The organism is Flavobacterium sp. ENC (assembly GCF_020991415.1).
Classification (GTDB): Bacteria; Bacteroidota; Bacteroidia; order Flavobacteriales; family Flavobacteriaceae; genus Flavobacterium.
In genome coordinates, this window is record NZ_JAJMOY010000008.1 from 57672 (window position 1) to 164843 (window position 107172).

Here is a 107172-nt window from a genome sequence, read left to right on the forward strand (position 1 = left end):
TTTATAATATTCTTCGTTTCCTTTTTTATACGGTTTCTGGATTGACCTTCCGGTTGGCGTGTAATATCTCGCCACAGTAAGTCTTACCGCTGATCCGTCGTTGAAATCCATTTCACGCTGCACCAGTCCTTTTCCAAAAGAACGACGGCCTACAATAGTGCCGCGATCATTATCCTGAAGGGCTCCGGCCAGGATTTCACTTGCCGATGCACTGTTTTCATTAATCAGGACATATACTTTTCCGTTTTCAAAACTTCCTCCCTTATTGGCATACGTTTTATCGGTTGTTCCGTTTTTGCTTTTGGTAAAGACAATGAGTTGTTTGTCTTTTAGGAATTCATCGGCAATCGCAACCGCTTCTTCCATATAACCGCCTCCGTTATCACGAAGGTCGATAATCAAGGACTGGATTCCTTTATTTTGTAAACGGGTCAAGCCTGTTTTGAATTCCTTATAAGTGGTTTCCGCAAAACGGTTTATCTTGATATAACCTGTCTTATTTCCCAAGAACAAAGCAGCATCAACACTTTTTATCGGGATAATATCTCTTTTGATTTTAAATTTAAGTTTCTTCTGTTCCGATTTTCTAAAAACAGTGAGTTCTATTTCAGAACCTTTAATTCCTTTTAATTGTGAAAAAAGACTGTCGGAAGGTAATTTCCTGCCGAACAATTTGGTTTTTCCTGCAAATAATATGCGGTCGCCGGATTTCAATCCTGCTTTCGCCGACGGGCCATTTTCGACCGGCCTGATGATGGCAACCGAATCTTTATACATATAAAAATTAATCCCGATCCCGACAAAATCACCTTTCATGCTTTCGGCAACTTCTGCCTGTTCTGTGGGTGGAATGTAAACGGAATGCGGATCTAATTTAGACAGTATATTGTCAACTGTCAGATTTACAATCGAATCGGTATTGACGCTATCGACATATTCTGTATTGATAAAGTCAATAAGTTTGTTCAGTTTTGTTTTGGAGTAATTTTTTGCCAAAAGCTGATCATCAACGGGAGCATTCATCAGGCTTCCGAGGACTGTGCCAAGAGCAAAGACAGCTCCTATGACAATGGGTAGATATTTTGAGTTGAATTTCATTTACTCTTCTAAATCGGGAATATGTGATACTTCGATGCCTGCTTTTATTAAAAACTGAATTCCCGAATCGTCTCTGTATCCATTCTGATACACGACTCTCTTTATGCCTGACTGATGTATTAATTTACTGCACTCTTTACAGGGTGAAAGTGTAATATACAAAGTCGCCCCTTCACAGGATTGTGTTGATCTTGCTACTTTCAGGATGGCATTGGCCTCGGCATGCAAAACGTCCCAACGTGTTAATCCGTCCTCATCTTCGCAGCAATTCTCGAAACCGGAGGGTGTTCCGTTATAACCGTCAGAAATGATCATCCGGTCTTTTACGATAATGGCACCAACCTGTTTACGTTTACAATACGAAAGCAAACTCCATTCTTTGGCAATTCGCAAATACGCTTTATCGTATTTATTTATTTTATTTAATTCCATTTATTTTATCTGTTCCAAATAGGACTTTCAATAATCATAGGAATGACAACTCCTATAATAAAGGCTGACATTACCAATGCCCAGTCCCGTTTCGAAAAACGAAAAACTGTCTGCACTATATAGGATAACAACAAAGCCACAAAGACTACCACGAGCTGCGCTACTTCAATTCCTAATGCAAATTCTCCCAAAGGTAGTAATTTTGAGGTTGCAGTCCCTCCTAATATTGTCTTGAAATAATTTGAAAATCCAAGTCCGTGTATAATACCAAAAAACAAGGTCACAAAAAAGATCAGATTCACCCCATCATTTTTAGAAGCTTTTCCTGCTGTAAACAAATGATACAAGGCCGTTATTAAAATCGTAATCGGAATTAAAAACTCCACAATATTCACTTTTACAGCTATAATTCCAAAAACAGAAAGCACCAGAGCCACAGTATGACCAATTGTAAAAACAGAAACCAGAAGCAAAATACGTTTCCAGTCTTTAAACGTATAGGGAACTGTTAGTGCGATTAGAAAAAGAACGTGATCGTAGGCATGAATATCTAAAACATGCTTTAATCCTATTTGAAAATAAATCCAAAATTGTGACATAGCGGTAATAGTATTAATTGATTATGGGGTTGTAAACTTACGATTAATTTTGAAAATTCAAGAAAACCCTGCATTAAAACAACGTAGAAAAATAAGTTAAATTTTATGAGAAATTTAAATTTGTTAAATTAAAATAAGATTTATCTTTGCACCATAAAAAAACATAATTATGTCATTTTCAGATTTATTTGATAGCGAATTTAAACAAAGAAACAAAGGTCACTTTTCAGCTATTGTTCGCGTAGCATTAGCCGATGGAATTGTACATCCTGAGGAAAAAAAATTCTTAGATAAATTAGCTGCACGTTTAGAGATTTCAGAAACTGAATACGAAGAAATCCTTAACGACCCATTAAAATATCCTATTAACCCACCTTATTTACACGTACAGCGTTTAGAGCGTTTATATGATCTGACAAGAATGGTACACGTTGATCATCATCTGGAAGACCAACAAGAAGTAATGTTAAGAAAATTAGGTATTGCTTTAGGTTTTACACCAAGCAACGTAAACTATATCATTGCAAAAGCATTATCGCTAGTTGATAAAAAAGTAGACGGCGATACTTTTGTTTACGAAATGCAACATATGCATAAATAGAAGTAGTCAGATTATAGTCGCAGTTTACAGTTGCAGACTGACACAGAGATATTGAAATAAAAAAACCCGACAGATCTAAGATTTGTCGGGTTTTTTATTTATATCGCTAAACCGGACAGGTTTTAAAAACCTGTCCGGTTTGGTAACTGTGACTGAAAACTGAGACTGAGACTGAGACTAAAAACTAAGACTTTTACTCCGCCTCTGCCATAAACTGTTCGGCTTTTTCCACCATGTTATAACTTCCGCAGAAGAAAGGAACTCTTTGGTGCAGTTCGGTGGGCTGGATTTCCATAATTCGTCCGAAACCATCTGTTGCTTTTCCTCCCGCCTGTTCGGCGATAAACGCCATTGGATTACATTCATAAAGTAAACGTAATTTCCCTTTTGGTGCTTTTGAACTGGTTGGATATAAATAAATTCCGCCCTTGATCATGTTTCGATGAAAATCAGACACCAGACTTCCGATATACCTCGAAGTATACGGTCTGTCTTCTTCTTCACGTTGGCAATATTTTATGTAGTTTTTTACACCCTGCGGAAAATGCACATAATTCCCTTCGTTTACCGAATAGATATTTCCGTTAACCGGGAATTTCATATTAGGATGTGACAGGTAAAATGTTCCGATAGCCGGATTTAAAGTAAATCCGTTTACACCGTGGCCTGTAGTATAAACCAACATTGTTGATGTTCCGTAAATGACATATCCGGCAGCCACCTGGTTTACACCCGGCTGCAGAAAATCTTCGCTGGTCACCGGAGTTCCAATTGGCGTAATTCTTCTGAAAACAGAAAAGATAGTTCCCAAAGAAACATTGACATCGATGTTTGATGATCCGTCTAAAGGATCCATTAAGATCACGTACTTATTATTATGACTGTTGTCGCTCCCCTGAACAGTAATAAAATCGTCGTTTTCTTCAGAAGCAATACCACAGACAATCTCACGGTTTATTAACGTCTGGATAAATACTTCGTTTGCATAGACATCTAGTTTTTGCTGGTCTTCTCCCTGAATATTCTGCTCGCCTGCTGCGCCAATAATATCCACTAATCCTGCTTTGTTTACTTTATAGTTGACCACTTTCGCCGCCAAACGTATAGAGTTGATAATTCGGGATAACTCCCCCGATGAGTATTGAAATGCTTTTTGGTTCTCAATAATAAACTCTCCCAGTGTTTTATTGCGTTCTTCCATTACTATATCGTTGTAGTTTTAATTTTAAGTCACAAATATCGTTTTTTTTGTGAGAATGGTTTAAAAATTATTTCGTTAGTTTGCTACTATTGTATATTTGGTAACCAAAAGCAAAAATTGAGTACTAAAACCATACTATTTTAGCTAATAAACGCGTAATAATAAGAATATATGAATATTAGAAAAGGAAATCCGGAAGACATGGAATCGGTTTTAGGATTAATACAGGAGTTGGCAATATTCGAAAAAGAACCCGATGCAGTTGTAATAACAACAGATGATTTGGTACGTGACGGCTTTGGCGAAAACCCGTTGTTTCATGTATTTGTGGCAGAGGTTGAAGAGGAAATTGTTGGAATAGCATTATATTATTACCGTTACTCTACCTGGAAAGGAAAAACAATTCATCTGGAAGATTTAATTGTAAAGGATAAAATGCGCGGTACAGGTCTGGGATCTGCCCTTTATGCCGAAATCATGAAACAGGGAAAGAAAGACAACGTAAGAAGAATCGAATGGAATGTACTGGACTGGAATACACCTGCCGTGAAATTCTACGAGAATTCCGGTGCAAAAATTCTTGAAGAATGGAGGGTGGTTCAAATGAGCGAAGCAGGAATTAATTCTTTCCTGGAAAAATAATCAAAAAAAAACGTTTGCCTGTCCCTATAGCAGAGGGAATGAAGATTAACGTTAGTTAATAAAAAAGTGTTTTTTTGCCACGAATTTCACGAATTAGCACGAATTAATTAGCGTAAATTAGTGACTCGGGCGACAACAGACGAAGTAAATTCGTTTCAAAAAAACTATGAAAATCATTTTATTCTCTAGCAGAAAAATATAAAGTATCCGATTTCATTTCAATATGAAGTCTAAAATTAAAAATCTAAAATTAAGAATGAGAGTATTTAAATTTGGAGGAGCGTCCGTAAAAGATGCCGAAGGAATTAAAAACGTATATGACGTTTTGCAAAAAGTGGGTTATGAGGATGTGATTCTGGTTGTCTCGGCAATGGGAAAAACAACAAATGCACTTGAAGTGGTGATTAAAAATTACTTTGATAAGTCGGAGGAATTGAATTCGTCTGTAGAAGAAATAAAACAATACCATAATCAAATATTGTCAGGTCTGTTTAATGATGAAAACCACGCAGTTTTTGCAGCGGTAACAGCACAATTTTCGGATCTGGAATATTTTCTGGCACATAATAAATCCCCTAATTATAATTTCGTTTATGATCAGGTGGTAAGTTTCGGGGAATTGATTTCGACTACAATTCTGAGTCATTTTATGAATTTCATGGGCATTAAAACACAATGGCTGGATGTGCGTGAATTCATAAAAACCGATTCCAACTACCGTGATGCTGAAGTAGACTGGGAAGCAACTGAAAAAAATATCAGCAAAAACGTGCCCCGAAAAATATTAAACATCACTCAGGGATTTTTGGGTGCTGACGAAAATAATTTCACTACCACTTTAGGTCGTGAAGGTTCAGATTACACCGCAGGAATTTTTGCTTATTGCCTGAATGCGGAAAGCGTTACGATCTGGAAAGATGTTCCCGGCGTTATGAATGCCGATCCGCGTTATTTCGAAAATGCCAGCCTGCTCAACCAGATTTCGTATCGTGAAGCCATCGAACTGGCCTTTTACGGCGCAACGGTTATACATCCAAAAACGTTACAGCCTTTACAGAAAAAAGAAATTCCGCTGTATGTAAAATCGTTTATCAATCCTTTGCTAAAAGGAACCTGCGTATCAAAAGGAGTCGATTTAGAACCGCAATACCCTTGTTTTATTGTAAAGAGAAATCAGCTTCTGATTTCGCTTTCGTCTATTGATTTCTCTTTTATTATGGAGGAAAACATCAGCGAAATTTTTGCTCTTTTCCACGAATTCAAAATCAAGGTAAACCTGATTCAGAATTCCGCGATTAGTTTTTCTGTTTGTGTCGAAGATAAATTTGAGAATTTTAATGACCTGAATGCGATTCTCTCCAGGAAATTCAAAGTAGATTACAACGAGAATGTGACTTTATACACGATTCGCCATTTCACCGAACAGGCAGCTCAAACTGTTGAAGAAAACAAAGCGGTTTTACTGAAACAGGTAAGCCGTGAGACGATGCAGATTGTGACTAAAGAGATCAATTAATTTTTTCTGCCTTTTACCGTTAATTATAGAATTCAAAAATACCCAAAAGACTTCATTTCAAAAATGAGGTCTTTCTTTTTTATATTATTCTTGTGTATTACTTTTTAGATCTTCAATGATTGCTTTGAGTACAAGAATTTCTCCTTCACGCATCATTATTATGTTCGCATAGACATTAAGCAATGCATTTAGCGTTTTATTTTCCTTTATCAGATCATTGTTTTTGGCAATTGGTTCTTCCTCATCCTTCACCAGTTCTTCAGGTGTCAACTGGAAAAATTCGCAAATTCTATTCATGTAACTCGCCCACGAACAACTTTCCCCTCTTTCTATACGTGCATAAGCTGATTGGGACATACATAAACCATTTGCTACTTCTTCCCGAGACATATCTTTAGCCTGACGCAGCTTTTTTAGCTTATTTCCTACTATCCTATTCATATAACCAGAATTTTCGGAAGTAAACATAGGAAATATTTTACATTAAACCGAAAATTGGTTTCAAATAACCGAAAATCGACTAATAGATTTTTAAAATGGTTCGTAAGTTTGTTCCGTTGTTAGTCGTGCAAAAAGTGGTGTAATCCTAAAAATGATTCTTGTCAAATAGATTATGAAGCGTAGCGGTATAAAAACTCATTTGGGTTACTATTAGTATGCTATGTTGGCGAATGAAATATCCAAACAAATTCTTTAATCCCCTCACTTAATTTATGAAAAACCCTTTTTTCAAGTACGTAATACTTTCTATTCTCTCCATTCTAATTGCAGAAATTTTCAAAAAAGCGATCCATTATGATAATTCACTTTACAATTCACTTTGTGAGCAGCTCACCTCGCTACAAATTAAAAATTTAACCGGCTTTCAAAAAAGATGGCAATGGATCGAGTATATGTTTATTCCGGCTATTCTCCTAATCAAGACTATACTAATTGCTGCTATACTCTATATTGGCCTGACTTTCTCTGATAGGGAGTTAAAATTTAATCGTCTTTGGGACGCTGTCATAAAAGCGGAATTTATCTTTTTACTCGTTCCTGTTTTCAAAATTATCTGGTTCTATTTTTTCCAGACCTCTTATACATTAAAAGACATTCAGAATTTCTATCCTTTATCCGCATTAAGCATTATTGAATACACAGAACTGCAACGCTGGTCTATTTATCCTTTTCAAATTTTAAACTTATTTGAATTAACCTATATTATTTACTTAGGATATCAGGTGGGTCAGTTAACAAATACCCACACTGGTAAGGGTTTAAAAATCGTAGGTTATAGCTATGTACACGTATTACTGCTTTGGGTGGTTACGATAATGTTCTTTACAAAAAATTATTCATAAAGCGAATTATCAGATTCCATTCCAAATTAAAGCCTTTTCTGTTTTAGCAAAACTGCTCTTTCATTTTACCACTATTAAATACTACTTTTGACTTTTTGCAGTTAAAGTCTTTATGTTGAAAAAATTACTTTTTTTTATGGTGTTTGTTTTTTATTCCGGGCTTCACGCTCAGGAAACAAACTCACTATACAAAACAAAAAAAATAGCGGTTTCAAAAGACACGATTCAACTGGAAAAATTCAGCATAAATTCAGGCTTCTTTCAACTTTTAAATTCAAAAAACGAACCGGTTGATACTACTTTTTATAAGGTTGATTTTACCAAAGGGCGTTTAATTTTAAAAGAAAATCTCACTTCAGTCTCTGATACTTTAATTGTAAACTATCTAAACTATCCCGATTTTTTAACCAGAGAATACAGTTTATACAATGAAAGTCAGGTCGTGAGCAATGATGTGACGACCGATAAATTGTATAAAATTGAGAATTCCACCAAAAAAGCTATTCCGTTTGACGGGCTGAATACTTCGGGAAGCATTACCCGTGGCGTTACCGTCGGAAACAATCAAAACACGGTTTTAAACTCTAATTTAGATTTACAGATTACCGGAAAAATATCCGACAAAGTAAGTTTAAGGGCCTCTCTTCAGGACAGCAATATTCCGTTGCAGGACGGCGGATATTCTCAAAAACTGGATCAGTTTGATAATATTTTTATGGAACTTTTCAGCGATGACTGGAACATTAGGGCTGGTGATGTCTTTTTGGAAAACAGGAAAACACAGTTTTTAAGCTTCAATAAAAAAGTTCAGGGAATTGCTGCAAGCTTTGATTTTGATACCGAAAAAAGCAAAACCAATATTTTTGCATCGGTTGCCTTTGTGAAAGGACAATACGCCAAAAGTACTTTTGTCGGACAGGAAGGCAATCAGGGACCGTATAAATTAAAAGGGCAGAATGGTGAGTTGTACGTCCTGGTAATTTCGGGTTCGGAACGTGTTTACGTAAATGGTGTTTTACTGAAACGCGGTGAAAATAACGATTATGTAATTGATTATAATGCAGGCGAAATTGTTTTTACATCACTTTTTACCATTACTTCAGAAATGCGTATTACAATTGAATACCAGTATTCCGACCGAAATTACAATCGACTGGTAACGTATGCCGGAGCAACACACGAAAATAAAAGCTGGAGTTTTGGAGGTTATTTATATTCCGAAAGCGATTTGAAAAATCAGCCTTTACAGCAAAACCTTTCTACAGCACAAGTCCGGATTCTAGCCCAGGCCGGAGACGACCAGAATCGGATGACGGCTCCTTCTGCCTATGAAGAGGCTTATGCAGACAATAAAATTTTATACAAAAAAATCGTTTTGAACGGTCTTGACGTTTATGAATATTCCAATAATTCAACTGATGTTTTATACAATGTAAAATTCAGTCTTGTCGGAAATAATCTTGGGAATTATATCATTCAGAACAACAATTCTGTTGAACGTATTTACGAATATGTCGCTCCCGTAAATGGCGTTTTACAGGGGAATTACGAACCCATTGTAAAGCTGACGGCTCCTATGAAAATTCAGGTCGCTACCTTTTTAGGAAAATACAATCCGGATGAAAAAACGCTGGTTGATTTTGAAATTGCAGTGAGCAATAACGACAAAAACCTGTTTTCAACTATTGATGATTCCAATAACGAAGGGGTTGCTGTCAAAACAAATATCAAAAAACGTCTTTTTACGAGAGACTGGACACTGGATGCTTTTGCCAATTATCAGTTTGTGCAGGAAGATTTCAGATCTGTGGAGCGCTTGTACAATATTGAATTTAATCGGGACTGGAATTTAAATTCGACACTTTTAGGAAATCAGAGTTTATTGGTTACGGGATTGAATTTTGATCTCTTCTCTAAAAAAGAAACCACTAATATAGGTTTGTTTACCTACCAATTCGAAAAATTAGATTTTACCGAGAGTTATTCCGGGTCACGCCATACGGCCAACGCTTTCTTTAAACTGAACCATTGGACAATTGAAAATCGCGGAAGTTTCCTGAATTCTGATGCCGCCACTTCAAGCTCCAAATTCATTAGAAACCTAACCAAAACAAAATACCATTTTGGAAAAAACTGGGTTGGCGGAAGTGTCCAGATTGAAGACAATCAGGAAAAAGACAAAGTCACCAATCAGTTTTCGGCGTTAAGCCAGCGGTTTTCAGAATATGGCGTTTTTGTCGGGCGTGGCGACAGTACAAAGGTTTTTGTAGAACTGGGCTATTTGCAGCGGCGAAATGACAGTTTACAAAATGGTTTTTTACAGCATGTCAATGATTCGAAAATGTATGTACTGAAATCGAAATTAATCCAGAATAAAAAAACAGATTTAGCGGTTTATGCGAGTTACAGGACTTTAGCTTTTACGGATCCAGCCCGAAAAAGTGAGCCTTCGCTTAACTCCAGGATTCTGTATAATGATCGTTTCTTCAATCAGTTTATGCAAATCGGAACCACTTACGAAACCAGTTCCGGAACTATTGCGCAACAGGAATTTACCTATGTAGAAGTTCCGGCCGGACAGGGAGTATATACCTGGAATGATTATAACGGCAACGGAATCCAGGAACTGGAAGAGTTTGAAATTGCCCCTTTTCCGGATCAGGCTAAGTTTATACGTATCTTTTTACCGAATCAGATTTACATCAAAACCAATCAGAATAAGTTCTCGCAATCGGTAATCTTAAATCCGCTGCAATGGCAAAACGAAACTGGTTTCAAAAAACTGGTTTCTTATTTTTACAACCAGACTTCCTTTATTATGGACCGAAAGGTAAAAAACGACGGAGGTCATTTCGAACTGAATCCCTTTAATTCTTCGGATGAAAATATGCTGGGCTTAAATTCCAGTTTCAGGAACAGCCTGTATTACAATCGGGGAAAACAGAACCATTCCGTAACCTATTCTTATCTCGCCAATAAAGGAAAAAATTTACTTTCCATTGGTTCACAGGAGGTGAAAAACAATTCCCATCAACTGCAATACACGCATCTCTATCAAAAAAGCTGGTTGTTTAACTGGTTTACCAAAACAATTAAAACCACCTTAGTTTCGGAAGACTTTACGGCCAAAAATTATGATCTGGAAGGTTATCAGATTGCTCCGAAAATCAGCTATTTATTTTCAAAAAACACCAGTCTGGATTTCTTTTATGAATTGCAAAACAAAAAAAACCAGACCGGAAACTTAGAAACTTTAGCCCAAAACCGGATTGGGACTTCTTTTTCCTATGCCGGTGAAAAAAAAGTAACTATCAGCGGAGAGTTCTCTTTTTATGAAAATAAATTTACCGGAAATGAATTTTCCTCTGTTGGATTTCAAATGCTGGAAGGGCTTCAGGCGGGACAGAACTTAGTCTGGAAACTTCTTTTACAGAAAAATATCACGCAGTTTTTAGACATCAATTTAAACTATCAGGGACGTAAAAGCGAAACCGGAAATACCATCCATACCGGAAACATTCAGCTTCGCGCTTATTTTTAATGCTTTACGAAAAACATTAACATAAAATGATTAATTTTAATTGAAATTCTAACACCTTTAACTTATGAAAAAATTAGTATTATTCTGCTTTATGTTAGTGCTGTCCGGTAATTTTTATGCTCAGGAAACCACAAAAACAACAAAAGCAAAAAGTGAGACAGCTGCCAAAAAGAAAAAAGCAGCAGCTGATAAGGAAGTAGCAGATGCTAAAAAAGAAACAGCCAAAGCTAAAAAAGCAACTGCAGACCAGGCTTCGGCAGATGCCAAAAAAGAAGCTGCAAAGGCAAAAAAGGCCGCTGACAAAGCGACAGATGCCTCAACAAAAGCTAAAAGTGAAGCCGCAAAAGCCAAAAAAGCTGCAAAAGAAGAAAGTACAAAAGCTGACGTAAAAAAAACAGAAGCTAAAACCGATGCAAAGATCAAAGCAGTAAAGAAAGATGCTACGGCAACTAAAAAAACAGCTGCTAAAACACTAAAAGAAACCAACGAAAAAGCTCCAAAAGTTGCTGATAAGGTTACCGGAGAATACAACGGTAAAAAAGTATATACGGGACCAAGAGGCGGTAAATATTACATTAACGCCAATGGCAACAAAACGTATATTCAGGATTAAAATAATTGCATTTATATACCAAAAGGAACTATTTAAATAGTTCCTTTTTTTGTTTCAGAATGCTTTAAAAGCAGATTAGCAGTTAACATACAAATAACCTTGACCTCTAAAATCTGCTTTTATTCAGCTCTTTTAACTGAAAAATGAGGCTTCAACAGAATTATAGAGTTAATAATTTAGTAATACGCCTGAAATATCATAAAAAACATATTTCTTTATCTTCGTTTCAAAAAGCGTTACATTATGAGCATTGAATATTCTGCGAACAAAACTATTTTAGTAGCCCCATTAAACTGGGGGTTAGGACATGCGACAAGATGTATCCCTATCATAAAAGCGCTTCAGGAAAACAAGTACATACCGATAATAGCTTCTGACGGAGTTGCACTGGCACTATTACGTAAAGAATTCCCATACATAGAGACATTAGAACTGCCTTCTTACCATATTGAATACGCCAAAAATGGTAAAAACTTCAAATGGAAACTGATCAAAAACCTGCCTAAAATGATTACAGCCATTTTAGACGAGAAAAAAATGGTAAAGTCTTTAATTAAAAAACACGGAATTGACGGCATCATTTCAGACAACAGACTGGGCGTTTTCAGCAGAAAGATCCCATCTGTGTTTATGACGCACCAACTCAATGTCATGACCGGAAATACCACCTGGTTTACCAGTAAATGCCATCAGCATATTATAAAAAAATATACGGAATGCTGGGTTCCGGACACTAATGAAGCCGTAAATCTAACTGGTGACCTCGGACATCTTAAAACAGACGAATTAAATTTAAAATATATAGGGCCATTAAGCAGAATGCGTAAAAAAGATACGCCGAAAGTATATGACCTGATGGTAATTCTTTCCGGACCCGAACCTCAACGTACGTATTTAGATGAAAAATTACAGGAAGAAGTGAAACGTTTTGACGGCAAAGTGGTTTTTGTAAAAGGGGTTGTGGAAAAAACCCAGACAAAAGAGGAAATTGGAAACGTGACCTATTATAATTTCATGAACTCCAAACAACTGGAACAAACTTTTAACGAAAGTGAACTGGTGCTTTGCCGTTCGGGTTACACTACCGTTATGGATTTGGCAAAATTGGGCAAAAAAGCTTTTTTCATTCCAACTCCGGGGCAATACGAGCAGGAATATCTGGCCATCAAACTTCAGGATGAAAATCTAGTACCCTATGCAACGCAAAACGACTTTACCATTGAAGATCTTTCAAAAGTAAAATCGTTTAAAGGTTTTGCTCAATTTAAAAATAACATCGACTGGGATTCGTTATTTTCTATATTTGAAGATAAGGCCTAGAAGTTAAACTGTGCTTGTAATCTTAGTAAGTTCCCTTGCTGTCTGTTGACCGGAAGGGCACTGTCTACAAAGCTTCTGTCGGCAATGACATATTCCGCTGTAAGTTCAAACGCTTTTAGCGGCTGCCATTCTACTCCAAATTCGTAGTCTCTAACAACGTAACTTCTGGCATCTTTTTCATATTTTTTTCCGCCGTCATAATACTGGAATTTCGCAAAAGGATACAAACGTTGTTTTTTCAGGTCCCATTTGTAGTTCAATAAAACATATCCTCCATCTAAGTCTGTTACATCCACGGTTTTTGTTACCGTATTATAACGTGGTCCGGTTCCGATATTATATTCGGTTTGAATTCCGAAAGGTTTTGGATATAAAACAAAGGTCGCTCCTACCCGCTGATCTTTTATATATTGCGGATCATTAACAGTAACTCCTGAAGAAATTTCTCCCGTGAATGCCCATTTTCCTGTATAGGCCTGAATTCCCGGCTCAATAATCTGATTACCAATTACAAAGGGATAGGTAACTCTTGCTACAACATTCAGATCCCTGTTTCCGTCTATCTTATTTGCAATCTGTCCATTATAAACCCCTAAGGCAAATACACCAAAATCGCCCGAACCTTTATAACCGTCTTTTACCAGCATTTCAAAACGCTTTCTGATTTCGGCAGGTGCCCAGTAAAAGAACATTCCTAAATCACGTTCATTTGCTATTGAACTGTTTATACCATCGGACCGGTCTAAAGTCAATCGCTGTGAACTTGACTGCATGTTTTCGAATCCGTAAGGAATTTTACTTTGCCCTACACGAAGACGGTATTCTCTTTTCTTGTCGAAAGAAAGGTCAAAATATAAATCCCTGATCTGAACAAAATTCTGAATTCCGGTACTTGGTGAACTTGCAAAATCCGGCTGGAAATAGAAGAATACATTTGGGTGAACCTGTCCTGAAAATACCAATCGGGCACGTCTGATAAAAAGACCATTATTTGCTTTTGCCTCCGGATCCGTAGATGTTGTTCCCCATGATTTATCGCATTGTTCGCAGGAAACCTTATCATTTGTCGAAAACAAACCATTGTAACGTATTTGAGCATAACCGCGCAGTGAGATCCTGTCGTACCAGTGTTCTTCACCACTAACACCTGATTTTGTATCGGGAAGTTTTGCTTTGTTTATGGAATCAAGAAGACGAATGACTTCTTTTTTAACATCTTCCTTGTTTAAATCCTGTGCATTTGCTACAGAAGCCATCAGCAATAAAACGGCAATTATTTTTCTTTTTATCATCTTTTCTCTAATGCACTACAATTCAATGTGCAAAGATGTATCACCAATGTTAAGAAATCATTAACAAGATGTTACCATAATAAGAAGATTTGTTTCCAAATAGTTACGCAATTATCATGAAGCACTCTAAAGTCAGGCCAGATGGCTTTCTTCAAAATAAACGTTACAATAATTTAACTTCCGGTTTTTGTGCTTTATGTGCTTTTTCAAGTGTGAATGAAAACTCAGAACCAATTCCGAATTCACTTTCTACATAAACTTTCTCTTTGTGGGCTTCAATAATATGTTTTACAATTGCCAGTCCAAGTCCGGAACCGCCTTCAGAACGGGTTCCACTTTTATCGACCCTGTAAAAACGTTCAAAAAGTCTCGGGATATTTTGCTTTTCAACTCCTTCTCCATTATCGCTAATACGAATCAACACTTTTTTCTTCGTTAAATTGACCACGCCCACTTCTGTTAAACCTCCGTCTTTACCGTATTTGATAGAGTTTACAATCAGGTTTTCAAGTACCTGCTGTATTCTGTCCTGGTCTCCCCGAACGATAAGTGATTTTATATTTTTACTTTCAAAAGCCAGTTTGATTTTCTTTTTATCAGCTTTCATTTCTAATAAATCGAAAACATTTTCAATCAGTTCCACAATATCAAAATCGGTCATCAGCAAATCCAGATCACCCGATTCGAGTTTGGTAATCATATCGAGATCTTCAACAATATAGATCAGGCGCTCTACTCCCTTTTCGGCGCGTTTCAGGTATTTTTTACGGATGTTTTTATCGTCCATCGCGCCATCTAATAAAGTCGAAACATAGCCCTGAACCGTAAACAAAGGTGTTTTTAGTTCGTGTGAAACATTTCCGAGAAACTCTCTTCGGTATTGTTCCCTGATTTCGAGCATTTCAATTTCCAGTTTTTTATCGGTGGCGAACTTTTTCACTTCACGGGAAAGCGTTTCCATGTCTGTGGTTATGGGCTGATTGATCAGTGTAGTTGATTCTAATAGCGAAACCTCATCGTATATTTTTTTAACTCTCCTGTATATAAAGCGCTCTACGCGATATTGCAAAACCAAAAAGGAAAAAATATAGACAGAGATAATAAAAATTAATGCAAATGCAACCTGATGTTTGAGTTGATTCTTATAAAACAAAGACATCAGTATCATTACAAATCCCGTTGTAAAAAGACTTATATATAATGCTGACTTTATAGCAAATTTGTATGTTTTCTTAAAATTGATTTTCATTGATATTATTTAATCATTACGGGACTTTAGAAAAATTAAGCTTAACTCAAAAACCATATAAGAAATTGAAGTTCATATAAATTTCTACGAACTTCAATTTCTTATATGGTTTAAATTTATGGAATGTTTTTAAAACAATTTGAATCCTTTTAAATCTTAACTAAAATTCCGATTTACACCAGAAGCCTCAGCCACTTAGTATCTCAGAAGCTCAGTTTCTTAAAAAATTTAAACTTCAAATTTGTAACCAACACCCTTTATGGTTTTAAAAAGATCTTCTCCAATCTTTTCACGTAATTTTCTGATATGTACATCGATTGTTCTTCCGCCAACAACTACTTCATTACCCCAGACTTTATCCAGAATCTCATCTCTTTTAAAAACTTTCCCCGGTTTTGAAGCTAGCAGGTAAAACAATTCGAATTCTTTTCTTGGTAAAGCAATCTCGACATTCCCCTTGATAATTTTATATTCTTCACGGTTAATCTCGATTCCGCCAACATTTAAGGTATCACTAACAACTTCCTGTTCTTTTAATCTTCTTAACAAAGCCTTTACTTTGCTTACCAACAATTTTGGTTTTATGGGTTTGGTAATGTAATCATCTGCACCTGCATCAAAACCAGCAACTTGAGAGTAATCTTCGCTTCTTGCTGTTAAAAATGTTATGATTACATTATTTAATTCTGGTATTTTTCTGATGTGTTCACAAGCTTCCATTCCGTCCATTTCAGCCATCATCACATCCATAATAATTAAATCCGGTAATTCTTTCTGGGCTTTTGCGATAGCATCTTTTCCATTTGAGGCAGTTACAATCTGGTAGCCTTCCTGAGCAAGGTTATAGCCAACGATTTCAAGGATATCCGGTTCATCATCAACTAATAAGATCTTGGTTTGTGTTTTTTTCATAAAGTAGCAAAAATTGAGTTTTCTCATCCGATTTTAATTCCTGAAAATCTGATGGTTTTTAATTGCGATGGTAAATATAATAATAAATCAACAGTCAAAAATCCCTGTTAACGGTAATTTAATCTGGTAACAATTTGATAATCTACAGCACACAAAAACATAACAAGTGCGTAACATGAACTTTACAGGGCGGTTCTTTCTTTGCAAAAAAATAAATTAAACACAACTCAAATGAAATTCAATCTTAAATTTCTATTAATCACATTATTTATCTGCACGATTTCGGTCGCTCAGAACAAAGGTACGATTTCTGGTGTATTAACCGACAAGGAATCTAACAATCAGGCATTACCATTTGCAAATGTTTTAATTAAAGGAACAAACATTAGCGCAAACACTGACATTGACGGGAAATATACTTTAAGTGTAAATCCGGGAAGCTATACTATTATTTTCAGCTTTGTTGGTTATGAATCAGTAGAAAAACCGGTAACAGTTAAAGCAAATGAAACTGTCACTTTAAATCAAATACTTTCTTCAGGAGGCTATACCCTTAAAGATGTTGTTGTAAAATCTACAGCTAACAGAGAAAAAGAAACAGCATTATTACTAGATCAGAAAAATGCAGTCGTTATCAAACAAAGTATTGGCGCACAGGAAATGTCAAGAAAAGGGGTTAGCGACGTAGAAGAAGGTTTAACAAAAATTACCGGAATCACAAAAGTAGGAAACAGAGGTTTATTTGTTCGTGGTCTTGAAGATCGTTATAACAACTTATTAATTAATGACCTTGCGGCTCCATCAAACAATCCTTTTACCAAAATAGTTTCTCTTGATTTGTTTCCAACAAACATTGTGGGTGTTATTGACGTTTATAAAACATTCAACCCAAATATTTACGGTGATTTTGCAGGTGGAACATTTAATATCCAAACTTCAAAGCCAACAAAAAGCATTACGAAAATAAATGTCGGAGCTGGTTATACAACCGGAAACAGCTTTAAAGATTTCTTATTATCAACTGACGCCGATACAGCGGCTGGTTTTTTTGGATTTAATGGCAAAGACAGGGAATTACCAGGTTTTCTTGGAGGTAAAGCAACTAAACAAGATTTTACAACAGAGCAGTCGTTAAATTCAATAAGTGGTAATAAAGGTTTTAGTGTTAGCAAAACAAAAGCTCCTTTAAATTCAAGTTTAAACTTATTACACGCAGAAAAATTTAGTTTAAGTAATGAGCGTAGTTTCTCTTACTTATTATCTATTAATTACGATAACAATTATGCTATCAGAGAAGGTGCTGAAAGAACCATGAATATACTTTCACCTTCAACATACATTAATGATTTTATAACTACGGAGTACCGTTTCAAAACTACAACCTCTTCATTATTAGGTTTAAACTACAACACAAACAGGCTTAAATTAAATTTTAATACACTTTATATTAAAACGACTTTAAACTCTATTAAAGATCAATATGGGGAAAACGGTGGTAATGGTGTTGAAAATACTCTTATCCGTACCAATCAATTAGAGAAAAGCGATTATTTAAACTTACAATTAGGCGGAGAATATGCTTTAACTGAAGATAAAAATCAAAACATAAAGGCTGGTGTATCTTATGCAGATACAAAGTATGAGCAACCGGATAGAAAAACTTTTACTGGTACTATACAAGATGATGGTCAGATTAACACAAGTTATGGAGGAAATAATTTCTTACGTCAATATTTAACTGTAGACGGAAATTCATTTATTTCAGCGATGGCAGAATACAGCCTGAAATTTGGAAAAGGTACTGATAAACAAAATAAAATAACTATTGGTTATAGTGGAAATACCTCTAAAGTAGAATCATCTTACCGATTTATTGCTAGTCAGGGCCCAGCTTTTACATATAATGTTAATAATATTAACGACAAAATTCAAAGTGATTTAGTAACAAATTCTAACGTTTATTTTGAGGAAAACTCAAATGCGACCTATAAAGTAAAACTTGACGAAAGTGCAAATGCAGGTTATACCAATTTACTTTTGAAATTTGCTGACAAATACGAATTGAATGCCGGTGTTCGAGTTGAAAGTACGCTAAAAGAAACTCACTATAGAGGGTTAGGAAGTTTTACAGATCCGTTTAAAACACTTAAATACGACAACTTGTATGTTTTACCTTCCTTGAATGTAAAATATCTTATGAACGAGAAATCAAATCTTCGTTTTGCAGCGAGTAAGACTTATACAAAACCCGTAATAATGGAATCGTTTCCTATAACCTACCAAAATGCTGATGGAACTGCTGTACAAGGAAATTCTATATTAAAAAATAGTGATAATTACAATGTTGATTTAAAATACGAATTATTTCCTAGTGCAAAAGAAATGTTTGCTGTAGGTGTATTTGGAAAATACATTGACAACCCAATCGAAAGAACATTTGTTACTAACGCTACATCCGGAACTATTACAACATTCTTAAATTCTGACAGCGCTAATTTATATGGAGCAGAATTTGAATTTCTTTTAGGATTAGACAGAATCAACGAAAGTTTGTCTGCATTTTCATTTGGTTTGAACACAACTTTGATGTCTACAAAAGTAAATGTAAGCCCTACATATGACTCAGTTGATGAGGACGGAAAAATTACTCCGGGACTAGTAACACTTGAAACACACAAAGGAACAAGAGCATTGCAAGGAGCATCAAACTGGCTGGTAAATTCTGATTTGAAATATGAATTCAATTTGGCAAAAGAATGGAGCAATACCTTTTCATTAGTTTATGGTGTATTCGGAAAAAGAATTTTCGCAGTAGGAACAAACGGTCAGGATCATACTTACGAATTGCCTGTATCACAGTTAGACCTAGTTTGGGGCAGTAAAATCTCAGAACATTTTGACATTAAATTTACTGCAGATAACTTGTTAAACCCTGAAAGAAAATTTGAATTCGGAGACAAAGGAACATTACCATTTGGAGAAGAATCACACTTATCTAGCAGCTACAAAAAAGGTGTTGGATTCTCTTTAAAATTAGGATACACTTTTTAACATTCATAAAACACACACGAAAGCTCCAGAAATTCTGGGGCTTTTTTTATTTCATTAACTACAGGAAAAATCACTTAACATTCTCTTGACATTATAGTTGTCTTTTGGTAACCGTAAAGTAATATTCAGATAACACCTTAAAAAGATTATCGTTCTAATTTTGACAAAAATAAAAACACATAATAACACAACTATGAAAACTAAATTTTTTGCTTTAGCACTTGCTACGAGTTTATTTTTAAATTCTTGCTCAAGTAGTGATGATGACAACAATACTGTTACACCACCTGCAACAGGTGAAATTACAGGTACGATCACTGCAAACAAAACTTTTGCTTACGGTAACTACACTTTAAAAGGAATTGTAAAAATTAACGACGGTGTAACTGTAACTTTTGATGCAGGATCAACAATTACTATTGATAAAGCTACCGGAGACAACGCATTAGTTGTTTTAAAAGGTGGAAAATTAATAACTAACGGTACTGCTGACAAACCAGTTGTATTTACTGAAAAATCTAAAGTTCCTGGTTCTTGGGGTGGAATTATCGTATACGGAAATGCTCCTGCATTAATTGCTGGCGGATTAACTACCGGTACTTCTGAAGATGGTAACAAAATTACTTACGGTGGAACAAATCCTACTGACAACAGTGGTTCATTAGTATACACAAGAGTAGAATATGCTGGATCTAAATTAGCGGATGGTAATAAAGAAAACAATGGTTTTACTTTTTACTCAGTAGGTTCAGGAACAAAACTAGATCACTTGGTATCTTACAAAGGTGCTGATGACGGATATGAGTTCTTCGGTGGAACTGTAAGTTTAACAAATGCTATTTCTTACGGAAACACAGATGATTCATTTGACTGGCAAGATGGATGGCAAGGTACTGCTAATACAAACTGGTATGCTTACCAAACTGGTAAAGGTAACTACGGAATGGAAATCGAAGCTTCTGCAAATGACAATGCTTTTGGACCAAAAGTTTCTAACATTACTTTAAAAAGAGCGACTGGTACAATTCCAGAACTTTCAGATAACCAAGTTGATGCTTTCCAATTCAAAAGAGAAGGTAATGGAGAATACAGCAACATCGTTATTGATGGTTACGGTAACTTTACACCTCCAAATTCTACTACCACTTATCATGGAAGTGTAGTTAGTATCTTAGATGCTGCAACTAATACACATCAGGTAAATACAGGTAAAATTAAAATTTTAAATGTTAAAATTTCTAATACTACAAATGTAACGCCAATTGCAGGTATACCTGATTTTACAGTAACTTTCCCAGCTGGAAATTTCACTACTAGCGCTACTGCTACTGGAGCTTCTTTAACTGCTGGTGCATGGGCTACAGTTGACGGTGTAGATTTGACAAAATAATAAAAAACACATAAAATGTTAAAAACATCCTAAAATTTTAGGATGTTTTTTTTTGGCGTCATTTTTGTAATTTTTTTTGTATATTTACTTATCTAAAAAAATGCGATGGCGAAAAACTACTTTTATATTATAATCTTACTGGCTTTTTTCTTTACCGTAAGTGCTTCTGCACAAGACAGTAAACAAACGTCAAAACCTCAGGATGGAAATACTATAGAGGGACTGAGCCTGTATCCTAACCCGGTCTTAAATGGAAAAGTATACATCTCCTCTAAGAACGATTTAGAGAAGGAAATTATTGTGTTTGACCTTTTAGGTAAAAAAGTAATTCAGACGCACCTGACTTCAAAAGAATTAAATGTCGCAGATTTAGCTCCCGGCGTTTACATCATAAAAATCAGCGAAGAAAATGCTACCGCAACGCGAAAGCTCATTATTCGATAAAACATTAAAAAGGCTCCAATGTTCATTGGAGCCTTTTTAATAGTAGGCAGTCGCAGTTTTCAGTTTTCAGTAACTATGGCAGATTAAGACTGAAAACTGAGACTGAAAACTGAAAACTTTTTACAATTATCCCTACCTTTGCACAAAAAAAGTTTTGATTACAGCCAACGATATATTTACCATTTCAGGTCAGAAACAATTTGAAAAAACAGCACTAAAAGTGTTTCGTTTTCAACATGAGAATAACAAAGTATATCGTGATTTTTGTGATTTGTTAAAAGTAAATCCACAGCAGGTAAAATCAATACAGCAAATTCCTTTTCTGCCTATTCAGTTTTTCAAAAGCCATAATGTGGTCTCCAATACAGATCCTGCCCAGGTCACTTTTACCAGCAGCGGAACTACAGGGATGATTACCAGTAAACATTTGGTAACCGACGTTTCTTTATACGAAGAAAGCTACCGAAAAGGATTTTCTGAATTTTACGGCAATATTGAAGATTACGTTGTTTTAGCGCTTTTACCGTCTTATCTCGAGCGCGAAGGCTCTTCGTTAATCTACATGGTTGAAGACCTGATAAAACTATCCAATCAGCCTGAAAGCGGGTTTTATTTGCACAACCACGATGAACTTATTCAAAAGCTTATTGAATTAGACCATGCAGGCCAAAATACAATTCTGATTGGCGTTACTTACGCCTTATTGGATTTAATTGAAAAACATCAGTTTCAGCTTCAGCATACCATTATTATGGAAACGGGAGGAATGAAAGGCAAACGTAAAGAAATGATTCGGGAAGAACTTCACGAACAGCTTTGCAAAGGCTTTGGGGTACAGGCCATTAACTCTGAATACGGAATGACCGAACTTTTAGGACAGGCTTACTCTTTAGGAGAAGGTGTTTTTGAATGCCCTTCCTGGATGACTATCCTTGTCCGGGATCCGGAAGATGCCCTCACTTACGTAAAAGATGGAAAAACCGGCGGAATAAACGTTATTGATTTGGCCAATATTAATTCGTGTTCTTTTATCGCTACACAGGACTTAGGCAAGAAAAACCCCAACAATTCTTTCGAAGTATTGGGACGTTTTGATAATTCTGATATTCGAGGATGTAATTTGATGGTTCTCTAAAGGTTTAATCGTTGATTTGTTTCATTGGTTAACCGGAAAACTTCCAAAAAAGAAATTGTTTTTAATTTTCATCAACTGCAATACCAATACTTTCTATTTCATCCTGATTTAAAAGCTCTTTTTCTTTTTTATTTTTATTTTCCAAATATTTATAAATAAAATAGCATCCTAATCCTCCAAGTATTGCGCAAATAAAATCCAAACTTGAATTATAATTGCTATCATCATCTAATGACTCCATTCCATAAACAACTGCAAGCCCGAAAACATAAATTAGTGCCGCCAAAAAATTAACTCCAAAATACGAACCTAATCCAATGAAAAAATATTTCCATTTGTTTTTATTGTATTCAATAGCCAGATTGCTGAATGCTTTCCAAATCCAATACAGAAATAATATTCCAATCATTTTTTTTTAGTTTTAGTTGATAAACTTAGTAAATAAAAAACTTATTCAGTTCTAATCAAAAAAAAATCCCAACCCTCTTTCGAAGTATTGGGACATTTTATAATTCTGATATTAGCGGCTGTAATCAAAGGGCCGTGTTAATGTTTAATCGTCTTTTAAAATTCCGGTTAAACAATTAACCGGTTAAACAATTTAAACAATTCTCAGCACAAAATAATTTTTCCTTCCGCTTTGCAGCAACACAAACTGATTGTTGATTAAATCATTTGCTGTTAACACAAAATCTTCTTTGATTTTCTCTCTGTTTACCGAAATTGAATTGGCCGTCAACGCACGTCTTGCTTCTCCGTTTGATTTAAAGAAACCCGTTTTTTCATTTAAAACCGTGATGATATCCAATCCGTTTTCTAAATCTGCTTTTGCAATTTCAGCTTGTGGAACTCCGTCAAAAACTTCTAAAAAAGTCGCTTCATCCAGTTGTTTCAAATCGTCTGCCGTTGAGTTTCCGAATAAAATATTCGATGCCTGAATCGCTTTTTCCAATTCTTCTTTGCTGTGAACGAAGATGGTAATTTCTTCCGCTAATCTTTTTTGTAAAACTCTCAAATGAGGAGCGGCTTTATGCTCTTCAATTAAAGTATCGATTTCTTCCTTATCAAGAAAAGTAAAAATCTTGATGTATTTTTCGGCATCCACATCTGTAGCATTTACCCAGAACTGGTAAAATTTATATACCGAAGTTTTATCAGCATCCAGCCAAACGTTTCCGCCTTCAGATTTCCCGAATTTAGACCCGTCTGCTTTTGTAATCAAAGGAGTGGTCAGGGCAAAAGCTTTTGAGTTTTCGCCTCCCATTCTGCGGACTAATTCTGTACCCGTGGTAATATTTCCCCATTGATCAGAGCCACCCATTTGCAAAATACAATTGTTGTTTTTATATAAATGGTAAAAATCGTATCCCTGAATTAACTGATAGGTAAATTCCGTAAAGGACATTCCTTCTCCTTCTCCGCTCAGTCTCTTTTTTACAGAATCTTTCGCCATCATGTAATTCACGGTAATACGTTTTCCAACTTCGCGCGCAAAATCAATAAACGAAAACTCTTTCATCCAATCGTAGTTATTCACCATTACCGGAGCATTTTTATCGGTCGAATTAAAGTCCAGAAAACGAGATAAAACACTTTTTATTCCCGCTACATTTTTAGCCAGGGTTTCTTCGTTTAATAAATTTCTTTCATCTGATTTTCCAGACGGATCACCAATCATTCCGGTTGCACCTCCAACCAAAGCGATCGGCTGGTGGCCAAAATTCTTTAAATGAACCAGTAAAATAATCTGAACCATGCTTCCAATATGAAGTGAATCTGCTGTTGGATCAAAACCAATATACGCTGTTGTTACTTCTTTCAGTAATTGTTCTTCCGTTCCAGGCATACTGTCGTGATATAACCCGCGCCATTTTAATTCTTCAACTAGATTTTTCATTTTTTAAAATAATTTGTGCAAATATAATTAATTCCACAGTAGTCGTATCATATAAATTTTATATGGTATCAAGATTTTGTTTTACAGCTATGTTTCAGGAATAAACCGATAATTCAGAAATAAATCCACTTGTTTTAGCACTTAAATCCCTGCATTTTAAGTTCTGGGATCAGACTGAAAAAGTTTTAAAAAATTTCCTAAAGAAGCAGTAGGTTATTCTGTTTCGTTAACTACTTTTGGCAAAAAAACAAAACCCTATATGAAAAAAATTTTACTTCTTACTTTATTCTTTTATTACACTATTTCCAACGCACAAATATCATTTGAAAAAGGATATTTTATTTCAAATAGCGGAAAAAGAACAGAATGCTATATCAAAAATTTAGACTGGAAAGACAATCCGACAAATTTCAAATACAAGACGGAACTTACAGATTCAGAGCCTGCAACAGAAAGCATTGCGACAGTACAGGAATTCGGAATTGACAATGAAAGTACCTACAAAAGATTTAAGATAAAAATAGACCGTTCAAGCGATGACCTGAAAAAAATATCGATGAATAGAAATCCGGACTGGAGAGAAGAAACCATCTTCTTAAAAGTACTCGTAGCCGGTGATGCCACTTTGTACGGGTATACGGAAGGCAATACGAACCGATATTTTTATGATACCAAAACAATTCCGACAGAACAACTGATTTATGTCAAATTTATTCAGGCAGATAAAAATGAAGGCGCAGAAAGAATAAGTGAAAACAACGAGTACAAACAACAGCTTTTTAGAAATGTTAAATCGGAAGGAACCACTGAAAAAGAAATCCTAAATCTTAAATATAAAAAGGATGACCTGACAGAATATTTTTCTAAGTTTAACAATATCAGCCCTGCTTCAGGCGAGGAGAATGGTAAGAGAACAACTAAAAGCCAATTCTTTATCAAAATAACACCAGGGATAAGTATCGCTTCCACTTCAATGAAAAATACTGCTGCTGCTCAATTTACTGTTGACCTTGACAAAAAAATGATTTTCAAAATTGGTGCAGAAGCCGAGTACATACTTCCTTACAACAAAAACAAATGGAGTGTTTTCGTCAACCCTACCTATCAAAAATATGATGATGAAAAAGATTATAGTGTTTACACCGGTTTTATATCAAATCCACAAATACCCTACAATGTAAAAATAAATCATAGCTCCATACAACTACCAATAGGTGTTAGACATTATATGTTTTTGAATCAAAACTCAAAGATCTTCATTAATGCTGCCTATTCATTAGATGTAAGCAGTAAGACTGACATAGTTTATACTAATAAAACTGATAACAGTACCGTGAAATTTGATGGGAATCCGGGAAAAAACCTGGCATTTGGATTAGGCTATAATTTCAAAAATAAGTTCTCAGCTGAGATGAGATTTAATACAAAAAACGAATTGGTCAACTATGTCTATCATTCTGCAAAATACAGTTCAATAGATTTTATTTTTGGCTATACCATTTTTTAGTAAAAAATTCACCCGTTTAACTTTAAAGCAGCGAAAGTAAATTAACCATTTATTTTCGTTGCTTTTTCTATTTATATGGCGGATAAATCTGCAATGATAAAAATTCCATTACCAATTGATTTATCAAAAATACTATCTTTACAAAATGGTATTAGTCACAGGAGGAACAGGTTTGGTCGGCTCGCATTTATTACTTCATTTAATTGAAAATGGAGAAAATGTCAGGGCTATTTACAGAAACCCAAACAACATTCAGAAAACCAGATTAGTTTTCGAATTGTATAAAAAGGAAGATCTATTTGCAAAAATTGAATGGCTGGAAGCCGATATTCTCGATGTTCCGTCTTTAGAAATTGCTTTTGCCGGAATTGAATATGTTTACCATTGTGCAGCATTCATTTCTCTTGATCCCAAGGACGAAGACAAATTAAGAAAAACCAACATTGAAGGAACGGCCAATATGGTTAATTTATCTATCGCAAAACAAGTAAAAAAATTCTGTTTTGTGAGTTCGATTGCTGCTTTAGGAGATCTGGCTCCCCACGAAACCATCATTACAGAAGAAACCGAATGGAATCCTGAAAAACCACATAGCGACTATGCTATTTCTAAATATGGTGCGGAAATGGAAGTCTGGAGAGGGTTACAGGAAGGTTTAGAAGTGATTATTATAAATCCTGGGGTAATTTTAGGTCCAATTCCGAAAACAAAAAGCTGTGAACAGGGAAGCGCTGAATTTTACGTAAAAGTAGCTAACGGGCTTTCTTTTTATACACTGGGGAGTACCGGATTTATTGCTGTAAACGATGTCATTAAAATTGCTTTTGAATTAATGAAAAGTAATATCAAAAACGAACGGTTTACACTTATTGCAGAAAATATAGTCTTTCGGGATATCCTAAACACAATTGCCGATACGCTGAAAGTAAAAAGACCGCACATTCACGCTAAACCTTTTTTATTGAATCTCGCCTGGGTAGCCGATGGAATATTTTCGACTTTGTTCTTTCAGAAAAGAAGAATTACCAAAGCAACGGCAAAAGCTTCTTATTCTAAAAGTTTGTATTCTAATGAAAAAATAAAAACCGCTCTGGGAACGGTTTTTTTAGATGTACATCAGTATGTAAGGGACATTTCAAAATTATAAGATTATTTCTGAATTGTCTTTTTCATTTGCATGGTCCTTCTGATAGAATCAACATTGACCTTCACCAATTTTGCTTTATCAGTTTTGTGTGCTTGTCCTGATATTTTTTCTTTATTTTTCTTTTCTTTAGCTGCCTTCTTCTCATCGATTTTAGCTAATGAATCTGCCACTTTCTGATTTTTCTCCAATCGTTTGGCAATTTCATCAAACATCTCTTTGTAGCCCTCGTAATCAGCGGCATAATAAATATTGCTTTGTGCAAACTGCAGACTGTCTACCTTGTATTTCTGCCACACAAATCTCTTCTGACTGGTATCGCTTGAATCTAACGATAATGGATTTTGATATTTTATAGCTTCAAGAAGAGACAGATCATACATAATATCAATCATCTTTTCTCTTTCAATAAGTCCCTTGGGTTGTTTTACCAACTCCTTTTTACAACTTACGGAAAGAAACAAAACCAATACGATCACTACAAAATTCTTCATCTGTCTTTTTTTATCTGTCGAACAATAATCTTTTTCCGTTACGAATATCTTTTACTTTAAAGTTATTGTAAACCAGTTCCCCATTTACAAAAGTATGCGTAATTCTGGATCTGAAAGCAAAACCTTCAAATGGAGACCATCCGCATTTTGATAAAATATTATCCGGATTAACACTCCATGGCAAGCTTGGGTTTACGATGACCAAATCTGCAAAATAACCCTCTTTTATAAAACCTCTTTTTTCGATTTTGAAAATCTTAGCCGGATTATGGCACATTTTTTCCACGATTTTTTCCACTGAGATTTTTCCCTGATGATGTGCTTCAAACATCGCTACAACAGCGTGTTGCACCAATGGGCCGCCCGATGGTGCTTTCAGGTACGATTGTTTCTTTTCTTCTTTTGTATGTGGCGCGTGGTCTGTAGCAATTACATCGATACGGCCATCATTTAAAGCTTCCCAAAGTGCTTTTCTGTCGCTTGCCGTTTTTACGGCAGGGTTCCATTTAATGAAATTTCCTTTCGTTTTATAATCTTCATCGGTAAACCAAAGATGATGCACACAAACCTCAGCGGTAATTTTTTTATCTTCCAATGGAATTTTATTGGTAAACAATTCCATTTCTTTCGCAGTGGAAAGATGAAAAATATGCAGTCGGGCACCTGTTTTTTTAGCCAGCGCTACTGCTTTGGAAGAGGAAATATAACAAGCTTCCGCACTTCTGATCAGATGATGTGCCGTTACAGGAACATCTTCGCCATATTGTTCTTTAAACAAAGCCAGGTTATTCTGGATCGTAGTTTCGTCTTCGCAATGTACTGCGATTAACATTGGCGTACTGGAAAATATTTTTTCTAAAGTAGCCTCGTTATCGACCAGCATATTTCCGGTTGAAGAACCTAAAAAGATTTTGATTCCGGCAACATTTCTTGGATTTGTTTTTAAAACTTCCTCCAGATTATCATTGGTTGCTCCCATCATAAACGAATAATTCGCAAATGATTTTACGGCGGCAATCTGGTATTTATCTTCTAAGATTTCCTGCGTAACCGCATTGGGCACCGTATTAGGCTGTTCGATAAAAGAAGTGATTCCGCCGGCAACAGCTGCCCTGGATTCTGATTCAATATCCCCTTTATGTGTTAATCCCGGTTCTCTGAAATGCACCTGATCGTCAATAGCACCAGGCATTAAGTAATTCCCTTCCGCATCAATAACTTTACAGTCGGATGTTTTTAAGCTGATACTATCTGAAATTTCAACAATTAAGTCATTTTCAATCAATACATCGCCTTCAAAAATCGACCCTTCGTTTACAATTTTAGCGTTCTTTATTAAAATTCTGTTCATCACCGTAGCTTTTATAATGTATTGAATAATTTCTTCAGTCGAAGTGATATTACACCCAGGATCGCTTCCTTAATGATTGCATTACTCATTTTCGAAACTCCTTTGGTACGGTCTGTAAAAATAATCGGCACTTCTGAAATTTCAAATTTACCACAATACGTCCTGTATTTCATTTCAATCTGAAAAGCATAGCCTACAAATTTAATTTTATTGAGGTTGATCTTTTCCAGTACTTCCCTTTTATAACAGACAAAACCGGCTGTAGCATCATGAATTTTCATTCCGGTAATGAATTTCACATACACCGAAGCAAAATACGACATCAAGACGCGGCTTAATGGCCAGTTCACTACATTTACACCTGTTACATAACGCGATCCTATCGCCAAATCGGCACCTCCGAAATGGCAGGCATCGAACAATTTTTCAAGATCATTTGGATTATGGGAAAAGTCGGCATCCATTTCAAAAATGAAATCGTATTTTCGTTCTAAAGCCCATTTAAAACCATGAACATAAGCGGTTCCCAGACCGGATTTTTTAGCTCTTACTTCCAGGAAGAGTCTTCCCGGAAATTCTTCCTGCAATGCAACTACCTTATTAGCAGTGTGATCCGGAGAATTATCATCGATTATTAAAAGATGAAAAGGCTTATGTTGAGAAAGTACTGCTCTGACTATACTTTCTATGTTTTCTATTTCGTTATAAGTGGGAATTATGACAATACAATCATTCATTTTTCTGGGTAAATTTCACCGCAAAAGTAAACTTTTTATGGCATTTGATTCATAATAAATTTATAATAAAAGTATTGATATAAAAAATTACTAATTTTGTAACGTTATGATTGAACAACTTCATCCCCGTATTTTCGAAAACAAGGATTGGGCAACATTTTTATTTGTGTTGGCCTTTGGTCTTGTGGCCATTACTAAATCAGCATACGAAGCGAGATTTAGCGAATTCAGCAAGCTTATTTTTTCAGATAAATATGCTAAAATCTATCGTGATACAAGCAATCTGAAAGGCAGTTTCATTGTCGGTTTGTTCTTTGTGCAAATTATTTCCTTTGCATTTTTCATTCAGCTTACGATGCATATTTTCGGATATGCCTCAAAAACAGACTGGGTTTTATTTATTCAGATCGCCACATTTTTGCTTTATTTTATTCTTGCAAAATATTTAATCGAAAAAATCGTTGCTACTTCATTCAATATTGAAGAATTTATCGACCTTCTTAACTTACAAAAAGCAACATACCGAACCTATATTGGCGTTTTGATCCTTCCTTTTAATGCCATTTTATTTTATTATGACAATATTCCGAAAAGTGTACCGCTAGCAATCATCGGTGTTTCACTATGTATAAGTCTATTCTCATACTTTATTTCAATTAAAACATATCAAAATATAATAATCAGCAAGTTATTTTATTTTATTTTATATCTTTGCGCTCTTGAAATAGCCCCTTATTATTTCATGTATTATTGGATTACAAAAGAGGCGGCTTAGTAAAAGTTTATAATATGAAAGTGAAAACAATTTTGGTGTCACAGCCTGAACCTAAAGTGGAAAATTCTCCTTACTTTGAGCTCCAACAAAAACACAAAATAAAAATTGATTTCAGACCATTTATTCATGTGGAGGGGGTTAACGCAAAAGAGATTAGATTACAGAAAATTGATCTAAATCATTACACTGCGATTATTTTGACAAGCAGAAATGCCGTAGATCATTTTTTCAGAGTAGCGGATGAAATGCGCTATAAAGTTCCTGAAGGACTGAAATATTTTTGTCAATCTGAAGCCGTAGCATTTTACCTGCAGAAATATGTAGTGTACAGAAAGCGTAAAATTTATGTAGGTGCAAAAGATTTTGCAGATTTATCTCCATTAATTAAAAAATACAAGGACGAAAAGTTCTTACTTCCGGCTTCTGACCAGTTAAATGCAGATGCTCCTATTACTTTAAACAATCTTAAAGTAGACTGGACTCAGGCCATTTTTTACAAAACGGTAATGAGTGACCTATCTGATCTGGCAGATGTTTATTATGATGTCCTGGCCTTTTTTAGTCCAACCGGAATAAAATCTTTGTTCAAAAATTTCCCGGATTTCAAACAAAACGACACCCGAATTGCTGTTTTCGGAAGTACCACTCAAAAAGAAGCTTTAGATTACGGATTAAGAATTGATATTCTTGCTCCGACTCCTGAAACTCCTTCCATGACAATGGCTTTGGAAAAATACATCAGTGAAGCCAATAAAGGAAAATAGTCCCTTTTAAAATATAATTTCAAAATTCCAAATCCCAACTTTAACCTGTTGGAATTTGGAATTTTTATTTTAAAATCATTTAAAGTACTTTTGATTTCTATTCTAAACCAAATTACCAGAATTAGTTTCAAATATCAACTCTTATGAAAATCAACTCTCTCCTAATTGAAATTGACGGTATCGATAAAGAAATTCTTCGTTATCTAATGGATGATGCCCGAAAACCCATTTTACAAATTGCCAATAAAATAGGCATTTCGGGAGCTGCTATTCACCAGCGTCTGAAGAAACTGGAGCAGTCGGGAGTAATTTCAGGCTCAAAATTTACCGTAAACCCAAAAGTACTGGGCTACAACACCATGGCATTTATAGGCGTGTACCTCGACAAAGCTTCCCGAAATTCTGAAGCCGTAAAAGATCTGAAAAAAATCCCCGAGGTTTTAGAATGTCACTACACAACCGGAAACTGGTCTGTCCTGATAAAAATCATCTGTCGTGACAACGAACACCTAATGCAGCTCCTAAACACTAAAATACAAGCCATAGAAGGCGTTTCCAGAACAGAAACTTTCATCTCACTGGACCAGCAGATTGACAGGCAGATTCAGCTTTAGAATTAGATAATGTGTCAATGAGATAATTTGATAATTTGATAATTCTAAAAATAACAAACCCGACACGTTTAAAAACATATCGGGTTAAATGATCTAATTGACACATTATCTAATTATCTAATTAATTCCTCCTGCTTCCCGAATAAATCGAGATATAGTACAACAACGTGGCTATAGATCCGATAGCCGCTACAACATAAGTCCTTGCGGCCCATTTTAAGGCATCTTTTGCCCCTGCCTGTTCTTCCTGTGTCAGCATGTGTTTGTTTTCGAGCCAGGCGAGCGCACGATTACTGGCGTCATACTCTACCGGCAAAGTGATGATAGAGAACAAAGTTGTTGCCGCAAAAATAATGATTCCGATCAGCAGCAATTGCGGAAAAGTACGGATCATCAAAATTCCTGCTAATAAAATCCATTGCATGTAGCTGGACGCTACATTTACAATTGGTACTAACTTAGAACGCATTGTCAGCCATTCGTAACCTATCGAATGCTGTACCGCGTGACCACATTCGTGTGCGGCAACAGCAGCCGCAGCTGCATTGCGATGATTATAAACGGCTTCACTTAAATTTACTGTTTTATCTCCCGGATTATAATGATCCGTTAGCTGTCCCGGAGTTGAAATAACACGAACATCCGTAATTCCATTATCAGCCAGCATTTTTTCTGCAATCTCAGCACCACTCATTCCGTTTCTCAATTGCAGCTTAGAATATAATTCGAATTTACTTTTTAGTTTTGAACTTACCATCCAGCTGAATAACATAATGGCTCCGGCAAGAATTAAATATCCACTTCCCATATCTTTATTTTTTTGATTGAATTTTAAAGTTACGAAACAGACAGCAATTTCTGAACCAATTTAACAAAATGCCAAAATGACATTTCGAATCTGATAAAATTTCAGATTAATCGATTGTCCTTCAAAAGAAAGCCTTGTAAACGAATACAAAGCTTCCCTTTCATGATTCCAATTGCTCATTGACCTCTTCAAACTTCTCAATAAGACTATCAATCTTTTCCTTTTGTTTCTGAATTTGTTTCGGGCGCAGGTAAAACCAGTTAAATCCTATCCACAACAACGTAATTCCATACGTTATTAAGGCATAGAAAACCGTCATTCTCGAAGCGTATTCATACATGTACAGGCAAATCCCGGTCATAAGAAGGATAAAATACCAGCTCAGGACTACAGACTGTATAAATTGTTGCTTTTTTCTAATCAAAATAAGCTGCTGTAAATATTCGTGATTGTCCTGTGTGGCATCGCTATTTTTATAGATATTGAATAACCTGTTGTAGAACCCCACGTAAATCACCATAGCCAAAATTCCAAGAATGATTCCGATTTTAGTGGAAATAAATTGCGGCTGATAGTAATACCATACAAAAATCATAAAAGTGCTTGTTGCAGCAAGCAAAATATTAGTTTTCCAAATGGAACGTACACCTGCTTTTTTAAACTGTTTTACTCTTTCCAGCAAATCCTCAATATCAGGCTGACTTATGGCTTGTTTCTTCCATAAATCCTTAAAGTCAATATTATTGTCCATTTTCTTTAAATTTTTGAGTCAGTTTTTCTTTAATCCTATGAATTTTAACTCTGATATTCGATTCCGAAAGGCCGACAATTTTGGCAATTTCCGTCTGTTTTACTTCTTCCAGCTCCAGCGAAATAATAATACGATCCATTTCCGGAAGCCCGGCAATACATTGATACAGAAACTGAATTTGCGGCTCTACTGAATAGTGTTGCTCTTCTGTAATGTGAGATGGAAGTTCGGCTTTTGGAAAACGTTTTTCTTTTTCAATCTGTCTCAGACAATTGTTGGAAGCAATTCTGAATATCCAGGTTCCTATACCCGATTCGTTCCTGAACGTATCCAGCTTTTGCCATACAATAATGAAAGTTTCCTGAGCCAGGTCCTGTGCAAGATCACGATCATTGACAAAACCCATACAAAGTCTGAATATCCGCTCCCAATAGGTTTTGTAGATATTTTCAAACTCCATTATTTCACTTTTATAAAGTTATTCAGGTGTTTAAAATAAAAGTCCTTGTCATCATACATAATAAAATGTAATCCTTTGGTCGCGTATTGAAGATTGGCCAGTTTTAATTTTTCATATTGCTTTTCGATGGCAGGTTTAAGATTCACAAAATAAGATTCCAGTAAAACTAATGTCGGGCATTTTACGGTTGCAATCTTATCTCTTAAATCGGTATTGGAAAAATCACAGTACATTTCGCCAAACGTTTTTCGGTCTGATTTGGTGCTCCACCCCAGTAATAATTCATGCTTCGTAGTATCTGCGGTCAGCTTGGGAAGGTATTTTTTTTGATTGTCATAAAACTCCTGATCGGTCAGGCTCATCATTGCAGCAACCATTGGCATACAATCATTATTTTCTTTTGTTTTAAAAGAAGGATCCATCAATGCAGCCAGACACGGAACTGCATCTACCACGACAATTCGATCTGCCAAATCCGGATAATCAGCAGCAATAGCCAGGGCCAGTCCTCCGCCCATGCTATGCCCGATTATAATTGGTTTTACGATTTTATGATCCGTTATATAAGCGACAATTGCCTCTTCCCAATTTTTAAAAGAAGCATTGGCCTGTGGAGCCACTCCGGCAAAACCAGCCATTGTTAAAGTATAACAGGTAAAACTTTTTTCGAAATTGGCTTTTGTATCATTCCAGACTTCTCCTGAAGACGCAAAACCGGGAATGAATAAAATAGATTGTTTTCCTTTTCCTGATTTAACAACTTCAAACGGATATGATTTTGTTTGCGCAAAAACATTTAAACATAAAGCCGAAAATAATAATGCGACAACTAAGAAGATATGCTTTTTCATTTTTTGATAATTTTAAATAGTTACTGAATCAAATTCGCCTTTTGGATACCGGAAGAATTAAAATGTTACAAACTTCAACTCTTTTTTTTCAATTAAGTGCGTAAATATATAGTGCGCCTTTCAAATTCGATGAATACCCGCATACAATTAAACATAGATTTAACAAATAGCCGATAAGTTCGGATAATTGAAGTGTGAGAATTTTAAACAAAAAAAATCCCAAACCCCAACAAAAGTTGGAATTTGGAATTTTTAAATATTGGATTTTATTTGGTTAACCAACCAAATTGATAATCTTTCCGGGAACAATAATCACTTTATTCGGTGTTTTTCCATCTAACTGACGTAAAGTTCTTTCGTCTTTCATAATGATTTCTTCGATTTGTGCCGCGGTTAAATCCAAAGGCAATTCGATCGTGAAACGCATTTTTCCGTTGAAAGAAACCGGATATTCCTTGCTGCTCTCTACCAGATGTTTTGCTTCGAAAACAGGGAAGGCAACAGTAGAAATACTGGTGTTATGCCCTAGCAAACTCCATAATTCCTCTGCAATATGCGGCGCATACGAAGAAATCACGATAGCCAGCGGTTCTAAAATGGCACGCGAATGACAGTTTTGAGCCGACAATTCATTCACACAAATCATAAACTGGCTTACAGAAGTATTAAAAGAGAAATTCTCAATATCTTCGGCCACTTTTTTGATGGTTTTGTGTAATGATTTTAAGTTGTCTTTTGTAGGTTCATTATCGTTGACAATTAAACCGTTATTCTCATCCACATACAAACGCCATAATTTTTTCAGGAACCCAAAAACTCCGGAAATACCGGCAGTATTCCAGGGTTTTGCCTGTTCTAATGGCCCTAAAAACATTTCGTACAAACGCAATGTATCCGCCCCGTATTCATTACAAATGTCATCCGGCGTCACTACGTTGTATTTTGATTTCGACATTTTTTCGACCTCACGGCCTACAATGTATTTTCCGTTTTCGTCAGTAATAAATTCTGCTTCAGCGTAATCTTCTCTCCATGCTTTGAATTTTTCAATATCCAGTTCATCAGATGAATTTACCATTGAAACATCAGCATGGATTGGCTGCACTTTATGATCCCCGATTTTATTTTTAGAAATAAAACTGTTTGTTCCTTCAATTCTGTACACAAAAGCACTAGTCCCCAAAATCATTCCCTGATTGATCAGTTTTTTGAAGGGTTCTTCGGTTGGGGCAAAACCTTTGTCCTTTAAGAATTTATTCCAGAAACGGGAATACAATAAGTGTCCGGTAGCGTGTTCGCTTCCACCAATATATAAATCGACGCTTTCCCAATAGGCCAGCGCTTCTTTGCCTGCAAATTCGTTTTCATTGTGCGCATCCATATAACGCATCCAGTACCAGGAACTTCCTGCCCAACCCGGCATGGTGTTCAATTCCAAAGGAAAAATCGTTACATGATCTACAAGATCGGTATTGACCACCTTATTTTGTTTGGTATCCCAGGCCCAGACAGCTGCGTTTCCTAAAGGAGGCAGACCGTCTTCGGTTGGCAAATATTTTTCTACTTCCGGTAAGATAATCGGCAAATGCTGCGTGTCAATCATTTTGGGAAGTCCGTTTACATAATAAACCGGGAAAGGCTCTCCCCAGTAACGCTGACGTGAAAATACGGCATCGCGCAAACGGTAATTGGTTTTTCCGGCTCCCTGCCCTATTTTTTCTAATTCCTGAATAACAGCTTTAGTAGCCGTTTTATAGTTTAGTCCGTTTAAGAAATCCGAATTGGCTATTTCTACATTGTCTTTAGAACCATAAGCCGCTTCAGAAATATCAACATTAGCGAAGATATTTTTGATTTCCGGCATTCCGTTTTGTCCTTTAAAGAAATTCGCAAAAGCATAATCTCTTTCGTCTCCGCAAGGAACCGCCATTACAGCACCTGTCCCGTAACCTGCCAAAACGTAATCCCCAATCCAGACCGGAATTGGTTCTTTCGTAAAAGGATGCTCTGCATACGCTCCGGTAAATACGCCTGAAATTGTTTTTACATCGGCCATACGTTCCCGCTCTGAACGTTTTGCTGTTTTTTCGATATACGCTTCAACCGCTGCTTTTTGCTCCGCAGTTGTAATTTTAGCGACCAAATCATGTTCCGGTGCCAAAGTCATAAAGGTTACTCCAAAAATAGTATCAGGACGGGTGGTAAAAACTTCAATAAAATCTGTTTCAGGTTTTACGTTTGAAGTTGCATCACTTGGCACAACGTTCTGAGACTTGAAACCTGAAACCTGAAACTTTACAAGTGCTCCAACCGATTTCCCAATCCAGTTTCTTTGAGATTCTTTTATAGATTCACTCCAGTCAATATCATTAAGACCTTGCAGCAGACGTTCCGCATAAGCAGAAATACGCATGCTCCATTGCGTCATTTTTTTACGAATTACAGGATAACCGCCACGTTCCGAAACGCCGTTTACGATTTCGTCATTGGCCAAAACAGTTCCTAAACCGGGACACCAGTTTACTTCTGTTTCTGCCAGGTACGTCATTCTGTATTGCAATAAGATCTTTTCTTTTTGGTCATCCGAGTAAGAATTCCACTCGTCTGCCGTAAAAATAGCGACATTATCATCGCAGACTGCTTCAATCAGAATATTTCCTTCCTCTGAAAAAACCTGAACTAAAGTCTCAATATTAAAGGCTTTCCCTTGTTTTTTGCAGTACCAGGAATTAAACAACTGGATAAAAATCCATTGTGTATGTTTGTAATAATCGGGATTTGAAGTACGTACTTCACGACTCCAGTCAAATGAAAATCCAATTTTATCCAATTGTTTTCGGTATCCGGCAATTTCTTTTCCTTCTTTATCTGTTCCTCCATCAATATTTACCCGCGTGGTATCTTCAGGACGCTGTCCGGTCTGAATCGCATACTGTTCTGCCGGCAATCCGAAACTGTCGTAACCCATTGGATGCAGAACATTGAAACCCTGATGTCTTTTAAAACGTGAATACACATCTGAAGCAATATAGCCCAGCGGATGCCCTACGTGTAATCCCGCACCGGACGGATACGGAAACATGTCCAGTACGTAGTGTTTTGGTTTTTCAGAATTGTTTTCGGCTGCAAAAGTCTGATGATCTGCCCAATATTTTTGCCATTTGGCTTCTATTTCGTTCGGATTGTATTTCATTCCTTGTTTATATTTTTTTTTTAAGGTACAAAGTTGCAAAGTTGCAAAGTGACAAAGGTTCTAAGGTTTACCACTTTAATAAATTCAGGGCAAATTTACATTTATTACAGATTGTACCAAAGCTATTTCGTTGGCAAACAAATAAAATAATGAAATACCTGTTCAAATTAACTAAAAACAACCGTATGGACTTGAAAGTATTGAAATTCATAAAGTGAAATAAGTGTTTGTGTTTTTAACCGCAAGGCACGCTAAGGTTTTAATTTTAAGTACCCCCCGTCCATAAAACGCAATGACCGCAAGGCTTTATCTACATAAAACTTTGCGAACCCTGCGAAAACCTTGCGAACTTTGCGGTTAAACATGAATGCCGGCTCAAAATATTGAAATTCATAAGTGAAATAAGTATTTGTGTTTTTAACCGCAAGGCACGCTAAGTTTTTTATTTTAAGTACGGTACTCATAAAACGCAAAGTCCGCAAGGCTTTATCTATATAAAACTTTGCGAACCCTGCGAAAATCTTAGCGAGCTTTGCGGTTAAATTCATTAATCTGTGGCTGTTCTCTTTTAACTTTGCGAACTTTGCGAAAACCTTAGCGAACTTTGCGATTAAATTCATTAATCTGTGGCTATTCTCTTTTAACTTTGCGAACCTTGTGAAAGCCTTAGCAAACTTTACAGTTAAATTACCTTTACTATTTAATATCAAATTGTACATTTATAGTATAAAAGTTCGTTATTAACTTTAAATAAAGAAATTCTTTATTATTTTTACCACATAATTTAAGCAAACTATGAGTTCTAACTTTGATAAATTTCAAAAACGCAGGTTAATTTCCTCTTATTTTTCGGTTGTATTAAGTGTTTTTCTGGTATTGTTCCTTTTGGGCGTACTGGGATTATTCATTATAAATTCTAAAAAACTGGCTGATGATTTTAAAGAAAAAATCGCCATGACGGTTTTCTTTAAAAACGAAGCCAATGACAGCGTTATAAAAGCGTTCAACACCGAATTAAAAAGAGCTCCTTTCGCAAGATCGTTTGTTTACGTTACCAAAGAAAAAGCAGCCAAGGAACATACCGATATTATCGGAGAAGACTTCCTGACCTTCTTAGGGGAAAACCCTTTGCTGAATTCGTATGATATTCACTTAAAAGCAGATTATGTTGAAAGGGACAGTATTTTACAAATTGAAAGCAATCTGCGTAAAAACGCTATGATTTCAGATATTGTTTATGACAAACAATTGGTAAATCTGGTAAATGACAATATCAAAAAAGTCAGTATGTGGATTCTTATTATCAGTGGTTTTCTAACGGTAATAGCTGTTTTACTGATCAATAGTTCACTTCGTTTATCGATACATTCCAATCGTTTTATCATCAAAACCATGCAGATGGTTGGTGCAACAAAATCGTTTATCCGTAAACCATTCGTAACGCGTAGTGTTAAACTTGGACTTTTAGGCGCAGGACTTGCCATAATTGCACTGATTGCACTTTTACTTTACGTAGAAACAAATTTCCCGGGATTAGGGATTTTAGAAGACAAATTCTTAATCGCATTGGTTTTATTAGCTGTCCTGGGATTAGGAATTCTGATTACCTGGTTAAGTACACACTTTGCAACACAACGTTTCCTGAATTTAAGAACAGACGATCTTTATTAGTAAAAATAGTAAACAGTCGCAGTTTTCAGTGTACGAAAAACCAACATTTAAAAGAATTTAATTAGCAATGAAAAATAATAACGAAGAACCAAAACAACAATTCCTTTTTGACGGCATCAACTACAAAATCCTTTTGATAGGAATTGCGGTTATTGCTTTGGGATTTATTTTAATGTCGGGTGGCGGAAGTGATAATCCTAATGTTTTCAACGAGGATGTTTTTAGCTTCAGACGTATTCGACTGGCTCCTACTACCGTTTTAATTGGTTTCGGAATCACGATTTATTCTATATTCAAAAAATCCAAATAGACTACTTAGATTGTTAGATTTTAGATTGGTTAGATTCTTTCTAAAAAAATCTGAGAAATCTAAAAATCCAAAAGTCTAAAAATCCAATAATCTAAATAAATGAATACTTTACAAGCCATTATCCTTGCCATTATTGAAGGAATTACAGAATTTTTACCTGTTTCTTCAACTGGTCACATGATTATTGCCTCTTCTTTTTTTGGAATTGCCCACGACGATTTCACTAAACTTTTCACGATTGTGATCCAGCTTGGTGCCATCCTTTCTGTGGTTGTTTTATATTTCAGACGTTTTTTTCAGACACTTGATTTTTACTTTAAACTTTTAGTAGCTTTTATTCCGGCTGTAGTTTTGGGATTATTGCTAAGTGATTTTATAGACGGTTTATTAGAAAATCCGGTTACAGTAGCTGTTTCCCTTTTGATTGGCGGTTTAATTTTATTGAAAGTGGATGAATGGTTCAGCAGACCTGACACAGCCGAAACTTCTCAGGAGATTAGTTATTTGCAGGCTTTTAAAATCGGATTATTTCAATGTATTGCCATGATTCCAGGAGTTTCAAGAAGCGGCGCCAGTATCGTTGGCGGTATGTCCCAAAAGCTTTCCAGAACCACTGCAGCTGAATTCTCCTTTTTTCTGGCCGTTCCGACCATGTTGGGTGCAACGGTAAAAAAATGTTACGATTATTATAAAGACGGATTCGTATTATCGCACGACCAAATCAACTTTTTGATTATTGGAAATGTTGTTGCTTTTATTGTAGCCCTTTTGGCTATAAAAACTTTCATTGGATTTCTGACCAAAAACGGATTCAGGGTGTTTGGTTATTACCGAATACTGGCAGGAATCATTTTGTTAGTGATTCACTTTTTCATTCACCCGCTTACCATCTTATAATGACGCCTGAAGAATATTTAAACGGACAAGTTTTACTGATAGACAAACCACTAAAATGGAGTTCGTTTCAAGCAGTCAACAAATTAAAGTATCTTTTAATTAATAAAGTCGGACTTCCCAAGAAGTTCAAAATTGGTCACGCCGGAACTTTAGATCCCTTAGCAACCGGTTTATTATTGATCTGCACCGGAAAATTCACTAAAAGAATTTCGGAACTACAAGGTCAGGCAAAAGAATATACAGGCACTTTTTACATTGGTGCTACTACTCCATCCTATGATTTAGAGACTGAAATCGACGAGACATTCCCAACGGAACATATCGATGAGGCCTTAATACATGAAACCGTAAAACAGTTTTTAGGGGAAATCGATCAGATACCGCCCATTTTTTCTGCTATTAAAAAAGACGGTGTCCGCCTGTACGAACATGCACGTGCCGGAGAGACTGTTGAAATCGCCAGCAGAAAAACCACCATTCACGAATTTGAAATTACGAGGATTGCATTACCTGAAATTGATTTCAGAGTCGTTTGCAGTAAAGGGACTTATATCCGTTCTTTGGCTTTTGATTTTGGAAAAGCCATGAATTCAGGTTCACACTTAACGGTTTTGCGCCGGACTAAAATTGGAGACTACGATGTGAAAAATGCCATCGATATTACTTTGTTTGAGCAAAGTCTCCAATAGAAAACAATCCGCATTCACTTTTATTTTTTCTAAAGCGTCGGCCGTACGTTTTGGTGTTTTTGTGATTTAGTTTAAGAGCAATTCTTTAAGGCAATCTTTATTGAAATTGACCCTAAATAAGCACATTACACAATGGGGTATTGTAATGTGCCAACTCCTAAGTAATGTTACTTCATACTTGTTTTTCTGTGATTAATAGTGAGGAACGCTTTTTCCTCCAAACAAGAATGATGAAAAATAGTCATAAAACCTTTCGAATAACTTTTTCATAATAGTGCAGTTTTTAATAGTTAAACATTAAATAAACACCAATACTAGAGTAAATCAAAAAGTAGATAATAGAAGTGGGATTCTTTTACTAAGATACACATTCCTGTAGAATAAAAAAATATTTTATTACATTTTTTAAAATTAAAACACTTGCCTTCAGTCAATTACCATATTTCAAAAGGCTTTTAAAGATTTTATTCTTTAAAATTACAGTCGGTTATATGTAATATTATCCATGATTTCAAGCAATTCTTCCTGAACCGAAACCCCTTTATCGGCGAGATACCACAATTGCAGATCGGTTTTGATTTTATCATCAATTACTCCGAATTCTTTTTTATAGTCGGCCATTAACCGGGTTGCCCCTTTTGGTCTTGGTCCCCAATCGGTACGGACAATTCCGGCTTCTTTGCAAATAACAATAACTTTAGGAATAGCCCTTCCGCCGTTGGTTAAGTACTGGCTCATTAATTCATCGTTTTCATCACGCAAAACAATTCGCAGCTCCACTTTTTTATCAGAAGCCAGGGCCATTTTATTTATAATGGGAAGTATTTGTGCCGCATCGCCGCACCAGCCTTCGGAAATTACGAGCCAGATAAAATGATTTTCCAGTTTTTGCAGCTTATCAACAGTATCTTCAGTAATTTTTATGGTTTTCTCGAGACGATTCATTCGGGCTTCGTTCAGGCTGGTGTAATGCGTGAGGCTTTCGGATTGTACATCACCTGTAGATTTTCCTTCGGATAATAAATCGGTCACTAATTTTCGATATTCAGCATAAGAGTAACTGTTGAATAATGCTTTGGCTACAATACTTTTCATATTTGATTGATTTAGGATTCCATAAAAATACAAATTTTAGAAAGACGCTGAAGTGACTTTTGTCATATTAAGGAGAAATGAATCTAAAAAAGCCCACGGATTAAATCATACCGATCAAAATTATTTTTCTAAACATTATTTTTAAAAATCAGAATATGTCTATATTTGCACAAATTAACGCAACACAACAAATGAAATATAAAAGAATTCTTCTAAAACTAAGTGGCGAGGCCTTAATGGGTGATTTACAATACGGAATTGACCCAAAAAGATTAGCCGAATATGCCGAGGAAATTAAGCAAATTCACAGCAAAGGAGTCGAAATTGCTATTGTTATCGGAGGAGGAAATATTTTTAGGGGCGTTGCAGGTGCAAGTGCCGGTATGGATAGAGTACAAGGCGATTATATGGGAATGCTGGCAACCGTAATTAACGGAATGGCATTGCAGGGTGCGCTGGAAGACAAAGGAATGAAAACACGTTTGCAGACTGCTTTGAAAATGGAATCTATTGCTGAGCCTTATATCAAAAGAAGAGCGGACCGTCACCTTGAAAAAGGAAGAATCGTGATTTTTGGTGCCGGAACAGGAAACCCTTATTTTACTACCGATACAGCAGCTGTTTTAAGAGGAATCGAAATCAATGCCGATGTAATCCTGAAAGGAACACGCGTTGATGGCGTATACGATTCTGATCCGGAGAAAAATGCTTCGGCAGTAAAATTCGACTTCATCTCTTTTGATGATGTACTGAAAAAAGGATTAAATGTAATGGACACTACCGCTTTCACCTTAAGCCAGGAAAATAAATTGCCAATCGTTGTTTTTGATATGAACAAAATTGGAAATCTGTTGAAAATCTGTGAAGGCGACAACATAGGAACCGTAGTTAACATTTAGACTACTTAGATTGTTGGAATTTTAGATTATCGGATTTCAATAATCGTTTAATATACAAAAAACAAAAAAAACATATTAGTTAGTAAATTAGATGCCAAAATTTTTAGAAATCTAAAAATCAACCATCTGAAAATCTAAAAATCTAAAAAAAATGACTGAAGAAATAGAATTTATATTAGATAGTACTGAAGAATCCATGAATGGTTCTATAGCGCATTTAGAGAAAGAATTTCTTAACATTCGTGCAGGAAAAGCTTCTCCGGCTATGCTTGGAAGCGTCTTTGTAGATTATTACGGATCTGCAACACCACTTTCGCAGGTATCGAAAATCAGTGTTCCTGATGCGAGAACAATTACTTTACAGCCGTTTGAAAAAAACATGCTGCAGACTATTGAAAAAGCCATTATGATTGCCAATATTGGTTTCAACCCGATGAATAACGGAGACGTTATCATTATCAGTGTTCCGCCTTTGACAGAAGAGCGCCGTAGAGATTTGGCCAAACAGGCGAAATCTGAGGCTGAAGATGCAAAGATCGGTGTGCGTAACGTACGTAAAGATGCGAATACGGATATCAAAAAATTAGAAAAAGAAGGCACTTCTGAGGACATTTGCAAATCTGCCGAAGAAGAAGTTCAGAACTTAACGAATACGTACATTAGAAAAATTGATGAATTACTGGCTGCAAAAGAAGCTGAAATCATGAAAGTGTAATCTTATTCAACACAAAATAAAAATCCGTTTAGTTAAATTGTACTAGACGGATTTTTTTATTCTTATTTTTGCGTACCAAAAATTAATTGTTTTCATTTTCGAAACTAGAATCCTCTGTATGAAGCTATTTTGTTTTCTGAGTTTGTTTTTCACGCTGACCATTCAGGCGCAATTTCAAATAAGCGGAATTGTAAGTGATTCCAACAACAAACCGCTTCCGTTTGCCACCATCAAAACATCAGACAACTTAAGCACCATAACCGATGTTGATGGTAAATTTACCTTTACCGCTTCAGCCGATTTTGCTTATTACACGGTTTCTTATGTTGGTTTTGAAACCAAAACCATAACTGTACTAAAAAACAAAAAATTCTATACGATTTCACTTTCCGAGAAAACAGATGATTTAAAAGAAGTCGTCGTTTCAAATGAAAATCCGGCTTTAGCCATTTTACGAAAGGTAATCTTAAATAAAAACTCGAATAATCCACAAAAAAAGCTGCACAGTTTTGAGTACAAAACCTACAACAAACTTATTGTTACCGCCAATCCTGATTCTATAGATGGCCGTATTGACTCTTCAGCATTGTATAAAGACTTAGACAAAAAGAAAATCAATATTGATTCTTCCGATTATAAATTCAAAGAAATCATCAGCAGGCAGCATTTATTTCAGACCGAAAAAGTATCCCAATATCAATTTGGCAATAACAAACTCAAAGAAACTGTTCTCGGCACAAAAATGGCCGGTTTCAAACAGCCTGTGTATGAGATTATCGCTTTTAATTTACAATCTATTTCGATTTACGATAATAAATACGAATTACTGGAAACCAAATACGAAAGCCCGATTTCAAACAATGCTTTTAAAGATTACAATTACAAACTGCTTGATACGGTAAACATAAAAGGCCGCGAGACCTACATGATTTATTTCAAAAACAAACTGAAAAGAAAAACATCCGGACTAGAAGGTGTTTTATATATCGATCAGGAGAATTTTGCCATAGCAAAAGCAGTCATGCGTATCAAAGGCGTTTTGGACATTAGCGGCATTCATGAATTTGAATATGCTCCGAATGAAAAAATATGGTTTCAAAGCAATACGACCTTCAAAATTGTAAAGGGTAAAAACGAGGAGGACATCAAAATTTTAGGCGGAACGATTCAGTTTGATGCCGATGCTGAAGAAAGTTTAGAACCTAGAAAAAAAGTGGCTTCAGACTTTACGTATTTACTTTCCGAAAGCAACAACTTCGATATTCATTACAATACCAATCCTCCGATAAAAAATCCGGCACTTTATATCGAAATTAAAGAAGATGCCAACAAAAAACCGGAAACTTTCTGGGAAGGCTACCGAAAAGAAAACCTGGATTTAAGAGGCCAGAAAACGTATTTGCTACTGGACAGCCTTTCGATCAAAAAAAGAGTGGAAAAGCGCCTTGGAATTGGCCGTAAAATCATTAATGGTTTCTATCCGGTCGGGCCCGTTGATCTTGACCTGAAAAAAATCATCAGTTACAATAATTATGAAGGTTTCAGACTGGGTCTTGGCGGTATTACCAATGATCGTTTCTCTAAAGATTTCCGTCTTGAAGCTTATACAGCTTACGGAACTAAGGACGGTGCTTTTAAATACAGTACCGGAGCCGGCGTTTTACTGGACAAAAGTACCAACACCTGGCTTAACGCTTATTATATGGATGATGTACGGGAAATTGCGAGTACCGTTTTTGCCGTTGACAAGCGTGTTTTTAAAATTTATGATCCACGTCCGATTAACATTAGTACATTTTATCAATACACGGGATGGAGAGCCAATGTGCAATCGAAAATTATCCCGAAGACAGAAGCGGTTTTAGAAGTATCGAGAAACTTAATCGAGCCCAAATTTGATTATCTTTTTAACCTCAACGGAAGATTGTACTCGAGTTACATTATGACCACGGCTATGTTATCTGTAGTCTGGGCACCCTTTAGTGAATTTATGCAAACGCCAACCGGAAGAAACGAATCTGACAAAAGGTTTCCGAGATTTACTTTCCAGTACACACAATCCCTTCCGAATGTGTTGGAAAACGATTTTAACTTTGGCAAAATCGATTTTAAGGCAGAATATGAAAAACAATATCTCAATCGCCAGAAAACAAGTTTACTGCTGCAGGGAGGATATGCTTTCGGAGATGTTCCGATTACACATCTCTACAATACGGCTCCGAATAACCTGACCAAAGAGACCATCGTTCAGCGTATTACTTTTTCGGGACGAAACAGTTTTGAAACTATGTTTTTTAATGAGTTTTTCTCCAGCGAATATGTTATGTTCCAAATTAAACATGGTTTTGACCGTATTAAAATCATGAGAAAAGTCCGCCCATCGCTGGTATTAGTCACCAGAATGGCCTGGGGAAATATGGAAAACCCACAGCAACACGTCGGGCCTGCTTACAAAACACTGGACAAAGGTTATTTTGAATCCGGAATCGAATTAAATAAAATCTACAAAGGGATCGGCTTAGGCGGATTTTACAGATATGGCCCCAATCAGTTAGCGAGATTTGACGATAATATTGCTGTTAAGATTTCTTATGTACTTGATTTGGGACTTTAGGGTTAAATTCTAAAAAAAATTAAATTCCAAATATCTTAAATTCCAAAGCTTCCTTAAAATTCCAAAGTTTAAATTCCAAATTCCAAACTTTAGTTTATCATTCTGCCAACCCATAAAAAGTAAATAGATACAAATAAAAAAATCCCAAATTCCAATCGTGAAAATTGGAATTTGGGATTTTAAATTATTGGAATTTCTTCCTCCGTCTATGGTTTCAGAATCAAAACCGATGGCGTATTATTCAGCCATGTACTTTGCGATTCAATTAGTTTTTTCCAACTGTCGAGACTAATAATCATCAGGTTCTGATTTTCGAGGAACTCTTTTTTGATAGTCCTTTCGTGCATGATCATGATATGATTTGGAGCAATCTGTTCTATCGAACGAATTGTTTCCTGAATATCACGTGTATTTTTGACTTCACCGCTTGCATCCAGAACCGTAATCTGGGAACCATTGTTGTTGATTAATTTCTTGGCATATTCAATTAAAAAAGAATCTTCTTTACTAAATATTGGCATAAAAACCTGATTTACTTCTTCTAAGTCCTTATCAATAAAAATTCCGACAGGCATCTTACTCTTGGCTATGATATGACGGGTTCTTTCATCAAAAGGAGAATTTTCGAACAAGCCTTCTTTTCCTGTAAATTTATCGATCAGACGATCCGGATTTACGATTCGGGTGGTAAAACCGAGGATTTTCCCCAGTAAGGTCCCGTCAAAAATAGATTGTCCCAATCCCACCAGCAATAAGTCATATTCGCCCTGATTGGCGGTATCGATAATATCAGTATCAATATCATTCGTCACTTTAAAAATACTAACCATATTTTGTTCCAGACGTTCTGATTCCTGAATAACGGGTACCAGCATTTTTCGCTCGTGATCTTTTACATCAAACGAATGTATTTCTGTACTTAAGGACAAATGCATTGCTGTAACAATAGAATTATCACCCTGTTTTTTAACCAGACTGTTTGCAATTCTCAATAATTTTTTACCTCTTTCCGGGGTCGCAAACGAAAGTAAAATCTTGTATTTACTTTTATTTCCGATTTCCTGTGGAATTGCGGTTATTTTATCCTTAAAAATAAAGCCGATAAAATCTAAAGCCGGACCTGTCATAAACGTAGTTACCAACGCCATAATAACCATCATGGTAAAAATCTCGGTAGATAAAACGCCTAAGTCATACCCAATATTTAACACCACCAGCTCCATTAAACCACGTGTGTTCATTAAAGCGCCAATGGCTAAACTGTCTTTCCAGCTTTGTCCGACAAATTTGGCAGCAAAAGCACTTCCGAGGAATTTACCGGCTACCGCTACTGCAATAATTACCGCGGTCACTTTCCATAAATAAGGATCGTTCAACAAACCAATTTGCGTACGCAAACCAGTGAAGACAAAGAATAAGGGCAATAAGACAATGATTGAAACGTCTTCCACTTTTTCGATAAAAATATTTCTGAATTTATTGTTTTCCGGCATAATAGCTCCTGCTAAGAAAGCGCCGAACAAAGCGTGAATTCCAATTAATTCGGCAGCATAAGCAGAGAATAAAAGTGTCAGAAAAAAAATAGCGACCACAGGTTTATTCAGACTTTCGCGGGTTGAATTCAAGTCTCCCACACGTTTCAGGAACGGACGAACTATTTTCAGCATGATAATTACATACAAAATAGCCAGACCAATAACATATAAAGCACTTGTAAAAGAACCTGCCTTTACGATCGCAATGACAACAGCCAGAATACACCAGGCCGTAATATCATCAGCTGCGGCACAAGTTATGGCAATAGTTCCCAGTTTTGTTTTCTGCATGCCCCGCTCCTGCACAATTCTGGCCAATACCGGAAATGCGGTAATACTCATGGCAATTCCCATGAATAATCCGAAAGAGGCAAATTCAACCCCAACCGGAGCGAACGTATGATAGATAAAATAAGCCAGTGACAATCCCAATGCAAACGGAATCACAATACTGGCGTGGCTAATTACGACAGCATCATGTGCTTTATTTTTAAGTACTTTCAAATCCAGCTCCATTCCGATTACGAACATAAAAAGTATCAGACCAATCTGACTCAGGAATTGTAAGTTCCCTAATGATTCTTTTGGAAATAAAGCGGCTGAAAATTCAGGGAAATACATTCCGACCAAAGAGGGTCCTAAAACGATACCCGCAATCATTTCTCCAATTACAGAGGGCTGCCCTATTTTTCTGAAGACCCATCCAAACAAACGCGCTACCAAAATAATAGTCACAATCTGGGCCAGTAAAATAGCCAGTGGATGCTGCAGATTTTCTACCATGGAATGTAAAAAATCATTCCAGTGATTGCTTTCGATTTTTTTATGAATGATTCCGCGTCCTACTTCGAGTGAGGCACCTTTTGAAATTACCCAATATATCAGAGTTGTAAAACCACCAATAACCGTAATGTAAAATAAGGAGTTTTTAATATTATTCATAACTCGTTTTTTTGATTTTAATGGTGCAAATATCAACACTCAACAGGAAGTGAAAAAGGTTTTTTTTACTTAATTTCAAATGTATGTAACAAGTCTGAAAAACTTTGTAATAAGTTAGACAATTGCGCTAAAAACAAGTGTGTTTCTCCAATCGAAAGCCTGATTATAATGCCAGCGAGGAGGGCTTCGACTTCGCTCAGCCTGGCCTATTTTAGAAGATTTTATTTTGTGAAAAAAACTGTCACCCTGAGCGGAGTCGAAGGCTTGCATATTCAAAAAGGGCTTCGACTCCGCTCAGCCTGACACCAGTATGTTCAGCCTGACTTTTTGGTTTCGCTGTGTCTGGCATTTTTGGTGTACTCTAAATTTTCACCTTTTTCAAAAACTCAGCACGGTAGGTTTCGCTCAGAAGCAGGGTGGTGTTTTTGTCTTTTTTCTCTAAGTGATGCAGGACAATTTCGTTGTGGTTAAAAAACTTAATCGCTTTTACCGCTACAATTTCTTTTTTGTTTACACGGCAGAAATCGGCTTCGGGCAATTCGTGCAAAAGGGTATCGAATTTAACGTTTTTCAAATTCAGAAAACTGCCGTCTGCCAAAAGAACCGTTTTATCGCGACTGTCGCTCACTGCGGTTTTGATGTACTGAATCTGATTGAAATACAACAAAGTTTTTCCTTTGTCTGTATTCAGCTGAATGAACTTTTTGGCCGCATCCGGTTTATGAAACCGTTCAAAAGCTTTTGAAATCGCTTTTTGCAGACGTTCCAGTTTTACCGGTTTTGTAATATAATCGACTGCATCAATATTAAAAGCATCTGCCGCATATTCCTTATAGGCCGTACAGAAAATAACCAATTTATTATCGAGCATTTCTGCCAGATGAAGTCCGTCAATTCCGGGCATTTCGATATCTGATATTAGCAAATCAAAATCGAGATTTGGAATATCAGCAAGGAGTTTTTCCGGATTATTAAACGTTTTTACGATTTCCACTTCAGGAATTTGCTCGCAAAGCATTTTCAGATACGTTAATCCCGGCAGCTCATCGTCCAGAAGCAAGCATTTCAGTTTTGTATTCAAGTAAGTCTATTTTTAGATGGGCTATGTAAATATCGTTTTCTACAAACCTTTCCAGTTTGAAGTTATTTTTATAAATAATTCGCAAGCGGTGTTCTAAAGTGGCGTGGCCAAAACCGCTGCGTTCTTTTTTTAATACTTTTTTGTCGGAAATTTTATTCGAAACGGTCATAAAAAAAGCATTGTCCCTAAATTCAAAAACAACCGAGATAAAGGCATCTGCACTTTGCAAATCCGCATGTTTAAAGGCATTTTCGATTAGATCAATAGAAATCAGCGGTGCGAGCAACGGCTGTTCATACAGTTTGTCTTCCTTATTGATATTGGTTTTGATCTTCAGCTCAAAAAGCGGACTGATTTTGATTTTATTGATTTCGATTAAATTCAGCGCAAAATCAATTTCTTCTTTTGCCGTCACAAACTTCTTTTTGCTTTCGTACAAAATATAGTCCAGCACATTGGCTAGTTTATCCAGCGCAAAATAGGTTTGATACGCGTGGGACTGAATTGAATTCAGGATGTTTTTAAACAAATGCGGATTCAGTTTTGACTCCAGCGTTTCCAGCTGCAAATCATTCACTTTCATTTCGAGTGCATAAAAACTCTTTTCGGCATCATCTTTTGCTTTTTTGAATTGCAGCAGTTGATACATCAAAAAGCAGATAATGACAATCAGCAATAAAAGAATTGCGAGAAATATAAATGTGATAGTGTTGTTTTCCTGCATTGTTATTTAAAGTTTAAATGTTTTTTCGCCACGAATTGCACGAATTACACAAATTTAAAATCCCACTGTCTGCCTAAATCCGCGTAATCTGCAAAATCTGCGGGAACTTTTTGGCCACGGATTAAAATAATTTTATAATCTGTGTAAATCAGTATAAGCCATAAAATCCGTGACCTATAATTTAATGACTGGACACAAACTTCAACCCGATAATCGAAGCAATTAAAGTCGAAAGAAAAAAGATTCTCCAGAAAGTTGCCGGTTCTTTAAAAACCAGAACACCAACCAAAACAGTTCCCACAGCGCCTATTCCTGTCCATACGGCATAGGCTGTACCAATAGGCAAAATCTGAGTCGCTTTGTAGAGCAAAATCATGCTGATCGAAAGACAGATAAAAAACCCTGCCATCCAATAGGTCGAGATAATTCCCGTGGTTTCTTTGGCTTTTCCCAGGCAGGATGCAAATCCAACTTCGAAAAGTCCGGCAATAATCAATAAAATCCAGTTCATTTTCGTTTCCTTTTTTAAATTTGAATACAAATATGAGAAAAGCCCGTGGAGAAACCATCAAAAGAAAGCAATATTATCACAAAAGCGATATCGTGATTTGTGTTAACAAAAAGTAAAAACGAGTTCGAATAATTATGATTTAGAGCACTTTTCACTACATTTGCAACCATTTTTAAAGATTTTATGAAAAACACAGTTCAAGTTGGATTTTGGGAAAAAATAGCCCGAATCATACTTAAAAACAGAATAACAATTCTGATTGTCCTTGCTGCCTTAACCATATTCCTTGCTTTCCAATGGAAAAACCTTGCTATGACTTATACCGAAGCCAATTTGCTTCCTAAAGATCATATTGCAAATAAAGACTATCAAAAGTTTTTAGATAAGTTTGGTGAAGAAGGGAATCTTGTTGTGATTGGTTTTAAGGATCCGAACTTTTTTACACCAAAAAATTACGCTGCCTGGAATGAACTGATGACCGGTTTAAAAAATTCAAAAGAAGTTGATCTGGTCGTTTCATTAAATGATTTAAAGAAATTAGAAAAAGATACGGTTAATGAAAAATTCGTTCTGTCGCCTTTTATTAATCAGAGTAAAACGCACGATCCGGCTTATTTAAAAAGCGTTCAGTACGACCTGTTTCACAATCTGCCTTTTTACGAAGGATTATTGTTTAACAAAGAAAGCGGCAGTGTGCGCTCTGCAGTTTACATCAACAAAGCATTGGTAAACACTGCGGAAAGAAAGACTTTTATCCTTGAAAATTTAGTTCCGAAAATCGATAAATTCGAAAAAACCACCGGAGTTGATCTTCGTGTTTCCGGAATGCCCTACATCAGAACGATCAATGCCGATAATATGAAAGGCGAAATTGGGCTTTTTATCGGAGCGGCTTTGTTTACGGTTTCTTTGATTTTCTTTTTCTTTTTCCGTTCCTTCAGAGCAACATTTATTTCGATTTGTATCTTAATAGTTGGGGTGATCTGGTCGTTCGGGACTTTAGGATTGTTTCATTATAAAATCACGGTTTTAACGGCTATTATTCCGCCATTGATTATTGTAATCGGAATTACGAACTGTATTTTCCTGATCAATAAGTATCAGCAGGAAATCAAATTGCACAGTAATCAGGCAAAAGCGCTGCAGCGTATTATTTCTAAAATTGGTGTTTCGACTTTAATGACGAATTTAACAACTGCCATTGGTTTTGCAACTTTTATGATCACGGGTAATGATTTGCTTTTTGAATTTGGTCTGGTGACTTCTATCAATGTGATTTCGGTTTATTTACTGACCCTTTTGATTGTGCCGATTGTATACAGTTTTATGTCAATGCCAAATGAAAAACATTTATATCATTTGACCAAAACCTACATTTCGACCTTGCTTGACTTTGTTGAAAATGTGGTAAAAAACAAAAGAAAAGTTATTTATACGATTTACGGATTACTTTTGGTTTTCAGTGTTATTGGGGTTTCCCAAATGAAAGTTTCCGGGAGTCTGATTGGTGAAATGCCAAAAAGCGCTTCGTTTTTTAAAGATATTTTATTCTACGAAAAAGAATTCAACGGCGTTATGCCGCTCGAAATAATGATCGACACCAAACACAAAAAAGGGGTGATGAAATTATCGACGATGCGCAAAATGGATGAGCTGCAAAACACTATTGCCTCCATGCCGGAATTATCAAAACCGGTTTCTGTAGTGAATCTGGTTAAATATTCGAAACAGGCTTTTTATAACGGAAATCCGGAATATTACCAATTACCGACTTCGCAGGAACAGACTTTTATTTTATCGTATGCTAAAAATGCGACTAAAAACAGTAAGGACAATTTAATGAAAAGCTATGTGGATTCGACAGGACAATACGCCCGAATCACGACTTTCATGAGAGATATTGGTACGGATGAAATGGCGAAAGTGGAGAAAAAACTGCACGCAAAAATCGATGAAATTTTCCCTTCCGACCGTTATGAAGTTACCGTTACCGGAAAAGCTCTGGTGTTCCAGAAAGGAACCTCGTATCTGGTAGACAACTTAATCGAATCGTTGATTTTTGCCATTTTGGTCATTGCAGCTTTGATGTTGTATTTATTCCGTTCGTTTAAAATGGTTTTTGCTTCGGTTATTACGAATGTTTTACCGCTTTGTATTACTTCGGGATTAATGGGTTATTTCGGAATTCCGTTGAAACCATCTACAATTTTGGTCTTTAGTATTGCGTTTGGAATTTCGGTTGATAATGCGATTCAGTTTATGGCGAAATACAAGCATGATCTATTGCAGAACAACGGAAAAGTCAAGAAATCTGTTTTCAGTGCTTTAAGAGAAACCGGAATCAGTACTTTTTATACTTCGGTAGTTTTGATATTGGGTTTTGCTACTTTTACGCTTTCCAGCTTCAGCGGCACCATTGCCCTTGGAGGATTAATTTCCTGTACTTTGGCATTTGCGATGTTTGCAAATCTATTGGTTTTACCGGCTTTGGTTTTGACTTTTGAGAAGAAGAAAGCTAAAAAAGAGGATTTGGAAAATTTGGAGGGGTAATGTTTTTTTTGCCACGAATTGCACGAATGAGCACGAATTTAAAAGTAATGGGAGAAATCGAAATCTACTCGAGTAAGAAAAAATCGTTCTTATTATTAATTGGTTCTTTTCTATTTGTTGTCGGAGGAATATGGATGTTCATGAATGCTGAAAATTTGACTGGTTTTCGAACAAGAAGTCCAATTTTAGTAAAAGGTATTGGAATTATTTCTGTTTTATTTTTTGGTGTAGGTTTTTATCTTTCAATCAAACAATTAGTAAAAAACAAACTTTTTCTAATTATTGATAAAAGTGGAATTAATGTTAGCCCTAATAAGAATCCATCAAATTTGATAAAATGGAACAATATTGAAGGATTTTCGGAACTAAAAATACAAAACCAAAAAATGGTACTTATTAATGTAAATAATCCTGATTATTGGATTGAAAATGAAAAAAATCAAATTAGAAAAAAAATAATCCAATTTAATTTTAATAATTATGGTTCGCCATTCTTGCTTTCTGCAATTTCGATGCAAATAAATCATGAGCAGCTTGTGAAATTGTTAAATGAAAGTGCCGATCGATATAAAAATTTGACTTAAGAATTCACATATAGTTTGTCATTTCGACGAAGGAGAAATCACACTGGTGCATCCACGATCGTTGCTCTCGGAATGTGATTTCTCCTTCGTCGAAATGACACAACAGAGCTCTATGAAAACCAGAGCCCTAGCCCCGATAGCAGCGGTATCCTTTTTCTGGCTCCTTTAGACAGAAAAAGATACAAGCGTATAGCGGGAAATAGCTTCTAATTTTAATTTTTATCGTTTATATTTGCAGTATTACACAACAAATAATTTAATTTCAACCTTATATATAAAATGAAACACACAAAAGTTAAAGACTTATTAAACAGTACTACTACGCTTCAGGAAGTTAATGCAAAAGGATGGGTGAGAACTTTTAGAAATAATCAGTTCATCGCGCTAAACGACGGTTCTACCATTAATAATATACAATGTGTTGTTGATTTTGAAAATACAGCGGAAGAAACTTTAAAGAGAATCACAACCGGAGCTGCCGTTTCTGTCATTGGAACTTTGGTAGAAAGCAAAGGCGCTGGTCAGAAATATGAAATTCAGGTTCAAAAACTGGAAATTTTAGGAGATTCGGATGCGGAGAAATTCCCAATGCAGCCTAAAAAACATTCCCTTGAGTTTTTACGTGAGAATGCACATTTACGTGTGCGTACGAATGCTTTTGGTGCGATTATGCGTGTGCGTTCGGTATTGTCATTTGCGGTGCACAAGTATTTCCAGGAAGAAGGTTTCGTATATGTAAATACGCCAATCATTACCGGTTCTGATGCGGAAGGTGCAGGAGAAATGTTTAAAGTGACCGCTTTACCATTTGACAACACGCCAAGAACAGAAGACGGAAAAGTAAATTATAAAGAAGATTTCTTCGGAAAAGAAACAAACCTGACCGTTTCAGGACAGTTGGAAGGGGAAACTTTCGCTATGGCTTTGGGACAGATTTATACATTTGGACCAACTTTCAGAGCAGAGAATTCAAACACTTCCCGCCACTTGGCAGAGTTCTGGATGATCGAGCCGGAAGTGGCGTTCAATGATCTGGATGACAATATGGATCTGGCTGAAGATTTTATTCAGTACGTAATCAAATATGCTTTGGACAATTGCGGTGATGATTTGAAATTTCTGGAGGGAAGACTTTTAGAAGAAGAAAAATCAAAACCACAGGCTGACAGAAGCGAAATGCCATTGCTGGAAAAACTGAACTTTGTTCTGGAGAACAACTTCAAACGCGTTTCTTATACGGAAGCTATTGACATTTTGAGAGAGTCCACTCCAAACAAAAAGAAAAAATTCAACTATATTATTAACGAATGGGGCGCTGATTTACAATCAGAACACGAACGTTTCCTGGTTGAGAAGCACTTTAAATGTCCTGTAATTTTATACGATTACCCGGCCAACATCAAAGCGTTTTATATGCGTTTGAACGACAACACTGAACCCGGAAGAGAAACAGTTCGTGCGATGGATATCCTTTTCCCGGGAATTGGAGAAATCGTAGGTGGTTCTGAAAGAGAAGAGCGTTACGATGTTTTAATTGAAAAAATGAAAGCCCTGGAAATTGACGAAGAAGAATTATCCTGGTATTTAGACACCAGAAGATTCGGATCGGCAACCCACGCAGGTTTCGGACTTGGATTTGAGCGTCTGGTATTGTTTGTAACAGGAATGACAAACATCAGAGACGTAATTCCTTTCCCGAGAACTCCGGGGAATGCAGAGTTTTAAAAAAAAGTTATAAAATTTGTTTCAGGTTTCAAGTTTCAGGTTGTTGGACGTTCAGCAAATCTGAAACCTGAAACTTGAAACTTTTAACAAATATCAATGCTAAAGCAATTTTTAAATTTAAAATTATCCCAAAAATTATCTCCACAGCAAATTCAGCTGATGAAGTTAATTCAATTGCCTACGCAAGCTTTTGAACAACGTTTATTAGAAGAAATGAACGAAAATCCGGCCTTAGAAGCAGGAAAAGAAGACGAATACGAAGCCGATGAATTTGCAAATGAAGAATACGATGATTATGACGATGCAGAATCGGACAGAATTGAAGCAGACGACATTAATATAGATGAATACCTAAGCGACGACGATACTCCTGATTATAAAACGCAGGTTAACAATTACGGGGACGAAGAAGAACGCGAAACGCCATTTGCTTCTCCGATCAGTTTTCATCAGGATTTAATCAATCAGCTGAATACTTTTATTCTGAATGATGAAGAGCGCGAAATCGCTGAATTCTTAGTAGGAAGTATCGATGATATGGGATATATCCGCAGAAGTGTGGCCGATATTGTAGATGATATGGCTTTTACGCAGGGCATCTACACCGATGAAGCAATGGTTGAAAAAATGCTGCATGTGATTCACGAGCTGGAGCCTTCGGGAGTCGGGGCACGTGATTTACAGGAATGTTTATTGCTGCAGCTAAAGCACAAAACACCAAGCGAATATGTGGATTTGGCGATTGACATTATCGAAAATCAGTTTGATGCTTTCACCAAAAAACATTACGATAAATTATTACAGAAATACAGTGTTTCCAACGAACAGCTTAAAAAAGCAATTCACGAAATCGAAAGGCTAAATCCGAAACCGGGAGGATCTTACACCGGAAACAATAAAGTTACAGAGAATGTTGTTCCGGATTTTGCGATCCGGATTACAGATGGTGAGCTGGAACTGACCTTAAACGGAAGAAATGCCCCTTCCCTGCACGTTTCTAAGGATTATCAGGAAATGATGCAGACATATAAAGATTCCCGCGATAAATCGACTGCCCAAAAAGATGCCGTTCAGTTTATCAAACAAAAACTGGATTCTGCCAAATGGTTTATCGACGCGATAAGACAGCGTCAGGAAACGCTTTTTGTCACCATGAATGCGATTATGCATTATCAGGAAGAATATTTCCTGGACGGCGACGAAACGAAGCTAAAACCAATGATACTAAAAGATATTGCCGATATGGTTGGACTGGATATTTCGACGATTTCCCGTGTGGCCAACAGCAAGTTTGTAGAAACACCCTACGGAACAAAACTAATCAAGGAATTCTTCTCCGAAGCCATGAAGAATGATCAGGGCGAAGATGTTTCGACTTTAGAGATCAAAAAAATACTTCAGAATACAATTGAAGAAGAAGATAAAAAGAAACCACTTCCGGACGATCAGCTGGCTGATATCCTAAAAGAAAAAGGGTATCCGATTGCCAGAAGAACAATCGCCAAATACCGCGAACAGCTTGACATTCCGGTAGCAAGGATGAGGAAAAAGATTTAGATCTCTCTCTTTTAACTTTTACAGCAAACCCGACAGGTTTTAAAACCTGTCGGGTTTTGTTTTATTATTCAAAGTCTAAAAAAACTACCAATGCTGTTCGGCTGAGCGGAGCCGAAGCCTTTTTCTGGTAACCGAACCTTCGACTTCGCTCAGGTGACAGTAGTTTTCAAAAACAACAAACCCGACAGGTTTTGGGAACCTGTCGGGTTTTGTTTTACTATTCAAAGTCTAAAAAAATCACTATTGCTGTCCGGCTGAGCGAAGTCGAAGCCTTTTTCTGGTAACCGAACCTTCGACTTCGCTCAGGGCGACAGTAGTTTTCAAAAATAACAAACCCGACAGGTTTTAAAACCTGTCGGGTTTTGTTTTACTATTCAAAGTCTAAAAAAAACATTATTGCTGTCCGGCTGAGCGGAGTCGAAGCCTTTTTCTGGTAACCGAACCTTCGACTTCGCTCAGGGTGATAGTAGTTTTCAAAAATAACAAACCCGACAGGTTTTGGGAACCTGTCGGGTTTACTATTTTAACTGATAAATATTTGATTACTTATACTGATCCGGTGCTATTGTAATTTTAAACAGAAAGACTTTATTTTTATCACTGTAACTGTAAAACAAGGCGAAATCGTTGTCCCTAAAAGCCTGAAGACCGGGATTTGCTTTTGCGGTACTCACCAGACTCTTTTCAATTTCTTTTTGTATCACACTTATATCTGCCGTTTTCTTTTCTACGTGCAGTAAGGTTAAATTATACTGGGCCGCTTTCTTTTCCGGTAAACTTACACTGTCCAGGCGAATACCTTTCTGAATTAGTAAAGGACAATTTTTATTGTACTTCGTTACCAGTTCCGTTATTTCACTATTTAAAGCATCAGTACTCTGATAGAAATAAAACTGAGCCACAACCACTAAAATCACTGCAATTCCGATTGCAACTAATAACCGTATATTCTGTTTTCTTTTATTTTCTTTTTCCTGCATTTTTTATTTTAGCTTAAATATTATTTATAAAATCAGGAGACAAATCTATTTTTCCTGATTTTTTTTCATGGCATTGTAATACGCTGCACGGCTAAGCGGCTCATATTCTTCTGTTTCTCCCAGCATAACCAATTTATCGTTATCGGTTTTTCTGAAACTGTAATTGGCTAAGTTTCCGGTTCTGGTGCAAACCGCATGAACTTTGGTCACATATTCGGCAGTTGCCATAAGTGCCGGCATCGGGCCAAAGGGGTTTCCTTTAAAATCCATATCCAGTCCCGCGACAATTACCCGAATTCCCTGATTGGCCAAATCGTTACAAACGGTAACAATTTCATCATCAAAAAACTGTGCTTCATCAATCCCAATTACATCGCAGCCTTGTGCCAAAATAGCAATATTGGCAGCGGCAGGCACCGGAGTGGAGCGAATTTCGTTGGCATCGTGAGATACCACCATTTCGTCATGATAGCGGGTATCAATAGCGGGTTTAAAAATTTCGACTTTTTGTTTGGCAAATTGAGCGCGTTTTAATCTGCGGATTAACTCCTCGGTTTTACCCGAAAACATTGATCCACAAATAACTTCAATCCAACCAAACTGTTCTTTGTGATTTACTGTATTTTCGAGAAACATTTTGTATTTTTCTACCTTTAAAAATGAATAGTTTTTATTACTTTGTACTGGTAATAAATTAACGTAAAAATTTGATGTTTTACATTTTTTCAAAAGTAGAAAAATTTTATCGAAATCGAAGATTCGCCAACCGTTATTAACAGAAATAAAAATAATAACAGGCAAATTTCCTTTAGAAATTAAAGACATTCAAAAAAATTACAAAATATCCTAAAGTACCGTATTCACTATAATTTCAACAGTTATGAAAAAAAAATTGGAAGCCGATTTAATCAGCATTGCACATCGAATTTTAAAATTAAAAAATAAATCCGATATCAATCAATTGTATCTTGAAACACAGAAATTATATGAGAAACTGGCCGTTTTGAAATTTGTGGATGAAAATTTTGACACTTTAAAACCAACAATTGGCCGCAGTGAAATCGAATCCACGATAGAAACTGTTTTCGAAAAAGAAGAAACAACTATTCCGGCTACAATTACAGCGGAAGAAGAAATCCCTGCTCCGGTTGCAGAAACGGCAACTGAAACAACACCGGAACCTGAGGTTATTGAAGAAACAAAAGAAGAAATAGTTGCAGAAACCGCCGAAGAAATACTTCCGGAACCAGTTGTCGAAACTGTGGAAGAATCTGTTGAAGAACCTGCCGCAGCAATCGAAGAACCGGTTACCGAAGATGAAAAAAAACCTGAAACAACTGAAGAGCTTTCTTTTAGAACGGTAAACGATTTAAAACCAATTCCAGATTTCAAACCCTCGTTTGAATTGGAAACAGAAGAAAAAATAGAAGAAGAACCGAAAGCTGAAGCTCCTGCCAAATCAGATGCGGTTCACATTTCGTTTGAAGATATACTGGGTGTTAATTACGCTGATGCCCAATTTGTAAAAGTAGACAGTTTTGAAAATGTTACCTCTACTCCGCCTACGGCAACAAACGAATTTAAGGAAGCCGAAGTAAAAACGGCCATTCTGGAAGCTTCAAAACCGAAAGCAGTTCCCTTAAACGAAAAACTGGGAAAAGGTTTTCATATCGATTTGAATGACAGGATCGCCTTTACCAAAAACCTTTTCGGAAACAGTACCGAAGATTACAGCCGCGTTTTAAATCAGTTACTGACTTTTGATTCTTACCATGAAGCTATTGATTTTATAGACAATATGGTAAAACCGGATTACAACAATTGGGAAGGAAAAGACGATTATGCACAACGTTTTCTGGAAATCGTAGAAAAGAAATTCTCATAAAAGTAAAACACAGATCACTTCATTTGTTCGCTGTCGCCCGGTCACGAATTTATTCGTTTGAACTTTTCCAAAACAGCTGCAATCTGTGAATTTGTGAAATTCGTTTTATAATATAAAAAACTATGTCAAAATTATATATCGTTCCAACACCAATAGGCAATCTTGAAGACATGACTTTTCGTGCCATCCGCATCCTGAAAGAAGTGGATTTGATTTTAGCCGAAGATACCCGAACGAGTGGCAAGCTCTTAAAGCATTTTGAAATTGGCACACACATGTACAGCCATCACATGCACAATGAGCACAAAACGACCGAAAATCTGATTGCCCGTTTAAAAGCCGGCGAAACCATCGCACTAATTTCTGATGCCGGAACTCCCGCCATTTCAGATCCGGGCTTTTTACTGACCCGTGCCTGTGTTGAGAATAAAATAGAAGTGGAATGTTTACCCGGTGCAACCGCATTTGTTCCTGCTTTGGTCAACAGCGGACTGCCCAATGACCGGTTTATTTTTGAAGGTTTTCTTCCGGAGAAAAAAGGGCGTCAAACCCGATTTTTAGCACTTGCCGAAGAAACCAGAACGATGATCCTGTATGTTTCCCCACATAAGTTGCTAAAAACTTTGGTCGAATTTGTGACGTATTTCGGCGAGGACAGACAGATTTGTGTTTGCAGGGAATTATCAAAGTTACACGAAGAAAATGTACGCGGAACCGCCAAAGAAGTTTTAGCCCACTTTGAAAAAACAGCCCCACGCGGTGAAATTGTCGTAGTGGTTGCCGGAAAAACCATAACAAAAGAACCTAAGAAAAGTAAGTTTTCTAAGGATGAAAAAGAAGAAGAAGATTAAATTATTGATGCCACAAATTTTACAAATCAATAAAAAATAGTTTGCCACGAATTACACAAATTCCCACTAATTAAATTCGCGATAATTGGTGCAATTCGTGGCAAAAAAAGCCTAACAATTATGAGCATACAAGCCTTTTTAGAAAAATTAAAACAAACTCCGACTGCAATTGCTTTTAGTGAAACCATTGCAACTGTAGAAGAAAATTACAACTTTACTCCAACCGCTTTTCAAAACGGAACACAGCACAATGCTGCCGGAGAGAATTCAGGCTCGTGTAAAGTATTTGCTTTTGCTCAATTGCAAAACTTAACCAAAGACGAAACCTTAGCCTGTTTCGGAGCTTATTACTTTGATGAAGTTTTAGGAGATCCAGATGGAACCAACCATCAAAACATTCGGAATTTCATCAACACAGGCTGGGACGGAATTCAATTTGATGGGAATGCTTTGGAGTTAAAATAAAATGCTAATACCTTTTAAAAGTTACTAATGAAAGAAAGATTAGAAGAAATCCCGGTGATACTATTTCTAATTATAGTTGCAATTCCTTTATCTCTATTATTTCTTCCTATAATTTTTATTTATTTAGTCTTTGATTTTTTTCAAAGAAAGCGATTCAAAAAAAGATATAGTAATTATTTATTATCCATTGAAGGAAAAAAATTCTTTTGCTATACGAATCGAAAAAACAGTCATCACTATATTGAAAAAAATATAATACCAAATCTTTCAGGTGACGTTGAATGTGTTTTTCTGGAAGGTAAAAATTTAAAAACCGAATACATTCAGGAATACATTTCTCATATGCTGGCTGCCATTTCTGATCGAAAAGGTTTTCCATACGTAATAAAAATCAACAATGGAAAAGCACTGGGCAAATCGATGAATAATGAATTTTATACTTTCAAAAGTCAAAATAAAAGCCCCGAAGATTTACTAATTTTAATAAACAGCAGTTTTGATAATCTAAAATCATCACTCTAAAAATCTACAATAAAAAAATGCGTTGGACATTAAAACCAAAACCTTCTGAAGATAAAATTAAACATTTGGCTCAGGCCCTGAATGTAGAGGATTTTGTAGCAACACTTTTGATTCAGCGTGGCATTGAAACATTTGAAGCTGCCCGCGATTTCTTCCGCCCTTCATTAGAACACCTGCATGATCCGTTCCTAATGAAAGACATGGACAAAGCCGTTGCCCGAATAGAATCGGCCATCGAAAACCAGGAAAACATATTGGTTTTCGGCGATTACGATGTCGACGGAACAACAGCTGTATCTTTGGTTTCTTCTTATTTAAAATCACATTATCCGAATATTGCAACTTACATTCCGGATCGTTATGACGAAGGTTACGGAATTTCTTTTAAAGGAATTGACTTCGCAGACGATAACGGATTTTCCTTAATTATCGCGCTTGACTGTGGTATCAAATCCATCGATCATATCGCTTACGCCAAAGAAAAAAACATCGATTTTATCATTTGCGATCACCACAGGCCGGGAGAATTTCTTCCTGATGCTGTTGCGATCCTGGACCCTAAGAGAGAAGACTGCTCTTATCCGTATGACGAGTTATGCGGTTGTGGGGTTGGCTTTAAACTGATTCAGGCTTTAGGAAAAAACAGAGGTGAAAGCACAGTAGATTTAGTTCCGTATCTTGATTTGGTGGCCACGGCAATTGCGGCAGATATCGTTCCGATTACAGGCGAAAACAGAGTATTAGCTTATTTTGGATTACAGGTGATCAACAGTGATCCGAGACCGGGAATTAAAGCTTTGGTACATCAGATAAAAAAGAAAGTCTTAGATATCAGCGATGTTGTTTTTATTATTTCGCCGCGAATAAATGCAGCCGGAAGAATCAAACACGGCAATCACGCGGTTGAATTACTCACCGAATTTGATTTTGAGCAGGCACAGCAATTTGCCTCGGAAATTGAGCAATATAATGCTGACCGTAAAGATTTAGATAAAAAAATTACCAAGGAGGCTTTTCAGCAGATTATAACAAACAACGAAGAAGAAAGATTTTCTACCGTTGTTTTTCAGGAAGACTGGCACAAAGGTGTGATCGGAATCGTAGCTTCAAGATTAATTGAAACGTATTATCGTCCGACATTGGTTTTTACTAAAAGCGGTGACAAATATGCCGCTTCTGCAAGATCTGTAAAAGGTTTTGATGTGTACAATGCACTTGATGCCTGCGCCCATCATCTGGAGCAATTTGGAGGTCACATGTATGCCGCGGGAATGACCTTAAAAGCAGAAAACTACAAACCTTTTAAAGAAGCTTTTGAACAACAGGTTTCAGAAACTATCCTACCGGAAATGCGAACCCCGGAAATCGAGATTGATGCCGAAATAAACTTCAGAGATATCACACCAAAACTGATACGGATTTTAAAACAATTCGAACCTTTTGGCCCGCAAAACATGACGCCTGTTTTTATGACATCAGAGGTAACAGACACAGGTTATGCCAAAACCCTGGGTGCAGATGAAGAACACCTGAGGCTTTTCGTCAAACAGCCTGAAAGTACAGACGGAATTGCAGCCATTGGTTTCGGACTCGGAAAAAAAATAGATATTACAAAAAATCAAAAACCTTTTCAGCTCGCCTATTGCATTGCTGAAAACGAGTGGAACAATACCGTTTCTACTCAGCTTATGCTAAAAGATATCAGAACAAATGACAGATAAAGTAAAAAAAGCCGATCCGTATCAGGCACTTCGTTACAGAGAATTTAATGTGTTTTTGTTATTGCGTTTTGCCATGGTTTTTGCGTGGTCGATGCAGTTTATTGTAATTGAATGGGAAGTGTACAGCTTAACCAAAAACCCGCTTTCTTTAGGAATCATTGGTTTAATGGAAGTTATCCCTGCCGTTTCGATGGCTTTATTTGCCGGACACATTGTCGATCAGAGAGAGAAAAAAGGATTACTGGTAAAATGTATTCTGGGATTTTCGGTAATTAGTTTTGGATTGTTTTTATTGACGTGGCCAAAAATTGTAGGCGAATGGTCCCCAACTGTTATTTTATATTCTATTTACTTTCTAGTCTTTTTAGGCGGATTGGTTCGTGCTTTTTTAGGCCCGACTATTTTTTCGCTGTTGTCGTTAATTGTTCCGAAGAAAGTTTATCCGAATGCCGCTACCTGGAGCAGTTCGGTCTGGCAGATTGGTTCGGTTTTAGGACCTGCTGTTGCCGGTTTTTCAATTAACTGGATGGGGGTTCACTGGTCTATGTGTCTCGTGGTTGGCTTTTCTGTCTTTTCCTTAATGGCTTTATCTCAAATAGAGAAAAAACCAATTCTGAATCCTAAGATTGGCGAACCGGTTATGGAAAGTTTAAAAGAAGGAATCAAATTTGTATTCAACAATAAAACCATTTTGGGTGTACTTTCCCTTGATATGGTGGCAGTTCTTTTTGGAGGAGCGGTAGCTTTATTACCTGTCTTTGCACAGGATATTTTAAAAGTCGGACCGGAAGGTTTTGGGGTTTTAAGAGCTGCTCCGGCCATTGGTGCTTTTATTACCATGCTAATTTCGGCTTACGTCCCATTGTATAAGAAAGCCGGAATGAAACTTCTGGTTGCCATTTTTGTTTTCGGATTGTGTATTATCTTATTTGGTATTTCGACTCTTTTCTGGCTTTCTGTTGTGGCTTTATTCCTGAGCGGTGTTGCCGACGGAATTTCTGTTGTCATCCGCCAGACTATTTTACAGCTTAAAACGCCCGATCATATGCGCGGAAGGGTTGCGGCCGTAAACTCCATGTTCGTTGGTTCCTCAAACGAATTAGGGGCTTTTGAAAGCGGTTTAACAGCCAAACTGATGGGAACTGTAACTTCTGTTGTTTTCGGAGGAAGCATGACGCTTTTAACGGTTCTTGGATTCGGAATAAAATCTCCTACTTTCAGAAACTTAGACCTTCGAAAAGATATGGAAGACCATCAGAATATGGAGTAAAAATTTCTTGTACCATAGAAATTCCAAACTTTTAAATTGCTTCGCCTATTCGCTATCGCTCGGGTCCAAATTCCAATATTCTTTAACTGAAAATTTTCAATCTTTTATGAATTTTTTATTTAGAATTAATATAAATAATATTTATATTTGTTGAAATAAAAGATTTACGATGAGAGAAATTGAACAAATTTACCACAACAATTTTGGAATAGCCTTTTACTGGAAAAAGGGAAAAGAAGTTATCTCAGAGAAAGTACAGTTAGTTTTTAAAGAAACCGGTTTCTATTTTACAGTGGCAGAACTGAATCAATTCTGCGACTTGATTGAAAACAGTCTTATTGAAAATGCGTGTTGTGATGCATGTGAATTAAAAAACTCCTGTCATAAATTTTTGCTCAAAACACCTTGTGCCGCGATTGATTTAGCGGTTTCGATGAAAGAATTAAAATCCATTAAAGATTTAGTCGAAGGTTCTTTATTCAAAATTGAACTGGAAGAGTATGTTTACGGCGTCGGCCTAAACTAAGAAGCATTCTAATATTATTTAACAGTTATTTTTCATTAAAGAAATATATTTTAGATTTAAACTAAAAAAAGTATATTTACTACAATGAAAAAAATAAGGTTTCTTTTTGCCCTAGTTGTTTTGGCGGTTCTGCTGACAAACTGCACCAACAAATCTGACGAATACATTGATCCGCGCGGAACCGATTATGCCGGTTCGGAAAGCTGCATTCAATGTCATCAGACGCAATATGAATCTGCTTTTCACAGTTCCCATTTTAAAGCTTCCGCTCCCGCAACCAAAGAAAATATCCTGGGACATTTTACCAATGGCAAAAATACATTCGTTTATGACAAAGACACTAAGCTTGTCATGGAAGAACGTAACGACAGTCTTTATCAGGTTGTATACAAAAATGGAAAGGAAGTTAAGGCTTATCCTTTTGAAATTCTTTTCGGAACCAAACATGCCCAGACGAGTGCGTACTGGAAAAATCATTTTACTTACGAACTGCCTGTTTCTTACTACAAATCAATCAACAGCTGGGCGACAAGTCCCGGATATTCCGCTACAATTCCCAATTTTGAGAGAGAAATTGACAAGGAATGTTTTGCCTGCCATAGTTCTAATATTGCAAGCCGATATGTTACAACAAGTTCTGACAGTATTACTTTTATGACCATGGAAGTGGAAGAATTCATGAATAAAAAAACAATGCTGTACGGAATAGATTGCGAGCGTTGCCACGGACCTGCCAAAAAACACGTTCAGACGCATTTAAAGTTTCCGGATTTAAAAATCGCCCAGGACATTGTCGCATTCAAAAACTTAAACAGACAGCAAAAAATAGATGCCTGCGCTTTATGCCATTCGGGAAATGCTAAGATGAAACTAAAATCACGATTTAAGTTCAGACCAGGAGAGAAACTTACCGATTATTTCATGGAGAGATCGGGTACACCGGATACCGTAAATTATGATGTTCATGGCAATCAAATGGGGCTGCTGTCGCAAAGTAAATGTTTCAAAAAAAGCCCGACTATGGATTGCATGTCCTGTCATAATCCGCATCAGGATGCCTCGCAAAACCTTGGCTCTTATTCTAAAATCTGCATGAGCTGCCATCAGCAAACCAAACACAAAGCAGCAACTGTAAAAACACTTTCGAAAACAATGCTGGCGAATAATTGTGTGGAATGCCATATGCCGAAACAGGATTCGAAAGCTATTTATTTTCAGCAATCCAATAAGGCTCCGATTACCAGTTATTCTTTAAGAACACATAAAATCGGAATTTATCCTGCAGTCAAAAAGTAGTTATTTTTCGAATTTCTGAAGCTCAAAAGTTTCGCCATCAAAAACACCATAGGTAAAATATCCAATCCAGTCACCCAGATTTACATAATTGGAATTTTCCCCAACCGGAATAATCATTGGCAAATGACGATGGCCGAAAATAAAGTAATTATAATGTCTGGTTTCAAGCTTACGTTTGGCATATAAAACCAGCCATTCGTTTTCTTCACCCAGGAATTTCACATCTTCATCACCTGAAATCAATTTATTTTTTACCGAAAGATACTGTGCCAGACGAACCCCAACATCAGGATGCAGCCAACGGAAAAGCCATTTGGAAAAAGGATTTGTAAATACTTTTTTCATTCGTTTATAGCCTTTGTCCCCGGGTCCTTTACCGTCTCCGTGGCCAATTAAAAACGTTTTCCCATTAAAGGTGAATTCTTTATTGTCATGATAAACCGGAATATTCAATTCCGTCTGAAAGTAATCACTCATCCACAAATCGTGATTTCCGACAAAAAAATAAATTGGAATTCCGCTATCCCGAATTTCAGCCAGTTTTCCCAAAACGCGTACAAAACCTTTTGGCACTACTGTTTTATATTCAAACCAAAAATCAAACAAATCCCCCAGCAGGAAGATCGCTTCGGCATCCTGTTTGACTTCATCCAGCCACGCTACAAATTTTCGTTCACGCGGCAAACTCAACTCCGGAGTCGGAGCTCCAAAATGCTGATCAGAAGCGAAATATACTTTTTTCATGAATTGTGAATTATGATCGTTTGGAATTTGGAATTTGGAATTTTCTTATTGGAATTTAAACATTATCACTCGCAAACCATTCGGCGAATGAAGATTCTGTTTCCTGAAGTTTAAGGGAAAAAAGTGAAATTCCGGCAGGCAGACGCGCGATGATCCTTTCTGAGAAATCGACTACCATATTTTCGCTTGTTGGCTGATAATCTACTAAAATCACATGATGCCCACGATTTTTCAATTCATTAGCCAGTTCGATATGTGGTGTTGTTTCATTAAAAACAGTCGCATGATCAAACTGATCGACGATTTCTTCCTTTACAATTTTCTTTAGATCCGAAAAATCGATAACCATTCCGTATTTCACATTCGACCGGTCTGTGATTGGTGAGCCAATAACTGTTACCGATAATTTATAACTGTGGCCATGAACGTTTTTACATTTTCCGTCGTAACCGTACAAAGCGTGACCGGTTTCGAAACTAAATTGTTTTGTAATTCTGATATTACTCATCGATTTGAATTTTAGGTTGCAAATTTACAAATTAATAACCGTTTTCATCTCTTTTTTTAGCTTTGTTATCTCTGCCACAGATTTCCCAGATTTAAATGATTAATCCTCCTAATCCTGAAATCTGTGGCAAAAAATTAAACGCATAAAAACATCGGGGCTTATGATGATCACTTTGACAACTTTCAGAAACTGAGACTGAGACTGGGACTGGGACTGAGACTAAAACATTTACTTCTTAAACTGCGTCAAAGCATTTCTGGTAAAATCGGATAAGACCAATTTACCTGTAATGGCGGCACGTTCCAAAAGTAATGAGTCCCAGTTTTCCGTTCCTTCCCAGATGATTTTTTTCATTTCTGATAATGCCTGCGGATTATACGAACTTAATTTTTGGGCAAAATCTTCAACAGCCGAATCAAGTTCATTAGCAGTACAGATGGCGGAGAAAAGTCCGTTTTGTAAGGCCCAGTCAGCCGGTTTCCATTCGTGGGCTGCCAATGTCATTTCGGCCATCGCAGTTTTTCCTATTTTACGCGAAACCGCAGGCTCAATTACAAAAGGTCCTATACCGATTGCCAGTTCAGAAAGTTTTACGGCGCTTTCAGGCGTTGCCAGGGCATAATCGCAGGCAGCTATAATTCCTACGCCTCCGCCAACCGCTTTTCCCTGAACACGGCCAATAATAATTTTCGAACATTTTCGCATCGCGTTTATCAAGTGAGCAAAACCGGAGAAAAACGCTTTGCCCTCTTCCTCATTTTCGACTGCAAGAAGTTCATCAAAAGAAGCGCCTGAACAGAAAACCTTACTTCCTTCACTTTGCAGGACAACGACGGAAACCTTGTCATTACTGCTTAACAGATTAATTTCGGAAGTAAGCCGATCCAATAATTGCCTTGGAAAAGAATTACTGGCCGGGTGACCAAACTGTACCGTTGCAACGGCATTTTGAATAGTAGTCTGCAAAGATCCGCTTTGATATTCTGAACTCATAGAAATAGTTTTTGATCGTAAAGTTACGATTTTGCAACTATTTTCGTCCGAACACGTTTTGAAATTTGTTTTTTGAAAAATAATTGACTTTATTTGCTCTCGCATTGGGGGATTAGCTCATTTGGCTAGAGTGCTTGCCTGGCAGGCAAGAGGTGACCGGTTCGAATCCGGTATTCTCCACATCATTTAAAAAACCCTTGTAAAGCTAGCTTTCACAAGGGTTTTCTTTTTTCTTCCTTTTATTTACAGGCTATCGTTCGTTTGCCGTGTTATCCACATCCGGCTCCTCTTCTTCGTTTTTCTTAAAGTCATTATTTAAGAATGTTGTCAATTTCTTTTTTTCCTTTTGATTTTTCCTAATCATAAATACGACTAAAACAATTAAAACGGCAGCTACAATTCCTATTATTGTCCAATTGATTTCCATAACTTTAATTTTAGATTAAAGATAAAGTATTCTCTGTTGGTGCATATTATGATAAGGTTAAAACTATGCCTACAACCGGACTCCGATTTTTACTATCAAACATTTCACCTCTTTATCCTATCTTAATATACCGGAAAATTTAAAGTTAATTTGAAATTATTACTTATTTAAATTAACAGGCTTTTTACTCCAAAACTGTTTATTGTGTAATATGCACACTATTTAGAAATCAAAAATTACACTATAATTGATAAATTTAACCTAAAATTGACAATTTATTAAAACTTCTATTTGTACTTTTGCAAAAAAATTAGGAGGCATTGTAAGTTATTTTAATTCCTCCCTATTCATTTAAGTAAACATAAAATTGTAATTCGTCTAAAAACATATCTGAAGTAAATCGCAAAACAATCCGGGATCTTCAAAAAATAAAATAGTATCTGTTTTCTGAATTTAAGTATCATTTTTAAATATTTCTGAATTAGTACCCTGAAATTAAAGCATACCACATTCAAATATAAAACAAGTACCAAAGCCATAATCGATATGATTGTGGCTTTTTTATTTCAGTTAATTTCCATACAGCTCCCCTCATTATAAACAAAAGATAGGTTAAGACCGTTATTCTGCTATTTTCTTCTATTGAATAAAAATGCAGTCCAACTGACTTTTCAATTTCACAATCTTATAAGAATAATTTACTGCAAAATTTTCAGGTAACGCCGATCCAAAATATTTATTGTGTAAGACATCCGGAACGCAACATATTCATTATTATTGCATTACAAAAAAACACGTAAGTAAAGCATTACAATATAATGCCATTTTTTATTAATTTATTGAATTAAACACAATAAATCTCACAAGAAACTTGAAATATTTCATGATTTAACAAAAATAAAATGAGGATTTTCTTTGTTAAGAAAAATAAAATTATATTTTTACCGAAAAATTAACAAGTCTTTCCGTGATAAAAAATAAAAGCCGTTTGTTGCTCATTTTCAATTATTTACTAATTTTCTCACTAATATTTTATATTATAATTAGTTCATTTATTTCTAAAACAAAAATTGTTTATGTCAACAACAGCGAATTATTTGATGGCTTTGTAATGACCACTGAATTAAAACGTGTTGGCGAAAAGGAATTTATAACCCGAAAAACGGCTCTTGATAATTTATATTCCAAAATACAATCACAATCTATTTCTGCATCGCAAAAAGAAGCTTTAATGGCTGAGTTTATTAAAGGAAAGGAAGAACTTCAACAATTCAACCAGGATTTTGCTTCCAATGAATCCGCCAAAATCTGGTCCAGAATACACAGCTATACGGAAGATTTCTGCAAAGAGAACAATTACCAGTTAATCTTAGGGTCTGAAAACAAAACGAATGTTTTATACGCAGACGAAAAACTCACTGTAACCAAAGAATTACTTACATACATAAACAAGAGATATGAAGGACTTAAATAAGTTGTTTTGTATCCTTTTCGTTTTTTTATGTATTTCCTGCAAAAAAGAGACTAAGGAAGATACGAGAGAATCAGAAATCCGCGATCGCTATTTTAACTTAGAAAAAATAGGGTGGAAATCCCGTGCCTACACCCAGAAGGTAGATGATATCGGTTTCATCGCAACCGAAGTACCTATTCAATATTACCTGCTAAAAGATCTCGGAACCGAAAACCTGATTTCGGTAGACTCCCTGTATGAAGCAAACAAAAGAGAACGTATTATAGAATTTACTTTTCAGCAGGACGAAGAGAAAGATTTACTTGAAAAACAATTTACCGGGATAGATTACACCGATGCGGTAAAATATATGTCTTTCGGACTTGACAAGGATTTTTACGTCGTGACTTCAAAAAAAGATACCATTGCCTGTTCGGGGGTTACTTACGAACGCAATTACAAAATAGCGCCTTATCAAAAAGTTTTACTGTTTTTTTCCGGGATTGATCCCAACGAAAAAATACAGCTGATCTACGAAGATTATCTTTTTAGAAAAGGAACATTAAAATTTCAATTTAAAGACACCTATACTCAAATAGCCTTATGATTCAGCCAAAAATTAATAAGTTTAAAAAAACCCTTGCTATTTATTTAGCAATGATGATTCTTTTGGAAACAATTCAACCGATGCAGATTTATGCATTGACCGGAGGTCCTTCACAACCGGAATTTGAGTCCTTTACTCCTATCGGAACTTCGGATATGGTTGATTTGTCAAGCGGGGACTTCAATTACAACATTCCTATTATGGATGTGGGCGGATACCCAATCAACTTAGCCTATAATTCAGGTGTAGGAATGGACCAGGAAGCTTCATGGGTAGGTTTAGGCTGGGATCTTAACGTGGGACAGATTTCAAGACAGCTGCGTGGTCTTCCGGATGATTTTAACGGAGATGAAATGACCTATGAAAACAGCATGAAGCCCAACGTAACAGTAGGTTCCAACTATAATATATTTTTTGCCGCCTTTGGGGTTAATGAAGCCAAGGCAAGCGTTGGAATGGCGATTAAATATAATAATTATGACGGATTCGGAGCTACTGCCAGTGGTGGTATGAGCGTTCAGATTGCGGATAACCTAAGAGTCGGAATGGATTTACAATCCTCTGCTTCTGAAGGCGTTTCTGTATCTCCAAGTATTACTCTTGACAATAAAGACAAAAACAATACAACACAAGACAACATATTAACCGGAAGTCTTGGTGTTACTTACAATAGCAGAAAAGGGGTTGAAGGCATGACGCTGTCAGCCACCCGAAAGCGAAATGAAGCGAGGATCGTAAGGACAGCAAAAGGGAACTACGAACAAGGTTATTCATCATTTGGCACTGGAGGTGCTATCTCTTTTATTGATGCTTCTTACACTCCAACAAAAAGAGTGGGTATGGTTTCGACCAATTTCATGTTCAATTTTAATTTAGAAGGAGAAATCTGGGGTATTGAGCCCGGAATGAAATTTACGGGATACAGAACGAGTCAGGGAATCAAAAATTCCGAAAAATATAAAACGGAGAAGGCATACGGTTACGAGAATACCTATAATGCTGCCACTTCCGACATTTTAGATTTCAACAGAGAAAAAGACAGAACCTTTAATAAAAATACAACTTCGTTACCGATTACTAACAATACCTATGACATCTACAACATTCAGGGTCAGGGTATATCGGGAATGTACCGTCCTTACAAATCACAGGTAGGTTATGTATATGATAATGAAACCAATGACGATAGTGCCGGAGGAACACTTGGTTTGGAGTTCGGTACAGGTGGCGGTTTTCACTGGGGGTTTGACGCTGTCGCTACAAGAGGAAATAGCAGCTCGGCAGTGTGGAAAACATTAAATCCTGCTCTGAACCGATTTAAAGAGAAAAAAGACGGCAACAGACCCGATTACGAAAAAGTATTTTTCAAAAATATTGGTGGTGCACATGTAGACAAAGAGTTAGATTTATTCAGCACCCAAATGGGAGGCTATGATGCTGTAAAATTTGGATTAGAAGGTAGTAAATTTTCAAGACGTACTAACGTTAACTATTCAAAAAACAGTGGAACGATTGCCAATACAGGAATTCTTAAAAGAGAATCTTCCCGTTTGTCCAGAAACCAGTCGATTCAAAAATTAACCAAACTTGAAGCCAAAAGATTTGGTTCAAAACTTCAGGCAAACGAATATGCCAGAGATCATCATACTGCCGAGGTAAGAATTACCAAAGAAGGTGGGGAACGCTATATCTATGGTAAAACCGCCTATAACGTCATTAAAAAAGAAGTAACATTTGATGTTAGTAACTCCAGCAACCCTAACGAAAAAGTTAAATTTGATAAAGGTCTGGTAGAATACAATCCGGGGGTTGATAATTCTGCCAAAAACAAAAAAGACGGGGACCAGTACTTCAACAGGGTAACTACTCCTGCTTATGCACACTCCTACTTATTAACTTCGGTATTGTCACCGGATTATCAGGATTTAAAAAATGACGGTCCAACAGATGACGATTTAGGAAACTACACCAAGTTTGAGTACGAAAACAAAACTCCGGACAAAGACAATCTATACAAATGGAGAGTTCCGTTTATAAAAAATCACGCCAATTACGACGAAGGTTTACGTTCCAGCAGGAAAGACAACAAAGGAAATTATCAGTACGGGGAAAAAGAACTGATTTACATTAAAAAAATTGTAACCAAAACCCACGTGGCTATTTTTCACCTTTCCGTGAGAAACGATGCCTATGGGGTTGAGGGTGAAAATGGCGGCCTGAGCGATAAATCTAAAATGTATAAATTAGATAAAATCTCACTATACTCCAAACCGGAATATTTAGCTTCTGGAGACGAAGCGACTCCGATAAAAGAAGCCAACTTTGAATACAACTACAGTTTGTGTCCGGGTATTGACAACAGTATTACCAAAGAAGGAAAACTAACGTTAAGCAAAGTCTATTTTACCTATAAAAATTCTAATATGGGTAAATTCACTCCGTATGTGTTTACCTATGGTTTTAACCCTGCATATGACATGAAAGCCTATGACGTATGGGGGAATTACAAACTTCCGCAAGACAAACTGGGTCCTGATACAACATCTAATCTTTCTAATGCCGAGTATCCTTTTGTGGATCAAAGTAACAGGGAGACTGCAGACCAATATGCTGCGGCCTGGCTTTTAAAATCAATTCACCTGCCATCCGGTGGTGAAATGGAATTAAAATACGAGTCAGATGATTACAGTTCGGTACAAAACAAGGACGTCATGCAAATGTTTAAAGTGGTAGGAAGCGGTCCTAAAACAGGACTTACTGCATCGAACATTTCTAATAAAATTGAAAAGAGAGATCTTGGCGAATGTATTTATGTGGAACTAGATCATAAAATAGATGATAAACTGGCTATCAATGATCCGCAAATTGCTAAGATCTTTTATGATAAATATATAAGAAATCTGGGGGAAGCCGCTAATCCACTTTATTTCAGGTTCCTCTTAAACATGGTCAATCCGAATCCACTACCGGGAATTGACGGAACTGATAAATACGATTATGTAACGGGATATGTCAATATTTCGAAAAAATCAGCCGCTACCGATTATGGCTTTCTGGAAGTAAACGGAAAACAATACGTAGCCATTCCGGTGGATTATGTTGGAAAAGGAGACGGTTTTAATGCAAAATCCGAAGTAAACCCAATCACAAAAGCGGGATGGAATTTCGGAAGACAGCATCTGAACCGATTGGTTTACAGCATGAATAACGAAGAAGACACCACCGACCTGAAAAGTATTGTGATGGAACTCATCGGCTACATACCGACGCTTCTTGATATTTTTAAAAGTCCAAATGCAAAATTGGAACAAAACGGTATTGCCTCAAAATTTGTAACCGATAAATCATGGATCCGTTTATTTCAGCCGGAATCCAGAAAAATTGGTGGCGGCAGCAGAGTGCATGATATCAGGATCAATGACCAGTGGAATGTCATGACTAATAATCCAACCAAAGAGATTTACCAGCAATCGTATGGTCAGATCTATTCTTATGATACCGAAAACGGAAAATCTTCAGGAGTGGCTACTTACGAACCATTAGGTTGTAAAGAGAACCCATTTGTGAAACCCTTTTACGACGAAAAGAAAAGAGAATTATTACTGGGACCTGACAGCAGTAATTATGTGGAAGAGCCTTTCGGGGAATCTTTCTTCCCTTCTCCTAAAATAACCTACAGCAGGGTAACCGTTACCAATCTGCCAAGAGACAAACAAAATGCCTCTAATGAAATTACCAGTATCGTAAAAAAACACGCTACCGGATCTGTGGTAACAGAATTTTATACGTCTAAAGATTATCCGACTATTACGGATCGTACGACCTTATCGTCTAATTATGATAAATCATCAGCTCTGGCGAGCATTCTTAACCTGAGTGTGAAAGATCATATTACTTTATCTCAGGGATTTGCTGTTCACACCAATGATATGGATGGTAAGATGAAAAACCAGCGGGTATATGCAGAAGGTCAGACTGATTTTATTTCGGGAGTTGATTACAAATACAAAACCTTACCAACTAGCAAAACACGCCGCAACAGTTTAGGAAAGCTGGACAATACGGTTCAGACCATTGATTCAAAAGGAGTCATCAGTGATAAATTAGTTGGTGTCGATTATGACGTCATCAATGACTTCAGAGAAAGCAAATCCGTTACCGAAACTGCGGGTGTTCATTTTAATACTGCAGGTCTTCCATTGTTTTTGGTTTTAGTTATTGTAGCGGTTCCGTTGCCAAGTTACTCGAAACACGAAAGTATAATAAGGACAGCAGTAACGACTAAAGTAATTCACACAACGGCACTTCTTTCAGAAAAAATAGCCTATGACCTTGGTTCAAAAGTATCCACAAAAAACCTGGCCTGGGATGCAGAAACCGGAGATTTGTTACTGACTGAAACGGTCAATGAATACAATGATAAATATTTCAGTTTGAATTTCCCTGCTTACTGGGCATATGCCGGAATGAGTCAGGCCTCTAAAAATATTGGTTTGGAATGGGATATCACGGCAACAGGCGGTAAATACCAACTGAACGGAACGCATCTTGAATCTGATTATCTGATTGATGGTGACGAATTATGGTTAACAGGTTTAGCACCGGATAAAAAAACCAAAACATTAATGAAAGCCTGGGCAGTACATGTGACCGACAGTAACTTCAAACTGATTGATGACAAAGGATTGCTGATCAAACCGGAAGTAATCAATACGGCCAAAATGAAGGTAATCCGTTCCGGATACAGAAACATGCAAATGGCTTCTATGGCAAGTGTAACATCTATGACAAATCCGCTATACGATTATGATGCGAATAATACCATCGTAAAAGTAAAAGGAAACATCGGTGAAAATCCGTATATGTCTACGACTGCCGTTAACAGAATCGTCAATGCTTCTGCGGTACAATACAATGACAAATGGCCTTCTCAGTGTGAATGTGATTTACCAAAAATGACTTTTGCCACTAATGGTGAACTGACCTTTGAATACGAGAAGGAAAACAATACAGCTGAGGAAGATGATATCTTAAAAAGATCATTCAACCCTTACCTGTATAATATTCTAGGAAACTGGAGAGCCAATAAATCGTATGCCTACCTAACCGGTAGAAATTATACCATCGATCCGACTCCGCGTAAAACAGGATTCTTCAATGATTTCTTCCCGTTCTATGTATTTGATACAACTAAAAATACCTGGGGAAAAACGGCTGCCAATTATGACCGATGGACTTTTGCATCAGAGGTAACGCAGTACAACCCTGCCGGACAGGAAGTAGAAAATAAAGATGCCTTAAAACGTTATTCTTCAGCTTTGTACGGATACAACAATCGTTTCCCGGTTGCTGTGGCTTCAAACACGAAGTATACCGAACTGGCTTCCGATGGTTTTGAGGATTATGACTTATCAAACTGTGGAAATGCTTCGCACTTTGATTTCCAGGCACAACTGAAAGTTAACGATGTTTCTGTTTCGGACAAACAATCCCACACCGGAAGAAAAAGTTTAAAAATAGCACCAAGTAAAAAAGCAATTATAAAAAAACAGGTTGTTTCATGTAGTACGCCTACACCTGCTGTAACCGCTAAAAAATAATGAAGAGCCAGATGAAATTAAAATATACATTAGTTTTTACTATAATTAGTTTTTTTATTACGATAGCGGGGTTTGCTCAGCAGTATAGTGATGAGGAGATTGGGTTTGATGTCCAAACATCTAAGGCTTCTTTAAAAGAATATTCATTGACAGATCAACAATTGGAAAGCGAAATTATTTTCATGCGAGATATGCAAACTCGTCAATATGTAGAAATGAAGAAAACGGAAAATGCTATCTTAGAAAAAATAAAAACCCAAATACAACAAAAAAACAATACAAATCGATCGGTTGCAGTAACTGATATTCCTCAGAGTGAAAAAGATGCTTTATTAGCTTTCTACAATAGTACGGGAGGCGACAATTGGCTATATAAAAAAGGTTGGGATTTCTCTACACCTGTAACATCGTGGAATAATCTTACTCAGACTGGATGGTATGGAATTACAATTGGTGCTAATGGCAATGTAATCTCATTAGCGATAGGAGCTAACGGATTAGTAGGAACAATACCTCCAGAAATTGGACAACTAACTCAACTAACTATGTTAGCTATAAGCGGTAATAAATTGTTAACAGGTAGTATTCCTCATCAAATTGGACAATTGTCACAACTTACAAACTTATATATATCTAATAACCTGATAGATGAAGTACCCGCAGAAATAGGGCAATTATCCGAACTTACTTCATTAACAATATCTAGTAATGAAATAACTAGTATTCCAATAGAAATAACACAATTAAAGAAGCTCAAAAGGTTAGACCTAAGTCGTAACAAACTATTGGCTATACCGAAGGAAATTGGTCAGCTTACTGAACTAAATGAGTTACTAATGAATAGTAATCTCATAAAAAGTACAATACCAAATGAAATAGGTTTTTTAAAAAAACTAACATTTTTAAATTTAAATGGAAATAGTCTCACAGGATCAATACCGTCAGAAATCGGTCAATTAACAGAACTAAATATGTTAGCTTTAGATTTCAACAGACTTACAGGAAGTATACCTAATGAAATAACTCTATTAACCAAACTTACCTATCTGGGATGTTCAAATAATATTATAACAGGTCCATTACCAATTGAAATAGGGAAACTGACTAAACTGCAACAACTAGTTTTATATAATAATCGTATACAAGGTATAATTCCTAATCAATTATTTCAGTTAACTGATCTCAGAGTACTTCAACTAAGTTGTAATTCATTTACCGGTACCATATCTCCACTGATAGGAAATTTATCAAAACTTTACACCTTAAGTTTTGATTGCAATAATTTCGAAGGAACATTACCAATCGAAATTAATTCATTAAAGGAACTTACTACATTAACTTTTGCAATTAATAAATTAGAAGGAGATTTACCCGATGTAAGAAATTTTAAGTTGCTAAAAGATTATCAATTTAGAGAAAACAAATTTCGCTTTATAGATTTCGAAACACAGTATTCTGTATTAAAAACACAAATCCGCATTTTTGAGTATAGCCCTCAGGCGAAAACAGATTCTAAAAAAACGTTTAATGTTCCCTCCGGGACTTCTATAACGCTGAAAATGTGTGAGGACAATAGATTTACTTCTACAGACACTTTTCAATGGTATAAAGGAATATCTCCAAATGGTCAGTTAATTCAAAATGCTACTGCCAGAGAATACACAATTAACAACATAACTAGCTCAGATACAAACACATATTATTGTTTGTCTAAAAATTCAGAAATAACAAACCCGGAGATTGTTAGGCAAAATCTTATCTTAGAACGAGAAGCAATTACATTAAATGTCATTAATTGCACTCCAGTTACAGGAACCCTAAATCCAACTACTCAGAATACATTTACAAACACAGATATTAATTTCTCTTTAGCTACTACGGCAACAGGATTAACTTATGAATGGACTTTTCAAAACGTAAGTAATTCTACCACTTTTACATCAAGTTCAGCTACTTATTCTTATGCTACTCCCGGAAGCTACAACGTTACTTTGGTAGTCACGGATAGTAATGGATGTAAAACTACTTTTACTAAAATTATGGAAGTTGCGGCAAAACCGGCTTGCGTTGCTATTGTTGGAGAAATCAAGACTTCCAGTGAAAAAATTATTCCAAATCAAAATGTCACATTTTCGTTTGAAACAGCCGCGACAAATTTTACGTACAATTGGATTTTCTACAATCAGGCTTTTGTTGAAATTGGCCGTGCAGCAACAAGCACAGCAAGCAGGTCTTATAATGCTCCCGGTGACTATTTAGTCGCTTTAGAACTTGTAGATCAAAATGGCTGCAAAACCTATAAAGGTTTAACTGTTAAAGTTGTTGCAGATTGTCCCCTGATAGAAGGAACAATAAAAGTAAATACGGAACACCCGACTTTATATACAACTGCCATTTTCACATTTGAAACTACAGCTACCAATTTAACGTATATCTGGACTGTTAAAATCCCAGAAAATGGTGGATATTACAACTATGAGCAAGGAGGTAATCCTTTTCAGCTTTATCTTCAGTACGGAGCTGGTGATTATAAGATAATGCTTGAAGTGAAGGATGCTAATGAGTGTATCACAAAATTCGAAAAGATAATTACAGTAGCATTTGACTGTACTACCGTAAGGAGAGATGGTACTATGCAGAATGTAAACAAACATTCATACGGTTTTAATCCTCTGGTTTTAATAAATGTGCCAAATACTTTTACCTTTTATCCTCCTGTTGATGAAAGTGAAACTGGCCTATGGACCATAAAAAATCTTAACGGTGATGTGATTAGTTCTTCAACAACAACAGAATTTATAACTACACCTACAGTAGCAGGAGATTATAAACTAAACTATACAATTACAAACAGTTATGGTTGTAAAACCAATTTCAGTAATGACATAAAAGTAGTGGACATCTGTGGCTACACCGACGAAGAACGTTACGGAACCATTAATTTTGTTAATGAATACAGTAACGGAGCTGCTTTTATCGATATTAATCAGACCAAAAATTTAGCATTCCGTTATTATCAAGATCAAACAAAAACCTACAACTATCAGTGGAAAGTGTATGATCCGAATAATGCTCTTGTAGATTCGGGAAATCAGGAAACATTTCCGTTGACTTTAACTACACCTGGATTTCACAGAATAACAGTTGCTATACTTGATCCTGAGACTGGTTGTCAGCTGGAATTTTCGAAAAGCATTAGTACGGTAATTTCAAACTCCTGTACAGATACCAACCCCAAATCGCAAATCGTAAAAGGGCTCTATTTTGATTTAGTAAAAAATCTTATTGCCAGATCCATGATGGGAGAAACGGATGAACAAATCAATGCAAGTCCGGCAAATGCTCAATTCACAGCCTTAATCCCATACATTACAAATGGCGTAAAAGATAAAATATACAATTACAAATCAGTAAGAGATGACAATAAAAATGAAGAAACCAATAGTTTAAGATCTATAGATTTTTCGTTTTCTCCTGACCGCGTTTCTGATGTACGTGTTTATTTTAAATGGGGAATGTATTACGACCCACAATATGACAGTTATGAAGACTTACTGGCTACTATAGAAGACAAAATTTATTTTAGTCTTACACAATATACTTCGCCAGATGTACCCTTAATATCCTGTTACGTAGACAATGGCGGTAAAATAAAAGGAAGTAATCCGGTGAAACCAGGTCTTGACGAATGTAGCAGAGAAACCATAGCGCAATACATTGATTTCTGTCCTGCAGAGGATTGTAAACCAATTATTGGGGTTCTTAAATCAACAGATACTGCAGGTATTTCAAAAGGATCAAATAAGAGTAAAGCGAAACTTGTTTCAAAAAAATAATTCACGTAAGACAAAGACTTAATAATTGTTCTGATAAACAAGCGGTATCAAAAAAACAATAGATAACTAGATTATGGCAAATAATTTTAAAATAAAAAAATACTGGATAATCACACTTTGCATGGTGCTTTGCTCCCTGAGTTCTTTTTCTCAGGAACTAAGTGATGCAACAATAGGTTTTGATGTCGGTAAAGCAATGGTTTCGTTAAAAAAACATGGCGTTAAGGATGCTGATCTTGGCCCTGAGGTGAGCAGAATGCGTGAAATGCAAATTACTCGTTACAATAAAGCGAAACAGCTTAAAAATGCTTTTTTACAAAATAAAAAACCAAAATCATCAATACAAATAAATAATTCAAAAACGGCTCGTAAATCACTTGCATCTGCACAGGATATCGCTAAGGATAAAGCTGCGCTAATCGCCCTGTATAATAGCACCAATGGTGATTCGTGGAAAAATACGATGAATAGTGAAGGAGCATGGCCCATAAATGATCCTACTGCGGTTGTAACATCATGGAATCCTGATACCAATACAGGATGGTACGGTGTTGTACTTGATGCAGAAGGCAGGGTTTCCTATTTAGATCTTAGAGATAATAATTTGACAGGTGAAATACCGTCCCAAATCGGATCATTAACAAAACTTACCCAAGCCTTACTTTATAATAACCGATTAAGTGGAAGCATACCTGCAGAAATAGGGCAATTAAAAGAACTGTTTTTTTTAAATCTGGAAGTTAATCAATTGAGTGGAAGCATACCTCCTCAGATAGGATCATTGCCAAAACTTCAATCATTGTTTTTAGATTTTAATCAGTTAACAGGGACTATACCTGTTGAAATAGCGCAATTACAAGAATTAACTTACCTATCGCTTGGTCAGAATGGATTAACCGGCACCATACCCTCACAATTAGGGTCCATGCCTAAACTTGAAACATTGAGCTTATCCGGGAATCAATTAACGGGAACTATACCAACAGAGTTAGGTCAGCTAACAGGTCTTTATTATCTGGATCTTGCGAGTAATCAATTAAGCGGTACCATACCTTCTCAAATAAAATTCCTTACAAAACTTGAAGCTTTATACCTTAGCTCCAACAACTTAACAGGTTTTATTCCAATTGAAATTGGAAAATTAACTAATTTAATTGTCTTATATCTTGACAACAATCAATTAACCGGGCCAATTCCATCAGAAATAGGATTTCTGACACATCTTGAACGTCTTTTTTTACATTACAATCAACTAAGTGATGCAATCCCGAATGAATTTGGTCAATGTAAAGCACTTAATATTGCCTGGTTGAGCAGCAATCAATTAACAGGAAATATCCCCTCTCAAATAGGATTATTAACCAATCTTGAAAACTTTGATCTAACAGATAATCAATTGAGCGGCGTTGTACCAGCAGAAATTGGAGGATGTAGCTCTTTGATTGATTTTAGTGCTGGAGTCAATCAATTAACAGGTCCCTTACCTCCTCAAATAGGCGCACTAAAAAAACTTAAGACATTATACTTATATCAAAACCTTATAAACGGAACCCTTCCAATTGAAATTACACAATGCGAAGAACTTTCGTATTTATACTTACAAAATAATCAATTAACTGGCTCGATACCTGCTGAAATCGGTACTCTTGTTAAGCTTCAGGATTTATGGCTTAATAGTAATGAATTTTCTGGTCCAATTCCTGTAGAGCTTGGTCAATGCAAACAAATGCAACGATTATTTTTAGACTGGAATAAATTAACAGGAAATATTCCTTCTCAGCTAGCCTCATTAACAAAATTAAATATACTCCGACTGGACTACAATCGTCTGGAAGGCAGAATACCTGACTTAACAAGTCTTCCTCTTACTGAATTATCCTTTATGGGAAATAAATTTCGTTATACAGATTTTATAATTTCTGAATATTTAAAATATAGCACTGCTTTAGGTAAAAGTAAATTTTCATATGCTTATCAGGCAAAAGTAGATGCTCCGAAAACCATAACTAAAAGTGTTACCGAATCAGTAACTTTAAAAATGTATGAAGATGATATTTTTACAGAAAACGAAAAATATCAATGGTATAGAGGACCTTATTATGAAGAAATTAAAGGAGCAACCTCCAGGGAGCTTACAATTTCAAATCTAAAAGCGACAGATGCAGGAACCTATTTTTGTCAATCCAAACACCAGCAAATAACAGTTATGCAAAGCATGGTGGAGCCTAAATATTATGGCCGGGATTTAGTTTTAGAAAGAGAACCTATAACTTTAGAAGTATTGCCTGGGGCATGTACTGCAATAACCGGAGATATAATTGCCCCTACAACCATTTTAAATGGCAACAACATACATTTTACATTTAACACAACGTCTTCTCAGGTTTTAACCTATTTCTGGACTTGTTATAATTTAGATAATAATATTGTTGGAAATTCAACTTCAAACTATATTGATAACATATATAGCGCAGTTGGTAATTACAAAGTAGAATTAAAAGTTAAGGATGAAAACAACTGCGAAACTACTTTTACTAAAATAATTACTGTTGCTAAAAACTGCAGCAACGTAGTTATTGGCGACATTAAACCATCTCTACAAGATTTAATTACTGATACTAATACTACTTTTTCTTTTGAAACATCAGCAACTAATTTAAGTTATAATTGGATCTTTTACAATTCTGACAATACCGTAAAAGATGACACTCAGACAACGGCATTAGCTACGCAAACCTACTCAGCGATTGGAAATTATAAAGTAAAACTAATCGTTACCAGACCTGATGGCTGTACCACTACTTTTGAGAAAACATATACACTAAAGGCTCCAATGGTATGCGAATATCATGATTATCGTACGGGAACTATTATCATACCTTATAATTATGGAGATCCAATTGGAATTCCAATTAATACAGCAACAAACCTGACTTTCTATAAATATTATGGCCCTTCAAATGCAAATTTAACGTATGAATGGAAATTGTATAATTCAAATAATATTCTAATAGATTCAAAAAACACCAAAAATTTCCCTATCACCTTAACGGCAATTGGCGACTATAAAGTAAAAGTAAAACTTACTGATGCTTTAGGCTGCTCAGAATTTGAAAGCAATCTTAAAGTAAGAGATCTTACTACCTGCGTTATTTCTCCAGAGGAACGTAACGGTACAATATATTCCCCAGCCAATAGAGATGTCGTTTTGGAAAATTCAGAATCTTTATTTACTTTTTCTCCTTCTGGCTTTTACGCGACCAATTTTATTTATAAATGGGATCTAATTGATGCCAATGGAAATATTGTAGCAACCAGTAATGAAATTGATTTTAAAGTACATCCTACCCAAGGAAAATATCAAGTTAACTTACAAATTAAGGATCCTAACGGATGTACTACTGACTACAAAAGAGATATTGAAACCGTAGACATTTGTACTTATACCGGAAATGATAACTATTTTGACATTCGGTCTGCAAAAGAGTATATGGGAGGAAGAGTCTGGTTTGTTAAACCTGGTGAAATCTCTATATTTAGTCCTCGCTTTTTTGATAGTAACGGTAATTACACCTACAGCTGGAAATTATATAATCCTACCGGCGAACTTATAAGTACGGGAAGTAATATTAATTTCCCCGTAACTTTAAGCTTACCTGGTTATCATAAAATAACTTTAGATATAACGAATTTAACAACAGGATGTACCAAAAGCGCTACAAAAACTGTTGACTGCCTTATTAGCAACAGTTGTACCGTTGATAATTCAAAATCACAGGAAGTAAAAGAATTATATGTGAATTTTGTAAAAAAACTGATTATCAGATATATTTTGGGAGAAACAGACGAGCAAATAAATGCCAGTATTGCAACTCCGGAATTTATGGCACTTAAGCCTTATATTAAAAATGGTACCGGAGATAAGATCTATAATTTTGTATCATCTGTTAATGAATCAGGCGGTTATACTTTTAATTTCTCATTTTCACCAGACAGAGCGTATGATGTTCATGTCTCCAGCAGATATCCAATCTATTACGATCCGGAATATAACAGTTTAGAAGATTTAGACAACAGTGCAGCTGGTCTGATTTATACAGATATAAGTCAATATATAGCAGCAGATGATTATTTTGTTTCCTGTTATGTTCAGAGTGAAGATAAAAAGAAAAAAACCGCGAAAGTTGTTTTAGGTCCTAATGAATGTACAAGAGAATCTGAAGTCAGAAACATCATATTTTGTCCGGGTGAAGGAAATAACTGTACTCCATCTATAGTGGGAGCCATAAAATCAGGTTCTGAGAACATTTATCCTAATGCTCAAGCTTCATTTACGTTTGAAACGACTGTTCCAAACCTAACGTACACATGGTCTGTTGTATCAGAAACGGGAGAAGTACTACACACCAGCAATTCTGACATAACTGATCCTTATATCTATACTTTTGCTACTAATGGTAATTACAAAATAAAATTAATTTCTAAAAATGAAACCGGTTGTACAGAAAATTTCACAAAAAACATAATCGTCGATAAGAAACGTTGTACTAGTGAAGCAAATAATTTCACGTTTGAAACAGCAGTAACAAACGCAACTTATGTCTGGACCACTACCAATAGTGCAGGAAACATTGTTGATACGGTTACAAATGCTACCGGAATATATTCCTTTACAACAAGCATTCCTGGCCAATATGAAGTAAAATTAGTGGCGAATGCAGGAGAAAATTGTGAAACCATTTTTGCAAAAACAATCGTTGTGGAAAATTGTAACACCACTGTTTCCTGTACTCAAAACAGTCTACTTACACCAAAAGTACACAGTCTGTTTATAAATTTAATCAACAAACTGGTTACTACGCCAAACGGAACGGATGTAAATAGGTATGCCTTGAATGAGATTATAGCATTGGCTTCTTATACCACAAGTTCAAGAGCCAAAATTTTCAACTTTGTAAATAATAGTACTGCTGTAAGTTTTTCTTTCTCTCAAAACGGAGGTTCAAATGATGTATTTCTGCCAAAATCTGCTTCGGGATCGATTTCAGGTATTGACTTAAGTAAATATTTCGGTTCGCAGGAAAGCACTCAGGTCATTACCAATTACAGTGACGGATCTAATAATCCTGCCGGCGGATTTGTTCGAAATATTGACTTCTGCCCTGCAGTAGAATGTTTACCTAGTCCTGGTAAAATTAAGGTCACTCATGCAACCGGAGCAAATAAAAGTTCAACAGGCAATCATTCAAAAATATAACTCACTTAACATAAAAACATACTAATTGTTTTAAGGAACAAGTAGTTATAAAAAAAAGATAATTCTATCATGGTAAACAATCTTAAAATAAAAAAATACTGGTTAAACTCTCTTTGTATCGTACTTTGTTCATTGGCTTCTTTTGCCCAGAATTTAACGGATAAGGAAATAGGTTTTGATGTAAACAGCACAACAGTTTACTTAAAGGGACTCGGTCTTTCCAAAGAAACTATAGCACGCGAAATTGCAATGATGCGTGAGCATCGCCAGAAAGATTTTACTGAAATGAAAAAAGAACAACAGTCCTTTTTTCAAAATATAGCATCCAAAAAAAGTACTACAGCACGCTCCGCCAAAACTAGTGCCGTACCACAAAGTGAAAAAGATGTCTTACAAACGTTGTATAATGCAACAAATGGTGCCAGCTGGACTAATAAAACGGGATGGGACTTTTCGACTGAAGTTACGTCATGGGATATGAACACCAGAACGGGTTGGTATGGTATTGTAGTGACCGATGGTCATGTTACCTCAATTGTTTTAGGCAGTAACAATCTAAATAATATGAATGTTACCTTTCCTGATCTTCGTAATTTGCCTTTTCTGGAAACTCTAAATCTATATAATAATAGCCAGTTAACCGGACCTTTAACTAATTTTCAATATTTAACATCCCTTAAAAACATAAACTTAAATTCTTGCCAGTTTACTGATACTCTTTTACCGCTGGCGACCTTAACTAAATTAGAAACATTAATTGTTACCGGTAAAAATATTACCGGGACGATACCAGATGAAATATACAATTTTAAAAATCTGAAAGACCTTTCAATTCCTAATTCAAATATAACGGGAGGAATTTCTTCAAGATTATCTGAATTGGTCAATTTAGAAGTTATCAATTTACATACAAACCCAAATTTCGGAGGAACTATACCGGATCAAATTGGTAATCTTACCCGTTTAAAACACTTGGATATTAGTGGATCAGGGATAACCGGACCACTACCCGCTTCACTTTCGAATTTAGTTAATCTGGAAGAACTTACTATAGCATGGAATAAAATAGAAGGTACTATACCAACCGAAATAGGGAATCTGAATAAACTAAACATGATTTGGGCGCAGACAAACAGATTGACAGGAACCATACCGGTCAATATGGGTACTATGCCAAAATTAGTACATCTGTTACTGAGTTCTAATAAGTTAGAAGGGGCAATACCAATTAGTTTTCAATCGTTATCCAGTTTGAATTTTCTTGCAATAGAAGACAATTCATTCTCTAGTACATTCCCGGACCTATCCAATCTTACCAAATTAACCGGGATGAGGATTCAATCGAATAAATTTACTTTTGCAGACTTTGCAGCGCAATACAGCACCTATAAATCACGTGCTTCTATATTCGAGTATGCTCCTCAGGCTAAGACTGATGCGGTAGCAACAGTAACAGGATCTCCAACAGGTTCCGTAACGCTAAAAATGCATGAAGATGGCCGATTTACACCTAATCAGGTTTATCAATGGTACAAAGGATCTGCACCAGGTGGTGTTGCAATTCCTGGGGCCACTTCAAGGGAATATACTTTATCTAATTTAAAAGCTGCTGATGCAGGGTCTTATTATTGTGTATCTACCGAACCTCAAATGACAAATACAAGTTCAACAACACAAAATCTGGTTCTAACCCGAAATCAAATTACATTAACCATAAAAAATTGCACTGCGATAGCGGGAAATATCAAAACAACTGCAGAAAATTTCTATCCCAACACAGAGAGCAATTTCACATTTGAAACCACAGCTACCGGTTTAACATATGAGTGGTCTGTAGCAACAGCAACTGGAGATATTGTCAGTGTGGCTCCATCAACTACAGCCGGATCGTATTCATATACTTTTTCAGAAGGTGGAGATTATATCATAAAAGTAGTCGCAAAAGATGCTGGTGGCTGTTCGACAACATTTACTAAATCTATTCAGGTAGTTGCCGAAAAATATTGTCTGAAAGAGCCCATTGATTTTGCATTTGAAACTACAACACCGGGGTTGAGTTATACCTGGAACACTTCAGATGCTTCAGGAAATATAGTACATACCACTACAAATTCAACAGGCGTATACACTTTTACACCACAGCTTATTGGAGAGTATCTTATAGAATTAGTAGTGAATACAGCAAGCAGCTGCAAAACATTGCTTGTTAAAAATATTACTGTGGAAGACTGTACTCCAATTGTTTCCTGTACGCAGAATAGTGCAATGACACCAAAAGTACACAGTTTGTTTATTGCTTTAATCAACAAACTGGTTACCACACCAAACGGAACGGATGTAAATCGTTATGCCCGCAATGAGATAATAGCATTGGCTTCCTATACCACAAGTTCAAGAGCTAAAATCTTCAAGTTTGTAAATACCACTACAAGTGTAAGTTTTTCTTTCTCTCAAAATGGAGTTGAAAATGACGTATTCCTGCCAAAATCTGCTTCGGGAACGATCTCGGGTATTGATTTAAGCAAATATTTCGGTTCACAGGAAATTACTGAGGTCGTTACCAATTATAATAATGGATCTAATAATCCTGCCGGAGGATATGTTCGTAATATAGATTTCTGTCCTGCCGCCGACTGTTCACCTACTATTGGTAAAATGAATATTATTTCTGCAAATGGAGCAGGCAAAAGTTCAACAAACAATCGTTCAAAAATATAACGCACTTAGACAGAAACGCTAATTGTTTTTAACGGACAAGTAGTTATAAAAAATGATAATCAGATTATGGCAAACAATCTTAAAATAAAAAAATACTGGATCACCACGCTTTGCATGGTATTTTGTTCATTGGCTACTTTTGCGCAAAATTTAAGTGATGCGAAAAGCAGTGCTGAGCAAGGTAAAAAAGAAGAGACAAACAAGGCAGCATTGGCCAGCCCTGAAATTCTTGCTCAGGAAAAAGCAGCGTTAATCGCATTCTACAATAGCACTAATGGTGCTGCATGGAAGAATACGGTTAACAATGAAGGAGCCTGGCCCATCAATGATCCAAATGCTGTCGTAACACGTTGGAACAGTGCCACTAAAACGGGTTGGTATGGGATTACGCTACTCAGTGCGGAAGGAAGGGTCCAGTTCCTAAATTTAAGCAATAACAATGTAACGGGAACGGTGCCAAACCTGGGTGGTTTAACAGAATTGGTTTCAATCACGCTTAACAAAAACAAAATAACAGGAGGAAATATTGATGCCTTCAGTGAATTAACAAAACTATCTTTTATAGACGTATCTTCTTGTAAGCTTGATGGAAATCTGCAATCACTTATGAAGTTAACAGATTTACAAAACTTTATAGCTCCTGCTAATAATATAACCGGGACTTTCCCTGAAGATTTTTACAAACTATCGAAGTTAAAAGAACTAGACGTATATCTTAATAAATTAGAGGGAGATTATAGTCTTCTGGGGCAAATTCCTACCTTGACAATTTTAGCATTAACTGGAAATAATTTTAATAAAACAGGGTCTCCGGATTACAACAACAGATCCATTCCGGAAAGTTTTAAAAACTTAACCAATCTGACGTCTTTAAGATTAGAACAGAATGGTCTTAAAAACAACCTGAAAGTTGTAGGTAATATGGTAAATCTAGCCAATTTACAAATTGACAATAATCTGTTTGAAGGTGCTTTACCTTCAGAATTGTCTGCACTAAAAAAATTAAACTTTTTTAGCTGTAGTGGTAACGCAATAACAGAAATCTCAGCACTATCGGGTGCAAATTTATTACAAACCGTTACTATTCAATCCAACTTAATTACCTCTCTGCCTCCTGAATTCGCTCAGTTTCCTAATCTGACTTCCATAATTGCATCCAGAAATAAACTTAGTGGTCCACTTATCGATTTGACTTCCTCTAAGCTTACTTATTTTGATATATCGGGCAACTACTATAGGTTTGTTGACATGGAGCCTGTTTTTTCGAGGTACAAAAACTTAACACCTGTTAGTTTTATTTATTCGCCACAGGCAAAAACAGATCAGACCGAAACAATAAGTCGTGCGGCCGGAACTTCCGTAACTCTATCCATGTCTGATGATGGAGTTCACAGGTATACCGATAATGATAAATTTCAGTGGTATAAAGGATTTTATCCTAGCGGAGTTCTAATTCCTTCGGGCGAATCGAGACAACTTACACTTTCTAATTTAAAGCTGTCCGATGCAGGATATTATTACTGTTTATCGACACACCCTCAAATTACAAATGCAGCAGCTGCAAGTCAAAATCTTATTTTAGAGAGACAATCCATTACATTACTGATAGCAACTTGTCCGACAATAGCAGGAAGTATAAAAACCACTGCAGAAAAATTCTACACCAATACAGAAAGTAGTTTCACATTCGAAACTACCGCTACCGGTTTAACGTATGAGTGGTCTGTAGCCACAGCGGCAGGAACTCCGGTAAATGCAGCACCATCCAATACAATTGGATCCTATTCCTATACTTTTTCAGAAGCCGGAGATTATATAGTAACCTTAATTGCGAAAGATGCTAAAGGATGTGCTACAACCTTTACAAAACCTATTCAGGTAATTAACGAAAGATATTGTGCAAAAGACCCTATAAATTTTGGCTTCGAAACCGCAACTCCAAATTTAAATTACACCTGGATCTGTTCGGATGCTTCGGGCAATATAGTACATACGGTTACAAACACAACAGGCCTGTATACTTTTACACCCCAACTTGCCGGTGACTATGAAGTAGAATTAATTGTGAAGACGGCAACCAGTTGTAAAACCTTGTTTACCAAAAATATTACTGTAGAGGATTGTACTCCAATTGTTTCCTGTACGGTAAACAATCCGCTTACGCAAAAAGTACACAGTTTGTTCATCAATTTAATCACTAAACTGGAGAATACTCCAAACGGAACAGATGTAAATGTATACGCCCGCAATGAGATTATCGCTTTATCTTCTTATGTGGCAGGAACTACCAACAGCATTTACAATTTTAGTAATTCAGGTGCGGCTGTAACGTTCTCGTTTTCGCAAAACGGAGCTGAAAATGATGTGTATATACCTAAATCTGGGTCGGGAGCCATTTCAGGCATCGATTTAAGCAAGTATTTTGGCGCACAGGGCACCACTGCTGTTACGACCAATTATAGCAACGGAACTAACGGTTCCGGTGGTTATGTCCGAAATATTGATTTTTGTCCAATCGCAGAATGTATTCCAATTACCGGGGTCATCAACATTGTCAAAAAAGCAACTGCACAGGCAAAAAGATCAGGGCAAAGTTCAACAAACGCTGGTTCAAAAATATAACTCACTTAAGATAAAAAAACACTAATTGTTTTAACGGACAAGTAGTTATAAAAAAAAGAAAATTAGATTATGGCAAACAATCTTAAAATAAAAAAATACTGGCTAACCACTCTTTGTATGGTGTTTTGTTCATTGTCGTCCTTTGCGCAGGATTTGAGTGATGCAACGATTGGTTTTGATGTCGCCAGAGCAACTGCTTCTTTAAGAGAGCATGGTGTTAAGAATCAGGATATCGAATCTGAAATAACTAAAAGAAGAGAGTTGTTTCAAACTCAGTATTTGACAATGAAAAAAAGTACGGATTCTATTTCAAAAAAAATAAGATCCGAGCAATTATCAAATGCAATGAATAATCGTTCTGCAGCGGGAGAAATACCACAAATTGAAATAGATGCACTAAAGGCCATATTTAACAGTACCAATGGAGCAAACTGGAGAAATAAAGGAGGATGGGATGGCTTAGGCGGAGCCTGGTATGGAGTACAATTTAATAATGGTCATGTATCTGAAATAAATTTAGATTCAAATAATCTTTCTGGTACTATTCCTAAAGAAATTGAGAATCTGCCCTATTTAAGAGTTCTATCTTTAAATAGTAACAAAATAACAGGTGAGATTCCTAAGGAAATTGGTAAGCTAACGATATTATACAACTTAGGCTTATCAGGAAATCAATTGACCGGCAATATTCCAACAGAAATTGGTAATATGGCTGAGTTAACTTTACTATATATAAGTTCCAATCAATTGTCAGGAAGTATTCCTAAACAAATTGGAAATGTGTCAAAACTATATCTCTTCTATGCGAATGGTAATAATCTGAGCGGCTCAATACCTGTTGAAATTGGAAATTTACAAAAGCTTCAAGAGGTGCGACTAAGCCAAAATAAGCTTACAGGTGAAGTGCCTGTCGAAATAGCAAATCTAAATTCTTTAGTCTGGTTAGTTCTTCAGGATAACTCTCTATCGGGCACTATTCCGCCAAGAATTTTTAAAATGACAAAAGCAAGCTTTATATACTTAGGAAATAACAATTTTACCGGCGTCATACCTACGGATATTGGCGATAATCCAAATTTATATATTCTTGATTTAAGCATAAACAAATTATCAGGACCAATTCCTCCAAGCATAGGAAAATTAAAAATATTAAGAGGTTTAACTTTAGCTTATAATTCCCTTCAAGGTGAAATTCCTTCTGAGCTTTCAAATTGTATAGGCCTCTTTAGATTAACATTAAATAATAATCAATTGGAAGGGGAAGTGAAGTTGAATTTTCAGGAGCTAAACACCTTATATGAACTCAATCTTGCCTCTAATAAGTTGACAGGAAAAATATCTGACTTTTCAACACAGACCTATTTAAAACTATTAAATTTGAGTGACAATAAATTTCGTTTTGTAGACTTTATCGACCAATTTAACGCTCATAAATCTAAAGGAGCCGGATTTTCTTTTTCTCCCCAAGCAAAAATTGGAAATTTAGAAACAATTAATAAAAACTCAGGGAGTTCTGTTGTTTTAGATATGTTTTTAAACACAGATAACAGATCGCATGAGTTAGACACTTATCAATGGTTTAAAAATGGCACTGAAATTACAGGTGCTGTTACTAAAACATACACAATTAATAATTTATCTGATTCAGATGCCGGGTTATATACTTGTAAAGCCTATCATAGTACTAATCCTGATATGTCACCGCTAATTTTAGAAAGAGAGGCCATAACATTACAAATAACAAACTGTCCATCAGCACCGGGAACTTTAAAATCAACCGCAGAAAAATTCTACACCAATGCCCAAAGCAAGTTTTCATTTGAAACTACCGCTACCGGTTTAACCTACGAATGGTCTGCAGCAACCGCAACAGGAACTCCGGTAAACACATTGCCATCCGGTACCAAAGGATCGTATTCATATACTTTTACGGAAGTTGGTGATTATGTGGTGACCCTGATCGCGAAAGACGCTAATCAATGTTCGACCACATTCACGAAAGCCGTTAAAGTGGTAGACCGATATTGTGCTAAAGAACCCGTTGATTTTGCCTTCGAAACAACATCTACGAATCTGAACTATACCTGGACGAGTACCGATTCTTCAGGGAATATCGTCAATACCGTAACCAACAGAACGGGGCTTTATACTTTTACACCTGAACTTCCCGGAGACTATGTAATCGAATTAGTAGCCAACGGAGCTTCACAATGTGTAAGCTTATTTACCAAAAATATTACGATTGATGAGTGTGTACCGTTTATTTCGTGTACCAAAGACAATCCGCTTTCTCCGGAAATGCACCGTTTGTTTATTACCATGATTAGTAAACTGGCAACCGCTCCAAACGGCAGTGATGTGAACGTGTATGCACACAAAGAGATTGCAGCAATGGCTCCGTATACCACGGAGAAGACTGCCATGATCTACAATTTCATCAATACCAGCAGTGCTATAAGCTTCTCTTTCACCAAAACCGCTACGGAAAGTGATATCTATCTTCCTAAATCTGCTACGGGATCGATTACGGCAATTGATTTAAGTAAATATGAGGATGCTCTTACAGCAACTACTGTGGCGACTACCTATACTAATGGTATCCCGAATACGAAAGACGGTCACGTTAAAAATATCGATTTCTGTCCTAAAGAATTGTCTTGTGTATCGCATGTCGCGCTTGTTATAGATGAGTCGGGTTCTATTGATGCCTCTGAATTCAATAAAATCAAAAAACAGTTAAAATCATTTGTGCTGCAACAAGCCAAAACCAACGACGATATCGGATCCAACATTCATGTTTCCATCACCGGTATGTCGGATAGTGATGTAAATACAAGAACAGATTATATCGAACCTCTTAAAATGACAATGAGCAATGTAGGCTTGTTTAACGACTGGATCGATCAGTTAGGAAAACGATACGGTAAAAAAACCGGAATCAGCCAGGCTTCCGATTACTGGAAAAGTGGACTGGATGGTGCTCTAGCTTATAAGATGAAACCGACTTTTGTGATCATGGTAACCGATGGTGCACAAACGGATGATGTGGCCGGTTTAAGAGCCACCTTTAAAAAGTTCAACAACAATAATAAAGCAGAAACAGAACCAAAACTGCCTCACTTATATGTAGTGGGTATTGAAAACGGTTTCTACATCGACAGAGATTCGTATACCAGTAAAGGCATCCCAAGAGATCAGGACCCTAATTACAATCCGTCGTTAGCGCCTAAAGATAATCTGACAGCGAGAACAACACCGTTCCTTACCAAATCTTTACAGTATCTTTTGGATCTTACGCCAACAGAATGGCCGTTATCAGACATCAATCAGTTTACGGTGGGTACGTATTACGGACACGATAATTTTGAGTTACTGGCTTCAGATGAAACCTATTTCTCAGATAAATTAGCCGATGGAAAAGTAGTCTGCGGAACTGCTGCGATAAAAGATTTCTGTGATGACTGTTTCTCTTTCAAACCGGAACCCGGAAAAGAATATATCCTGAGTGCCTGGGTAAAAGAAGAGTCTTTTATACAAGTAAAAAATTACGAAAACCCGGCAATCAAAATTGTTTTCTATAACAATAAAGAAGCATTGGACATCCCTGCCCAAAGAATTGATTCATTAGTAGTAAAAGCCAATGGTGATATTATCGACGGCTGGCAGCGTGTTGTGAAGAAATTCAAAATACCAACAGCAACCATTACCATGGCAATCGAGCTGGAAAACATGAGCCCAAGTATCCCGGTGTATTTTGATGATATCCGAATTCATCCGCTACAGGGAAGTGTCAAATCATTTGTTTACGATCCTGTAACCTTCAAACTGATGTCGGAACTGGATGAAAACAATTACAGTACTTTTTACGAGTACGATAATGAAGGCGGCCTGGTTCGTGTCAAGAAAGAAACCGCAAAAGGGATCAAAACCATTCAGGAAACCCGTTCCGGTAGTGTAATTAATATAACCCAATAATAGTATGTTCTGTAAAAAAATAATATACGTATGGGTTTTATTCACTTGTTGTTTAGCACATACACAGACGGTAAATGAGGTTTTTCAGAAAGTAGCGAAGCAATACAGCCTCGCCCAGCCTTTACAATACAAATCCAGTTATGCCCTGTACAAGGATTTCGATTCCAAAAAAATCGAGGAAAGTTACAAAGGCACTTATTATAAGAATGCGGGAAATGAAATCTATACCAAAGTCGGCGAGACCGAAATACTGAATTCAAAAACCGTTTATCTGAAAATAAGCCATCCGGAGAAAGCCCTGGAGATTTCGGATCCGGTCCCCAATTACGCCGGGGATTTTGATATGAAACCCCTGCTGGCCCTCTGCAAAATTGAAAAATTTGTTGATCGCAAAACCTATTGGGAAATAACCCTGGTGGCCAAACCCTACTCGAGTCTTCCCTATTCTAAGATTATTATACAGATTACGAAAGGCTTTTTAATACAAAAACAGACCTTTTATTACAGTACAGTAGTCAATTTTTCGAAAGATTACCGAAGCCCGGATCCACATTATCCGAGATTAGAGATTATCAATTCGAATTATAACAGAAATCCGGTTAACGCTTCGATTTTTAATAGCAAGACCTATTTTACAACATCGGCCAAAAAAGAAATCATTTTAGCCGAAAGATTGAAAAAGTACGAGATTATCGATCAAAGAGTTTCCAATAAATAAAATAAAAAATAGATATATGTATATCAACAAGCATCTAATAGCATTTGTATTTACACTGTTTTCATTGTTCGCTTTCAGCCAGCAGGAAGAAACTTTAGGAGATAAAAAACAGGGGGATCTACTCAGCGGAAAGCCAAAGCTGCAAGTAACAGACTCTAAAATTAACGACATCAACAAGCAAAATGTCTTTACTTCTGTAAACCCGGGAGTATCCATTCATTTTGGTTTTGCCGATGAGCCGACAAACAGCGCCGCTTTTGCAAGTGTGTATTACAGCCAGGTGGTATTAACGGTGATTCCGCTTGATAAAAACGGAAACCCGATTACTACTTATAAGGACAAGACCGGAGCGGTAAAAACGTTCCAGAATTCTTTGACCTTAAAGATCAAACACGATTATGCTACCAAAGAAAAGAAATTTGACGATTACGTCGTATACCGCTTACCGGGCGTTCATAAAGCAGAGGTCATCGTAGAATCGATCAAATATTTTGACGCCGACGGTACCACCGAAATCAATATCACCAATGCTCCGGCCTACCTGGAGCTGAAGTTCAATACCGAACGTTATTACAACATGCAATTGAGCAATACACAGTTTACCTCTGTGCTTCCGCTTACGCACCAATTTGTAAAATACAATTCGACAAGAGGAACAGTGGTTTCTAAAGTAAGTGATGGTGCAGATGAGTTAATCATCAACTGGACCAAAGATGCCGTTGCCCCTGCAGTAGAATATGAACTGGAATGGACGTGGATTGACAACTACAAAAAAGACGGCAGTAAATTAATGCCGTCTGAAATTGCCTTAACCGAACAGGATTTCAAACAAAACAGTACCCGAATCCAGACCAAAGAACTGGGGTACAGAATTCCGTTGGTCTACTCAAACGGTTACCTGGTATACAGGGTAAGACCTGTTGGACGCTTTCTGGATAATATTGCTAAAAACTATTACGGAATGTGGTCTTCGGGTTTGACCGACACCTTTACAAACATAAGTGATTGGAAGAACATGGTCGAAATAGACCAGCCACACGAATTGGGTAAAAAGAACTGGCAATACCAGGCTTCTTTTGCCGAAGACGGAAAAAAGAAAGAGATCGTAAGTTATTTTGACGGAAGCTTACGTAACCGTCAGACCGTAACCAAAACCAATACAGAAGGAAAAGAACTTTCCGGTGGACAATTAGTAGACACTCAGGGAAAAGCAATTGTTGGAGAGGTAATCTACGACACACAGGGAAGACCAGCTGTAGAGATACTGCCGGCACCTGTCAATTCATCCGGGATCCATTATTACAATGACCTGAATAAAAACATGGGGAACACAATTTATTCCCACAATGACTTCGACTGGGATAACCCGAGTGTCACCGACTGTACTCCGGTACCGGCTTCCAAAATGTCCAATGCCAATGGTGCTGGTAACTATTATTCAGAGAATAATGCTGTTACTAGTAATTTTCAGGATTTGGTTCCAAATGCCAACGGATATCCGTTCTCTCAGGTAGAATATACACCTGATAATACAGGAAGAATCAAAAGAAAAGGAGGCGTAGGATTAGACCACCAGATCGGAAGCGGTCATGAAATGTTATATTTCTACGGTCAGCCAAAACAGGAAGAACTAAACCGTCTTTTTGGATACAAAGTAGGTGATTTCAAACGTTACAAAAAGAATATTGTAATCGACCCGAACAGCCAGGCCAGCGTGAGTTATCTGGATCCGCAGGGAAGAACAGTAGCAACTGCCCTTATTGGAGACAACAAAGGAAATCTGGTGTCATTAGACGATGAAACCAAAGACAGTCTGCATCTGATCACTACTACCAATTTATTATCGAACAACGATAAATATTCTTCAGGTGTTGCCGGTATAGAAGAAGACGGAATCCGATTAAACGTTCCTGTTTCTGTGGTGAAAGAAGGTGAAACTACATTTGCCTACACCCTAACCAAAACAGTGGGTTCTTATACCGATTTATGCCTGACCGGAAAACAATATCCGTTTGTGTATGACTGGTCTATGGGTATGAAAAACGACTGTGCTGACGAATTACTTGTAGGAGCTGATCCGTTGCGTGCAAAATTCGGAACAGAGAGTGTAAGTACTTTTGCCCCGGTTGCCCTGACGATTGCAAAAAGAGAATACAAAGGCTTAAATAATGGTCAGTTCTTAAAAGTCGGAACCTATCCTTTAAGCAAAGATCTTAGAGTAGATCATGATGTTTTAAACAGATATGCCAATGATTATATCGCCCAATTGGTACTCGATAAAAAATGTCTTCCGGACTATTCGGGATTAGAACCAGATATTAAAGAGGAAGATTGTAACGTAACCTGCAAAAGCTGTGAAGAATCACTGGTATGTGAAAATCTTACCAAGGAGCAATGTGATGCTTTTAAACTGAAACTTTCAACTGATCCTTCTTCTCTTGGAAAAACAAGCGAAAGAGAATCGTATATTGTGGATGCCGAAAAACAATACATTCTTAAAAACTTAAATGCCGAATTTGCTATAAGCACTATTAAATATAATGGATCACAGTATGCTGATTCAAACACTAATTCTACCATTACCCAAACTCAGATCACGACTAAAGCAAACGCCTTTAAACTTGAATTCAGAAGTTTATTGTCAGGCTGTCGTGAATTATGTGCACAACCGGTGAATGTGTGTAATCTTAACCTGCAAAATTTATTAGGGGATGTGAGTCCGCACGGGCAATACGGTTCCGTAGAAGGTTTGGAATCTGAAGATGATGAAATAAATGATCCAGCAAAAAGCAAAATAACAGACCCGTTAAGTATCTTCAACGATCAGAACCAATTTTTATATGGTGGTTACACAACCGCTATGGATACCGTTCCGGATACGAAGGAAGTGGTAGAAATTAAAGTTTCCAATTACAACTGGAGAAAACCTGTTGGAGGTCATTACAGAGATGGAGAAGACGAAACCATATCTAAGATCCGTGTAAAATTAGTGGGAGAAAACCTGTATAGTCCGGAATTGGTAGATGCTGCTGTTGTCACAGAAGCAGACCGTGATCCTGACAGTGACGATCCGGATGTGTTTTTAGTAGAGCCGCAATACCTGCGCTATGTGGCCGATTTTGTACCCTCATGGAGACCGGACTGGGCCAATGCCTTATTGCCGTACCACCCTGAATATCAATATTATGTTTACAACAAAGCCATATGTGAAAAATTCAATACTATTGGAGATAACTCAGATGGATTTGATGAAAAAATAAGAGACATCAATTACTACGACAGTGAAAATAATATCGTTAAAGACAATAGCATCTTTACACCGACAGGAATAATCAATTCACTGTTAACAAAAGTTGATGTTGTAAATGATAATAGCGATCCATATTATATTTCTAAAAACAATTTAGAATCCGAGGACGATTTTATACTTCGCAAAGATTTAATGAGAGAAGCCTTAACAACCAATTTTGATGGTATTGTGATGAGCAACGGAAAGAGACTGAACATGCTACAGGCTTCTTATTACTTTGCCGTTTACACGAATGGAATTGCTCCGGAATCCGTATATGAAGACTTCGTAAACCTGAGTCAGGATCAGTTACTGAACAAGATTAACACCACCCTTACTGATCCAATCAAGGAACAGGTTTGGAGTAATTTCAAAACGAATTATATTGCTTTAAAACAAAAAACAAGAACTGTTTTTGCTCATATTTTTGCAAGTAAAAATAACAATTACAATGATTGCATCGGTAATCCTGAAAGCTCGGATACCTTTGTTACGTTGTTTAAAAAATATACAACCGTTGGAAACCCGAATAATAATTTCGTAAGACTTACGAAATTAATAGACACCATTTCTGATCAACCCGCTAAACCTGCAGGCAGTGACGGAATTGAATGGGCTTGTTCCGAAGAAACTTCTGCTTTGTACAAAACCAAAGAAAAAAGATTTGTACCTGCCGATTACGGATATGACTCTGCCCTTTCTGATGCACAGGCTATCGCAGACATTAAAGCAAGCACGGAAGCTGCGATGTTTATGGAAACCGGAAAATGTCCAATGGCATTTGAAATGGAGTATTTCCTTCAGGGATTAGTAGACCCTAAAATTCAAAGTCAGGGACTATTGATCAATGGTTTCAAAACGACCAGCATGCCGTATCTGAGTAAAAACTTATTCAATGCGCAGGTTAACCCAACCTTTAATTTACAGACTGCTTCTGAAACTCCGAAAATAAAAGCTTTCGAAGATGCTTCGGGCACTTTAAACATTGGTTTTACCTATTTAGGAAACGATATTGCAACACCAATCGAATTGCGTTTTACCAACAACACCTCCGACTATCACGATGCCTGTGGAAACAGCGTAAATGCACCAAGATGGCAGGATATCGTTGGATTCAAAACGGTATATTACATCCCGGGATCTTATGATAATGTAGACAAAACCTACAGGTTCCAGATTATCGCCCTTGTAAAAAGAAGCGGAAGCAGTACCAACTGTAAATCTCCGGAAGAAGTAATTATTGAAGGTACTACTAAAGCAAACGTTGGAGAATGTTCTTATTTAGCCACAGCACCTTGTGATAAAAAAGAAAAATTTGATGACTCCTTTAGAAAATTAGTACTTCATCTTCAGTCAGCAGGAACAATCAGAAATGCCAGTGTAGATATTACGAAAAATCCTGTTTTTACAGATGGTTATTTGTATACGTACTTAGGCGTTAAGGAAAATGATGTGGTAACCTGGAGAAATACTTCAGAAGGTATTTCCCTTTTTGTCAATGACGACAAACGTGTTGCGCTTAATACAGGAAGCTACACTTTAGGAACGGACCGTATTACCGGTATTTCAATCGGAAATTTACAGGGTGGTTACAACCTGGTTAGAATCACAACCCGAAGAGGTCTTTTGTTTTCAAGCAGACAAGTAACGGGACGAATCACTTCCGGAAATACGAACAGACCACTTTATTTAACCTGTTGTTCGCCTTGTGGGGAATGGGATTATAATGGAGACGGTTTAGGTGACGCTTGTGGCGGTGGTGGAAATTGTGGTACTATAGATACCGATGGTGACGGAATTTTTGATAATTGCGACAACTGTGTAAACACACCCAACCCAAATCAGGAACCTTGTAACAACTATACACCTGTTGTGTCTTGTAATGTGGTTGCTGCTGAGGAATTGGCGTATGAAACAAATGTAAAAAATATATTAAACGACTTCTTAATCTCAAGAAACCACGAGATTAATGCTGAAGGGGATTTCTACAAAGCAGGAAGCGTATCAAGCAACAGTTTGGTGAATACTTTTGTGAGAGATTCTAAATTAGTATCGCATTTCCAAAAAGAAAGAACCCGATATACGGAGAACAATTTCCGTCCGGTCGTGATCGATAAATATTCTATTATTGCAGAGAACACTTTGGTAAGCATCACGTTTGATGAAAATTCCGGTTCGGTGTACAACAAGAATTTCATCAACTTTTATGATATCAATTTAAAAAATGCCCGACGTATCAACTACATAGACGTGACAAGTGATTTATCTTTTGTCATTAATTTTGTAGACAGTCAGAACAGAACCATCACACAAAAAGGGGGTAAAATTTCGCATTACACCTTTACGAAAATAACAAGTTCAGAAGCCAAAGCTCCTGCCGTAGCCTTCTGTCCTTTTGTGTCGGAAACCTATCCGCCTAAAACCACGAGTAAAAAAGCAGACAGTTCAGACGATTTATATGTTACTATTTCTAAAGACGGAGAAGTAGAATTCCAAAATAACAAAATGGCGTTATCGTCAAAAACAGGAAGAAGCAAAGCCGTTCAGTCCATTGAAGCGGAAGTTCCGACTTTCAAATGTTCCGATGTATGTATTACCAGTGTAGTTGCTCCTGTAGTGTGCGGTGACAAGTGGCGTACCTTCGCCTCGGTGATCAGCATGCAGGTTCCGGATTATAAATTAACGGAAAACATGGATATCAATCCTAAATATTTCTGTGAAGCAAACTTTGGCTATATCAGTACCGATTATTTACAGTACCTGGCCAAAATGGAAATTACGAGTGTTAAAAATCCATTGTTTGTAACCATCAGTGAATTTGGTTCTACTAAATTAAGATACGGAAATACAGCAACAAGTGCTGTTATCAATGAATACTACACGTATATCGAAGGACAAAAAGTAAATCCTACTGAAGAATCATTAGTTTGGATGCAGTTTGCAGACCGCTATGTGGTTGCCAATAAAATTTGTGCACCAGCTGTAATGGTTCCGACTTTTAGCCTGGAAATTCCGGATGAAACCATCACCAAAACACCATGTGAACTATACGCGGCTTCTGTAAAAGCAGCCAATAAACAAGAAATTGAAGCAGCTTTCTTTGCCAACAAAAAAGAAGAATTCAAAGAAAACTATCTTGCTGCTGCCTTAGAGGGCGTAACAGAAACACTGACTCAGACTGCTGCAGATAAAGAATACCAATATACATTATACTATTACGATCAGGCCGGAAATCTAACACAGACCGTTCCACCTGAAGGAGTAGACCGATTAAAACCAACCTCAGATGAGGCGATAAAAGATGTCAGAGCCAACAGTCCGGAAAAAACAGATACCGCCCTTGTCAATGGCGTAGCAGTTGCTCCGGAACATAAACTGCAGACGCAATACCGTTATAATTCCTTAAACCAGCTGGTATGGCAAAAAACGCCGGACGGAGGAGAAACCCGATTTGCATACGATGCTTTGGGGAGAATTATAGCTTCTCAAAATGCCAACCAGATCAAAACAAGACCTCTTTTCAGCTACACCCGCTATGACGGATTAGGCCGAATCATGGAAGCCGGTCAGTTTGAAGTGAAAGCCGGTGTTACGCTTACGATTAATGAAAACGGAAGACTGGTATTCGGAAATACAACCGATTTAGTTCCTGTTGATGCGGTTTCAGATGCATTCCCATATAACCAGGGAGCAAGTTTTGAGCAGATTACCAAAACGTTGTATGACGTTCCTGTAGAAAATACGAGCAATTGGTTTACCGCTTATGCTGCTGATAACAATCATAAAAGAGTGACGGCGGTGCTTTATTATAACAAACTGGCTGCAGAAGTAACCGAAATAAAAGCATACGATAAATATGATAATGCCATATTATACGATTATGATGTGCACGGAAACGTAAAAGAATTAATCCACCACACCAACAACAATACAGAACTGACTACTTTAGGTCTGGACCGTAAAAAAGTGGTGTATGATTATGATTTGATTAGTGGAAATGTAAATCAGGTAACGTATCAGCCAAATAAAGAACAGGACCAGTTCATACACCGTTATGAATATGATGCTGACAACAGAATCAAACAAGTATACACGAGTAAAGACAATGTGGTCTGGGAAAAAGAAGCCAACTATTTGTACTACGAACATGGTCCGTTGGCCCGTGTGGAAATCGGAGATAAAAATGTACAGGGCTTAGATTATATTTATACGCTGCAAGGCTGGTTAAAAGGAGTAAACTCTGAAAGACTGGGTTCAGGATATGATGCCGGTAAAGACGGATTAAGTGTGGCCAAAGATGCTTTTGGTTTTGCCCTGAATTATTATAAGGGAGATTACAAATCAAGATTTGGTACGCCTGACAATACTATTTTTAGTTACAGCAAAGCGGAAAAACTGGAAGGGACTTCGAACCTGTACAATGGAAACATCAAAGAAATGATCACTTCCTTGTCAGGCACAAATAACGAACCTATTCCAACGCAGTTTAATTATTACAAATACGATCAGCTGAACCGTATCAAGAACATGGATTCCAAAGCAATTGCCTATACAGGTGGTCTGTCCGGGTCTCCTGTAAACGGGTTTAAAAGTGATTACAAATACGACAGAAACGGTAACATTACCTATCTGAACAGCTGGGCACCTTTAGCCAACGGAGCGTTAAACACAACCCAAATGGATCAGCTTACGTATAATTACCTTGCCGGCACCAACAAACTGGACCATGTTACCGATGTGGTTCCGAATAATGCCTTTACCAATTTCATTGATAAACCGGATGATACGTCATTTGATATCGATAGCCAAAGTGCGAAAAATTACGAATACGATGAAATCGGTCAGTTAATCAAAGATGCCAAAGAAAATCTGGACGAAATAAAATGGCGTGTGGACGGTAAAGTAGCCTCTGTTACCAAAAGCAAAGGACTTTCAGATCAGGTCATTATCAGTTTCGAATACGATGGTCTAGGAAACAGAACTGCCAAAACCGTAAGCAGCGGTACAACTGCTACTACCACCTATTACGAACGTGATGCTCAGGGAAATACACTGAGTACGTACGAAATGGTAAAAGAAGGAGCCGTTACCAAATACTATCTGGTTGAACAGGATATTTATGGCAGCAGCCGTTTAGGAGTCGAAAAAGGAAAAAGAGAAATCACAAAAGATGTTTCTTCGGCCCTTAAAAATTCTAACGTAATCACTGCAGATGCTAAAAATGCTGTCATAGCACAAGTGGCTGCCGATATAAAAGCAAAATCGGGATTAGGATTTACCTTAAATGTTGGATCAGCCCATTGGCCAATAGACGCGAAGAATGCGATAAATTTATTTGAAAATAAAACAGCCCAAACAGAATCGGTATCCATAAGTTCACACTTTAAAATCGACGCTGCTAATGCTGCTAGTAAAGACGCCATAACCACTATAGCTGCACTCCACGGATCTTCTATTGAGGGAGGAGACAATTTCCCCGGTGATAATACATTTGGGTACAGAAGTTCGATTGTAGTAAGTGTCAAAAAAGACGGTACTGGATATACACCGGTCATTTCGTTAATCAAATACCGTCGTAACCATAACAAATACAAAAAAGTAATCAAACTGAAGAAGCGTACCCGTTTCTCTTTCAGGAATTATGAAACTTTGACAGAATACACCATGAAACCAATCGAAAGAGCCGAAGATCAGGGTATTTCGATTCCGGAAAAAGAATGGGATTTCAAAGCCGATATTAAATTGAACAATGCGACATCAAATTACGATATCGTACTGAACATTAATGGGAATATCTATACGACAGTTGCCAAAACAAGCCAGCCATTAACCGGGCAGGAAAATGTAGGATTTGACAATGGTGATTCGGGGCTTAAAATCAAGATACCGGCCAATACGCTTGGTAAAGCTGCTATTGAATTTCAACCGGGTGTAATACAAAATTATCCGGCCACTATCTCACAGATTTGTGACTTTACCTACAGTATCAATAACGGAGAAGATCCGGAGGACATCAAAGTAAATAAATTTGAACTGGATGAAGGAACAGGTACGACAGCACTATCTGATGCTAAGATTCCTATGACCTTTTTACCAAACCCTCTAATTTCAGGCGTTAGTTTTGAAAAAACGTATTGCGGGAATCCGGATGAAGATACAGACGGAGATGGTTATATAAATACAGAAGACAACTGTCCTTTTACCTTCAATCCGAAACAGGAAGATGAAGATAAAGATGGTGTAGGTGATATTTGTGACAACTGTAAAAAAACGATTAACAAAGATCAGTTAGATGCTGATAACGATGGTGTTGGTGATGCCTGTGATAATTGTAAATTAAAACCTAACTTTGACCAGGTGGATACCGACAAAGATGGTTATGGTGATGTTTGTGACAATTGCAGAATAAAACCAAATCCGGGACAGGAAGACAGCAATGCTAATGGTATTGGAGATGCCTGTGAAGGTGAGGATCAGGGAGAAGGAAGCGACACCGTTGCCGGAACGCCGCTTACCTCCTACCGTTTTGTTGGAGATAAAAATTATGAGTTATCCAACCATTTAGGAAACGTATTAAGTGTTATTACCGATAGAAAACTTGTGCGTACGAGTAGTGAACCAATTCAGGTAGCCCTTGATAATTTTGATTTTACAGGATGGGCAACTATTAGAGCCAACAGCAATTGGAATACCACATACAGTCAGGCCGTTGCTACCAATACGGATAGAGCAGTTATTACTGCTGATGGCCCGAGTAAAGGAGTATCTTATGCTATGAGCACCACCGCGGGCAAAAAGTATACCATCTCGTATGATTTAGATTTGATGGCAACACCTGAAATAACGGTTAAAGCAGCGGATTTGTCAAGTCCGGGTCCAATAATTAAAAAAACAGATAATACTTCTGGCAGACAAAGTGTAACATTCACTGCGACGTCTAGTGTTACTGTAATCGAATGGTTACGTACCAGAGCAAAAGACAATATAATTGATAAATTTGCTATAGACAATGTGGCTACGAGTGTAGAATCAATACCAAATACAGTTGCTTTTACAGCCTTTGTACCGGACGTATTGAGTTACTC

General features: G+C 36.7%; 74 protein-coding genes and 1 tRNA gene (1 of these 75 cut by a window edge). 46 read left to right on the forward strand and 29 right to left on the reverse strand.

The window, feature by feature from the left end; translation table 11 throughout:
- The 3 genes in view from LPB89_RS18235 to LPB89_RS18245 are tightly spaced (at most 5 nt apart) and all read right to left on the reverse strand, a layout consistent with a single transcriptional unit that may run on beyond the window.
- On the reverse strand, positions 1-1098 hold the 5' portion of the coding sequence (locus tag LPB89_RS18235; protein ID WP_230703114.1) for a S41 family peptidase. 480 nt of this gene lie to the left of the window's left edge; only the first 1098 of its 1578 coding nucleotides appear in the window; it begins with the start codon at positions 1096-1098; the stop codon falls past the left edge of the window.
- Complete coding sequence (locus LPB89_RS18240) at positions 1099-1530, reverse strand: dCMP deaminase family protein (RefSeq protein ID WP_171568424.1); 432 nt, start codon at positions 1528-1530, stop codon at positions 1099-1101. It abuts the gene before it with no gap.
- A gap of 5 nt (positions 1531-1535) precedes the next feature.
- On the reverse strand, positions 1536-2129 hold the full coding sequence (locus tag LPB89_RS18245; protein WP_132037377.1) for a HupE/UreJ family protein: 594 nt from the start codon (positions 2127-2129) through the stop codon (positions 1536-1538).
- A 169-nt stretch (positions 2130-2298) separates the two neighbouring features.
- Here LPB89_RS18245 and LPB89_RS18250 point away from each other — a divergent pair, with 169 nt between their 5' ends.
- The gene (locus LPB89_RS18250; protein WP_132037376.1) at positions 2299-2730 is read left to right on the forward strand and encodes a TerB family tellurite resistance protein; all 432 of its coding nucleotides are present in this window, start codon (positions 2299-2301) and stop codon (positions 2728-2730) included.
- A gap of 193 nt (positions 2731-2923) precedes the next feature.
- On the opposite strand, the gene fbp is transcribed toward LPB89_RS18250, so the two are convergent.
- Positions 2924-3931 carry a class 1 fructose-bisphosphatase gene (fbp, locus tag LPB89_RS18255; protein WP_230703115.1) on the reverse strand — a complete coding sequence of 336 codons (1008 nt, stop codon included), beginning with the start codon at positions 3929-3931 and terminating at the stop codon, positions 2924-2926.
- A 171-nt stretch (positions 3932-4102) separates the two neighbouring features.
- On the opposite strand from fbp, the gene LPB89_RS18260 reads away from it, so the two are divergent.
- Both LPB89_RS18260 and LPB89_RS18265 read left to right on the forward strand, forming a co-directional pair.
- Positions 4103-4573: a GNAT family N-acetyltransferase gene (locus LPB89_RS18260; protein ID WP_230703116.1), complete on the forward strand. Its 471-nt coding sequence runs from the start codon at positions 4103-4105 to the stop codon at positions 4571-4573.
- A gap of 256 nt (positions 4574-4829) precedes the next feature.
- Positions 4830-6089, forward strand: coding sequence for an aspartate kinase (locus LPB89_RS18265; RefSeq protein ID WP_230703117.1), 1260 nt, complete (start codon positions 4830-4832; stop codon positions 6087-6089).
- A gap of 84 nt (positions 6090-6173) precedes the next feature.
- Here the strand turns inward: LPB89_RS18265 and LPB89_RS18270 are convergent, their stop codons facing one another.
- Positions 6174-6557, reverse strand: coding sequence for a helix-turn-helix domain-containing protein (locus LPB89_RS18270; protein ID WP_230703118.1), 384 nt, complete (start codon positions 6555-6557; stop codon positions 6174-6176).
- Between the two features lie 245 nt (positions 6558-6802).
- Between LPB89_RS18270 and LPB89_RS18275 the strand changes: the two genes are divergently transcribed.
- The 4 genes from LPB89_RS18275 to LPB89_RS18290 all read left to right on the forward strand — a co-directional run bounded on the left by LPB89_RS18275 (position 6803) and on the right by LPB89_RS18290 (position 12906).
- Entirely contained in the window at positions 6803-7432 is a 630-nt protein-coding gene (locus LPB89_RS18275) for a hypothetical protein (protein ID WP_230703119.1), read from the forward strand.
- Positions 7433-7544: 112 nt separating this feature from the next.
- On the forward strand, positions 7545-10973 hold the full coding sequence (locus LPB89_RS18280; RefSeq protein ID WP_230703120.1) for a hypothetical protein: 3429 nt from the start codon (positions 7545-7547) through the stop codon (positions 10971-10973).
- A gap of 64 nt (positions 10974-11037) precedes the next feature.
- Complete coding sequence (locus tag LPB89_RS18285; RefSeq protein ID WP_230703121.1) at positions 11038-11586, forward strand: hypothetical protein; 549 nt, start codon at positions 11038-11040, stop codon at positions 11584-11586.
- 243 nt (positions 11587-11829) lie between these two features.
- Complete coding sequence (locus LPB89_RS18290; protein ID WP_230703122.1) at positions 11830-12906, forward strand: glycosyltransferase; 1077 nt, start codon at positions 11830-11832, stop codon at positions 12904-12906.
- Here the strand turns inward: LPB89_RS18290 and LPB89_RS18295 are convergent.
- The 3 genes from LPB89_RS18295 to LPB89_RS18305 all read right to left on the reverse strand — a co-directional run bounded on the left by LPB89_RS18295 (position 12903) and on the right by LPB89_RS18305 (position 16359).
- Positions 12903-14198, reverse strand: a complete 1296-nt coding sequence (locus tag LPB89_RS18295; protein WP_230703123.1) for a porin — start codon at positions 14196-14198, stop codon at positions 12903-12905. The two genes, LPB89_RS18290 and LPB89_RS18295, sit on opposite strands and share 4 nt — an antisense overlap.
- 163 nt (positions 14199-14361) lie before the next feature.
- Positions 14362-15447 carry a cell wall metabolism sensor histidine kinase WalK gene (locus LPB89_RS18300; RefSeq protein ID WP_230703124.1) on the reverse strand — a complete coding sequence of 362 codons (1086 nt, stop codon included), beginning with the start codon at positions 15445-15447 and terminating at the stop codon, positions 14362-14364.
- Positions 15448-15675: 228 nt separating this feature from the next.
- The gene (locus tag LPB89_RS18305; protein WP_026983516.1) at positions 15676-16359 is read right to left on the reverse strand and encodes a response regulator transcription factor; all 684 of its coding nucleotides are present in this window, start codon (positions 16357-16359) and stop codon (positions 15676-15678) included.
- Between the two features lie 231 nt (positions 16360-16590).
- Here LPB89_RS18305 and LPB89_RS18310 point away from each other — a divergent pair, with 231 nt between their 5' ends.
- The 4 genes from LPB89_RS18310 to LPB89_RS18325 all read left to right on the forward strand — a co-directional run bounded on the left by LPB89_RS18310 (position 16591) and on the right by LPB89_RS18325 (position 22379).
- Entirely contained in the window at positions 16591-19410 is a 2820-nt protein-coding gene (locus tag LPB89_RS18310) for a TonB-dependent receptor (RefSeq protein WP_230703125.1), read from the forward strand.
- Positions 19411-19603: 193 nt separating this feature from the next.
- Complete coding sequence (locus tag LPB89_RS18315) at positions 19604-20800, forward strand: hypothetical protein (protein ID WP_230703126.1); 1197 nt, start codon at positions 19604-19606, stop codon at positions 20798-20800.
- Between the two features lie 105 nt (positions 20801-20905).
- The gene (locus tag LPB89_RS18320) at positions 20906-21244 is read left to right on the forward strand and encodes a T9SS type A sorting domain-containing protein (RefSeq protein ID WP_230703127.1); all 339 of its coding nucleotides are present in this window, start codon (positions 20906-20908) and stop codon (positions 21242-21244) included.
- A gap of 154 nt (positions 21245-21398) precedes the next feature.
- Complete coding sequence (locus LPB89_RS18325; protein WP_230703128.1) at positions 21399-22379, forward strand: acyl transferase; 981 nt, start codon at positions 21399-21401, stop codon at positions 22377-22379.
- Positions 22380-22440: 61 nt separating this feature from the next.
- Here LPB89_RS18325 and LPB89_RS18330 read toward each other — a convergent pair whose 3' ends face one another.
- Together LPB89_RS18330 and tyrS are read right to left on the reverse strand one after the other, a co-directional pair.
- Positions 22441-22788 (reverse strand): hypothetical protein, encoded by a 348-nt coding sequence (locus LPB89_RS18330; protein ID WP_230703129.1) that lies wholly within the window; start codon positions 22786-22788, stop codon positions 22441-22443.
- A 192-nt stretch (positions 22789-22980) separates the two neighbouring features.
- Positions 22981-24276 carry a tyrosine--tRNA ligase gene (gene tyrS, locus LPB89_RS18335; RefSeq protein WP_230703130.1) on the reverse strand — a complete coding sequence of 432 codons (1296 nt, stop codon included), beginning with the start codon at positions 24274-24276 and terminating at the stop codon, positions 22981-22983.
- Between the two features lie 259 nt (positions 24277-24535).
- Here tyrS and LPB89_RS18340 point away from each other — a divergent pair, with 259 nt between their 5' ends.
- Both LPB89_RS18340 and LPB89_RS18345 read left to right on the forward strand, forming a co-directional pair.
- Positions 24536-25783: a PorT family protein gene (locus tag LPB89_RS18340; RefSeq protein WP_230703131.1), complete on the forward strand. Its 1248-nt coding sequence runs from the start codon at positions 24536-24538 to the stop codon at positions 25781-25783.
- Between the two features lie 145 nt (positions 25784-25928).
- Positions 25929-26930: an NAD-dependent epimerase/dehydratase family protein gene (locus LPB89_RS18345; protein WP_230703132.1), complete on the forward strand. Its 1002-nt coding sequence runs from the start codon at positions 25929-25931 to the stop codon at positions 26928-26930.
- A 2-nt stretch (positions 26931-26932) separates the two neighbouring features.
- Here the strand turns inward: LPB89_RS18345 and LPB89_RS18350 are convergent, their stop codons facing one another.
- From LPB89_RS18350 to LPB89_RS18360, 3 genes are read right to left on the reverse strand one after another with little or no spacing between them, the layout of a single operon-like run.
- Entirely contained in the window at positions 26933-27421 is a 489-nt protein-coding gene (locus LPB89_RS18350; protein WP_230703133.1) for a DUF4296 domain-containing protein, read from the reverse strand.
- 10 nt (positions 27422-27431) lie between these two features.
- Positions 27432-28772 (reverse strand): dihydroorotase, encoded by a 1341-nt coding sequence (locus tag LPB89_RS18355; RefSeq protein WP_230703134.1) that lies wholly within the window; start codon positions 28770-28772, stop codon positions 27432-27434.
- Between the two features lie 11 nt (positions 28773-28783).
- Positions 28784-29509 (reverse strand): polyprenol monophosphomannose synthase, encoded by a 726-nt coding sequence (locus LPB89_RS18360; RefSeq protein ID WP_230703135.1) that lies wholly within the window; start codon positions 29507-29509, stop codon positions 28784-28786.
- Between the two features lie 106 nt (positions 29510-29615).
- Here LPB89_RS18360 and LPB89_RS18365 point away from each other — a divergent pair, with 106 nt between their 5' ends.
- From LPB89_RS18365 to LPB89_RS18375, 3 genes are all read left to right on the forward strand, one after another.
- On the forward strand, positions 29616-30284 hold the full coding sequence (locus LPB89_RS18365) for a DUF4271 domain-containing protein (protein ID WP_230703136.1): 669 nt from the start codon (positions 29616-29618) through the stop codon (positions 30282-30284).
- 14 nt (positions 30285-30298) lie between these two features.
- Positions 30299-31048 (forward strand): uroporphyrinogen-III synthase, encoded by a 750-nt coding sequence (locus LPB89_RS18370; RefSeq protein WP_127340493.1) that lies wholly within the window; start codon positions 30299-30301, stop codon positions 31046-31048.
- A gap of 143 nt (positions 31049-31191) precedes the next feature.
- Positions 31192-31662, forward strand: a complete 471-nt coding sequence (locus LPB89_RS18375) for an Lrp/AsnC family transcriptional regulator (RefSeq protein WP_007811264.1) — start codon at positions 31192-31194, stop codon at positions 31660-31662.
- A gap of 121 nt (positions 31663-31783) precedes the next feature.
- Here LPB89_RS18375 and LPB89_RS18380 read toward each other — a convergent pair whose 3' ends face one another.
- The 5 genes from LPB89_RS18380 to leuS form a co-directional block, all read right to left on the reverse strand.
- Complete coding sequence (locus tag LPB89_RS18380) at positions 31784-32470, reverse strand: zinc metallopeptidase (RefSeq protein WP_230703137.1); 687 nt, start codon at positions 32468-32470, stop codon at positions 31784-31786.
- 160 nt (positions 32471-32630) lie between these two features.
- Positions 32631-33221: a hypothetical protein gene (locus LPB89_RS18385; protein WP_230703138.1), complete on the reverse strand. Its 591-nt coding sequence runs from the start codon at positions 33219-33221 to the stop codon at positions 32631-32633.
- On the reverse strand, positions 33211-33681 hold the full coding sequence (locus LPB89_RS18390) for an RNA polymerase sigma factor (protein ID WP_230703139.1): 471 nt from the start codon (positions 33679-33681) through the stop codon (positions 33211-33213). Before LPB89_RS18390 ends, LPB89_RS18385 begins: the two co-directional genes overlap by 11 nt.
- On the reverse strand, positions 33681-34532 hold the full coding sequence (locus tag LPB89_RS18395) for an alpha/beta fold hydrolase (protein ID WP_230703140.1): 852 nt from the start codon (positions 34530-34532) through the stop codon (positions 33681-33683). Before LPB89_RS18395 ends, LPB89_RS18390 begins: the two co-directional genes overlap by 1 nt.
- 274 nt (positions 34533-34806) lie before the next feature.
- Complete coding sequence (leuS, locus tag LPB89_RS18400) at positions 34807-37725, reverse strand: leucine--tRNA ligase (protein ID WP_230703141.1); 2919 nt, start codon at positions 37723-37725, stop codon at positions 34807-34809.
- 795 nt (positions 37726-38520) lie between these two features.
- Here leuS and LPB89_RS18405 point away from each other — a divergent pair.
- The 4 genes from LPB89_RS18405 to truB all read left to right on the forward strand — a co-directional run bounded on the left by LPB89_RS18405 (position 38521) and on the right by truB (position 41292).
- On the forward strand, positions 38521-39396 hold the full coding sequence (locus LPB89_RS18405) for an ABC transporter permease (protein ID WP_230703142.1): 876 nt from the start codon (positions 38521-38523) through the stop codon (positions 39394-39396).
- Positions 39397-39463: 67 nt separating this feature from the next.
- Positions 39464-39706, forward strand: a complete 243-nt coding sequence (locus LPB89_RS18410) for a DUF3098 domain-containing protein (protein ID WP_171568394.1) — start codon at positions 39464-39466, stop codon at positions 39704-39706.
- 99 nt (positions 39707-39805) lie between these two features.
- Entirely contained in the window at positions 39806-40603 is a 798-nt protein-coding gene (locus LPB89_RS18415) for an undecaprenyl-diphosphate phosphatase (RefSeq protein WP_230703143.1), read from the forward strand.
- The gene (truB, locus tag LPB89_RS18420) at positions 40603-41292 is read left to right on the forward strand and encodes a tRNA pseudouridine(55) synthase TruB (RefSeq protein ID WP_127340502.1); all 690 of its coding nucleotides are present in this window, start codon (positions 40603-40605) and stop codon (positions 41290-41292) included. Before LPB89_RS18415 ends, truB begins: the two co-directional genes overlap by 1 nt.
- 477 nt (positions 41293-41769) lie before the next feature.
- On the opposite strand, the gene LPB89_RS18425 is transcribed toward truB, so the two are convergent.
- The gene (locus LPB89_RS18425; protein WP_230703144.1) at positions 41770-42387 is read right to left on the reverse strand and encodes a thioredoxin family protein; all 618 of its coding nucleotides are present in this window, start codon (positions 42385-42387) and stop codon (positions 41770-41772) included.
- 191 nt (positions 42388-42578) lie between these two features.
- Here LPB89_RS18425 and pyrH point away from each other — a divergent pair, with 191 nt between their 5' ends.
- From pyrH to LPB89_RS18440, 3 genes are all read left to right on the forward strand, one after another.
- Positions 42579-43286 carry a UMP kinase gene (gene pyrH, locus LPB89_RS18430; RefSeq protein ID WP_127340530.1) on the forward strand — a complete coding sequence of 236 codons (708 nt, stop codon included), beginning with the start codon at positions 42579-42581 and terminating at the stop codon, positions 43284-43286.
- A 151-nt stretch (positions 43287-43437) separates the two neighbouring features.
- Complete coding sequence (frr, locus tag LPB89_RS18435; protein WP_127340504.1) at positions 43438-44001, forward strand: ribosome recycling factor; 564 nt, start codon at positions 43438-43440, stop codon at positions 43999-44001.
- 118 nt (positions 44002-44119) lie between these two features.
- Positions 44120-46615, forward strand: a complete 2496-nt coding sequence (locus LPB89_RS18440; protein WP_230703145.1) for a DUF5686 family protein — start codon at positions 44120-44122, stop codon at positions 46613-46615.
- Positions 46616-46821: 206 nt separating this feature from the next.
- On the opposite strand, the gene LPB89_RS18445 is transcribed toward LPB89_RS18440, so the two are convergent.
- The 4 genes from LPB89_RS18445 to LPB89_RS18460 all read right to left on the reverse strand — a co-directional run bounded on the left by LPB89_RS18445 (position 46822) and on the right by LPB89_RS18460 (position 51408).
- Positions 46822-49092, reverse strand: coding sequence for a cation:proton antiporter (locus LPB89_RS18445; RefSeq protein ID WP_230703146.1), 2271 nt, complete (start codon positions 49090-49092; stop codon positions 46822-46824).
- Positions 49093-49453: 361 nt separating this feature from the next.
- Complete coding sequence (locus LPB89_RS18450; RefSeq protein ID WP_230703147.1) at positions 49454-50173, reverse strand: LytTR family DNA-binding domain-containing protein; 720 nt, start codon at positions 50171-50173, stop codon at positions 49454-49456.
- Positions 50136-50897, reverse strand: coding sequence for a histidine kinase (locus LPB89_RS18455; protein ID WP_127340508.1), 762 nt, complete (start codon positions 50895-50897; stop codon positions 50136-50138). The genes LPB89_RS18450 and LPB89_RS18455 overlap by 38 nt, the downstream gene beginning before the upstream one ends.
- Positions 50898-51078: 181 nt before the next feature.
- Entirely contained in the window at positions 51079-51408 is a 330-nt protein-coding gene (locus LPB89_RS18460; protein ID WP_230703148.1) for a multidrug efflux SMR transporter, read from the reverse strand.
- A gap of 183 nt (positions 51409-51591) precedes the next feature.
- Between LPB89_RS18460 and LPB89_RS18465 the strand changes: the two genes are divergently transcribed.
- The 4 genes from LPB89_RS18465 (at position 51592) to rpoN (ending at position 57824) form a co-directional block, all read left to right on the forward strand.
- Positions 51592-53958 carry an RND family transporter gene (locus LPB89_RS18465; RefSeq protein ID WP_230703149.1) on the forward strand — a complete coding sequence of 789 codons (2367 nt, stop codon included), beginning with the start codon at positions 51592-51594 and terminating at the stop codon, positions 53956-53958.
- A 47-nt stretch (positions 53959-54005) separates the two neighbouring features.
- On the forward strand, positions 54006-54542 hold the full coding sequence (locus LPB89_RS18470) for an STM3941 family protein (protein WP_230703150.1): 537 nt from the start codon (positions 54006-54008) through the stop codon (positions 54540-54542).
- 279 nt (positions 54543-54821) lie between these two features.
- Positions 54822-56267 (forward strand): asparagine--tRNA ligase, encoded by a 1446-nt coding sequence (gene asnS / locus LPB89_RS18475; RefSeq protein ID WP_230703151.1) that lies wholly within the window; start codon positions 54822-54824, stop codon positions 56265-56267.
- A 96-nt stretch (positions 56268-56363) separates the two neighbouring features.
- On the forward strand, positions 56364-57824 hold the full coding sequence (gene rpoN, locus LPB89_RS18480; RefSeq protein WP_230703152.1) for an RNA polymerase factor sigma-54: 1461 nt from the start codon (positions 56364-56366) through the stop codon (positions 57822-57824).
- 542 nt (positions 57825-58366) lie between these two features.
- Here rpoN and LPB89_RS18485 read toward each other — a convergent pair.
- Together LPB89_RS18485 and LPB89_RS18490 are read right to left on the reverse strand one after the other, a co-directional pair.
- On the reverse strand, positions 58367-58804 hold the full coding sequence (locus tag LPB89_RS18485; RefSeq protein WP_230703153.1) for a hypothetical protein: 438 nt from the start codon (positions 58802-58804) through the stop codon (positions 58367-58369).
- Positions 58805-58849: 45 nt separating this feature from the next.
- Entirely contained in the window at positions 58850-59440 is a 591-nt protein-coding gene (locus LPB89_RS18490; RefSeq protein WP_042565610.1) for a thymidine kinase, read from the reverse strand.
- A 244-nt stretch (positions 59441-59684) separates the two neighbouring features.
- On the opposite strand from LPB89_RS18490, the gene LPB89_RS18495 reads away from it, so the two are divergent.
- The 8 genes from LPB89_RS18495 (at position 59685) to LPB89_RS18530 (ending at position 67340) form a co-directional block, all read left to right on the forward strand.
- Entirely contained in the window at positions 59685-60689 is a 1005-nt protein-coding gene (locus LPB89_RS18495) for a hypothetical protein (RefSeq protein ID WP_230703154.1), read from the forward strand.
- Positions 60690-60811: 122 nt separating this feature from the next.
- The gene (gene rsmI, locus LPB89_RS18500) at positions 60812-61540 is read left to right on the forward strand and encodes a 16S rRNA (cytidine(1402)-2'-O)-methyltransferase (protein ID WP_230703155.1); all 729 of its coding nucleotides are present in this window, start codon (positions 60812-60814) and stop codon (positions 61538-61540) included.
- A 120-nt stretch (positions 61541-61660) separates the two neighbouring features.
- Positions 61661-62005 (forward strand): HopJ type III effector protein, encoded by a 345-nt coding sequence (locus tag LPB89_RS18505; RefSeq protein WP_230703156.1) that lies wholly within the window; start codon positions 61661-61663, stop codon positions 62003-62005.
- Between the two features lie 27 nt (positions 62006-62032).
- Positions 62033-62527: a hypothetical protein gene (locus tag LPB89_RS18510; RefSeq protein WP_230703157.1), complete on the forward strand. Its 495-nt coding sequence runs from the start codon at positions 62033-62035 to the stop codon at positions 62525-62527.
- A gap of 17 nt (positions 62528-62544) precedes the next feature.
- On the forward strand, positions 62545-64248 hold the full coding sequence (gene recJ, locus LPB89_RS18515; RefSeq protein WP_230703158.1) for a single-stranded-DNA-specific exonuclease RecJ: 1704 nt from the start codon (positions 62545-62547) through the stop codon (positions 64246-64248).
- Positions 64238-65518, forward strand: a complete 1281-nt coding sequence (locus tag LPB89_RS18520) for an MFS transporter (RefSeq protein WP_230703159.1) — start codon at positions 64238-64240, stop codon at positions 65516-65518. The genes recJ and LPB89_RS18520 overlap by 11 nt, the downstream gene beginning before the upstream one ends.
- A gap of 169 nt (positions 65519-65687) precedes the next feature.
- The gene (locus LPB89_RS18525) at positions 65688-66044 is read left to right on the forward strand and encodes a hypothetical protein (protein WP_230703160.1); all 357 of its coding nucleotides are present in this window, start codon (positions 65688-65690) and stop codon (positions 66042-66044) included.
- 84 nt (positions 66045-66128) lie between these two features.
- Positions 66129-67340, forward strand: coding sequence for a multiheme c-type cytochrome (locus tag LPB89_RS18530; RefSeq protein WP_230703161.1), 1212 nt, complete (start codon positions 66129-66131; stop codon positions 67338-67340).
- Here the strand turns inward: LPB89_RS18530 and LPB89_RS18535 are convergent, their stop codons facing one another.
- From LPB89_RS18535 to LPB89_RS18545, 3 genes are all read right to left on the reverse strand, one after another.
- Positions 67341-68084, reverse strand: a complete 744-nt coding sequence (locus LPB89_RS18535) for a UDP-2,3-diacylglucosamine diphosphatase (RefSeq protein WP_230703162.1) — start codon at positions 68082-68084, stop codon at positions 67341-67343.
- A 55-nt stretch (positions 68085-68139) separates the two neighbouring features.
- Complete coding sequence (locus tag LPB89_RS18540; RefSeq protein ID WP_127340523.1) at positions 68140-68592, reverse strand: 6-carboxytetrahydropterin synthase; 453 nt, start codon at positions 68590-68592, stop codon at positions 68140-68142.
- A gap of 228 nt (positions 68593-68820) precedes the next feature.
- Positions 68821-69585: an enoyl-CoA hydratase/isomerase family protein gene (locus LPB89_RS18545; protein ID WP_230703163.1), complete on the reverse strand. Its 765-nt coding sequence runs from the start codon at positions 69583-69585 to the stop codon at positions 68821-68823.
- A 106-nt stretch (positions 69586-69691) separates the two neighbouring features.
- Here LPB89_RS18545 and LPB89_RS18550 point away from each other — a divergent pair.
- Positions 69692-69765 (forward strand) — tRNA-Ala (locus LPB89_RS18550).
- A gap of 70 nt (positions 69766-69835) precedes the next feature.
- Here LPB89_RS18550 and LPB89_RS18555 read toward each other — a convergent pair.
- Positions 69836-70012, reverse strand: a complete 177-nt coding sequence (locus tag LPB89_RS18555) for a hypothetical protein (protein ID WP_230703164.1) — start codon at positions 70010-70012, stop codon at positions 69836-69838.
- 967 nt (positions 70013-70979) lie between these two features.
- Between LPB89_RS18555 and LPB89_RS18560 the strand changes: the two genes are divergently transcribed.
- The 10 genes from LPB89_RS18560 to LPB89_RS18605 form a co-directional block, all read left to right on the forward strand.
- Positions 70980-71486 carry an OmpH family outer membrane protein gene (locus LPB89_RS18560; protein WP_230703165.1) on the forward strand — a complete coding sequence of 169 codons (507 nt, stop codon included), beginning with the start codon at positions 70980-70982 and terminating at the stop codon, positions 71484-71486.
- Complete coding sequence (locus LPB89_RS18565; protein ID WP_230703166.1) at positions 71470-72072, forward strand: hypothetical protein; 603 nt, start codon at positions 71470-71472, stop codon at positions 72070-72072. Before LPB89_RS18560 ends, LPB89_RS18565 begins: the two co-directional genes overlap by 17 nt.
- Positions 72069-77672: a hypothetical protein gene (locus tag LPB89_RS18570; RefSeq protein WP_230703167.1), complete on the forward strand. Its 5604-nt coding sequence runs from the start codon at positions 72069-72071 to the stop codon at positions 77670-77672. The genes LPB89_RS18565 and LPB89_RS18570 overlap by 4 nt, the downstream gene beginning before the upstream one ends.
- Positions 77673-77683: 11 nt before the next feature.
- Complete coding sequence (locus LPB89_RS18575) at positions 77684-81508, forward strand: PKD domain-containing protein (protein ID WP_230703168.1); 3825 nt, start codon at positions 77684-77686, stop codon at positions 81506-81508.
- A 73-nt stretch (positions 81509-81581) separates the two neighbouring features.
- Positions 81582-86765, forward strand: coding sequence for a leucine-rich repeat domain-containing protein (locus LPB89_RS18580; RefSeq protein WP_230703169.1), 5184 nt, complete (start codon positions 81582-81584; stop codon positions 86763-86765).
- A 69-nt stretch (positions 86766-86834) separates the two neighbouring features.
- Positions 86835-89483, forward strand: coding sequence for a hypothetical protein (locus LPB89_RS18585; protein WP_230703170.1), 2649 nt, complete (start codon positions 86835-86837; stop codon positions 89481-89483).
- Between the two features lie 66 nt (positions 89484-89549).
- Positions 89550-92105 (forward strand): hypothetical protein, encoded by a 2556-nt coding sequence (locus LPB89_RS18590; RefSeq protein WP_230703171.1) that lies wholly within the window; start codon positions 89550-89552, stop codon positions 92103-92105.
- A 69-nt stretch (positions 92106-92174) separates the two neighbouring features.
- Positions 92175-96080 (forward strand): VWA domain-containing protein, encoded by a 3906-nt coding sequence (locus tag LPB89_RS18595; RefSeq protein ID WP_230703172.1) that lies wholly within the window; start codon positions 92175-92177, stop codon positions 96078-96080.
- A 4-nt stretch (positions 96081-96084) separates the two neighbouring features.
- A complete protein-coding gene (locus LPB89_RS18600) occupies positions 96085-96798 on the forward strand; it encodes a hypothetical protein (protein ID WP_230703173.1) in 714 nt (237 codons plus the stop codon).
- 16 nt (positions 96799-96814) lie between these two features.
- Positions 96815-107172, forward strand: a 10358-nt coding sequence (locus LPB89_RS18605) for a thrombospondin type 3 repeat-containing protein (protein WP_230703174.1), incomplete at its 3' end; no start/stop codon positions are given.

Excerpts from the sequence above, each read along its gene's own strand:
- LPB89_RS18380 (WP_230703137.1), bottom strand. The coding sequence starts at position 32,470 with ATGGGAAGTGGATATTTAATTCTTGCCGGAGCCATTATGTTATTCAGC.
- LPB89_RS18455 (WP_127340508.1), bottom strand. The coding sequence starts at position 50,897 with ATGCAGGAAAACAACACTATCACATTTATATTTCTCGCAATTCTTTTA.
- LPB89_RS18385 (WP_230703138.1), bottom strand. The coding sequence starts at position 33,221 with ATGGACAATAATATTGACTTTAAGGATTTATGGAAGAAACAAGCCATA.
- LPB89_RS18320 (WP_230703127.1), top strand. The coding sequence starts at position 20,906 with ATGGCGAAAAACTACTTTTATATTATAATCTTACTGGCTTTTTTCTTT.
- truB (WP_127340502.1), top strand. The coding sequence starts at position 40,603 with ATGACGCCTGAAGAATATTTAAACGGACAAGTTTTACTGATAGACAAA.
- LPB89_RS18595 (WP_230703172.1), top strand. The coding sequence starts at position 92,175 with ATGGCAAACAATCTTAAAATAAAAAAATACTGGCTAACCACTCTTTGT.
- LPB89_RS18280 (WP_230703120.1), top strand. The coding sequence starts at position 7,545 with ATGTTGAAAAAATTACTTTTTTTTATGGTGTTTGTTTTTTATTCCGGG.
- LPB89_RS18555 (WP_230703164.1), bottom strand. The coding sequence starts at position 70,012 with ATGGAAATCAATTGGACAATAATAGGAATTGTAGCTGCCGTTTTAATT.
- leuS (WP_230703141.1), bottom strand. The coding sequence starts at position 37,725 with ATGAAATACAATCCGAACGAAATAGAAGCCAAATGGCAAAAATATTGG.
- LPB89_RS18460 (WP_230703148.1), bottom strand. The coding sequence starts at position 51,408 with ATGAACTGGATTTTATTGATTATTGCCGGACTTTTCGAAGTTGGATTT.
- LPB89_RS18315 (WP_230703126.1), top strand. The coding sequence starts at position 19,604 with ATGAAAACTAAATTTTTTGCTTTAGCACTTGCTACGAGTTTATTTTTA.
- LPB89_RS18600 (WP_230703173.1), top strand. The coding sequence starts at position 96,085 with ATGTTCTGTAAAAAAATAATATACGTATGGGTTTTATTCACTTGTTGT.
- recJ (WP_230703158.1), top strand. The coding sequence starts at position 62,545 with ATGCGTTGGACATTAAAACCAAAACCTTCTGAAGATAAAATTAAACAT.
- LPB89_RS18505 (WP_230703156.1), top strand. The coding sequence starts at position 61,661 with ATGAGCATACAAGCCTTTTTAGAAAAATTAAAACAAACTCCGACTGCA.
- LPB89_RS18345 (WP_230703132.1), top strand. The coding sequence starts at position 25,929 with ATGGTATTAGTCACAGGAGGAACAGGTTTGGTCGGCTCGCATTTATTA.
- fbp (WP_230703115.1), bottom strand. The coding sequence starts at position 3,931 with ATGGAAGAACGCAATAAAACACTGGGAGAGTTTATTATTGAGAACCAA.
- LPB89_RS18285 (WP_230703121.1), top strand. The coding sequence starts at position 11,038 with ATGAAAAAATTAGTATTATTCTGCTTTATGTTAGTGCTGTCCGGTAAT.
- LPB89_RS18375 (WP_007811264.1), top strand. The coding sequence starts at position 31,192 with ATGAAAATCAACTCTCTCCTAATTGAAATTGACGGTATCGATAAAGAA.
- LPB89_RS18250 (WP_132037376.1), top strand. The coding sequence starts at position 2,299 with ATGTCATTTTCAGATTTATTTGATAGCGAATTTAAACAAAGAAACAAA.
- LPB89_RS18405 (WP_230703142.1), top strand. The coding sequence starts at position 38,521 with ATGAGTTCTAACTTTGATAAATTTCAAAAACGCAGGTTAATTTCCTCT.
- LPB89_RS18410 (WP_171568394.1), top strand. The coding sequence starts at position 39,464 with ATGAAAAATAATAACGAAGAACCAAAACAACAATTCCTTTTTGACGGC.
- LPB89_RS18545 (WP_230703163.1), bottom strand. The coding sequence starts at position 69,585 with ATGAGTTCAGAATATCAAAGCGGATCTTTGCAGACTACTATTCAAAAT.
- frr (WP_127340504.1), top strand. The coding sequence starts at position 43,438 with ATGACTGAAGAAATAGAATTTATATTAGATAGTACTGAAGAATCCATG.
- asnS (WP_230703151.1), top strand. The coding sequence starts at position 54,822 with ATGAAACACACAAAAGTTAAAGACTTATTAAACAGTACTACTACGCTT.
- LPB89_RS18445 (WP_230703146.1), bottom strand. The coding sequence starts at position 49,092 with ATGAATAATATTAAAAACTCCTTATTTTACATTACGGTTATTGGTGGT.
- LPB89_RS18590 (WP_230703171.1), top strand. The coding sequence starts at position 89,550 with ATGGCAAACAATCTTAAAATAAAAAAATACTGGATCACCACGCTTTGC.
- LPB89_RS18245 (WP_132037377.1), bottom strand. The coding sequence starts at position 2,129 with ATGTCACAATTTTGGATTTATTTTCAAATAGGATTAAAGCATGTTTTA.
- LPB89_RS18510 (WP_230703157.1), top strand. The coding sequence starts at position 62,033 with ATGAAAGAAAGATTAGAAGAAATCCCGGTGATACTATTTCTAATTATA.
- LPB89_RS18540 (WP_127340523.1), bottom strand. The coding sequence starts at position 68,592 with ATGAGTAATATCAGAATTACAAAACAATTTAGTTTCGAAACCGGTCAC.
- LPB89_RS18360 (WP_230703135.1), bottom strand. The coding sequence starts at position 29,509 with ATGAATGATTGTATTGTCATAATTCCCACTTATAACGAAATAGAAAAC.
- LPB89_RS18355 (WP_230703134.1), bottom strand. The coding sequence starts at position 28,772 with ATGAACAGAATTTTAATAAAGAACGCTAAAATTGTAAACGAAGGGTCG.
- LPB89_RS18290 (WP_230703122.1), top strand. The coding sequence starts at position 11,830 with ATGAGCATTGAATATTCTGCGAACAAAACTATTTTAGTAGCCCCATTA.
- LPB89_RS18465 (WP_230703149.1), top strand. The coding sequence starts at position 51,592 with ATGAAAAACACAGTTCAAGTTGGATTTTGGGAAAAAATAGCCCGAATC.
- rsmI (WP_230703155.1), top strand. The coding sequence starts at position 60,812 with ATGTCAAAATTATATATCGTTCCAACACCAATAGGCAATCTTGAAGAC.
- LPB89_RS18260 (WP_230703116.1), top strand. The coding sequence starts at position 4,103 with ATGAATATTAGAAAAGGAAATCCGGAAGACATGGAATCGGTTTTAGGA.
- LPB89_RS18495 (WP_230703154.1), top strand. The coding sequence starts at position 59,685 with ATGAAAAAAAAATTGGAAGCCGATTTAATCAGCATTGCACATCGAATT.
- LPB89_RS18350 (WP_230703133.1), bottom strand. The coding sequence starts at position 27,421 with ATGAAGAATTTTGTAGTGATCGTATTGGTTTTGTTTCTTTCCGTAAGT.
- LPB89_RS18585 (WP_230703170.1), top strand. The coding sequence starts at position 86,835 with ATGGTAAACAATCTTAAAATAAAAAAATACTGGTTAAACTCTCTTTGT.
- LPB89_RS18395 (WP_230703140.1), bottom strand. The coding sequence starts at position 34,532 with ATGAAAAAGCATATCTTCTTAGTTGTCGCATTATTATTTTCGGCTTTA.
- pyrH (WP_127340530.1), top strand. The coding sequence starts at position 42,579 with ATGAAATATAAAAGAATTCTTCTAAAACTAAGTGGCGAGGCCTTAATG.
- LPB89_RS18390 (WP_230703139.1), bottom strand. The coding sequence starts at position 33,681 with ATGGAGTTTGAAAATATCTACAAAACCTATTGGGAGCGGATATTCAGA.
- LPB89_RS18295 (WP_230703123.1), bottom strand. The coding sequence starts at position 14,198 with ATGATAAAAAGAAAAATAATTGCCGTTTTATTGCTGATGGCTTCTGTA.
- LPB89_RS18565 (WP_230703166.1), top strand. The coding sequence starts at position 71,470 with ATGAAGGACTTAAATAAGTTGTTTTGTATCCTTTTCGTTTTTTTATGT.
- LPB89_RS18275 (WP_230703119.1), top strand. The coding sequence starts at position 6,803 with ATGAAAAACCCTTTTTTCAAGTACGTAATACTTTCTATTCTCTCCATT.
- LPB89_RS18330 (WP_230703129.1), bottom strand. The coding sequence starts at position 22,788 with ATGATTGGAATATTATTTCTGTATTGGATTTGGAAAGCATTCAGCAAT.
- LPB89_RS18440 (WP_230703145.1), top strand. The coding sequence starts at position 44,120 with ATGAAGCTATTTTGTTTTCTGAGTTTGTTTTTCACGCTGACCATTCAG.
- LPB89_RS18580 (WP_230703169.1), top strand. The coding sequence starts at position 81,582 with ATGGCAAATAATTTTAAAATAAAAAAATACTGGATAATCACACTTTGC.
- LPB89_RS18370 (WP_127340493.1), top strand. The coding sequence starts at position 30,299 with ATGAAAGTGAAAACAATTTTGGTGTCACAGCCTGAACCTAAAGTGGAA.
- LPB89_RS18525 (WP_230703160.1), top strand. The coding sequence starts at position 65,688 with ATGAGAGAAATTGAACAAATTTACCACAACAATTTTGGAATAGCCTTT.
- LPB89_RS18575 (WP_230703168.1), top strand. The coding sequence starts at position 77,684 with ATGAAATTAAAATATACATTAGTTTTTACTATAATTAGTTTTTTTATT.
- tyrS (WP_230703130.1), bottom strand. The coding sequence starts at position 24,276 with ATGAAAAATCTAGTTGAAGAATTAAAATGGCGCGGGTTATATCACGAC.
- LPB89_RS18470 (WP_230703150.1), top strand. The coding sequence starts at position 54,006 with ATGGGAGAAATCGAAATCTACTCGAGTAAGAAAAAATCGTTCTTATTA.
- LPB89_RS18490 (WP_042565610.1), bottom strand. The coding sequence starts at position 59,440 with ATGTTTCTCGAAAATACAGTAAATCACAAAGAACAGTTTGGTTGGATT.
- LPB89_RS18265 (WP_230703117.1), top strand. The coding sequence starts at position 4,830 with ATGAGAGTATTTAAATTTGGAGGAGCGTCCGTAAAAGATGCCGAAGGA.
- LPB89_RS18300 (WP_230703124.1), bottom strand. The coding sequence starts at position 15,447 with ATGAAAATCAATTTTAAGAAAACATACAAATTTGCTATAAAGTCAGCA.
- LPB89_RS18535 (WP_230703162.1), bottom strand. The coding sequence starts at position 68,084 with ATGAAAAAAGTATATTTCGCTTCTGATCAGCATTTTGGAGCTCCGACT.
- LPB89_RS18415 (WP_230703143.1), top strand. The coding sequence starts at position 39,806 with ATGAATACTTTACAAGCCATTATCCTTGCCATTATTGAAGGAATTACA.
- LPB89_RS18425 (WP_230703144.1), bottom strand. The coding sequence starts at position 42,387 with ATGAAAAGTATTGTAGCCAAAGCATTATTCAACAGTTACTCTTATGCT.
- LPB89_RS18365 (WP_230703136.1), top strand. The coding sequence starts at position 29,616 with ATGATTGAACAACTTCATCCCCGTATTTTCGAAAACAAGGATTGGGCA.
- LPB89_RS18340 (WP_230703131.1), top strand. The coding sequence starts at position 24,536 with ATGAAAAAAATTTTACTTCTTACTTTATTCTTTTATTACACTATTTCC.
- LPB89_RS18305 (WP_026983516.1), bottom strand. The coding sequence starts at position 16,359 with ATGAAAAAAACACAAACCAAGATCTTATTAGTTGATGATGAACCGGAT.
- LPB89_RS18270 (WP_230703118.1), bottom strand. The coding sequence starts at position 6,557 with ATGTTTACTTCCGAAAATTCTGGTTATATGAATAGGATAGTAGGAAAT.
- LPB89_RS18240 (WP_171568424.1), bottom strand. The coding sequence starts at position 1,530 with ATGGAATTAAATAAAATAAATAAATACGATAAAGCGTATTTGCGAATT.
- LPB89_RS18310 (WP_230703125.1), top strand. The coding sequence starts at position 16,591 with ATGAAATTCAATCTTAAATTTCTATTAATCACATTATTTATCTGCACG.
- LPB89_RS18570 (WP_230703167.1), top strand. The coding sequence starts at position 72,069 with ATGATTCAGCCAAAAATTAATAAGTTTAAAAAAACCCTTGCTATTTAT.
- LPB89_RS18520 (WP_230703159.1), top strand. The coding sequence starts at position 64,238 with ATGACAGATAAAGTAAAAAAAGCCGATCCGTATCAGGCACTTCGTTAC.
- rpoN (WP_230703152.1), top strand. The coding sequence starts at position 56,364 with ATGCTAAAGCAATTTTTAAATTTAAAATTATCCCAAAAATTATCTCCA.
- LPB89_RS18485 (WP_230703153.1), bottom strand. The coding sequence starts at position 58,804 with ATGCAGGAAAAAGAAAATAAAAGAAAACAGAATATACGGTTATTAGTT.
- LPB89_RS18530 (WP_230703161.1), top strand. The coding sequence starts at position 66,129 with ATGAAAAAAATAAGGTTTCTTTTTGCCCTAGTTGTTTTGGCGGTTCTG.